The 101028-nt window shown below is 70.6% G+C and carries 87 protein-coding genes, 2 tRNA genes and 5 pseudogenes (1 of these 94 running past the window's edge); 57 read left to right on the top strand and 37 right to left on the bottom strand.

Annotated features, from left to right (window positions below; translation table 11 throughout):
* Positions 1-1003 (bottom strand): annotated as a pseudogene (locus tag ABZ471_RS10535) (IS3 family transposase); the annotation flags it as partial.
* A 113-nt stretch (positions 1004-1116) separates the two neighbouring features.
* On the opposite strand from ABZ471_RS10535, the pseudogene ABZ471_RS10530 reads away from it, so the two are divergent.
* A pseudogene (locus ABZ471_RS10530) lies at positions 1117-2460 on the top strand (LacI family DNA-binding transcriptional regulator); the annotation flags it as partial.
* Positions 2461-3039: 579 nt separating this feature from the next.
* Here the strand turns inward: ABZ471_RS10530 and ABZ471_RS10525 are convergent.
* Entirely contained in the window at positions 3040-3909 is an 870-nt protein-coding gene (locus tag ABZ471_RS10525) for a hypothetical protein (RefSeq protein WP_359064584.1), read from the bottom strand.
* Positions 3910-4534: 625 nt separating this feature from the next.
* Between ABZ471_RS10525 and ABZ471_RS10520 the strand changes: the two are divergent.
* Positions 4535-4801 (top strand): annotated as a pseudogene (locus ABZ471_RS10520) (transposase family protein); the annotation flags it as partial.
* Positions 4802-7067: 2266 nt separating this feature from the next.
* Positions 7068-7271 (top strand): annotated as a pseudogene (locus ABZ471_RS10515) (site-specific integrase); the annotation flags it as partial.
* A 146-nt stretch (positions 7272-7417) separates the two neighbouring features.
* On the opposite strand, the gene ABZ471_RS10510 reads toward ABZ471_RS10515, so the two are convergent.
* The 3 genes from ABZ471_RS10510 to ABZ471_RS10500 form a co-directional block, all read right to left on the bottom strand.
* A tRNA-Pro gene (locus ABZ471_RS10510) sits at positions 7418-7491 on the bottom strand.
* 66 nt (positions 7492-7557) lie between these two features.
* Positions 7558-8316, bottom strand: a complete 759-nt coding sequence (locus tag ABZ471_RS10505) for a Pr6Pr family membrane protein (RefSeq protein WP_359064581.1) — start codon at positions 8314-8316, stop codon at positions 7558-7560.
* A 248-nt stretch (positions 8317-8564) separates the two neighbouring features.
* Complete coding sequence (locus tag ABZ471_RS10500; protein WP_359064579.1) at positions 8565-9491, bottom strand: metallophosphoesterase; 927 nt, start codon at positions 9489-9491, stop codon at positions 8565-8567.
* Between the two features lie 240 nt (positions 9492-9731).
* Here ABZ471_RS10500 and ABZ471_RS10495 point away from each other — a divergent pair, with 240 nt between their 5' ends.
* Positions 9732-10199: a GatB/YqeY domain-containing protein gene (locus ABZ471_RS10495; RefSeq protein WP_359064577.1), complete on the top strand. Its 468-nt coding sequence runs from the start codon at positions 9732-9734 to the stop codon at positions 10197-10199.
* Positions 10200-10346: 147 nt separating this feature from the next.
* On the opposite strand, the gene ABZ471_RS10490 is transcribed toward ABZ471_RS10495, so the two are convergent.
* The gene (locus tag ABZ471_RS10490) at positions 10347-12659 is read right to left on the bottom strand and encodes a transglycosylase domain-containing protein (protein WP_359064575.1); all 2313 of its coding nucleotides are present in this window, start codon (positions 12657-12659) and stop codon (positions 10347-10349) included.
* A gap of 553 nt (positions 12660-13212) precedes the next feature.
* On the opposite strand from ABZ471_RS10490, the gene wblA reads away from it, so the two are divergent.
* On the top strand, positions 13213-13551 hold the full coding sequence (wblA, locus tag ABZ471_RS10485; RefSeq protein WP_132856581.1) for a transcriptional regulator WblA: 339 nt from the start codon (positions 13213-13215) through the stop codon (positions 13549-13551).
* 200 nt (positions 13552-13751) lie between these two features.
* Here wblA and ABZ471_RS10480 read toward each other — a convergent pair whose 3' ends face one another.
* Both ABZ471_RS10480 and ABZ471_RS10475 read right to left on the bottom strand, forming a co-directional pair.
* Positions 13752-15158 carry an ArsA family ATPase gene (locus ABZ471_RS10480; protein WP_359064573.1) on the bottom strand — a complete coding sequence of 469 codons (1407 nt, stop codon included), beginning with the start codon at positions 15156-15158 and terminating at the stop codon, positions 13752-13754.
* The gene (locus tag ABZ471_RS10475; protein ID WP_359064571.1) at positions 15155-16132 is read right to left on the bottom strand and encodes an ArsA-related P-loop ATPase; all 978 of its coding nucleotides are present in this window, start codon (positions 16130-16132) and stop codon (positions 15155-15157) included. The genes ABZ471_RS10480 and ABZ471_RS10475 overlap by 4 nt, the downstream gene beginning before the upstream one ends.
* 106 nt (positions 16133-16238) lie before the next feature.
* Here ABZ471_RS10475 and ABZ471_RS10470 point away from each other — a divergent pair, with 106 nt between their 5' ends.
* The 4 genes from ABZ471_RS10470 to ABZ471_RS10455 all read left to right on the top strand — a co-directional run bounded on the left by ABZ471_RS10470 (position 16239) and on the right by ABZ471_RS10455 (position 18671).
* Positions 16239-16400: a DUF4177 domain-containing protein gene (locus tag ABZ471_RS10470; protein ID WP_003975360.1), complete on the top strand. Its 162-nt coding sequence runs from the start codon at positions 16239-16241 to the stop codon at positions 16398-16400.
* Positions 16397-16861, top strand: coding sequence for a RidA family protein (locus tag ABZ471_RS10465; protein ID WP_359064569.1), 465 nt, complete (start codon positions 16397-16399; stop codon positions 16859-16861). Before ABZ471_RS10470 ends, ABZ471_RS10465 begins: the two co-directional genes overlap by 4 nt.
* A gap of 80 nt (positions 16862-16941) precedes the next feature.
* Positions 16942-17823 carry an NUDIX hydrolase gene (locus ABZ471_RS10460; RefSeq protein ID WP_359064567.1) on the top strand — a complete coding sequence of 294 codons (882 nt, stop codon included), beginning with the start codon at positions 16942-16944 and terminating at the stop codon, positions 17821-17823.
* Positions 17820-18671 carry an MBL fold metallo-hydrolase gene (locus ABZ471_RS10455; protein WP_359064565.1) on the top strand — a complete coding sequence of 284 codons (852 nt, stop codon included), beginning with the start codon at positions 17820-17822 and terminating at the stop codon, positions 18669-18671. The genes ABZ471_RS10460 and ABZ471_RS10455 overlap by 4 nt, the downstream gene beginning before the upstream one ends.
* A 73-nt stretch (positions 18672-18744) precedes the next feature.
* Here the strand turns inward: ABZ471_RS10455 and ABZ471_RS10450 are convergent, their stop codons facing one another.
* Together ABZ471_RS10450 and ABZ471_RS10445 are read right to left on the bottom strand one after the other, a co-directional pair.
* Complete coding sequence (locus ABZ471_RS10450; protein ID WP_359064563.1) at positions 18745-19566, bottom strand: nucleotidyltransferase domain-containing protein; 822 nt, start codon at positions 19564-19566, stop codon at positions 18745-18747.
* Between the two features lie 143 nt (positions 19567-19709).
* On the bottom strand, positions 19710-20384 hold the full coding sequence (locus ABZ471_RS10445) for a Crp/Fnr family transcriptional regulator (protein ID WP_018547939.1): 675 nt from the start codon (positions 20382-20384) through the stop codon (positions 19710-19712).
* A 276-nt stretch (positions 20385-20660) separates the two neighbouring features.
* Here ABZ471_RS10445 and nth point away from each other — a divergent pair, with 276 nt between their 5' ends.
* From nth to ABZ471_RS10430, 3 genes are all read left to right on the top strand, one after another.
* Positions 20661-21641 (top strand): endonuclease III, encoded by a 981-nt coding sequence (nth, locus tag ABZ471_RS10440; protein WP_359064560.1) that lies wholly within the window; start codon positions 20661-20663, stop codon positions 21639-21641.
* 52 nt (positions 21642-21693) lie between these two features.
* The gene (locus tag ABZ471_RS10435) at positions 21694-22389 is read left to right on the top strand and encodes a CoA pyrophosphatase (RefSeq protein ID WP_359064558.1); all 696 of its coding nucleotides are present in this window, start codon (positions 21694-21696) and stop codon (positions 22387-22389) included.
* 116 nt (positions 22390-22505) lie between these two features.
* The gene (locus tag ABZ471_RS10430; RefSeq protein WP_359064556.1) at positions 22506-23705 is read left to right on the top strand and encodes a MarP family serine protease; all 1200 of its coding nucleotides are present in this window, start codon (positions 22506-22508) and stop codon (positions 23703-23705) included.
* Between the two features lie 27 nt (positions 23706-23732).
* Here ABZ471_RS10430 and ABZ471_RS10425 read toward each other — a convergent pair whose 3' ends face one another.
* From ABZ471_RS10425 to ABZ471_RS10400, 6 genes are all read right to left on the bottom strand, one after another.
* A complete protein-coding gene (locus ABZ471_RS10425; protein ID WP_359064554.1) occupies positions 23733-23912 on the bottom strand; it encodes a hypothetical protein in 180 nt (59 codons plus the stop codon).
* A 128-nt stretch (positions 23913-24040) separates the two neighbouring features.
* A complete protein-coding gene (locus ABZ471_RS10420) occupies positions 24041-24976 on the bottom strand; it encodes an alpha/beta hydrolase (protein WP_359064552.1) in 936 nt (311 codons plus the stop codon).
* A complete protein-coding gene (locus ABZ471_RS10415) occupies positions 24973-25461 on the bottom strand; it encodes a phage holin family protein (protein ID WP_359064550.1) in 489 nt (162 codons plus the stop codon). The genes ABZ471_RS10420 and ABZ471_RS10415 overlap by 4 nt, the downstream gene beginning before the upstream one ends.
* A gap of 67 nt (positions 25462-25528) precedes the next feature.
* Complete coding sequence (gene nhaA / locus ABZ471_RS10410; RefSeq protein ID WP_359064599.1) at positions 25529-26971, bottom strand: Na+/H+ antiporter NhaA; 1443 nt, start codon at positions 26969-26971, stop codon at positions 25529-25531.
* 209 nt (positions 26972-27180) lie between these two features.
* Positions 27181-29136: an acetate--CoA ligase gene (gene acs, locus ABZ471_RS10405; RefSeq protein ID WP_359064548.1), complete on the bottom strand. Its 1956-nt coding sequence runs from the start codon at positions 29134-29136 to the stop codon at positions 27181-27183.
* Positions 29137-29253: 117 nt separating this feature from the next.
* On the bottom strand, positions 29254-31575 hold the full coding sequence (locus ABZ471_RS10400; protein WP_359064546.1) for a SulP family inorganic anion transporter: 2322 nt from the start codon (positions 31573-31575) through the stop codon (positions 29254-29256).
* 336 nt (positions 31576-31911) lie between these two features.
* On the opposite strand from ABZ471_RS10400, the gene ABZ471_RS10395 reads away from it, so the two are divergent.
* Positions 31912-33177, top strand: a complete 1266-nt coding sequence (locus ABZ471_RS10395; RefSeq protein WP_359064544.1) for a hypothetical protein — start codon at positions 31912-31914, stop codon at positions 33175-33177.
* Positions 33178-33179: 2 nt separating this feature from the next.
* Here the strand turns inward: ABZ471_RS10395 and ABZ471_RS10390 are convergent, their stop codons facing one another.
* A complete protein-coding gene (locus tag ABZ471_RS10390; protein ID WP_359064542.1) occupies positions 33180-34160 on the bottom strand; it encodes an ATP-binding protein in 981 nt (326 codons plus the stop codon).
* 146 nt (positions 34161-34306) lie between these two features.
* Between ABZ471_RS10390 and ABZ471_RS10385 the strand changes: the two genes are divergently transcribed.
* Entirely contained in the window at positions 34307-35131 is an 825-nt protein-coding gene (locus tag ABZ471_RS10385) for an oxidoreductase (RefSeq protein WP_359064540.1), read from the top strand.
* 329 nt (positions 35132-35460) lie between these two features.
* On the opposite strand, the gene ABZ471_RS10380 is transcribed toward ABZ471_RS10385, so the two are convergent.
* Positions 35461-36294, bottom strand: coding sequence for an HAD-IB family hydrolase (locus ABZ471_RS10380; RefSeq protein ID WP_359064538.1), 834 nt, complete (start codon positions 36292-36294; stop codon positions 35461-35463).
* 582 nt (positions 36295-36876) lie between these two features.
* Between ABZ471_RS10380 and ssd the strand changes: the two genes are divergently transcribed.
* From ssd to ABZ471_RS10345, 7 genes and pseudogenes are all read left to right on the top strand, one after another.
* Positions 36877-37983, top strand: coding sequence for a septum site-determining protein Ssd (gene ssd / locus ABZ471_RS10375; protein WP_359064536.1), 1107 nt, complete (start codon positions 36877-36879; stop codon positions 37981-37983).
* The gene (locus ABZ471_RS10370; RefSeq protein ID WP_359064534.1) at positions 37980-39185 is read left to right on the top strand and encodes a TadA family conjugal transfer-associated ATPase; all 1206 of its coding nucleotides are present in this window, start codon (positions 37980-37982) and stop codon (positions 39183-39185) included. The genes ssd and ABZ471_RS10370 overlap by 4 nt, the downstream gene beginning before the upstream one ends.
* 1 nt (position 39186) lies before the next feature.
* On the top strand, positions 39187-40038 hold the full coding sequence (locus tag ABZ471_RS10365) for a type II secretion system F family protein (RefSeq protein ID WP_359064597.1): 852 nt from the start codon (positions 39187-39189) through the stop codon (positions 40036-40038).
* A complete protein-coding gene (locus tag ABZ471_RS10360; RefSeq protein WP_359064532.1) occupies positions 40035-40820 on the top strand; it encodes a type II secretion system F family protein in 786 nt (261 codons plus the stop codon). The genes ABZ471_RS10365 and ABZ471_RS10360 overlap by 4 nt, the downstream gene beginning before the upstream one ends.
* A gap of 100 nt (positions 40821-40920) precedes the next feature.
* Positions 40921-41121 (top strand): DUF4244 domain-containing protein, encoded by a 201-nt coding sequence (locus tag ABZ471_RS10355; RefSeq protein ID WP_359064530.1) that lies wholly within the window; start codon positions 40921-40923, stop codon positions 41119-41121.
* 22 nt (positions 41122-41143) lie between these two features.
* Complete coding sequence (locus tag ABZ471_RS10350; RefSeq protein ID WP_359064528.1) at positions 41144-41509, top strand: TadE family type IV pilus minor pilin; 366 nt, start codon at positions 41144-41146, stop codon at positions 41507-41509.
* Positions 41506-41853 (top strand): annotated as a pseudogene (locus ABZ471_RS10345) (Rv3654c family TadE-like protein); the annotation flags it as partial. The gene ABZ471_RS10350 and the pseudogene ABZ471_RS10345, both read left to right, overlap by 4 nt.
* Before the next feature lie 74 nt (positions 41854-41927).
* Here the strand turns inward: ABZ471_RS10345 and ABZ471_RS10340 are convergent.
* The gene (locus ABZ471_RS10340; RefSeq protein WP_359064526.1) at positions 41928-44450 is read right to left on the bottom strand and encodes a DEAD/DEAH box helicase; all 2523 of its coding nucleotides are present in this window, start codon (positions 44448-44450) and stop codon (positions 41928-41930) included.
* An 82-nt stretch (positions 44451-44532) separates the two neighbouring features.
* Between ABZ471_RS10340 and bldG the strand changes: the two genes are divergently transcribed.
* From bldG to ABZ471_RS10285, 11 genes are all read left to right on the top strand, one after another.
* Entirely contained in the window at positions 44533-44874 is a 342-nt protein-coding gene (gene bldG / locus ABZ471_RS10335) for an anti-sigma factor antagonist BldG (protein WP_010986038.1), read from the top strand.
* A gap of 157 nt (positions 44875-45031) precedes the next feature.
* Complete coding sequence (locus ABZ471_RS10330; protein ID WP_359064524.1) at positions 45032-45469, top strand: ATP-binding protein; 438 nt, start codon at positions 45032-45034, stop codon at positions 45467-45469.
* Between the two features lie 296 nt (positions 45470-45765).
* Positions 45766-48171: a sodium-translocating pyrophosphatase gene (locus tag ABZ471_RS10325; protein ID WP_359064522.1), complete on the top strand. Its 2406-nt coding sequence runs from the start codon at positions 45766-45768 to the stop codon at positions 48169-48171.
* Between the two features lie 195 nt (positions 48172-48366).
* The gene (locus ABZ471_RS10320; protein ID WP_359064520.1) at positions 48367-48990 is read left to right on the top strand and encodes a small secreted protein; all 624 of its coding nucleotides are present in this window, start codon (positions 48367-48369) and stop codon (positions 48988-48990) included.
* Between the two features lie 216 nt (positions 48991-49206).
* Complete coding sequence (locus ABZ471_RS10315; protein ID WP_359064518.1) at positions 49207-50748, top strand: class I SAM-dependent methyltransferase; 1542 nt, start codon at positions 49207-49209, stop codon at positions 50746-50748.
* Positions 50749-51067: 319 nt separating this feature from the next.
* A complete protein-coding gene (locus tag ABZ471_RS10310) occupies positions 51068-51265 on the top strand; it encodes a hypothetical protein (protein WP_359064516.1) in 198 nt (65 codons plus the stop codon).
* Between the two features lie 257 nt (positions 51266-51522).
* Positions 51523-54369, top strand: a complete 2847-nt coding sequence (gene topA, locus ABZ471_RS10305; protein ID WP_359064514.1) for a type I DNA topoisomerase — start codon at positions 51523-51525, stop codon at positions 54367-54369.
* Positions 54370-54511: 142 nt separating this feature from the next.
* Positions 54512-57922, top strand: coding sequence for a dTMP kinase (gene tmk / locus ABZ471_RS10300; protein ID WP_359064512.1), 3411 nt, complete (start codon positions 54512-54514; stop codon positions 57920-57922).
* A gap of 122 nt (positions 57923-58044) precedes the next feature.
* Complete coding sequence (locus tag ABZ471_RS10295) at positions 58045-59250, top strand: DNA polymerase III subunit delta' (RefSeq protein ID WP_359064510.1); 1206 nt, start codon at positions 58045-58047, stop codon at positions 59248-59250.
* A gap of 96 nt (positions 59251-59346) precedes the next feature.
* A complete protein-coding gene (locus ABZ471_RS10290; protein WP_359064508.1) occupies positions 59347-61002 on the top strand; it encodes an alpha/beta hydrolase in 1656 nt (551 codons plus the stop codon).
* A 105-nt stretch (positions 61003-61107) separates the two neighbouring features.
* A tRNA-Thr gene (locus ABZ471_RS10285) sits at positions 61108-61181 on the top strand.
* A 146-nt stretch (positions 61182-61327) separates the two neighbouring features.
* On the opposite strand, the gene ABZ471_RS10280 is transcribed toward ABZ471_RS10285, so the two are convergent.
* Entirely contained in the window at positions 61328-62119 is a 792-nt protein-coding gene (locus ABZ471_RS10280; protein ID WP_359064506.1) for a hypothetical protein, read from the bottom strand.
* Positions 62120-62511: 392 nt separating this feature from the next.
* Complete coding sequence (locus tag ABZ471_RS10275; protein ID WP_359064504.1) at positions 62512-62745, bottom strand: hypothetical protein; 234 nt, start codon at positions 62743-62745, stop codon at positions 62512-62514.
* Positions 62746-63301: 556 nt separating this feature from the next.
* On the opposite strand from ABZ471_RS10275, the gene ABZ471_RS10270 reads away from it, so the two are divergent.
* The gene (locus ABZ471_RS10270) at positions 63302-64195 is read left to right on the top strand and encodes a glycosyltransferase (RefSeq protein WP_359064502.1); all 894 of its coding nucleotides are present in this window, start codon (positions 63302-63304) and stop codon (positions 64193-64195) included.
* 434 nt (positions 64196-64629) lie between these two features.
* Complete coding sequence (locus tag ABZ471_RS10265) at positions 64630-67851, top strand: BTAD domain-containing putative transcriptional regulator (protein ID WP_359064595.1); 3222 nt, start codon at positions 64630-64632, stop codon at positions 67849-67851.
* A gap of 106 nt (positions 67852-67957) precedes the next feature.
* Here ABZ471_RS10265 and ABZ471_RS10260 read toward each other — a convergent pair whose 3' ends face one another.
* Together ABZ471_RS10260 and ABZ471_RS10255 are read right to left on the bottom strand one after the other, a co-directional pair.
* Positions 67958-69643, bottom strand: a complete 1686-nt coding sequence (locus ABZ471_RS10260) for a bifunctional 3'-5' exonuclease/DNA polymerase (protein ID WP_359064500.1) — start codon at positions 69641-69643, stop codon at positions 67958-67960.
* A 114-nt stretch (positions 69644-69757) separates the two neighbouring features.
* The gene (locus ABZ471_RS10255) at positions 69758-70531 is read right to left on the bottom strand and encodes a Clp protease N-terminal domain-containing protein (protein ID WP_359064498.1); all 774 of its coding nucleotides are present in this window, start codon (positions 70529-70531) and stop codon (positions 69758-69760) included.
* Between the two features lie 165 nt (positions 70532-70696).
* Between ABZ471_RS10255 and ABZ471_RS10250 the strand changes: the two genes are divergently transcribed.
* Entirely contained in the window at positions 70697-71803 is a 1107-nt protein-coding gene (locus tag ABZ471_RS10250; protein ID WP_359064496.1) for a DUF2786 domain-containing protein, read from the top strand.
* Between the two features lie 36 nt (positions 71804-71839).
* Here the strand turns inward: ABZ471_RS10250 and ABZ471_RS10245 are convergent, their stop codons facing one another.
* From ABZ471_RS10245 to rpmB, 4 genes are all read right to left on the bottom strand, one after another.
* Complete coding sequence (locus tag ABZ471_RS10245; RefSeq protein ID WP_359064494.1) at positions 71840-72355, bottom strand: DUF4232 domain-containing protein; 516 nt, start codon at positions 72353-72355, stop codon at positions 71840-71842.
* A gap of 101 nt (positions 72356-72456) precedes the next feature.
* On the bottom strand, positions 72457-72936 hold the full coding sequence (locus ABZ471_RS10240) for a hypothetical protein (RefSeq protein WP_359064492.1): 480 nt from the start codon (positions 72934-72936) through the stop codon (positions 72457-72459).
* A gap of 100 nt (positions 72937-73036) precedes the next feature.
* The gene (rpsN, locus tag ABZ471_RS10235) at positions 73037-73342 is read right to left on the bottom strand and encodes a 30S ribosomal protein S14 (protein WP_359064490.1); all 306 of its coding nucleotides are present in this window, start codon (positions 73340-73342) and stop codon (positions 73037-73039) included.
* Positions 73342-73578, bottom strand: a complete 237-nt coding sequence (gene rpmB, locus ABZ471_RS10230; RefSeq protein ID WP_359064488.1) for a 50S ribosomal protein L28 — start codon at positions 73576-73578, stop codon at positions 73342-73344. The genes rpsN and rpmB overlap by 1 nt, the downstream gene beginning before the upstream one ends.
* A 61-nt stretch (positions 73579-73639) precedes the next feature.
* Between rpmB and rpmG the strand changes: the two genes are divergently transcribed.
* The 8 genes from rpmG (at position 73640) to ABZ471_RS10190 (ending at position 77192) form a co-directional block, all read left to right on the top strand.
* Positions 73640-73804, top strand: a complete 165-nt coding sequence (rpmG, locus tag ABZ471_RS10225; RefSeq protein ID WP_359064486.1) for a 50S ribosomal protein L33 — start codon at positions 73640-73642, stop codon at positions 73802-73804.
* A gap of 9 nt (positions 73805-73813) precedes the next feature.
* Positions 73814-74068 (top strand): type B 50S ribosomal protein L31, encoded by a 255-nt coding sequence (locus ABZ471_RS10220; protein ID WP_359064484.1) that lies wholly within the window; start codon positions 73814-73816, stop codon positions 74066-74068.
* A complete protein-coding gene (locus ABZ471_RS10215; protein WP_359064482.1) occupies positions 74065-75240 on the top strand; it encodes a GTP-binding protein in 1176 nt (391 codons plus the stop codon). The genes ABZ471_RS10220 and ABZ471_RS10215 overlap by 4 nt, the downstream gene beginning before the upstream one ends.
* Positions 75240-75473, top strand: a complete 234-nt coding sequence (rpsR, locus tag ABZ471_RS10210) for a 30S ribosomal protein S18 (RefSeq protein WP_359064480.1) — start codon at positions 75240-75242, stop codon at positions 75471-75473. Before ABZ471_RS10215 ends, rpsR begins: the two co-directional genes overlap by 1 nt.
* Before the next feature lie 64 nt (positions 75474-75537).
* Positions 75538-75942 carry a VOC family protein gene (locus tag ABZ471_RS10205; protein ID WP_359064478.1) on the top strand — a complete coding sequence of 135 codons (405 nt, stop codon included), beginning with the start codon at positions 75538-75540 and terminating at the stop codon, positions 75940-75942.
* Between the two features lie 7 nt (positions 75943-75949).
* On the top strand, positions 75950-76297 hold the full coding sequence (locus ABZ471_RS10200; RefSeq protein ID WP_359064476.1) for a metalloregulator ArsR/SmtB family transcription factor: 348 nt from the start codon (positions 75950-75952) through the stop codon (positions 76295-76297).
* A complete protein-coding gene (locus tag ABZ471_RS10195; protein WP_359064474.1) occupies positions 76294-76776 on the top strand; it encodes an SRPBCC domain-containing protein in 483 nt (160 codons plus the stop codon). Before ABZ471_RS10200 ends, ABZ471_RS10195 begins: the two co-directional genes overlap by 4 nt.
* 197 nt (positions 76777-76973) lie before the next feature.
* Positions 76974-77192 carry a DUF397 domain-containing protein gene (locus ABZ471_RS10190; protein ID WP_237281844.1) on the top strand — a complete coding sequence of 73 codons (219 nt, stop codon included), beginning with the start codon at positions 76974-76976 and terminating at the stop codon, positions 77190-77192.
* Between the two features lie 111 nt (positions 77193-77303).
* Here ABZ471_RS10190 and ABZ471_RS10185 read toward each other — a convergent pair whose 3' ends face one another.
* Positions 77304-77828 (bottom strand): ATP-binding protein, encoded by a 525-nt coding sequence (locus ABZ471_RS10185; protein WP_359064472.1) that lies wholly within the window; start codon positions 77826-77828, stop codon positions 77304-77306.
* A 355-nt stretch (positions 77829-78183) separates the two neighbouring features.
* On the opposite strand from ABZ471_RS10185, the gene ABZ471_RS10180 reads away from it, so the two are divergent.
* The 6 genes from ABZ471_RS10180 (at position 78184) to ABZ471_RS10155 (ending at position 83658) form a co-directional block, all read left to right on the top strand.
* On the top strand, positions 78184-79008 hold the full coding sequence (locus tag ABZ471_RS10180; RefSeq protein WP_359064592.1) for a helix-turn-helix transcriptional regulator: 825 nt from the start codon (positions 78184-78186) through the stop codon (positions 79006-79008).
* Between the two features lie 93 nt (positions 79009-79101).
* On the top strand, positions 79102-80562 hold the full coding sequence (locus ABZ471_RS10175) for an aldehyde dehydrogenase family protein (protein ID WP_359064470.1): 1461 nt from the start codon (positions 79102-79104) through the stop codon (positions 80560-80562).
* A gap of 100 nt (positions 80563-80662) precedes the next feature.
* Positions 80663-81202 carry a DinB family protein gene (locus ABZ471_RS10170; RefSeq protein WP_359064469.1) on the top strand — a complete coding sequence of 180 codons (540 nt, stop codon included), beginning with the start codon at positions 80663-80665 and terminating at the stop codon, positions 81200-81202.
* A gap of 24 nt (positions 81203-81226) precedes the next feature.
* Positions 81227-81868 (top strand): PadR family transcriptional regulator, encoded by a 642-nt coding sequence (locus tag ABZ471_RS10165; RefSeq protein ID WP_359064467.1) that lies wholly within the window; start codon positions 81227-81229, stop codon positions 81866-81868.
* Positions 81869-81940: 72 nt separating this feature from the next.
* Positions 81941-82891 carry an ATP-binding cassette domain-containing protein gene (locus ABZ471_RS10160; RefSeq protein ID WP_359064464.1) on the top strand — a complete coding sequence of 317 codons (951 nt, stop codon included), beginning with the start codon at positions 81941-81943 and terminating at the stop codon, positions 82889-82891.
* Positions 82892-82896: 5 nt separating this feature from the next.
* A complete protein-coding gene (locus ABZ471_RS10155; protein ID WP_359064590.1) occupies positions 82897-83658 on the top strand; it encodes an ABC transporter permease in 762 nt (253 codons plus the stop codon).
* On the opposite strand, the gene ABZ471_RS10150 is transcribed toward ABZ471_RS10155, so the two are convergent.
* Both ABZ471_RS10150 and ABZ471_RS10145 read right to left on the bottom strand, forming a co-directional pair.
* Entirely contained in the window at positions 83655-85061 is a 1407-nt protein-coding gene (locus ABZ471_RS10150; RefSeq protein ID WP_359064462.1) for a glutamate decarboxylase, read from the bottom strand. The two genes, ABZ471_RS10155 and ABZ471_RS10150, sit on opposite strands and share 4 nt — an antisense overlap.
* A gap of 27 nt (positions 85062-85088) precedes the next feature.
* Positions 85089-86375: an ion channel protein gene (locus ABZ471_RS10145; protein ID WP_359064460.1), complete on the bottom strand. Its 1287-nt coding sequence runs from the start codon at positions 86373-86375 to the stop codon at positions 85089-85091.
* 113 nt (positions 86376-86488) lie between these two features.
* Between ABZ471_RS10145 and ABZ471_RS10140 the strand changes: the two genes are divergently transcribed.
* Positions 86489-87250 carry a MerR family transcriptional regulator gene (locus ABZ471_RS10140; RefSeq protein ID WP_359064458.1) on the top strand — a complete coding sequence of 254 codons (762 nt, stop codon included), beginning with the start codon at positions 86489-86491 and terminating at the stop codon, positions 87248-87250.
* A 21-nt stretch (positions 87251-87271) separates the two neighbouring features.
* On the opposite strand, the gene ABZ471_RS10135 is transcribed toward ABZ471_RS10140, so the two are convergent.
* The gene (locus ABZ471_RS10135; RefSeq protein WP_359064456.1) at positions 87272-87637 is read right to left on the bottom strand and encodes a YbjQ family protein; all 366 of its coding nucleotides are present in this window, start codon (positions 87635-87637) and stop codon (positions 87272-87274) included.
* Between the two features lie 149 nt (positions 87638-87786).
* On the opposite strand from ABZ471_RS10135, the gene ABZ471_RS10130 reads away from it, so the two are divergent.
* Positions 87787-88704 (top strand): VTT domain-containing protein, encoded by a 918-nt coding sequence (locus ABZ471_RS10130; RefSeq protein ID WP_359064454.1) that lies wholly within the window; start codon positions 87787-87789, stop codon positions 88702-88704.
* Between the two features lie 5 nt (positions 88705-88709).
* Here ABZ471_RS10130 and ABZ471_RS10125 read toward each other — a convergent pair whose 3' ends face one another.
* Together ABZ471_RS10125 and ABZ471_RS10120 are read right to left on the bottom strand one after the other, a co-directional pair.
* On the bottom strand, positions 88710-90371 hold the full coding sequence (locus ABZ471_RS10125; RefSeq protein ID WP_359064452.1) for a threonine/serine exporter family protein: 1662 nt from the start codon (positions 90369-90371) through the stop codon (positions 88710-88712).
* Between the two features lie 104 nt (positions 90372-90475).
* A complete protein-coding gene (locus tag ABZ471_RS10120; protein WP_359064450.1) occupies positions 90476-90967 on the bottom strand; it encodes an inorganic diphosphatase in 492 nt (163 codons plus the stop codon).
* Between the two features lie 124 nt (positions 90968-91091).
* Between ABZ471_RS10120 and dacB the strand changes: the two genes are divergently transcribed.
* From dacB to folE, 6 genes are all read left to right on the top strand, one after another.
* Entirely contained in the window at positions 91092-92648 is a 1557-nt protein-coding gene (gene dacB / locus ABZ471_RS10115) for a D-alanyl-D-alanine carboxypeptidase/D-alanyl-D-alanine-endopeptidase (RefSeq protein WP_359064588.1), read from the top strand.
* 449 nt (positions 92649-93097) lie between these two features.
* Positions 93098-94246, top strand: a complete 1149-nt coding sequence (locus ABZ471_RS10110; RefSeq protein WP_359064448.1) for a zinc-dependent metalloprotease — start codon at positions 93098-93100, stop codon at positions 94244-94246.
* Positions 94247-94438: 192 nt separating this feature from the next.
* A complete protein-coding gene (gene tilS, locus ABZ471_RS10105) occupies positions 94439-95506 on the top strand; it encodes a tRNA lysidine(34) synthetase TilS (protein ID WP_359064446.1) in 1068 nt (355 codons plus the stop codon).
* An 83-nt stretch (positions 95507-95589) separates the two neighbouring features.
* On the top strand, positions 95590-96150 hold the full coding sequence (gene hpt, locus ABZ471_RS10100) for a hypoxanthine phosphoribosyltransferase (protein WP_030342680.1): 561 nt from the start codon (positions 95590-95592) through the stop codon (positions 96148-96150).
* 195 nt (positions 96151-96345) lie between these two features.
* Complete coding sequence (gene ftsH / locus ABZ471_RS10095) at positions 96346-98385, top strand: ATP-dependent zinc metalloprotease FtsH (RefSeq protein WP_359064443.1); 2040 nt, start codon at positions 96346-96348, stop codon at positions 98383-98385.
* A 130-nt stretch (positions 98386-98515) separates the two neighbouring features.
* Positions 98516-99121, top strand: a complete 606-nt coding sequence (folE, locus tag ABZ471_RS10090; RefSeq protein WP_359064441.1) for a GTP cyclohydrolase I FolE — start codon at positions 98516-98518, stop codon at positions 99119-99121.
* Between the two features lie 37 nt (positions 99122-99158).
* Here folE and ABZ471_RS10085 read toward each other — a convergent pair whose 3' ends face one another.
* The 4 genes from ABZ471_RS10085 to ABZ471_RS10070 all read right to left on the bottom strand — a co-directional run.
* Positions 99159-99647 carry a DUF3180 domain-containing protein gene (locus ABZ471_RS10085; RefSeq protein WP_359064439.1) on the bottom strand — a complete coding sequence of 163 codons (489 nt, stop codon included), beginning with the start codon at positions 99645-99647 and terminating at the stop codon, positions 99159-99161.
* A 58-nt stretch (positions 99648-99705) separates the two neighbouring features.
* Positions 99706-100317, bottom strand: a complete 612-nt coding sequence (folK, locus tag ABZ471_RS10080) for a 2-amino-4-hydroxy-6-hydroxymethyldihydropteridine diphosphokinase (protein ID WP_359064437.1) — start codon at positions 100315-100317, stop codon at positions 99706-99708.
* Entirely contained in the window at positions 100314-100673 is a 360-nt protein-coding gene (folB, locus tag ABZ471_RS10075) for a dihydroneopterin aldolase (RefSeq protein ID WP_359064435.1), read from the bottom strand. The genes folK and folB overlap by 4 nt, the downstream gene beginning before the upstream one ends.
* 249 nt (positions 100674-100922) lie before the next feature.
* Positions 100923-101028, bottom strand: partial view of a nuclear transport factor 2 family protein gene (locus tag ABZ471_RS10070; RefSeq protein ID WP_359064433.1) — the end only. It continues 434 nt past the right edge of the window; the window shows 106 of its 540 coding nt (coding positions 435-540); its start codon lies beyond the right edge, outside the window; the stop codon is at positions 100923-100925.

The raw sequence follows: 101028 nt of genomic DNA, 5'->3' as shown, positions 1-101028 counted from the left end.
CGGTTGAGCAGCTCGATCTGCATCGAGGACCAGAACGACTCCATCATCGCGTTGTCCAGGCCGTCCCCGACGGTGCCGAACGACGGCAGGAGGCCGGCGGAGCGGATCCGTTCCCCGAAGACCCAGGAGGTGAACTGGGTGCCGTGATCGGCGTGAACGATCCCGCCCGGCTCGGGGCGGCGGTTGCGGATGGCCATGTCCAGCGCGTTGACTACGAGGGTGGAGTCCTGCCGTGAGTCGATGGACCAGCCCACGATCCTGCGGCTGAACGCATCCAGGACCGCCGCGCAGTACACCCACCCTTCCCTGGTGCGGTGCTGCGTGATGTCGGTGACCCACAGCTCGTCGGGACGCAACCGATGGAACTTGCGATTGACCAGGTCCTCGGCGGTGACGATGCCACGCAGCCGCTTGATGCGCACCGGTCCGGGCAGGCCGTGGATCCCGGCCTGTGCCATCAGCACCGACACGGTCCTGGAGCAGACCCGGATGCCCATGCCCAGGGTGAGCTCGGCGTGGATGCGGCGGTAGCCGTAGGTGCCGCGGGAAGCGACGTGAACCTCTCGGATCAGCCCGGTCAGCCAGTCCCGCCGTAGCTGCCGTGGAGTGGTCGGTGTGCGCTTGTGCTTGTAGTAGTTCTGCCGGGCGACGCCAAGGATCCGGCAGCACCTGTTGACCGGTGCCCCGGCATCGACGAGTCGGTCGATCACCGGGTAGAGCCTTTTGGGGCCGGCTTGTCCTCGCCGAGGAACTTCGCCGTCTGCCGGACGATCGCCAGCTCGGTTTCCAGCTCATGGATCCGCCGGCGAGCGGCCCGCAACTCAGCAGACTCGCTCGACGGCGTTCCCGGTCGCCGCCCGTTGTCGATGTCGTCTTGCCGCAACCACTTCGACAACGTGACGGGATGGATGCCGAGCTCCACCGCTGTCTGTTTGGCCTGCTTGCCGGCGCGGATCAGCGCGATGGCGCGCGCCCGTAACTCCGGAGGATAGGGACGAGGCATGACTGCCAGCCTTCCGTGAAGGGCTGTCAGTTAGCCACCAGAACTGGAACCTCAGAGGTGGGGCAGGTCAAGATGTCACCCGATCGTGCAGCAGACCCGTCCGAGAGGTCGGCTATCGCGACCCGAATGCCGGGAAGGAGACCTTCGGCGAGTACGTCAACCGCTGGTATGCGGCACAGGAGTTGGCCGCTTCGACTATGCAGAACTACAAGCGGCACATCGAGGAGCACCTCCTTCCTGTCTTCGAGGACAAGGCCATCGCCGATATCCAGCCCACGGACGTCGGAGCCTGGGAGAAGAAGGAGCGGAAGCTCTACGCCGCGTCTAGCGTGAAGACCTGGCACGGCACGCTGCACCTCATCCTCGCCGACGCCGTGGATGAAGGACTTCGCGACTCCAACCCGGCAGCCAAGCGGCGCGGCCGAGGCAAGCGTGCCGGACGCTCCCGGAACCGCGGCCCCGAGAAGGTGGTGACCGACGCTCTCGGAATCCTGCTGACAGCCGAGCGCGCTTCGCTGCTGTCTGGCCGTGACGACGAATTCGTAGCCGTGGTCCTGAAGGGCTACACCGGCATGCGATGGGGCGAAATCGTCGGCCTAGAGCGCAAGTTCGTCCGCCCCGCCTCAGTGCGGGTGGAGTGGCAGCTCTACGAACTTGACTCGGGGAAGTTCGAGCGCTGCCCGCCCAAGGACGACTCCTACCGGACCATCGACACGCCGAAGTGGCTGTCCGGCTTGGTCGCAAGCCATATCGCCCGGACCGAGTCGGCACCCTGCCCGTGCCACGAGCACACCTACGTGTTCCGTGGTCACGGTCCCGCCAACGGCACTGCCCGGTACGTCGGCGCAAAGCTGGTCGACGTCGCCCGCCGCGCCGACGTCTCCGCGGCAACGGTCTCGAACGTGCTGAACCGGCCGGACACGGTCGCGGAGCGAACGCGAATCAGGGTGGAGACAGCCATCGCGGAACTCGGCTACGTCCGTGCGGGCCAGTCGGGGGAGACGGCCGCGCACTGGCGCCGTACCGGTTTCGCGACCTGGCTGTTCCATCCGGCCACGACGGGGTGGTACCCGAAGAAGGCCCCGCAGGAGGCGCGCCCCGTACCCGTGATGGCGCACCCTTGGCCAGGGGTGCCGGCGCGGGGCCGGAATGCCTCGGGCCGTGCCGACGCGTGCTGGCTGCCGATCGCACGAGGCCTCACTCCGCACGGACTCAGGCACTCCCACAAGACAGTCATGGAGGAGCTCAGGACCCCGCCCAAGCTCATGGACGAACGGATGGGGCACGAGGATGGCTCCGTGCAGGCCCGCTACTCGCACATCACGGCGCGGATGAGGCACCGGCTCATGGACGAACTGACCGAGCAGTGGGAGGACGCGTTGGTGGCACGGTCTGCCATGCACCCGCGGTCACCGGTGCGCGCGCTCGATGGGCTGCTGAGAGCGCGTCAGGGGTGACATTCGGGGAGTCGATTCCTTGATCCACTCCCCAGGGACCCTGTGGAACCAGTCAGGGCCGGATTCCCGTGAAGGGAAACCGGCCCTGACCTGGTGTTTCAGCTGTCGTGGGCAGGGCAGCCAGTCATCGACGGTTGTTGGCGGTCGGCTGCGGTCGTGGTATTTGCTGCTTCCACTCGTCCACCGTCCACCCTCGGTAGTTCGGCTTCAAAGGTCGGCACCCAGCGTGCGCTGCCACGCAGGCATTGGGAAGGGCGCATGGCCGGCGGAACGAGAGCTCCATGCGCACGCGAGTTGGTACAGCAAGCAGGCCGCACGTGCACGCTTTCCAACTGTGGTGGTGGGGTGTCGGGGTGCGTGCGGGGGCGTTCACCTGCATTCATGGGCGGATGGGCGGTGTGTTGGAGTGGGCTTGCGGTCTCGTCTGAACATCCGCGAACGGTGGTGAATGAGACGGAAACTGAGACGGTGGCGGCCGACCGATCGCCTGCTCCTGCCCAGGTGAGCGCTCAAGATGGCTCGCTACCGCGGTCTCGGCTTCGGCACGGGTTGGGGACGATTGGTGACCTGCCCTCGGATTCAGACTGGCTTCATCTCAGCGCGGATAGTGCCGTCGTCCGGCAGTACGAGCACCGCTCGTCCGGCATGCCAGTCGCGGGAGACGAGATAGAAATGAGTTGGCGTTTTCGCAAGGGCGACGAAGCCCTTGTAGCGGAAGCGGTAGGGGCCACTTCCACTGCCTTGGTCTTTTACGGTGATCCCCGGAATGCTGTGGGCGATCCTCGCCCCCGAATAGATTAAAACATATGGGTAGGCCTTGAAACCGTTATTCGCGTCGATGCCAGCATCAGCCTTGCCCTTATACGCCGCGTAGCGGGTCGCAAATGTAAACAAGGCGGCCGCCATCAGCCCGGCCAGCAGTACCTCAGCGGTGAACCATACCCGCCGGCCGGTCGGTGCGCGCTTGTCTGGGTTACCCCAGTCTCCGGGACTCAGTCGAAGTCCGTACAGCCACAGTCCCGATCCCAGAGCTACAACAAGTGGTGCCCACACCCAACGGGAATTCCCCGCCGAGTCCAGACGCGACGTTCCCACCGCCAAGTCCGAGAACGCCGAGGAGAATAACAGCAAGACAGCCATGCTGGGGTACATGAACCATCTGGCGACCACACGGCGCCTTGTCACATTCCGGGGGCCTGACAGTGCATGGGTGATCAGGAGCAGCACCATCGCCAGGCCTAGGCCAGTCAGGAAAAGGAACAGCACTGGAAAAAAAATCGCCCGCGGACTGCTGGCCAAGTAGCTCTGTACGGAGAACTGGAGGTCGCGCGGCGGCACCCCGAAGAAGGAGTAGTACGCATCCGTGTACGTGCTGCCGAAGAAATAGAGCAACCCGATGACGAGGGTTCCCGGCGCGAGGATGGATGCCGCCTTGTCGAGGAAGGACATCCACCGTGGGGGGCCTGGCTGAGGCTGACTTTTCACTCGCGGTACACGCACGCGCGGGCTCCGACACTCCGGCGGGCGCCGCCGGCCGCCGCCCTGGGAATCGGGCATGACCACAATGTGACCAGCCACGCTCCCAGGCAAACGCCGAGTCACTCCATCTGGCTGGCAGGGACTCGGCACTCAAAGCGACCGCCCACAGGGTTGTGCCCGCGTTTCTGTTGTGTGCCAGCTGGATGCCGTAGCGGGCAATGGGCACCCCAAGGTCGGGTGCCTGCACCGAAAACCGCTTTAGGAGCGAGGTGGGGCGACTGCTCCTCCGACCTGCGAACTGTCCACATGGGTGGATCGAGGGGCAGTCACCCGCCGGCCACTGCCGTTCCCCGTGGCTCCCCGCTAGATCTGGCACGGGTGTGGCACGGGACCTTCTGATCCGTAGCTCTACAGAGATCGGTCATCAGGGGTCATACAGGCTGCCGGACGGACGGTGAGGGGTACCGACGGCTATGGTCGGTTGCCGTAGTTGCTGTACTTCGCTGCTGTACTGCAACCGAGGCACGCGGGCAGACCCCGAGGAGCCTGCCCCCGCCCGTCACTTGCCCTTCGGCTTGTGCTTGGTCGGGTCAACTGCGAACGCCAGGGCGTCCCCATCCTTGCCGTCCGCGCCTACATGGGAGCCGGCCCGTGGGTGACGACAGCGCTCAGACGCCCGCCGGGCCGCGAACTCACGCCAACCCAGCAAACCGTCAACCGCGCGCTGTCCGCGGCACGGGCACCGGCCGAGCGCGGCGTCGCACGACTGAAGTCCTGGCAGATCTTCCGCAGATCCCGGTGCAGCCCGAATCGAATGTCGTCGATCTCTGCCGCCGTCCTCACTCTGGAGCGGCAGCGCTGAAAAACCTCAGTGGGTGCCATCTGAGTCTTTATGGGAGACGGTGCGGGGCTTTACCGGCGGCGGGCCGGCACAACCCCGCCTGCGCGGCCTTCAGGGGCCCCTTGAAGCGCTCGTATTCCGGCGGGCGGGGATGAAGTGGAAAGATTCTAGCCATGCTGGCGTTCATTTCAAGCCATCCATATAGGCTCAAAGTTCAAAATTTTGGCTATTACGCACCAAATATGCGGTGACGAACAGTGCTACGCGGGTTGCCGGGCAGGACGCTTGATGTTTAACTGCCGTGACGAGAATTAAGGTGGAGGATATGCTTAGAGGCAAGCTGAAGAGTCTGTTGGTAGCTAGTGCCATGATTGCCGGGGCCCTAGTGGTGGTGGGTGCACCCAGCGCGAGCGCCGCTACATCCGGCTGCATCGATCTCGGCTTTAGCCCGCTAAACACCTCCACCTCCACGGGATATTTTGACTCAAGGGCGACTCTCCGGACTCACCCATATGCCACCTGTGGCTCAATGGGAACATATCCGGCTGGAACCAATTTTGATGTCTGGTGTTACAACATTAACCAGCATGGAAATAAATGGTTCTACGTGCGAATTGCCGGTACTGAAATCAAGGGTTGGCTGTATGAGGGCCCTGCTGTGCTTTGGGGTCTGGGCACTACCAGGGAATGTCCGTTCCCTGCCTGAAGTATGCCTGCTAATTTAGCGCTCACATGTTCCGTGCAGCCATTCACCAATGGCTAACACGGTGGGGCGGATCAGATTCGATGGCGGTACCTGGAACCTGAGCGTTCAGCTCGTGGGCGCGTCGCCATTGGGTGCGTCGGATGAGCATCGGAGCCCTCTGGGGCCGTTGCTAACCGCAGTATGAGCGGCGCTTTCGCAACTCGCGTCTTGGGCAATAATACTTGTGACGTTTTCTGTAAAGGTGACCATTCGTGCGACTAAGAAGTCGAATTTCATCCATTTTGGCAGCCGGTGCAATTCTTGGCGCAACCCTCGTAGGGTTTAGTGCACCTAGCGCTAGTGCTGCGGGCGTTTGCGATCTCCCCAACCTTCCCGCGAATAATTCCAACGGCGTTGGCCATTTTTTCGATAAAGCCACCCTTAGAGCTCAACCGTACTCTGACTGTGGTTCTATGGGTACCTATTCGGTGCGCACAAAGTTCGACGTATGGTGCTGGAAGATAAACGCGTATGGAAATCCCTGGGTCTATGTCCGCATAGCTGGCACTGAACTAAAGGGATGGCTCTACACCGGCCACTTCGTTCTGGACTCCGGATCAGTCAAAGACTGCCCCATCTAGCCTCGTCAACTCTGGTGAAGCGGCTTCTACCATCGGCTGACGTCGAGCTTCGCTCTCTTCCTGCACCCACCACCCAGCCCAGCTCCCATCCCGTCCGCCGTCGACCCACATACCGTGGAGCGGGCGTGGTCCATGGCGTCCAGGTGGAGCGCGCCACTGTACGAACGACCTGGACGCCATGGGCCGCGTCTGCTCGGCTTCGCCTGGGTCGACGGCGGACGGGATGGGAGCTCCCCGCGCGCGCCACTAGGGACCCGCGGGCGGAAACGGCGCCCCCTCCATCCCGGTGTCGGCCGATCCCCCGCCGGAGGCATTGCCTTGACGGTGGCCTGGGTGCGGGATCGGCGGGCCGTTCGAACGCCTGCGCATCTGGCAGCGTCGGACCGTATGCCGCCGCCACCACGATCCGGCCTCTTTCGGTAACACAAAGCTTTTTTGACCTGCACCGTTGGGGATCACATTCGCCCCCGTGCCCGTGTTGGAATTTGGCCGCTGCGTGCGGCGACGGGCGGGCGGCGACGTGCGCCGGTGGCGAAGACATGGAGGCGGCGCGGCGGCGACCGACCGGCGCCGCCGCGCTTGGCGCGGCCCTCGGACTGATCCGACCCCCTGTGGGCTACCGGGTGGAAAGGGGTGCGCGTGTGGCCCCTGAAAACGTGGGCGTTGGGGTCTAGCTGTTGTTGATCTTTTCCATCCCTGAGGCCGGATCGTGGTGGCGGTGGTGTGCGGGCCGGAGCGGCCGTTGATGCGCTTGGGCGTGGTCTGCAGCCCGTAGATCGACAAGCGTCGTCGGCCGCCGGTCGAGCGAGCGCAGCGAGCCTTGATGAAGTAGGGAAGGTCTCCGGTCCGGATCCCTCGGCTCGGTACTCATCGAGCAGGCTGAAGAGGAGCTTGATCGCAGGTACACCTGCTGCCTCGGCGTCACGCTCGATCTCGACTGACCATAACGGCGCTGTGCTTCGCCCGCACCGAGGAGATCCGGGCGCTCACCTGGGACCACGTCTTCCTGAAAGGCCGACCGGATGTCGATCCGCTGCGAACCGCACATCGCCGTTTGGCGATCGGTCCGGAAGAGTGGAGACACCAAGACACGGAAGTCTCGGCGCACTCCGTCGAAGCCCTCGGGCGGCAGTTCGAAGACCAGGGATGGGATCGGCTCGCCGCCGACTGAGGAGTGAGAGCGCGTCAAGGGTGACGTTCGGGGAGTCGTTTTCTTGATCCACTCCCCATTCACTCCCCGAGGACCCTGCGGAACGAGTCAGGGCCGGTTTCCCGTGAAGGGAAACCGGCCCTGACCTGGTGTTTCAGCTGTCGGGGTGGCGGGATTTGAACCCACGACCTCTTCGTCCCGAACGAAGCGCGCTGCCAAGCTGCGCTACACCCCGATGTCGCTGCTTCTCGCGGCGACGACGTTTACTTTAGCCCACTGGTGGCCGGAGACGAAATCCGGTTTAGACGCGGCGGCGGACCGGGGTCGGGCGGGTGTGGTCCAGGGCGACCAGGAGGACTGCCAGGGCATACATAGCGAGGCCTATGAGGAGGGCGTTCGCCAGGGTGCTGCGGTAGCCGTGGGCTTCGGCGTCCAGGAAGGGGTAGAGGTAGCGGGCCGGGGCGGACGGGGGGAGGAAGGCCGCTCGGGCGAGGGAGAAGATCAGGTAGGCCAAGGGGTAGAGGAGCCAGCTCGCCGCCTGGCGCAGGTGCAGGCGGGCGGCCGGGGTGAGGAGGAGCCAGTCCAGGACGGCCGCCAGGGGGACCACTGTGTGGAGGAGCTGGAGGGCTGCCCACTGGGCGTGCCAGCGTGCGGGGGGTGCGGTCGCATCCGTCATCGAGAACGGGGGTGTGGTGTGTGCCAGGAGCAGGTGGTAGACCAGCGCGGTGATCACGGCGTAGAGGAGCATGGCGCCTGTCACGGACGAGGGCAGGGGGCGGCGCGCCCGCCAGGCCCTGGAGGCCGACAGGAGCATGACCACGGTCAGCAGGATGTTGGTCTGGATGCTGAAGTAGCTCAGGGTCCGGGCGGGGGTACCCAGGAGGAGTTCCAGGCCGACGCCGACCGCTGCCGCGAAGGCGATCGCGAGGCGGAACAGCGCCACCAGAGGGCGGCGGGTCGGTGCCACCACCGCGGTGGCCGGGACCGGTGCGGGCAGCAGAAGGGGTGGGCCCGGGACCGCGGGCAGGTCCGGGATGTCCCTGGGTATCGGGGCGATCATGCCCTCACGCTAAGCATGGAGGATGAAAGGGGCCATTTGGGGCAGTCCGGGTGGGTTAATGCCTTGGGTCTGAGGGCGGCGGGCGTGTCACTGCCTCAGGTCCCGAGAGTGGCGGGCGGGGCAATGTCTAGGGCCGCCGAGAGTGGCAGGGGGCAATGTCTCGGGCCCCGAATGCTGCTTCCCCTGGACAGCCCCGGCCGACCCCGCCGGCCCCGCAGCCCCGGCAACCTCCGCAGCCCCGTCCTCCCCTACTCCCGCCCCACCAACGTCAGCAGCGTCGCCTCCGGAGGGCAGGCGAAGCGGACGGGGGTGTAGCGGTTCGTGCCGCAGCCTGCCGAGACGTGGAGGTAGGACGTACGGCCCTCCGACGTGTGCGTGGAGAGGCCCTTCACGCGGTCCGTGTCCAGGTCGCAGTTGGTGACAAGGGCGCCGTAGAAGGGGATGCACAGCTGGCCGCCGTGGGTGTGGCCGGCCAGGATCAGGGGATAGTCGTCCGCCGTGAAGGAGTCCAGGACGCGCAGGTACGGGGCGTGGACGACACCCATCGAGAAGTCGTACGTACCGGAGGGTCCGCCGGCCACCTGGGCGTAGCGGTCGCGCTTGATGTGGGGGTCGTCCAGGCCGGTCAGCTCGATCGAGATGCCCTCGATCTTCAGGACGCCCCGCGTGTTCGTCAGGTTCAGCCAGCCCGCCGAGTCGAAGCCGTCCCTGAGGTCCTCCCAGGGGTTGTGGACCACGCCCACGGCCGGAGCATTGCCGTTCAGGCCGTGGCGGCCGCTGGTCTTCTCCAGCAAGTAGCGGGCGGGGTTGCGGGGTTTGGGGCCGTAGTAGTCGTTGGAGCCGAAGACGTACGCGCCCGGGAACTCCATCAGCGGGCCGAGCGCGTCGAGGACCTCGGGGATGCCCTCGGAGTCCGAGAGGTTGTCGCCCGTGTTGATCACGAAGTCCGGGCGCAGGCCCGCCAGTGAGTGCAGCCAGCGCTGCTTCTTGCGCTGTCCGCCGACCATGTGGATGTCGGAGACCTGGAGCAGGCGCAGCGGGCGCATCCCCGGCGGGAGAACCGGGACCGTCACTCGTCGGAGGCGGAAGGAGCGGGCCTCGAAGCCCGCCGCGTAGGCCAGTCCGGCGGCGCCTGCCGCCATGATTCCCAGGGGTACTCCGTATCGCGCGCGCATACGACCATCGTGTCAGACCCCACCTTCACGCCGAGACCGGCCGCCGGGAAGCCGGAGATCGGCCCTCGCAGGGAAGCCGGAGATCGGCCGTCGCCGGGTGGCCTGAGATCGACCGTCGCCTGGTGACCCGAATCTGCCGTCGCCACGTACCCCGAGTCCTGCCGTCGCCACGTCTCCCGCGACCGGCCGCCGCGTAAATGGGCGGGCGCCCCCGGTGTCGTACCTGCGACAATCGACCCCATGACCACCACGCTCAAGTCGAAGCTGCAGGACGACCTCAACGCTGCGATCAAGGAGCGCGACGAGCTCCGCTCCTCGACGCTCCGGCTGACGCTCACCGCGATCACCAAGGAGGAGGTCGCGGGCACGGAGAAGCGAGAGCTCTCCGACGACGAGGTCCTCAAGGTGATCACCAAGGAGGCCAAGAAGCGCCGCGAGGCGGCCGAGGCCTTCGCGCAGGGCGGCCGGGCCGAGCAGGCCGAGCGGGAGCGGGCGGAGGGCGAACTCCTCGCCACGTACCTGCCCAAGCAGCTGTCCGACGACGAGCTGAACGCGATCGTCGCTCAGGCCGTCGAGGAGGCGAAGGCGGCCGGAGCCGAGGGGCCGCGGGCCATGGGCGCCGTGATGAAGATCGTGAACCCGAAGGTGGCCGGCCTGGCCGAGGGCGGCCGCGTCGCCGCCGTGGTGAAGAAGCTCCTTCAGGGCTGAGCCCCTGAGCCCCTTCAGGGCTGAGCCCCTGAGCCCCGGAGCCCCTTCAGGGCTGAGCCCCGAGACCTCTGGGACGACCGCGGGGCCGCACCCCCATCAGGGTGCGGCCCCGCTGCCATGCCGGGAGCCGGGAGGATCCCGCCGGGTCTAGCCCAGCAGGCCCCCGTTTCCGTTCCCGTTGTTCCCGCCGTTGGCCTGGCCCTGGATGAAGTTGCCGGGGAGGGAGAACGTCGGCGTCGGGAAGGTGCCGCCGGTGGTGTCGCCCGTGGTGCCCGCGGTCGTGCCACCGTCAGTGAGGCCGCCGATCAGTCCCCCGATCACGCCGCCCGTGTTGTCCCCGTTCTTCCCCCCGTTGTTCCCCCCTCGGCCTTTTCCCTCGTCATCACCCCGGTCGTCGGGGATGTCGACCAGGTTGAACTCCGGGGCGTCCTTGCCCGCCAGGGCACCGGCCATGGCGTCCTTCCAGATCGGGCCCGGGACCTGACCACCGAAGACGAGGTCGCGGTAGACACCGCCGATGGTGATCCGGGTCATCTTCACGTTCTGCTTGGCGCTGCCGACCCAGACCGCGCCGGCCATGTTGGGCGTGTATCCGACGAACCAGGCGTTCTTGCGCTCGTCGGTCGTACCCGTCTTGCCCGCGCTCTCACGGTCGGTCAGGCCTGCCTGCTGGCCGGTACCGGAGTCGACCACGCCGCGCAGCAGCGTGTTGACGGTGTCGGCGGTCTTTTCGGTCATCGCGCGCGAGCAGGTCGACTTGGGCACATCGAGCGACTTCTGCTCGTTGCCGATCTTCTGGGTGATCGACTCGATGGAGACCGGGGTGCAGTACATGCCCCGCGCGGCGAAGGTGGCGTACGCGTTCGCCATGGTCAGCGGGGAGAGGCCGATCGAACCGAGAGCGATGGAGGGGGTCTCCGGAAGCTTCGAGCCGTCGCCCTGCACCACATGCAGCGCGTCGGTCATCTTCACCACCGGGCACAGACCGATGTCGGAGATCAGCTGCACGAAGTAGGTGTTGATGGACTTCGCCATCGCCTCCTTCATGCGGTACGGGCCGTGCTCCGACGTGTTCTCGTTCTCGACGGTCTCGCCCTTGGTGTTGACGTAGGGGTTGCTGCTGCACCGCTGGACCGGGCTCGGGTAGTTCATCTTGTACGGCGACGAGTACGCCTGTGTCGCCGGTTTGCCGCCCTCGATCGCGGCTGCGGCCACGAACGGCTTGAACGTCGAACCGGTCGGGAAGCCGTAGTTGGAGCCGCCCAGGTCCCGGTTGACCGAGAAGTTGTACTCGGTCTCGTCCTTGCCGTAGCCGAAGGGCTTCGACTGGCCCATCGCCAGGACCTTGCCGGTGCCGGGCTCGACCAGGGTGGCGGCCGCGGCGACACTGTCGGACTTGTAGACGTGGTCCTTCAGGGAGGCCTGGACGGACTCCTGGGCCTGCGGGTCCATGGTCGTGCGGATGGTCAGGCCGCCGCGGTTCCAGAGCTTGGCGCGGTCCTCGCGGGTCTTGCCGAAGGTCGGGTCGGTGAGGAAGACGTTCTCGACGTACTTGCAGAAGAACGCGGCACCCTTGCTGGCGGTGATGCAGCCGTTCTTCGGCCGGCTGACGTGCAGTCCGAGCGGCTTCTCCTTCGCCGCGTCGGCCTCCGCCTGGGAGATGTCGCCGACCTCGGCCATGCGCCGCAGGACGGTGTTGCGGCGCTTTGTGGCCTCGGCCTCGTCGTTCACCGGGTCGTAGCGACTCGGGGACTGGACGATGCCGGCCAGCATTGCCGATTCCTGCAGGTTCAGGTCCTTGGCGTGCTTGGAGAAGTAGCGCTGGGCCGCGGCCTCGACGCCGTAGGCCTGTTCGCCGAAGAACGTGATGTTCAGGTAGTTCTCGAGGATCTTCTTCTTGCCGAGCTTCTCCTCGATCTGGATCGCGTACTTCAGCTCGCGGACCTTGCGGCCGAGGGTCTGCTGGGTGGCCTCGGCGACCTTCGTCGGGTCGTCGCCGGCCTCCTCGATGAAGTAGTTCTTCACCAACTGCTGGGTGAGCGTGGAGGCGCCCTGGGCGACCCCGCCGCTCTGCGCATTCTTGTTGAGCGCGCGCAGCAGGCCCTTGAGGTCGATCGCGCCGTGCTTGTAGAAGCGGGAGTCCTCGATCGCGACGATCGCCTTCTGCATGTACGGCGAGATGTCCTTGAGGTCCACCACCGTACGGTCGCGGGAGTAGACGGTCGCGAGCTGGTTGCCCTTGCTGTCCAGTATGGTCGTGCGCTGGCTGAGCTGGGGGCTCTTGAGGTTGGCCGGGATCTCGTCGAAGCCCTTGACCGAGCCCTTGGCCGCGAGTCCGAGCGCGCCGGCAGCAGGCAGCGCGATACCGGCCATCACGGCTCCCGCGAGCACACTGACACCGAGGAACTTGGCGGCCTGCTGCGTTGCCGACAGGCCACCGCCCGAGCGCTTCTTTGGCATGGGGGCAGCCTAATCCGTACTGATGAGCGTTCCGATGGAGCGACCGCTTCCCGGGAGGTTCGGGTGCCGGATCGTGATGTCCCGGATGTCCGCCCCGGGCGCATCAGGGCAGGCCGGAGGGGTGCCGTCGCATCGCGGCGCGCAGAGCAGGACGCCTACCTTCTCATTTGCCGGACACGCGCGCAGGCCTTGGCCTAAGCTGCTCTCAACTGTCACAGCAGTGCGGCCACGTATCAATACGTCCGGCGACCCCGAATCGTTCCGGAAGTACCCCGACTTTTTGGTGGGGGCGTGTCCGAATCCGCCTCGTGTGTCACCTGGCGCCCGTTGTGGCGCACCACGGCTGTCCCGGTTTGCCGGAATGATCACGCATGTCGTCAGCTCACTCCCGCGGGTGATCTGCCGCTTACCCATAGTCCGTTCGGGCCATTCAAGATTGGGCCCGAAGGGGGTGTTGCGCTGTGCCCGCCTTCCGTAACGTCCTCAACTGGCGGCGGTGAATATGCCGCTGCCGCCGTGGGGGAGCCTCGATTCGGGAGAGGACGGCGCCGGTATGGGCTGGGTAACCGACTGGAGTGCGCAGGCTGCCTGCCGCACTACCGATCCGGATGAACTGTTCGTTCAGGGAGCAGCGCAGAACAGGGCCAAGGCGGTGTGTACCGGATGCCCGGTTCGCACTGAATGTCTGGCTGACGCGCTGGACAACCGCGTGGAGTTCGGCGTGTGGGGAGGCATGACGGAGCGGGAGCGCCGCGCACTGCTGCGCAGGCGGCCCACCGTGACGTCCTGGCGCCGGCTGCTGGAAACCGCCCGCTCGGAGTACGAGCGCGGCACGGGCATCGTGCCCCTCGACAGCGACGAGGTGTACGAGAACTACGCGGCGGTGAGCTGAGGGCAACGCCCTCGGCCTGGCCCCAGGGCCACTCCGACCGGCCATGAACCATGGGAAGCACCGGTCCGGCGTGTGTCGTGGGCAACACCCGGAAGTGGCACCCCGTCGGCGAGACGTCGGCGACACCACGGGACACAGCTCAGTCAGGCGTGCGTCCGTACGCCGCCCGGCGACGACGGCTGTGCCTTCCGGGGCGAGTGCTACGGCAGCTCCGTTCTTCCTGCCGCGAGCCGGTCCCCGATGTCGCGCAGGCCCGTGAGGTCGTGCACGTCACCGGGCAGCGCGGGTACCTCGACCACCGCCACCTCGGGGTGGCGGGCGGTGAAGCGGTCACGCGTGCGCTGCTCGCGCGAGAGCAACTGCATGCGCTCGGCGTGCAACCTCAACAGACTTGCGGCCAGCTGGTCGACGGACCGCTCCGTGTCCGCGCCCGGAGAGCTGTCGTCCGGGGAGCCGTCGTCCGCGGCGGGGGAGCCGTCGTCCGGAGCCGGTGTTGCGGAAGCAGGAGATTCTGAACTGTCGTACGTGTCGGGAGAGTTACGAAGTCCAGCTTTCCCGCCCCCCTGATCGACAATGCGGGGCTCCTCAAGATTTTCCGCGGCGGCGAGCGCCCGCTCGGCCGACAGGCGGCCGGCGCCGCTGCCGTGGACCCGGTTGAGCACCAGACCCACCAGCGGCATGTCCTCGGCGGCCAGCCGCTCCACGAAGTACGCGGCCTCGCGCAGCGCGTCCCGCTCCGGGGCTGCCACCACGAGGAACGCCGTACCGGGCGCCTGGAGCAGCTTGAACGTGGCGTCCGCGCGCGTTCGGAAACCACCGAAGGTGGTGTCCATCGCGGCCACGAACGTCTGTACGTCCTTCAGCAGCTGGCCGCCCAACAGCTTGCCCAGCGTGCCGGTCATCATCGACATGCCGACGTTGAGGAACGCCATTCCCGCGCGGCCGCCGAGCTTCGCCGGAGCCGTCAGCAGGCGGATCAGGCGGCCGTCCAGGAAGGAGCCGAGCCGCTTGGGCGCGTCCAGGAAGTCCAGCGCGGAACGGGACGGCGGGGTGTCCACCACGATCAGGTCCCACTCGTCCCGGGCCCGCAGCTGCCCCAGCTTCTCCATCGCCATGTACTCCTGCGTGCCCGCGAAGCCCGCCGAGAGCGACTGGTAGAAGGGGTTCGCCAGGATCGCGGCCGCCCGCTCGGGGTCCGCGTGCGCCTCGACGACCTCGTCGAACGTACGCTTCATGTCGAGCATCATGGCGTGCAGTTCGCCGCCCGCCCGTCGCCCGCCACCGCCCTCGACCGCATCGCCGCTCGATTCCCCTCCCTGATCCTCGGTGCCCTTCACCCGCCGGGGCACGTTGTCGAGGGAGTCGATGCCCATCGACTGGGCGAGCCGCCTGGCCGGGTCGATGGTGAGCACGACCACCTTGCGGCCCCGCTCGGCGGCCCTGAGCCCGAGCGCGGCCGCGGTCGTCGTCTTGCCGACCCCGCCCGAGCCGCAGCAGACCACGATCCGGGTCTTCGGGTCGTCCAGCAGCGAGTCGATGTCGAGCACGCGCGCGGGGGAGAGGTGCGGGCGGGCGGCGTCCTGCGCCTCGGCCGGGTCCGGACTCATGACAACCCCTGTTTCCGCAGCTCGGTGGCGAGTTCGTACAGCCCCGCGAGGTCCATGCCCTCGGCGAGCAGCGGCAGTTCGTGCAGCGGCAGGCCCAGCTCGCCGAGGACCGCGCGCTGCTCCTGCTCCAGCGCGTACCGCTCCGCGTACTCCGCGGCCTGCTCCAGCAGCGGGTCCACCAGCCGCTCGGCGTTCCCGCCCCGCCGTGCCCCGCCGAGCCCCGCGGCCGACAGGGCCTGCGCAACGGAAGAACGTGTCACGGTCCGTACGAGTTCCAGGTCGGTGGCGTCCAGCACCTGGGGCCGGACCATGTTCACGATGACCCTGCCGACCGGCAGCCGGGCCGCCCGGAGTTCGGCGATGCCGTCGGCGGTCTCCTGGACCGGCATCTCCTCCAGCAGCGTCACCAGGTGCACCGCCGTCTCCGGCGACTTCAGCACCCGCATCACCGCCTGCGCCTGATTGTGTATCGGGCCGATCTTCGCGAGCCCGGCGACTTCGTCGTTGACGTTGAGGAAACGCGTGATGCGGCCGGTCGGCGGGGCGTCCATGACGACGTAGTCGTAGGCGAACCGCCCGGACTTGTCCTTGCGGCGGACCGCCTCGCACGCCTTGCCGGTCAGGAGGACGTCCCTGAGGCCCGGCGCGACGGTGGTGGCGAAATCGATCGCGCCGAGCTTCTTCAGGGCCCGGCCGGCGCCGCCGAGTTTGTAGAACATCTGGAGATAGTCCAGAAGGGCCAGTTCGGGATCGATCGCGAGGGCGTACACCTCCCCGCCGCCCGGAGCGACCGCGATCTTCCGCTCCTCGTAGGGCAACGCCTCTGTCTCGAAGAGCTGTGCGATGCCCTGCCGGCCCTCGACCTCCACGAGAAGCGTCCGCTTCCCCTCGGTCGCGAGGGCCAGCGCGATTGCGGCGGCGACCGTCGTCTTTCCGGTCCCGCCCTTGCCGCTGACGACCTGGAGCCTGCTCACGCCTTCGAGACTAACGAGTCCGGCCGACGGCCACGCGGGAGGCTGTGGATAACAGGGCTCACGGCCGTCCGCCTGTCCCGTGGGTCACAGCGGCTACAGTCGGCCCATGACCAAGTGGGAATACGCAACCGTGCCGCTGCTCGTCCATGCCACGAAGCAGATTCTGGACACCTGGGGCGAGGACGGCTGGGAGCTCGTCCAGGTCGTGCCCGGGCCCAACAACCCCGAACAGCTCGTGGCCTACCTGAAGCGGGAGAAGCAGGCGTGAGCGCGGTCGAGGCCAAGCTGGCCGAACTGGGCCTGACCCTGCCGGAGGTCGTACCGCCGCTGGCCGCGTACCAGCCGGCCGTGCAGTCCGGTGTGTACGTGTACACCGCCGGCCAGCTGCCGATGGTCGGGGGCAAGCTGCCGGTCACCGGCAAGGTGGGCGCCGAGGTCACGGCGGAGGAGGCCAAGGACCTGGCCCGCACCTGCGCCCTGAACGCGCTGGCCGCGGTGAAGTCCGTGACCGGTGACCTCGACCGCATCGCGCGCGTGGTGAAGGTCGTCGGCTTCGTCGCCTCGGCCTCCGACTTCACCGGGCAGCCCGGTGTCGTCAACGGCGCCAGCGAGCTGCTCGGCGAGGTCCTCGGAGACAAGGGCGTGCACGCCCGCAGCGCGGTCGGCGTCGCGGTGCTCCCGCTGGACGCGCCGGTGGAGGTCGAGATCCAGGTCGAGCTGGTGCCGTAACCCGGCTCGTACGCCTGCCGCAGCCCCTCTGACCTCGGGCACCTCTCGAACATTCGCCCTATACGGGATAGCCTCCGGCCATGGCGAATGGGCAGTGGTACCCCCAGGAGTGGCCGGACCGCATCCGTGCACTCGCGGACGGCACCCTCACACCGGTGTCCCCCAGGCGCGCGGCCACGGTGCTGCTCCTGAAGGACACCGCGGCCGGCCCGGTCGTCCACATGCTGCGCAGACGCGCCTCCATGGCCTTCGCCGGAGGCGCGTACGCATATCCGGGCGGCGGCGTCGACCCGCGCGACGACGACCGGCAGGTCCGCTGGGCGGGCCCCCCGCGCGCGTGGTGGGCCGAGCGGCTCGGCGTCGACGAGGCCGGCGCCCAGGCGATCGTCTGCGCCGCCGTCCGGGAGACGTACGAGGAGGCCGGCGTCCTGCTGGCCGGGCCCGACCCCGACTCGGTCGTCGGCGACACGACCGGCGACGACTGGGAGGCGGACCGTGCGGCCCTGGTCGCGCGCGAGGTGTCCTTCGCCGAGTTCCTGGACCGCCGCGGCCTGGTGCTGCGCTCCGACCTGCTGGGCGCCTGGACCCGCTGGATCACCCCGGAGTTCGAGTCCCGCCGCTACGACACCTGGTTCTTCGTCGCTGTCCTCCCCGAGGGCCAGCGCACCCGCAACGCCTCCACGGAGGCCGACCGCACGGTGTGGATCCGCCCCGAGGAGGCCGCCGCCGGGTACGACAAGGGCGAGCTGCTCATGATGCCGCCCACCATCGCCACCCTGCGCCAGCTGCTTCCCTACGCCACCGCCGCCGAGGCGCTCACCGCCGCGCCCGCGCGGGACATGACGCCCGTGCTGGCGCGCGCCCGCCTGGAGGGCGGTGAGATCGTCCTGACCTGGCCGGGACACGACGAGTTCACCAAGCACGTCCCGACCGCTCCGAGCACCGGTGGAGGCCCCGCATGACCGATGCAGCAGCCCTGCCCGGCCAGCCCCGGGGCGGCGTTCTGTCGGGTCCCGCCACCGAGCGGGCCGTCAACGTGCTGGCGCCCAACGCCTCCGCGATGACCCTGGACGGCACCAACACCTGGATCGTCGCCGAGCCCGACTCCGACCTGGCCGTGGTGATCGACCCGGGGCCCCTGGACGATCTCCACCTGCGCAATGTCCTCGACACGGCCGAGCGGGCCGGTAAACGGGTCGCCCTCACGCTGCTCACTCACGGCCACCCCGACCACGCCGAGGGCGCCGCCCGCTTCGCCGGGCTGGCCGGCACGCGCGTGCGTGCCCTCGACCCGGCGCTGCGGCTCGGCGACGAGGGCCTCGCCGCCGGGGACGTGATTGCCGTCGGCGGCCTGGAGCTGAGGGTCGTACCGACCCCCGGGCACACCGCGGACTCCCTGTGCTTCCATCTCCCGGCCGATCGGGCCGTGCTGACCGGCGACACCATCCTGGGGCGCGGTACGACCGTCGTCGCGCACCCCGACGGCCGCCTGGGGGACTATCTGGACTCCCTGCGCCGGCTGCGGTCGCTGACTGTGGACGACGGCGTGCACACGGTCCTGCCGGGCCACGGGCCGGTCCTGGAGGACGCCCAGGGCGCGGTCGAGTTCTACCTCGCCCACCGCGCCCATCGCCTCGCCCAGGTCGAGACGGCCGTCGAGGACGGTTACCGGTCCCCCGCCGAGGTCGTCGCCCATGTGTACTCCGACGTGGACCGCTCTCTGTGGCCGGCCGCCGAGCTGTCCGTACGGGCCCAGATGGACTACCTCAGCGAGCACGGGCTCATCCAGCCCGAGTCCGGGCCCGTCTAGGCGCACGGGGCTTGTAAGACTGCACGGGGAGTCTTCAGACCGCGCAGGGCGCCTGCCGCCCGGGCGGCGACTTTCAGTCCGGGCGGGGCGCTTTGACGCCGTGCACGCGCGCGTACTCCTCGGCGAGCCAGGGGCCGAGGTCGTCCACGTACGACCGCAGGACGTGCGGGTCGCCGACGGGCTGGGAGCCGTACTCCGCCGCCCTGAGCAGCTGCGCGGCCCGCTGCGGGTAGTACGCGCCGAACACCTCGGCCATCTCCCGCAGATCGCTGGTCCAGCCCTGCCAGCGGGGCATGACGAGGGTGAAGCCGGTGCGCACCAGGTGCCGGGACATGAAGCGCGTCAGGGGCCGCAGAGCCTCCTCCGTGTCCCCGGCGGCGGCGATGCGCTCCCGCCAGCGGGGGAGGAGGAGTGCGAGGTCGCCGTTGGTCTCGCGGGCGAGCAGCGAGTCGGGGCGGTAGCGGGGCAGGTACTCGGCGAGGTCGTCCCCGAGCAGCGGGGTGCACAGGCAGGCCACGAACCAGCCCAGGTCGTACGTCTCCAGGTCGCTCAGCAGCCGCGCCCGGCCGTACAGCAGCGCGCCCACGCCGTCGATCTGCGGGAACTCCTTGTCGAGCGCATCGCCGAGGGCACGGACGGCCTCCCGGTCGGCGTCGGCCGGCTCCTCGCGCAGGGCGACCAGCAGGTCCAGGTCGCTGTGCCCCACGCGCGCGGTGCCGCGCGGAATCGACCCGTAGAGGTACGCGCTGTGCAGACGCGCCCCGAAGACGCCCACCAGTCCGTCGCGTGCGGCGGCCACGACCGGCCGGAACGCGTGCGGCACGCGCCCGAGGGACCCTTCACGCTCGATGTAGCCCTGGGCGTCGAGACCTTTGGGAGGAAGGGTTCCGGCCATGGGGTTACTGTGCCCGGTCGGGAGGTCTGGGACAGGTGATTTACGGCGGGATCACGGTGAACTTTTCGGCCCGGGCAGGCAGAAGTCCGCAGCCCACCGGGCCTCAGTGCGAGCCACGGAGCCTCAGTGTGAGCCGCGGGGCTTCAGCGCGAGCGCTTCGCCAGCCTCTCGACGTCCAGCAGGATCACGGCCCGCGCCTCCAGGCGGAGCCATCCCCGCTGGGCGAAGTCCGCCAGCGCCTTGTTCACGGTCTCGCGCGAGGCGCCGACCAGCTGGGCCAGCTCCTCCTGGGTGAGGTCGTGGACGACGTGGATGCCCTCTTCGGACTGCACGCCGAAGCGGCGCGAGAGGTCCAGCAGGGCGCGCGCCACACGGCCGGGTACGTCGGAGAAGACCAGGTCGGACATGGCGTCGTTGGTCTTGCGCAGCCGGCGGGCGACCGCGCGCAGCAGTGCGGTGGCCACCTCGGGGCGGGCGTTCAGCCAGGGCTGGAGGTCGCCATGGCCCAGGCCCAGCAGCTTGACCTCGGTCAACGCGGTGGCGGTCGCCGTACGCGGGCCCGGGTCGAACAGTGACAGCTCGCCGATCAGCTCGCCGGGGCCGACCACCGCCAGCATGTTCTCGCGGCCGTCGGGTGAGGTGCGGTGGAGCTTGACCTTGCCCTCGGTGACGACGTAGAGCCGGTCGCCCGGGTCGCCCTCGTGGAACAGGGAGTCGCCACGCGCGAGGGTCACCTCACTCATGGAGGCGCGCAGTTCCGCGGACTGCTCGTCGTCGAGAGCCGCGAAGAGCGGGTTGCGCCGCAGAACGTCGTCCACGAGTTCTCTCCTTGTCGACCTGCTCAGGGGATCTTGCTCCCCCTTGGTACCAGGGGACCGTGCTCCCCATATTGCCGGACGGTCCAAACAGTGTGATCTGTCACAAGGATGCCGCACAGGTGTCCCGAGGTAAGCGGCGGGGGTCCAATCGGGGGCTGATCTTCCGGGCCCGGAGCGGATGTCGGTGCCGGGCTCTAGGCTGGCCGGGTGTCCAAATCGCCGGTGAGAGCAGAGGCCAAGGGGGCTGGGCGGGTGGTCGTACGTCGTGATTCTGCTGTGGGCGAACAAGGCCCTGGCGGTAGTCGGAGAACCGGCAAAACGGATAAAAAGGGCGCGACTGTCGAGAAGAACGCGGCGACCGCGAAGGCGGCTGCGGAGACTGGAAAGACGGCCGCGGCGGCCAGGAGAACCGTGCCCGCCAAGAAGGCGTCGTCCGCCAAGAAGACCGTGCCTGCCAAGAAGACCGCCGTGAAGCCTCCGGCGAACGAGTCCCGTACGGCCCTGGTCCGCCGCGCCCGCCGGATCAACCGCGAACTCGCCGAGGTCTACCCGTACGCCCACCCCGAGCTGGACTTCGAGAACTCCTTCCAGCTGCTGGTCGCCACGGTGCTGTCCGCCCAGACCACCGACCTGCGCGTCAACCAGACGACCCCGGCGCTCTTCTCGAAGTACCCCACCCCCGAGGACCTGGCCGCCGCCAACCCGGAGGAGGTCGAGGAGATCCTCCGCCCCTGCGGCTTCTTCCGGGCCAAGACGCGGTCGGTCATAGGGCTCTCCAAGGGCCTCGTCGAGTCCTTCGGCGGCGAGGTGCCCGGCAGGCTGGAGGACCTGGTCAAGCTGCCCGGCGTCGGCCGCAAGACCGCCTTCGTCGTCCTCGGCAACGCCTTCGGGCGGCCCGGGATCACCGTGGACACGCACTTCCAGCGGCTGGTGCGGCGCTGGCAGTGGACCGAGGAGACCGACCCCGACAAGATCGAGGCGGCCGTCGGCACGCTGTTCCCCAAGAGCGAGTGGACCGACCTGTCCCACCACGTGATCTGGCACGGCCGCCGCATCTGCCACGCCCGCAAGCCCGCCTGCGGCGCCTGCCCCATCGCCCCGCTCTGCCCGGCCTACGGCGAGGGCGAGACCGACCCGGAGAAGGCGACGAAGCTCCTGAAGTACGAGAAGGGCGGCTTCCCGGGCCAGCGCCTGAAGCCCCCGCAGGCCTACCTCGACGCCGGTGGCAAGGCGGCGCCGCCGCTGGGGGCCGGATGACGGAACGATCTCGGGGCCCTCGGGCGTTGGACACGGCAGGACGGGGGTGGGCATGACGTACACGCGTGACACGCACAAGGACCCGGTGGCGCTGCGCAAGGAGGGCCTGCCGGGCTGGCTGGACCCGGTCGTGAGGGCCGTGGAGACGATCGAGCCGCTCCAGCTCAGCCGCTTCCTGCCGCCGGAGAACGGCTCGGGGCGGCAGTCGGCCGTGCTGATCCTTTTCGGCGACGGCGAGTGCGGCCCGGAGCTGCTGCTCATGGAGCGGGCCGGCTCCCTGCGCTCCCACGCCGGCCAGCCGTCCTTCCCCGGCGGTGCCCTCGACGCGGAGGACGGCGACCCGAAGACCGACGGCCCGCTCAGAGCCGCCCTGCGCGAGGCCGAGGAGGAGACCGGCCTCGACCCCGCCGGCGTCCAGCTCTTCGGTGTCCTGCCCGCCCTCTACATCCCGGTCAGCGGCTTCGTGGTCACGCCCGTGCTCGGCTGGTGGCGCAAGCCCAGCCCGGTCGGCGTGGTGGACCCGAACGAGACCGCCCGCGTCTTCACCGTCCCCGTGGCGGATCTCACGGACCCCGCCAACCGCGCGACCACCGTCCACCCCAGCGGCCACCGAGGTCCGGCATTTCTGGTCGAATCGGCCCTGGTCTGGGGTTTCACAGCCGGAGTGATCGACCGCTTGCTGCACTTCGCGGGCTGGGAGCGCCCCTGGGACAGGGGGAAGCAGGTCCCGCTCGACTGGCGGTCATGACAGGGTGTCGCCTGTGCTGTGTTCTTCGGGGATGCTGTGCCCCATTGCCACCGCGCGGCGGGCCGAACCCCGGGCCGACCTGGTGGGACCGGAGTGAATAGGCGAGGCCTGAAGCGGTGAACGTGCTGGACATCCTGTTGCTGGTCGCGGCCGTGTGGTTTGCGGTCGTCGGATACCGCCAGGGCTTCGTCGTCGGCATCCTGTCGGTGATCGGGTTCCTCGGCGGCGGTCTGGTCGCCGTGTACACACTGCCCGTCATCTGGGACGCCGTGACCGACAACGCGGAGGTCGGCACCACGGCCGCCGTCGTCGCCGTGGTCATCGTCATCGTCTGCGCCTCCGTCGGCCAGGCCCTGACCACCCATCTGGGCAACAAGCTGCGCCGCTACATCACCTGGTCCCCGGCCCGCGCCCTGGACGCCACCGGCGGCGCCCTGGTCAACGTCGTCGCGATGCTGCTCGTCGCCTGGCTGATCGGCTCCGCGCTCGCCCAGACCACGCTGCCGACGCTGGGCAAGGAGGTGCGCAGCTCCAAGGTGCTGCTGGGCGTGTCGGAGGCGCTGCCCGCCGAAGCCGACACCTGGTTCAAGGACTTCACCTCGGTCCTCGCGCAGAACGGCTTCCCGCAGGTCTTCAGCCCCTTCTCCAACGAGCCCATCAAGGACGTCGAGCCGCCCGACCCGGCCCTGGCGAACAGCACGGTCGCCACCCGCGCCCAGCGGTCCATCGTCAAGGTCACCGGCACCGCCCAGAGCTGCGGCAAGGTCCTGGAGGGCACCGGCTTCGTCTTCGCCGACCGCCGCGTCATGACCAACGCGCACGTGGTCGGCGGGGTCGACGCGCCGAGCGTGCAGATCGGCGGGGAGGGCCGCAAGTACGGCGCGAAGGTCGTCCTGTACGACTGGAAGCGCGACATCGCCGTCCTCGACGTACCGGATCTGAAGGCGACCGCCCTGCGGTTCACCACCAAGGACGCGGCCGGCGGTGACGGCGCGATCGTCGCGGGCTTCCCGGAGAACGGCTCGTACGACGTCCGTGCCGCGCGCGTGCGCGGGCGCATCACGGCCAACGGCCCGGACATCTACCACCGCGGCACGGTCAGCCGCGACGTCTACTCCCTGTTCGCGACCGTCCGTCAGGGCAACTCCGGCGGCCCGCTGCTCACGCCCGACGGCAGGGTGTACGGCGTGGTGTTCGCCAAGTCCCTCGACGACGCCGACACCGGCTACGCGCTCACGGCCGACGAGATCCAGCAGGACATCACCCAGGGGCGTACGGCGAACGAGCAGGTGGGCACCGACAGCTGCGCCCTGTAAGAGGGTCGGGGAGGCGTCCCGCGGGGCTCAGCCGCGATGACGCAGGCGCACGGAGACCCAGCGGGCCCGGCGGCGCAGGATGCGCGGAATCCCCACCCTCAGGTCCGCTTCTTCCGCGAGTTGCGGAGTGCCGCGCTGCGAGGAGCCAGGCCCGGCGGCGGAGCGGCGGTTGCGGGGTGCGTCACTGTAGTCGTGCGTCCAGCCCATACCCCGACGTCTGCCCCTGCCCCAAGGTCGATAACCGCTTCCGCGCCCCCCAATTGGCCTATGCGGCAGGCATGTGGCCGTTCGAGGGACAAGTGTTCAGGAACCGGATACTGCACGCACCGAACCGGTCACCGATCCGGCTCGGGATCCTTCAGCCAGTTGACGAGTTCGGTCGAGAACGCCGCAGGGTCCTCCTCGTGCGGAAAGTGCCCGAGACCGTCGAACAGGCGCCAGCGGTACGGGGCTTCGACGTACTCGCCCGAACCGGCCGCGCTGCGCGTGCGGGTCACCGGATCCAGTGAGCCGTGCAGATGCAGCGTCGGCACCCGAACCGGCCGCTTCATCCTGCGGTTGAACTGGATGCCGTCCGGGCGGGCCAGTGAGCGCACCAGCCAGCGGTACGGCTCGATCGCACAGTGCGCGGTGGACGGGATGCACATGGCCCGCTGGTACGTCTCCACGTCCGCGTCCTCGGGCAGCCGCGGCCCGGACCACTCCCGGATCAGCCGGCCCACCAGCGCGCCGTCGTCGGCGATCAGCTGACGCTCGGGGATCCACGGCCGCTGGAAGCCCCAGATGTAGGAACTGGCGGCCGTCTGCCGGGCGTCCCGGAGCATCGCGGAGCGCCAGCGCCGCGGGTGTGGCATCGAGACGACCGCGAGCCGCCGTACGAGCTTGGGCCGCATCGCCGCCGCCGTCCACGCCAGATAGCCGCCCAGGTCGTGGCCGACCAGCGCGGCGTCCGGCTCGCCGAGCGAGCGGATCACGCCGGTGACGTCCAGCGCCAGGTTGGCGGGGTCGTACCCGCGCGGGGTGCGGTCGCTGCCGCCGACGCCCCGCAGGTCCATGGCCACCGCCCGGTATCCCGCGTCGGCGAGCGCCACCAGTTGGTGCCGCCACGTCCACCAGAACTGTGGGAAGCCGTGCAACAGCAGCACCAGAGGGCCGTCGCCGAGTTCGGCGATGTGGAAGCGCGCGCCGTTGGCGGCGACGTCCCGGTGCGTCACCTTTTCCCCGTGGGGAAGGTCGATTCTTACGGCCGATGCCGCGGCGGGCTCCGTCATGACGACGAGCGTGCCCCGGCCTCGATGGCCTCCGGCACCCGGTCCTGCGGCAGCTCCGGGCGCGGGTGCGGCTTGGCGTTCTGCAGGACGCTCGCCGTCTCCTTCACCGACGCGGCGACCTTCTGCGGGCCCTGGCTCTTCTTCGCCTTCTTCGCGAACACCACGCCGATGAGCGCGAGCAGACCGGCGACGAGCACGTTCGCCGCGAAGGACAGCACGAAGCAGATGGCGAGGTTCCAGCCGCTCCAGGTCCGAATGCCGTACGCCAGGGCGAAGTTGAGCATCGGCAGGGAGAACAGCAGCATCGCGCCGGCCGCCGTGAACGCGCCGCCGCTGGTCGCGCCGCGCTTGACGTCCCGCTTGAGCTGGGCCTTGGCCAGCGCGATCTCGTCGTGCACCAGCGCCGACATTTCGGTCGTCGCCGAGGCGAACAGCTGGCCGATGCTGCGTTCGGCGCCGACCGGGCTGCCGTCGGGTGCGCTCATCGCGTACTCCCTCTGAAGTCTTTCGTACCGTCGTGAAGGCCGTCTTGACTTGTACCGTCTCGTCAGATCATGCCGGACGACCGCCCTCCTCGCCTGCCCCGCCCGGCACTTCCTGAAGCCCGTGGCGCGCCGCGGCGGCCTTCTCGGCGGCGATCCGCCGGTGCTCGGCGGCCTTGCGCTCGAAGATGTCCGCCATCCGCAGGTGGTAAGCCGGGTCGTCCTGCTCGTAGACGTCCGGGATGCCGTCCTGGTCGTCGTCGCGCTCCTCGTCCGCACAGAGTCTGCGGTACCGGGCGTTGCGTATCTTCAGCAGCACCGTGGCGCACACGGCCGCGATCAGCGATCCGGCGAGGACGGAGGCCTTCACCTCGTCGGTCAGCGCCGCGTCGCCCTCGAAGGCCAGCTCGCCGATGAGCAGCGAGACGGTGAAGCCGATCCCGGCGAGGGAGGCCACCGCGAAGACGTCGGCCCAGGCGAGGTCGTCGCTGAGCGAGGCGCGGGTGAAGCGCGCGGTCAGCCAGGTGCCGCCGAAGATGCCGAGCGTCTTGCCGACGACCAGGCCGAGCACCACCCCGAGCGTCTCCGGCTTGGTGAACACATCCCCGAGCGCCCCGCCGGAGACCGACACCCCGGCGCTGAACAGCGCGAACAGCGGCACGGCGAGCCCGGCCGACAGCGGCCGCACCAGGTGCTCGATGTGCTCGCCCGGCGAGTGCTCCTCACCCCCACGGGTGGTGCAGCGCAGCATCAGGCCCATTGCCACGCCCGCGATGGTGGCGTGCACGCCGCTGTTGTACATCAGCGCCCAGACGACGACCGCCAGCGGCACGTACACGTACCAGCCGCGTACGCCCTTGCGCAGCAGCAGCCAGAAGACCACCAGGCCGGCGACGGCCCCGCCGAGCGCGGCGAAGTTGATCCGGTCGGTGAAGAAGACCGCGATGATCAGGATCGCGAAGAGGTCGTCGACCACGGCGAGGGTGAGCAGGAAGGCGCGCAGGGCGCTGGGCAGCGAGGTGCCGATGACGGCCAGGACCGCGAGCGCGAAGGCGATGTCGGTGGCGGTGGGCACCGCCCAGCCCTGTACGGAGCCGTGCCCGGTGAGGGCGGTGAGGGTGTAGACCAGCGCTGGTACGGCCATGCCGCACAGCGCGGCCACCACGGGCAGGGCCGCCGCCCTGGGGTCGCGCAGGTCCCCGGCGACCAGCTCGCGCTTGAGCTCGATGCCGGCGACGAAGAAGAAGACGGCGAGGAGACCGTCGGCGGCCCAGTGAGCCACGGACAGGTTCAGACCGAGGGCGGCGGGGCCGAAGTGGAAGTGGCCGACGGACTCATAGCTGTCGCGCAGGGCGGGGATGTTCGCCCAGGCCAGTGCCGTGACCGTCGCGACAAGGAGCAGGACACCGCCGACGGTCTCGGTGCGCAGCGCGTCCGCGACGATGGTCCGCTCGGGCAGGGACAGGCGTCCGAGGACCTTGCGGGTGGTGTTCGTCGTGCGGGGCGCGGCCACGGCGGGGACCTCCGGGTCGGTGGGCAGGGCGGAACTCTTGCCGACCAGACTTCCCGGCACACCTTGAGGATCTCTTCGCGTTGGTTTTGCTTAGTTTACCTAAGATTGCCGCGAGATGCATCCGGTGGGGTTCACGTTACGTACAAAAGGGGCGCCCGGCGTGTGCACGCCGGGCGCCCCTCGGGGCCTGTGGCCCGTTTCCCGCTCGCCTAGTCCTCGCTCGGCGCCGCCGGGAGTTTGGCCTGGATGAAGTCCATCACCGTGGAGTCGGTCAGCGTGGTGACGTCACCGAGCTGGCGGTTCTCGGCGACGTCCCGCAGGAGCCGGCGCATGATCTTGCCGGAGCGGGTCTTCGGTAGCTCCGCCACCGGCAGGACCCGCTTCGGCTTGGCGATCGGGCCGAGTGTGGCGCCCACGTGGTCGCGCAGCTCGCCGATGAGCTTGTCGTCCTCCGACGCCGTACCGCGCAGGATCACGAAGGCGACGATGGCCTGGCCGGTGGTCTCATCGGCCGCACCGACGACGGCGGCCTCGGCGACCGCCGGGTGCGAGACGAGCGCCGACTCCACCTCCGTGGTGGAGATGTTGTGCCCGGACACCAGCATCACGTCGTCCACCCGGCCCAGCAGCCAGATGTCCCCGTCGTCGTCCTTCTTCGCGCCGTCACCGGCGAAGTACTTGCCCTCGAACCGCGACCAGTAGGTGTCGAGGAACCGCTGGTCGTCGCCCCAGATGGTGCGCAGCATCGACGGCCACGGCTCGGTGAGCACCAGGTAACCACCGCCGCCGTTGGGCACCTCGTTCGCCTCGTCGTCGACGACGGTCGCGGAGATGCCGGGCAGCGCGCGCTGCGCCGAACCGGGCTTGGCCTCGGTCACACCGGGCAGCGGCGAAATCATCATCGCGCCGGTCTCCGTCTGCCACCAGGTGTCGACGACCGGCGTGCTGTCGGCGCCGATGTGCTTGCGGTACCAGATCCACGCCTCGGGGTTGATCGGCTCGCCCACGGAACCGAGGACCCGCAGGGACGACAGGTCGAACTGCGCGGGGATGTCGTCGCCCCACTTCATGAACGTACGGATCGCCGTCGGCGCCGTGTAGAGGATCGTGACCCGGTACTTCTCCACGATCTCCCAGAACCGGCCCTGGTGCGGGGTGTCCGGGGTGCCCTCGTACATGACCTGGGTGGCGCCGTTGGCCAGCGGCCCGTACACGATGTACGAGTGCCCGGTGACCCAGCCGACGTCCGCCGTGCACCAGTAGACGTCCGTCTCCGGCTTGAGGTCGAACACCGCCCAGTGCGTGTACGCCGCCTGCGTGAGGTAGCCGCCGGAGGTGTGCAGGATGCCCTTCGGCTTCCCCGTCGTACCGGAGGTGTAGAGGATGAACAGCGGATGCTCCGCCTCGAACGCCTCCGGGGTGTGCTCGGCGGACTGGCGCTCCACCAGCTCGTGCCACCAGACGTCCCGCTCGCCGTTCCAGGCCACCTCCTGGCCGGTACGGCGGACGACGAGCACATGCTCCACGTTGTCCACGCGATCGATCGCGTCGTCCACGGCCGGCTTCAGCGCGGACGGCTTGCCGCGCCGGTAGCCGCCGTCGGCGGTGATGACGACCTTGGCATCCGCGTCCAGAATGCGAGTGGCGAGGGCGTCCGCCGAGAAGCCGCCGAAGACCACGGAGTGCGCGGCACCGATACGGGCACAGGCCAGCATCGCGATCGCCGTCTCCGGGATCATCGGCATGTAGATCGCGACGCGGTCGCCCTTCTGGACGCCCAGCTCCAGCAGGGCGTTGGCGGCCTTGGAGACCTCGTCCTTCAGCTCCGCGTAGGTGATCGCGCGGCTGTCGCCGGGCTCGCCCTCGAAGTGGATGGCGACCCGGTCCCCGCGCCCGGCCTCGACATGCCGGTCCACGCAGTTGTAGGCGACGTTCAGCTCGCCGTCCTTGAACCACTTCGCGAACGGCGGGTTGGACCAGTCCAGCGTCTCCGAGGGTTCCTTGGCCCAGGTCAGCCGACGGGCCTGCTCGGCCCAGAAGCCGAGCCTGTCAGCCTTGGCCTGTTCGTACGCCTCTGCCGTGACGTTGGCGTGCGCGGCCAGGTCAGCGGGCGGCGCGAAGCGTCGCTCCTCCTTCAGGAGGTTGGCCAGGCTTTCATTGCTCACGACATCTGCCTTTCCCAAGGTGTCCGTTGTGTCCCAGGCCACAGCTCATCAGACACCGGGGGCCGATGACAAGGGCCGACGGCAAAATTGGTTTAGACCTATTCCCGTGTTCGCCGTTCACGCCGGACTGTGCTCTTCCGCGGCTGCTCTACCGTCCTCTCTCACGTCCTCGAACACCTCCCGGTTCCTGGTCCCGCCGAGTAGATAGACCTGCGCCTCGCCCACGTGGAAGTACATCCCGTGCAGCTCCAGCGCACCGGCCGCCAGCGCCCGCGCGACCGAGTCGTGCGCGCGCAGGTGCTCCAGTTGCTGGACCACGTTGGTCAGGCACAGCTGCTCCACCGCGTCGGCGGGCGCCCGGCCGGCCAGCCGGGGCCAGGCGCCACGATCCCCTGCCATCAGTGCCACGCTCGGCAGCCCGTGCCTGAGCCACCGCTTCAGCGGGGTCACCGCGCCCCCGGGCTCGGCGGTCAGCAGGGCCTGCATCGCCCCGCACCCGGAGTGCCCGCACACCGTGACGGACCGCACCCCGAGCACCTCCACCGCGTACTCGATGGCGGCCGCCACCGAGTCGTCGCCGTGCTCCTCGCCCGGCGGCGGCACCAGGTTGCCGACGTTGCGGACGACGAACAGGTCGCCGGGACCACTGGCGGTGATCATCGACGTGACGAGCCGGGAATCGGCACAGGTGAGGAAGAGCTGCGAGGGCCGCTGCCCCTCCCGCGCGAGCCGCGCCAGCTCCGCCCGCACCAGTGGGGCGGTGTTGCGCTGGAACGAGCTGACACCACGGGCCAGTTCATGGTCTGCCGGGGCGGCGGGGGCCGAGGGAGGCCCGGCGAAGCAGTCCCGGTGGTTGCGCCAGGGCGTCCAGGGCCGGCACCGGCACACGGCGGACGGAGCCGGGTCGGCGGTCCGGACTCCGGTGCGCCGGCCCGCCAGCTCGGCGGAGCCGCCCCGCGCGGTGTGGGCGCTCTGCCAGTCCTGCAGTGACTCGTACGCCGCGTGGTCCATGAACGACCCGTCCAACTCCACGACGGCGTGGGCGCCTTGGGGTACGAGATGCAGGGCCCTGCTGAGCCGGGGCACCGCGAGAAACGTCAGCTGTCCGCGTACCTGTACGTGATGGACTCCTCCCTCCTCTTCGTGCGTGATACGGGTGTGGGTGAGGCGGTGCAGGGCGAGGGCGACCGCCACGGCGACCCCGAGGGCCACACCCCCCAGGACGCCGAGGAACACCACGCCGAGTGTGGTGGCGGCGTACACCAGCACTTCACGGTGGCGGGTCACCGTGCGGATGTGGTGCAGGGACACCATCTGGATGCCGACGGCCATCACCAGGGCGGCGAGCGAGGCGAGCGGGATCTGCTCCAGGCGCGGGACCATCAGCAGCGCGGCGACTGCTACGAAAACGCCGTGCAGCATCGTGGAGTTCCGGCTCACGGCACCGGAATTCACATTTGCCGAACTCCGCACGGCCACCCCTGCGACCGGCAGCCCACCGAGCGCTCCGGACACGATGTTGGCGGCGCCCTGGCCGAGCAGCTCGCGGTCTAGGTCCGAGCGTCCGAGGTGGGCCTGGGGCCCGGGCCGGCCGGCGACCAGCTTGTCCACGGCGACCGCGCCCAGCAGCGACTGCACACTGCACACCAGCGTGGTGGTGAGCACGGCGGCGGCGATGCCGAGTGCCGGTCCCTCGGGCAGCCCGGCCAGGGCGTGGCTGCTCCAGGACGGCAGGTCGACCCGGGGCAGGGTCAGCCCGATCAGTGCGGCGGTGGTGGTCGCCCCGGCGACGGCGACCAGGGCGGCCGGGACCTTGCGCAGCATGCGGCCCGTCCGGCCGGGGATGCGCGGCCAGGCGAACAGCAGGGTCAGGGTCAGCGCGCTCATCGACACTGCGGCCGGATGCAGGTCGGCCAACTGGGCGGGCAGGGCCCGCAGGTTGGCGAGGACGGAACTGTCCGGGCTGCCACCGAGGACGATGTGCAGCTGGGCGACGGCGATGGTGACGCCGATGCCGGCGAGCATGCCGTGCACCACGGCCGGGCTGACCGCGAGAGCGCCGCGGGCCACGCGCAGGCAGCCCAGGCCGAGTTGGGTGAGTCCGGCGAGGACGGTGATGCCGCAGGTGGCCTGCCAGCCGTAGTGATGGATCAAGTCGGCGGTGACCACCGTGAGTCCGGCGGCGGGACCGCTGACCTGCAACGGGCAGCCGCCGAGCCGTCCGGCGACGAGTCCGCCGACGGCGGCGGCGACCAGGCCGGCCTGGAGCGGGGCGCCGGTGGCGAGCGCGATGCCGAGGGACAGGGGCAGGGCGATCAGGAACACCGCGATGGATGCGGACAGATCCGCGCCCGCGAAGCGGAAGCGGCGGCTCTGGGTTGGTGGGGGGCTGTGCGGCGGGTGGGGGTGCTGGGTTCGAGAGGGTGCGCAGGCTGACATGGTCCCGTCTCCTCCGGGTGGCGCGGTCGCGGCGGGTGGTTCCCCGCGGGGGCAGGGACTCGGTCGCGGCCATGGGGTCACGGCGTGCAGTGGCGGGATGAAATCAACGCTTAGTAAATGAACCGTAATGCAGCGTAAAGATCATGCATAGCTTTTCGGGGCAAATGGCGCATTAGGTCACCCCGGTGAGTGAAGCAGGCATTTCATCGGCTTGTCGTATTAATTCCTTCTCGGCCCCATGCGACCTTGGCGGCGCTGTCGGCAGATAACCGGCAGACCACCAGAAAACGCCTTCACCGGCGTGTGCCTGAGAGAAGGAAGAAGGTGGGCGGAAATATGGCCGCCACCCCAAGGATCGCCGTCGGTGCCATGGTCGCCACGGCCTGTGCCGCGTCACTCACCGGTTGCGCGACCGGCTCCAACGGCTCGAAGCAAGGGACGTCCGGCCCGCAGCAGGGAGCACCGGCGCCCAACAGCGTGCTCCGTCTGATCGGCGACGGATCCACCGCGTTCACCGGTGCGCAGCCGCACCTGCCCAGCCCCGAGCGGCTCAAGCCCGGTGAAAAGCCCCCGCAGTTCGTGGTGTTCTCCTGGGACGGCGCGGGTGAGGACAGCCAGAAGCTGTTCTCCCACTTCCGCAAGGTCTCCAAGGAGAACCACGCGACGATGACGTACTTCCTCAGCGGCGTGTACATGCTGCCGGAGGAGAAACGCGACCTCTACCGGCCGCCGCAACACTCGCCCGGCAGCTCGGAGATCGGCTTCAACGACGAGCAGGGCATCGCAGACACCCTCAAGCAGGTGCGGCTGGCCTGGCTGGAGGGCAACGAGATCGGCACCCACTTCAACGGCCACTTCTGCGGCCCGGACGGTGGGGTCGGCGAATGGTCGGTCAAGGAGTGGAAGAGCGAGATCGCCCAGGCCAAGCGGTTCGTGGAGAGCTGGAAGAGCAACACCGGCATGAAGAACGCGGCCCCGCTGCCCTTCGACTACGACAAGGAGCTGATCGGCGCCCGAACCCCTTGCCTGGAAGGGCAGAAGAACTTCATGAAGGCGGCCCGACAGCTGGGCTTCCGCTACGACTCGAGCGGAGTCAACGACCAGGTCTGGCCCAAGAAGAGGGAAGGTCTGTGGGACGTCTCGATGCAGCTGGTCCCCTTCCCCGGGCACAGCTACGAGCAGTTGACCATGGACTACAACTTCATGGTCAACCAGTCCGGCACACAGACCCAGGGCGACCCCGACAAGTACGACTACTGGGGCGACCAGATGCGTGACGGCCTGCTCAAGGGCTTCTACCGGGCCTACGACGGCAACCGCGCGCCCCTGATCATCGGCAACCACTTCGAGTCCTGGAACGGCGGCACGTACATGCGCGCCATCGACGAGGTGGTGAAGGAGGTGTGCAACAAGCCCGAGGTGCGCTGTGTCTCCTTCCACCAGCTCGTCGACTGGCTGGACGCCCAGGATCCGCAGACGCTGGCGAAACTGCGCACCCTGGAGGTGGGCGAGGCGCCCCGGCAGGGCTGGGCGTCCTTCCTCTCCGGCCGCCCGGCCCCGGCACCGAAGGGAGTCCCCGGGGCGCCGGCCGTCAAGCAGTAGAGTCAGACGGGAGTTGCCACGCCCTCGCCGAGCACGAACCCGGGGTCGACCTGCGCCGCCAGGTCGGCCCCGGTGCGCTCGTTGCCCCACGCCTCGGCGTTCTTCAGGTGGAAGTGCACCATCTGGCGCGTGTAGCGTTCCCAGTCGCGCAGCTCGTACGTGGCGTCGGCGGCCGCCCGAAGGGTGCGCAGGGCACGGGCGTTGGCCTCCTCCAGGAGGTCGAACCGGGGCGGGCGGCCCTTCTCCATGGCGCGCACCCAGTCCGAGTGCCCGACCGTCACGAGCAGGTCGTCCCCGACCTCTGCGCGGAGGAAGTCGACGTCGTCCTGCGCCTGGACCTTGTTGCCGACGACCTTCAGGGCGACGCCGAAGTCGCGGGCGTACTCCTTGTACTGGCGGTAGACGGAGACCCCCTTCCGGGTCGGTTCGGCGACGAGGAACGTCATGTCGAAGCGGGTGAACATGCCGGAGGCGAAGGAGTCCGAACCCGCCGTCATGTCGACCACGACGTACTCGTCGGGGCCGTCGACGAGGTGGTTCAGGAGCAGCTCCACCGCTCCCGTCTTGGAGTGGTAGCAGGCGACCCCCAGGTCGGCGTCCGTGAAGGGGCCGGTGACCATCAAACGGGCGGCGCCGCCGTCGAGTTCCACCGGACGCGCGCAGGCGTCGTACACCGGGTTGGGCTCCCGTACCCGGACCAGCCGCGAGCCCTCGCCGGGCGGGGTCGTCTTGATCATCGTCGCGGCGGAGGCGATGCGCGGGTTGGAGCCGCGGAGGTGGTCCTTGATCAGCGAGAGCCGTTCGCCCAGTGCGGGCAGTGCGGCCGCCTCCGCCTCGTCGAGGCCGAGCGCGGGGCCGAGGTGCTGGTTGATGTCCGCGTCGATGGCGACGACCGGGGCGCCGGCGGCCACGAGGTGGCGAATGAAGAGGGAGGAGAGCGTGGTCTTGCCGCTGCCGCCCTTCCCGACGAAAGCAATTTTCATGTTCACCAAGGGTAGTCAGGCGATAGCTGTATGTGTCAGTCGGAGTGAAGAAGACCACTCCTTCGTGGGGTCGGGCGGTCAAAAGGGGCGCGAAGCTCGTTGGGGGGCGGCGATCGGGTGAAGGGCGGGCGCGTAGTGTCGTACTCATGAGTACGACAGGCGCGACCGCCGATCCGCTTGCGGCCCTGGGCTCGCTGCCCGGCGTGGCCGAGTCCGTGGAGTCCGTGCGCAAGGCCGTGGACCGCGTCTACGGGCACCGGGTCATGCGGCGCCGCAGCAACGAGATCACGTCCGAGGCCGCGCTGCGCGGCGCCCGCGGCTCGGCGGCGCTGTCCGGCGCCGACTGGGCCCTGGAGGAAGTACGGCGGCGCACGGACTTCAGTGTCGACCCCGAGGCGCGCGTCATGGGTGCGGCGCTGCGGCTGACGGCCGAGGCGGGTCAGCTGCTGTCCATCTGGCGGCAGGCGCCCCTCCGGGTGCTGGCCCGGCTGCATCTGGTGGCCGCCGCGGACCAGAGTGAGGAGGTCGGCCGACCGCGCCAGGCGGGCGAGGCGGTCGACGAGCCGCTGATCGAGCTGTCGCTGCCGGACGCCCAGGAGGTGTCCGGCCGGCTGGAGGGTCTGGCGGACCTGATCATCACGGGGACCTCCGCGCCCGCACTGGTGACGGCCTCCGTGGTGCACGGTGAGCTGCTCGCGCTGCGGCCGTTCACCTCGCACAACGGCCTGGTCGCGCGCGCGGCCGAGCGGATCGTCCTGATCGGCAGCGGTCTCGACCCGAAGGCGGTCTGCCCGGCCGAGGTGGGCCACGCCGAACTGGGCCGCGCCGCCTACCTCGCCGCGCTGGACGGATACCTCTCCGGCACCCCCGAGGGCATGGCGGCCTGGATCGCCCACTGCGGCCGGGCCGTGGAGCTGGGCGTACGCGAGTCCACCGCGGTGTGCGAGGCGCTGCAGCGTGGGGCGGCCTGAGAGAACTCCCCGGACACGGGTTGCGGCGGTACGAGTTCTCGTACCGCCGCTGGCATGTTCACCCGGTTACCAAGCGTCCTCGATGTGTTGCCCATCAGGTCGGGTGCTTTGCCCGTCACCTGGTGCGGCTGGCCCGTATTCGACGGGTCGACGTCGCGTGGGTGCCCGATTTGCATGCAAGGTCCGTGGGCCAACTGCGTAGTGGTAGGGAATCCTCTCGGATGTCCTCTGGTCTCGCGGGCCGTTGATTCCTTTGTACTGCAAGCAGCGAGCAAGCGGAACCCTTACCTGCACTTCTTTACTTTCAGGATCAAACGGGGGTGAATCGGTCAGGAGGCGGGGGTGCGGCGCCGGCTGGCGTACCAGACGAGGCCGGCCGTGGCGGCCGCCGCTCCGATGGCCGCCGCCGCGACGAGGGCCGGGCGGGGCGGTACGGAGAGCGTGGGCAGTCTCTGCTTGAGCCGTACCGGACGGCGAAACGCCAGGATCGGCCACCCGCGCGCGAGTGCCTCGCGGCGCAGTGCGCGGTCCGGGTTCACGGCGTGCGGGTGCCCGACCGTCTGGAGCATGGGCAGGTCGGTCGCCGAGTCGCTGTAGGCGTAGCAGCGGTCGAGGTCGTACCCCTCGGACGCGGCCAGCTCCCGGATCGCCTCGGCCTTGGTCGGGCCGTAGGCGTAGTACTCCACCTCCCCGGTGAAGCAGCCGTCCTCACCGACGATCATGCGCGTGGCCACGACGCGGTCGGCGCCGAGCAGCTCGCCGATCGGCTCGACCACCTCCGCTCCCGAGGTGGACACGATCACGACGTCGCGGCCGGCCGCGTGGTGTCCCTCGATCAGGGAGGCGGCCTCGTCGTAGATGATCGGGTCGATCAGGTCGTGCAGGGTCTCGGCGACGATCTCCTTCACCTGCTGGACGTTCCAGCCGCGGCACAGCGCGGACAGGTACTCGCGCATGCGCTCCATCTGATCGTGGTCCAGGCCGCCGACCAGGAAGACGAACTGGGCATATGCGGTACGCAGTGCGGCCCTTCGGTTGATCAGACCACCCTGGTAGAACGACTTGCTGAAGGTGAGCGTGCTCGACTTCGCAATGACCGTCTTGTCCAGGTCAAAGAAGGCTGCTGCGCGGGGCAAGGAGTGGTTTTCCACGCCCCTGAGCATAGGCGCCCACCATTCGGCGTAAGGTGGGGCGCGTGGGTTTGCCTGAGAGGGCTCTCGGGTACACCATGGAAGTCACGGATCGTTCGCGACCGTGCTAACCCGGTCCGACTCCTCCCCCCCCGAGTCGGCCGTGGGGACGACCCCCGCTCTCCCCCCCGGCGGGGGTCGTCGCATGTCCGGGTGGGTTTTCTTGCTTCTTCAACGGTCGCGAGGCCGTACGTGGGCGGCACAGGCCGCCCTTTCGTCATGCGCATGATTAGTTACTCGCCGTAATCTCTGGATTGCTCTGTGGAAGTCGCGCACGGGTCAGTACAGGGGTCACCGGTATGGGTGACGGCGATATTCACAGCCGCTGAGTTGTCCACGGTTTTCGACCAAGATCCACACGGTTTTCCCGTTCGCTGCACCGTGATTCCAGCGCGCTCCGACCGCGGCGAGTTCATGGCCGGTTCCCATTGCCGAGGCGCGTATGGCCGGTTCCTATCGGCCGTTCATATGGAGGCCGTTTGCCGGTTCTTCACATCTTTGGGAATCGCGTGGCCGCCGGGGCTGCGCGGAACACACAGCGAAGGGGGACCACACGTGACCGGAACCGTCACCCATGACCCGCCGCCCGCCACCGGAGGCCGGCCGGGACGCCCGCTCATCGTCACCGAGGACGCCGAACTCCTCGACGATCTGCTGCGCCTGTGCGCGGCCGCGGGCGCCACGCCGGAGGTCCATCACGGCCCACCGGACCACGGGGGTGGCTGGGAAGCCGCCCCGCTCGTCCTCGTCGGGGACGACGCCGCCCGCCGGATGCGCGGGGCCACGCGACGGCGCGGAGTGGTGCTGGTCGGCCGTGACCAGGACGACTCCGGCGTGTGGAAACGCGCCGTCCAGATCGGCGCCGACCATGTCCTGATGCTGCCCGACGGCGAGCAGTGGCTGGTGGACCGGATCGCGGACGTCGCCGAGGGCGTCGGCCGGCCGGCTCTCACCGTCGGGGTGATCGGCGGCCGGGGCGGGGCCGGCTCGTCCACGCTGGCCTGCGCGCTCGCCGTCACCTCCGCGCGCGAGGGACTGCGCACCCTCCTCGTGGACGCCGATCCGCTGGGTGGCGGACTCGACGTACTCCTCGGCGGCGAGAGCGCCGAGGGGCTGCGCTGGCCCGCCTTCGCCGCCTCGCGCGGCCGGGTCGGCGGCGGCGCCCTGGAGGAGTCGCTGCCCGAGCTGCACTCGCTGCGGGTGCTCAGCTGGGACCGCGGCGACTGCGTCGCGATCCCGCCCCAGGCCGTGCGCGCGGTGCTCGCCGCGGCCAGGCGGCGCGGCGGCACAGTCGTGGTCGACCTCCCGCGCCGCCTGGACGAGGGGGTCGGCGAGGCCCTCGCCCAGCTCGACCTGGCGCTCCTGGTCGTCCCGGCCGAACTGCGCGCGGTCGCGGCCGCAGGCCGGGTGGCCTCGGCGGTCGGCATGGTCGTACGGGACCTGCGCGTGGCGGTCCGGGGGCCTTACGCGCCCGGCCTGGACGATCGCGAGGTGGCTCGGCTGCTCGGCCTTCCCCTGGCCGGCGCGGTGCCCGTGGAACCGGGGCTGTTGCGCCCGCACGGGAGCGCGAAACCGCCCGCCGCGACGGGACGCGGCCCCTTGGCCCGCTTCTGCACCACCTTCTGGGAGCAGGCCCTGGTCGAGGCGGGAGGCGCGCGATGACGCTCCCCGGCTTCGACCGGGCCGACGGCGTGGCTCTGCTCGACGGGGTCCGGCGCCGGCTGGCCGAGAGCGGTGCCGAACCCACACCCGCGCGCGTGGCCCAGGCGCTGCGTGAGCAGGGCCGGGTGCTGGGCGACGCCGAAGTCCTCGGCGCCGCCGAGCAGTTGCGGTCCGAACTCGTCGGCGCCGGCCCCCTGGAGCCGTTGCTCGCCGACCCGAGCGTCACCGACGTCCTCGTGTCTGCCCCGGACCGGGTGTGGGTGGATCGCGGCGGCGGCCTGGAGCCGACCCAGGTGACCTTCCCCGACGCGGCGGCCGTACGACGCCTCGCGCAGCGGCTGGCCGCCGTGGCCGGACGCCGGCTGGACGACGCGCGGCCCTGGGCGGACGCCCGGCTGCCCGACGGGACCCGGCTGCACGCCGTGCTGCCCCCGGTGGCCGTCGGCTGCACCTGCCTGTCCCTGCGGGTGGTGCGACCGCGGGCGTTCACGCTGGAGGAACTGATCGAGGCGGGCACCGTGCCGCCGGGCGGGGACCGGATCCTGCGGGCGCTGCTGGCGGCCCGGCTGTCCTTCCTCGTCAGCGGCGGCACCGGCAGCGGCAAGACGACCCTGCTGAGCGCCCTGCTCGGCCTCGTCGGGCCCGGCGAACGGATCGTGCTCGCCGAGGACTCGGCGGAGCTGAGACCGGAACACCCGCACGTCGTACGGCTGGAGACCCGGCCGGCGAACCAGGAGGGCGCCGGTCTGGTCACCCTGGAGGACCTCGTCCGGCAGGCGTTGCGGATGCGGCCCGACCGGCTGGTCGTGGGCGAGGTGCGCGGCCCCGAGGTGGTGCATCTGCTGGCCGCGCTCAACACCGGTCACGAGGGCGGCTGCGGCACCGTGCACGCCAACACGGCCGCTGACGTACCGGCCCGCCTGGAAGCGCTCGGCACGGCGGCCGGACTCGACCGGGCGGCGCTGCACAGCCAGTTGGCGGCCGCGCTCGCGGTGGTCCTCCACCTCGTACGGGACCGGTCCGGACGGCGCCGCATCGCCGAGGTGCATGTGCTGGAACGGGATTCGTCGGGGCTGGTGCGGACCGTGCCGGCACTGCGGTGGGGCGCGCGGGCCTTCGCCCGGGAGCGTGGCTGGGAGCGGCTGCGGGATCTGCTGCGCGGTGAGTTCGGGAGCGAGAGGAGTGACGGAAGTGAGCACTGAGATGTCCCTGGGCGCGGCGGTGGCCTGTGCCGGGGCCGCGGCCTGGCTGCTGGGCGGACGGCACTACGGGATGCGGCGGGCGCGCCTGTTGCTGGCCGGCGGCGGAGTGGTGACGACCGGGCCGCCCTCCTGGGAGCAGGCCGTCGATGAACTGCGGCGGCTGCGTGGCCGGTTGGGTGCCGAATGGTGGTCGCTCGCGGCCGGGCTGCTGCTCGCGCTGCTGGGTGCCTCGGTGATTCCGGCCGTCGCGGGGGCGGCCGGGGTGCCGGTGCTGCGCCGGATGCGGCTGGCCCGCCGGGCCAGGCGTGCCCGGGAGAGGTGCGCGGACGCGGTGATCGGCCTGTGCGGGGCGCTCGCCGGGGAGGTCCGTGCGGGACGGCAACCCGGTGAGGCGCTGCTGCGGGCCGCGCGGGACTCCGGCGGGCTGGGGGACGCACAGCCGGCCGTGGTCGCGGCGGCACGGTTCGGCGGGGACGTGCCGGGCGCGCTGGCCGTCGCGGCCCGGCAGCCGGGTGCCGAGGGGCTGCTGGGGCTCGCCGCCTGCTGGCGGGTGGCCGTGGACCAGGGCGCCGGACTCGCCGCAGGCCTCGACCGCCTGGACGCCGCACTGCGCGCCGAACGGGACCAGCGCGCCGACCTCCGCGCCCAGTTGGCGGGAGCCCGGGCGACGGCACTGCTGCTCGCCGCACTGCCCGCTCTCGGGCTGCTGCTCGGCTCGGCCATGGGAGCCGACCCGCTGAGGGTGCTGCTGCACAGCGGGGCCGGGCTGGGCTGCCTGGTGGCCGGAGCGGTGTTCGAGGGGGCCGGAATGTGGTGGGTGGCCCGGATCGTACGGGGAGCTGAGGCGGTATGAGCGGGGAAGTAGTCCACAGGCTGGGGATTTCCGTGGCCGTCGCGCTGGCCCTCGGCTGGACGGTCCGGCGGCTGGACATGGCCCGGCGGCGGCGCCGGGCGCGGCGCCGGGTGGCCGAACTGCTGGCCCTGGAGCCGACCCGCTCCCGGCCGTCCTTCGTGGGCGCGGGCGCGGTACGGCGGTGGGGGCCCGTGGCCGGTGCAGCGTGCGGTGCGTGGGCGCTGGTCGGCGGGGTGGCCGGCGCGGTCGTCGGGCTCGGTCTCGCCGCGGGGCTGTGGCGATGGCGGCGCCGACAGACGCAGGCCGGTCCGGCGGAGGAGATCGACACAGGCCTGGCAGCCCGCCAACTTCCGCTCGCCGCCGATCTGCTGGCGGCCTGCATCGCGGCCGGCGCCGGTCCGGTGATCGCCGCGCGGGCGGTCGGGGAGGCCCTCGGCGGACCTGTCGGGGACGCGCTGGCACGGGGCGCCGCCGAGGCGCGGCTCGGCGGTGAACCGGCGGACGCCTGGCGGCGGTTGGCCGCGCTGCCCGGCGCCGGGGCGCTGGCCCGGCTGCTGGAGCGGGCCGACGAGTCGGGGCTGCCCGCGGCGGGGCCCGTCGCCCGCCTCGCCTCGGACGCGCGCGCGGAGTGGGCGCGCAACGCCACGACCCGGGCGCGTCGGGCGGCCGTGCTGGTCTCCGCGCCGGTGGGGTTGTGCTTCCTGCCCGCCTTCATCGCGATCGGCGTGCTGCCCGTGGTGATCGGGTTGGCGGGCGGTGTGGTGGGAGGGGGCGGCGGCTGACGGGGCGAGGAGCGAGAGGTGACTCGGATAGCGGACAACGCAGCCTGAATTTCGAACAACAGAGCTGGAACGAAGGGAGTTCGAGGTGCGGAACCTCAGGATGACGAGCAGGGCCGGAAAGACGTGGGCGCGTCTGCGGGAGCGGTGCCGCAGGGACGCGGGCATGGTGACCTCCGAATACGCGATGGGGATCGTCGCAGCGGTCGGGTTCGCGTTGCTGCTCTACGAGGTCGTCACCAGCGGCCAGGTCAAGGCGGAGCTGCAGGCCATCGTGAAGCGAGCCCTCAGTGCGCGGATGTGAGCGAGGGGCGGACCGGGGGTTCGTGACCGCGGAGTCGGCCGTGGTGCTGTCCGTGCTGGTGGCTTTCACCATGACGCTGGTCTGGGGACTGCTCGCCGTGGCGGCGCAGATCCAGTGCGTGGACGCCGCCCGCACGGGCGCCCGGGCCGCGGCACGGCAGGACCCGCCGGACGCGGTGGTGGAGGTGACCCGGGAAGCGGCGCCGCGCGGGGCGCGGGTGACGGTGGGACGGGAGGGCGACCGGGTCCGGGTGACGGTCGTGGCCAAGCCGCCCGTCCTGACCGGGTTGCCGTTCGAGGTACGGGAGGAGGCCGTGGCGGCGGCGGAGGAGGCCGTCGGGGCGGGCACAGGGACGCCCACGGGGGCGGGGGAGGGGGCGGGGCCATGAGGTGCCGTCGGCATGACGTCCGGTCCTCGGACCGCGGGTCCGCCACCGTCTGGAGCCTCGGGGCGATCGCCGTGCTGTGCGTGGTTTTCGGTGCCGTGCTCGCCCTCGGGCAGGCTGTCGTCGTCCGGCACCGGGCGGCCGGCGGCGCCGATCTGGCGGCGCTCGCGGCGGCGGACCACTGGGCCGAGGGCGGTGCGCAGGCCTGCGCCCGGGCGGAACGGGTGGCGGCCGCCCAAGGGGCTCGGTTGGTGCGCTGCGTGCTCGTGGGCGAGACCTCGGACGTGACGGCGACGTCGGGGCGGGGGCCGTTCGCGGCGGAGGTCAGGGCCAGAGCGGGACCCGCGGGGGCCGTGCCGTCCGCTCTCCCGGGTCAGGGCCGGACAGGCCCTGGGCGCCCCTGCCCAGGACGCCGCAAGGCTCAGCCCTGGTCCGGCTTCCCCTCCGCCTCTGGCTTCCCTTGCCGCGTGTGCTCCGGCTTCTCCTCGGGCTCCTCCTGCGGTGCGCCCCGCAACAGCACCGTGAGGAGCCGTACCGCCCCCCTCTTGTGCAGCGGATCGTTGCCGTTGCCGCACTTGGGGGACTGGATGCAGGAGGGGCAGCCGGACTCGCACTCACAGGAGGCGATGGCCTCCCGGGTGGCGGCGAGCCAGGCCCGGGCGGTGTGGAAGGCACGCTCGGCGAAGCCCGCTCCGCCGGGGTGGCCGTCGTAGACGAAGACCGTGGGCAGGAGCGTGTCGGGGTGGAGCGGGACCGATACGCCGCCGATGTCCCAGCGGTCGCAGGTGGCGAAGAGGGGCAGCATGCCGATCGAGGCGTGTTCGGCTGCGTGCAGGGAGCCGCCGAGGATCTCCGGGTTGATCCGGGCCTCGTCCAGCTGGTCCTCGGTGACCGTCCACCACACAGCGCGCGTGCGCAGCGTACGAGGAGGGAGGTCGAGCTTCGTCTCGCCCAGCACTTCACCCGTGATCAGTCGTCTGCGGAGGAAGGAGACCACTTGGTTGGTGACCTCGACGGAGCCGTAGCAGAGGCGGCCCGTGCCCCAGGGCACCTCGACGTCCGTCTCCAGGACGGAGATGGACGTGGTGTCGCGGGCGACCGTCGAGTACGGCGGGTCGGCCTGCTCGACCAGGGCGACCGAGTCCTCCAGGTCGAGGGAGCGCACCAGGTAGGTGCGGCCCTGGTGCAGGTGCACGGCGCCCTCGTGGACCGTGGAGTGCGCGGCGCCCGCGTCGACCGTGCCGAGCAGGCGGCCCGTGCCCTCCTCGACGACCTGAACCGGCCGCCCGCCGGTGCCGCGGATGTCAGTCAGGTCGGCGGCCCGCTCCCGGCGCGTCCAGTGCCACGCCCTGGTCCGGCGGCGCAGCAGCTTCGCGGCCTCCAGCTGCGGCAGCAGCTCCGTGCAGGCGGGGCCGAAGAGGTCCAGGTCCTCCTCGGTCAGCGGGATCTCCGCGGCGGCGGCGCACAGGTGCGGGGCGAGGACGTAGGGGTTGTCGGGGTCGAGGACGGTGGACTCGACCGGCTGGTCGAACAGGGCTTCGGGATGGTGGACGAGGAAGGTGTCCAGCGGGTCGTCGCGGGCCACCAGCACCGCGAGGGCGCCCTGCCCGGAGCGGCCCGCGCGGCCCGCCTGCTGCCACAGGGAGGCGCGTGTGCCCGGATACCCGGCGATCACCACCGCGTCCAGGCCGGAGACGTCCACGCCCAGCTCCAGGGCTGTCGTGGCGGCGAGGCCGAGGAGCTCACCGGAGTGCAGAGCGCGTTCCAGAGCACGGCGTTCCTCGGGGAGATAGCCGCCGCGGTAGGCCGCGACACGCCCGACCAGGGAGCGGTCGACCTCGGCCAGCCGCTCCTGAGCGATCACCGAGATCAGCTCGGCGCCGCGCCGGGAGCGCACGAAGGCGACGGAGCGCACGCCCTGCACGGTGAGGTCGGTGAGCAGGTCGGCGGTCTCGGCGGTGGCGGTACGCCGAACGGGCGCACCCTTCTCGCCGTGCAGCTCGGTGAGCGGGGGCTCCCAGAGGGCGAAGACGAGTTCTCCGCGCGGGGAGGCGTCGTCGGCGACCTCGACCACCGGCAGGCCGGTCAGCCGGCGGGCGGCGACGGCGGGTTCGGCGGCGGTCGCGGAGGCGAGCAGGAAGACGGGCGAGGTCCCGTAGCGGACGCACAGGCGGCGCAGTCGGCGCAGTACCTGGGCGACGTGCGAGCCGAAGACGCCCCGGTAGGTGTGGCACTCGTCGATGACGACGTACTTGAGCGCCTTCAGGAAGGAGGACCAGCGGGCGTGTGAGGGCAATATGCCGCGGTGCAGCATGTCGGGGTTGGTGAGGACGTAGTTCGCGTACTGGCGGATCCACTCGCGTTCCTCGAACGGGGTGTCGCCGTCGTACACGGCTGGGCGTACGCCGGAGCCCAGAGGTTGTGAAAGTTCCTTCACCGACCGGCACTGGTCTGCCGCGAGCGCCTTGGTGGGGGCGAGGTAGAGGGCGGTGGCGCCACGGCCGTTGGGGGCTTCGGAGCCGTCCAGGAGGGCCGAGAGGACCGGCATGAGGTAGGCGAGGGACTTGCCCGAGGCGGTGCCGGTGGCGACGACCACCGAGTCGCCGTCCAGGGCGTGCTCGGCGGCCCGCGCCTGGTGGGCCCACGGGTGCTCGATGCCGCGCGCCTGTACGGCCGCGATCACTTCCGAGCGAATCCGATCAGGCCAGACGGCATGCCGACCCTCTCGCGGGGGCAAGTGCTCCGTATGAGTGATGCGCGCGGAGCGGCTCGGTCCCGAGGCGAGCCGGTCCAGGACGATGCCCGGAGACGGGCGCGATGCCGGGTCTGCCAGGGGTCGATCGGATCGGTGATTCTTGGCCATTGGCACCGAGTGTGTCACCGGCGTGACGGACAATGGGGCCAAGGCGTCGTGCACGCCTGCCGGTAAGTGATTGAATGCCATCGCGGCTGGCGATGCGTCTTGGGGGCCGCAAGCCGAGGTGTCCCGAGGGGCGACCGCTCGATAGCAAGGTGCTGGAGGATCCGTGGACCTGTCCCTGTCGACCCGTACCGTCGGCGATCGTACGGTCGTCGAGGTCGGTGGCGAAATCGATGTATACACCGCGCCCAAGCTGCGCGAGCAGCTGGTCGAGCTGGTGAACGACGGGAATTTCCACCTCGTCGTCGACATGGAGGGCGTGGACTTCCTCGACTCCACCGGGCTCGGCGTGCTGGTCGGAGGCCTGAAGCGGGTGCGTGCCCATGAGGGCTCGCTGCGCCTGGTCTGCAACCAGGAGCGCATTCTGAAGATCTTCCGTATCACCGGCCTCACCAAGGTGTTCCCGATCCACACCTCGGTCGAGGAAGCGGTGGCGGCCACCGACTGACCCCGGGCCGGTCGCCGTGTCCGGACCGTCCACCGGTCCGGACACCGGTCGGCCCCGCCCCGGGCCGGTTCGTCCGGGGCCCAGAAGTTCATCAGGGGGTGCGGGCTTTCGGCAGTCCCGCCTCCGAACCGCACGCCCGTAGTCGCGAGGGGGATGCATGGCCACCGTCGAACTCCGCTTCAGCGCGCTGCCCGAGCACGTCCGGACCGCCCGGCTGGTGGCGGCAGCGGTGGCGCGCAGGGCCGGAGTGGACGAGGCCGTCCTGGACGAGGTCCGGCTCGCCGTGGGCGAGGCCTGCTCGCGTGCCGTCGGACTGCACCAGAGCAACGCCATCACGGCACCCGTGAAGGTGGCGCTGATCGAGGACGAGAAGCAGTTCTCCATCGAGGTCGGCGACGAGGCCCCGCACGCCGTCGCCGCCGAGCGGGTGGCCGGCGGAGCCGCCGCGGACGCGGACGTGGAGGCCGAGGAGGACGAGATGGGCCTCGCGGTCATCAGCGGCCTCGTGGACGACGTGGAGGTCACCACGGGCGCGAACGGGGGGCTGATCCGCATGAGCTGGCCCACCGCCCCGCCGGCCGCCGCACTCGCCTGAACCCCGCGCACAGTGCACCGAAGGGCCCTGCTGAGCAGGGCCCTTCGTGCTGTTTCCGGGGCCCCGCGAATTCGTGAAGGAATTCACGATCAATACCCCGATAATTCGATCAAGCATCAATGTGCCCGTCAATGCCTTTGAGGCATTACCGCTTTCGGGTTCCCCTGATGCGACCTCGATCATTTGCTGAAGAGCACAAGAAGGCCAATTCCGCTTACCGCGCCCTGTTTAGATCACCGTCGGGTACCTACAATCCGTCCACATCTTGAGCTCAGCCCAAGCGTCAAGGAGGACGAATGGCGGGGCCTTCTACCCCTCATCAGTTGGGCCAACCCACAACCTTCGCAGCCGCAGTCCTGACAGACGACAACCGGATCATCGTGGCGGTGATCGCGGCCGTCGCCCTGGCCGCGCTCGTGGTCGCGGGCGTCCTGGTGCGTCAGGTGCTGGCAGCGGGCGAAGGCACCGACAGCATGAAGCGGATCGCCGAGGCGGTCCAGGAGGGAGCCAGGGCGTATCTCGCCAGGCAGTTGCGCACGCTCGGTGTATTCGCCGTCGTCGTCTTCTTCCTGCTCCTGCTGCTGCCCGCGGACGACTGGAATCAGCGGGCCGGACGATCGGTGTTCTTCCTGATCGGAGCGGCATTCTCGGCGGCCACCGGCTATATCGGCATGTGGCTGGCCGTGCGCAGCAATGTGCGGGTCGCAGCGGCGGCACGGGAAGCCACCCCGGGCCCGGGCGAACCGGCAAAGGATCTCACCACCGTTTCACACACCGCGATGAAGATCGCATTTCGCACGGGCGGCGTAGTCGGCATGTTCACGGTCGGGCTCGGCCTGCTGGGCGCCTCCTGTGTGGTGCTGGTGTACGCGGCCGACGCGCCGAAGGTGCTCGAGGGCTTCGGCCTCGGCGCCGCCCTGATCGCCATGTTCATGCGTGTGGGCGGCGGCATCTTCACCAAGGCCGCCGACGTCGGCGCCGACCTGGTCGGCAAGGTCGAACAGGGCATTCCGGAGGACGACCCGCGCAATGCCGCGACCATCGCCGACAACGTGGGCGACAACGTCGGCGACTGCGCGGGCATGGCGGCCGACCTGTTCGAGTCGTACGCCGTCACCCTGGTGGCCGCGCTGATCCTCGGCAAGGCCGCTTTCGGCGACTCGGGGCTCGCCTTCCCGCTGCTCGTGCCCGCCATCGGTGTGCTCACCGCCATGATCGGCATCTTCGCGGTCGCCCCGCGGCGCGCCGACCGCAGCGGCATGACGGCGATCAACCGCGGCTTCTTCATCTCCGCGGTGATCTCCCTCGCACTGGTGGCGATCGCGGTCTTCGTCTACCTGCCCGCGAAGTACTCCGACCTGGACGGCGTGACCGACGCGGCGATCCGGGGCAAGGACGGGGATCCGCGCATCCTCGCGCTGGTCGCGGTTGCCATCGGCATCCTGCTCGCGGCTGTGATCCAGCAGCTGACCGGCTACTTCACGGAGACCAACCGCCGACCGGTCAGGGACATCGGCAAGACCTCCCTCACGGGCCCGGCCACCGTCGTCCTGGCCGGTGTCTCGGTGGGCCTGGAATCGGCCGTCTACACCGCCCTCCTCATCGGTCTCGGCGTGTACGGCGCGTTCCTGCTCGGCGGCACGTCGATCATGCTGGCGTTGTTCGCGGTCGCGCTGGCGGGCACCGGCCTGCTCACCACGGTCGGCGTGATCGTGGCCATGGACACCTTCGGGCCGGTCTCTGACAACGCGCAGGGCATCGCCGAGATGTCCGGCGACGTCGAGGGCGCGGGCGCGCAGGTGCTCACCAACCTGGACGCGGTCGGCAACACCACCAAGGCCATCACCAAGGGCATCGCCATCGCCACCGCCGTCCTGGCGGCCGCGGCGCTCTTCGGGTCGTACCGGGACGCGATCACCACCAACGTGCAGGACGTCGGAGTGAAGCTCACCGGGCCGGGTTCGCCGCTGAGCCTGTCGCTCGACATCTCGCAGCCCAACAACCTGGTCGGCCTCATCGCGGGCGCCGCGGTGGTCTTCCTCTTCTCCGGACTCGCCATCAGCGCCGTGTCACGCTCGGCCGGTTCGGTGGTCTACGAGGTGCGGCGGCAGTTCCGCGAGAAGCCCGGGATCATGAACTACACGGAGAAGCCCGAGTACGGCAAGGTCGTCGACATCTGCACCAGGGACGCCCTGCGGGAGCTGGCCACGCCCGGTCTGCTCGCCGTCATGGCGCCCATCTTCATCGGTTTCACCCTCGGCGTCGGCGCGCTCGGCTCGTATCTCGCGGGCGCCATCGGCGCGGGCACGCTGATGGCGGTGTTCCTCGCCAACTCCGGTGGAGCGTGGGACAACGCCAAGAAGCTGGTGGAGGACGGCCATCACGGCGGCAAGGGCAGCGAGGCCCACGCGGCCACGGTGATCGGCGACACGGTCGGTGACCCGTTCAAGGACACCGCAGGGCCGGCGATCAACCCGCTGCTGAAGGTCATGAACCTGGTCTCGCTGCTCATCGCGCCCGCAGTGATCAAGTTTTCCTACGGCGGCGACAAGAACATCGGCGTACGCATCGCGGTCGCGATCTTCGCGCTCGTGGTGATCGTCGTCTCGGTGTACGTCTCCAAGCGGCGAGGGATCGCCGTCGGCGACGACGAGAGCACCGAGCGGGTCTCCAACTCGGCTGATCCGGCGGTGGTTTCGTAGGCCGCCTCAAGAGGGCCTGTGCAACGGGCGGGCGGGAGGCGCGTGCTGACGCGCCGCCCGCCCGCTTCCGTGTGTGGGCTCGCCCACGTCGTGAGCCTTCTCTCCCATGGTGTAAAGAGTCACAAAAGATGACTTACATGGCGTTCGGCATGTGGAGGACGTCGGTCCGCGTGTAGATTCCGGGGGCCGAGAGCCATGGAAGGGACCGATCCGGTGAACAAGAAGCTCGCGGCCGCACTGTCCGGCGGTGCGGTACTGGTAGTGGCGCTGTCGGGATGCAGCAGCAAAAAGGACAGCGGACCCGACCCCAAGCTGGTGGCCTGGGCCAAGACGGTGTGCGACGCGGTGCCCGCGCAGGACACGAAGATCAGGGCGGCCAACGCGTCGATAGCCAAGATCGCCACGGACAGCAACCTCCCGCCCAAGACCGCCAGGGCAACGTACTCGCAGGCCTTCCAGGACATGGCCGACGGGTACAAGGCGATCGCCGCCGCGCTCAACAGCGCCGGAGCGCCCCCTGGGGTCGACGAGGGTGCCAAGCGGCAGCAGGACGCCGCCAAGAACCTCTCGGGCCTCTCCACGGCGTACGCCGACCTGAAGAAGAAGGTCGACGGACTCGACACCAAGGACCAGGGCAAGTTCGCGAGCGGCCTGCACGACGTCGCCACGCAGACGAAGGAGATCGGCAAGCAGAGCAACAGTGGCACCGAGGCGCTGAAGCGGCTGGAGCAGGGCGACGTCAAGGCGGCGATCGCCAAGCAGCCCAGCTGCCAGGTGGCCGCGTCGGCGGCTTCCTCTGCCTCGGCGACGACCGGCTGACGCCGACGGCCGGTCCGAGCTGAGGCGGCTCCCGGCAAGTGCCGGGGCCGCATGAGGCAGCCTTCGGCAGTCGCTGGGGGCACGTGAGGCAGTTTTCGGCAGGCGCCGGGGACCCACGTGAGCAGCTTTCGGTAGCCGCTGCAGGCCGCATGTGGCCGCTTTCGGTAGCCGCTGCGGGCCCCATGAGGCAGCCTCCGGCAGGCGGCGCGGGCCACAATGGGGGGCGTGACTGACTCCGGCCTCGCCCCCCTGCCCGCCACCGACCGGCCCGACGTCGCCGCACGCCTGCGCGACGCCCTGCTCGCGGCCTCCTTCACCGCCGACGGGTTGCTCGACCTGCTCGGTGCCCCCGCCTACGCGGCGCTGGCCCGCAGCGAGACCGTGCCCGCCCTGAGGGCCACCCGCGGCGACACGCCGCTGGAGACGCTCGTACGTCTCTTCCTGCTCCAGCAACCGGCGCCCCACGCGCGCGTGGCGGCCGTTCTGCCGGTCGAGGAGGCCCTGGAAAGCGAATGGCTCGTGCGCGTGGGCGGCGACGAGGTGGCCGCGACGGTGGACGTACGGCCCTATGGCGGTCCCGGCGGCGAGGACTGGTTCATCGTGTCCGACCTGGGCTGCGCGGTCGGCGGCGTGGGCGGCATCGGCCGGCAGGGCCCTCAGGCAGATACAGCTGTCGTACTGGGCGTCGGCGGCGCCTCCACGACCCTCGCCGGCATCACCGTCCGCACGCCTGTCGCCTCGGCGCTCGACCTCGGCACCGGCTCCGGCATCCAGGCGCTGCACGCCTCCCAGCACGCCACGCGCGTGACGGCCACCGACCTCAACCCGCGCGCGCTGCACATCACCGCGCTCACGCTCGCGCTCTCCGGCGCGCCGGCCGCCGAGCTGCGCCAGGGCTCGCTGTTCGAGCCGGTCAAGGAAGGCGAGACCTACGACCTGATCGTGTCCAACCCGCCCTTCGTGATCTCGCCGGGCGCCCGGCTGACGTACCGCGACGGCGGGATGGGCGGGGACGATCTGTGCCGCTCGCTCGTTCAGCAGGCGGGGGAACGGCTGAGCGAGGGCGGGTTCGCGCAGTTCCTCGCCAACTGGCAGCACGTCGCAGGGGAGGACTGGCAGGACAGACTCAGGTCGTGGGTGCCGCGCGGGTGCGATGCCTGGATCGTGCAGCGTGAGGTGCAGGACGTCACGCAGTACGCCGAGCTGTGGCTCAGGGACGCCGGCGACCACCGCGGTGACCCGGCGGAGTACCAGGCGCGGTACGACGCCTGGCTCGACGAGTTCGAGGCGCGCAAGGTCAAGGCCGTCGGCTTCGGCTGGATCACCCTGCGCAGGACCGGGGCCGCCGAGCCCTCGGTCACTGTGGAGGAATGGCCGCACCCGGTCGAACAGCCGCTCGGTGAGGCGATCCGGGCGCACTTCGACCGCCTTGACTTCCTCCGGGAGTACGACGACGCGGCCCTGCTCGAAGGCCACTTCAGGCTGGCCGCCGAGGTGGTCCAGGAGCAGGTCGGGTTGCCCGGCGCCGAGGACCCCGAGCACGTGGTGCTGCGTCAGCACCGCGGGATGCGCCGTGCCACGAAGGTGGACACGGTCGGTGCGGGCTTCGCGGGTGTGTGTGACGGCACGCTGAGCGCCGGCCGCATCCTGGACGCCATCGCCCAGCTCGTCGGCGAGGACCCGGTGCTGCTGCGCGACCGCACGCCGGCGCAGATCCGGCTCCTGGTGGAGCAGGGCTTCCTGGAACCGGTGGTCTGAGGTGGGGTACGGCGGCCGGGCCGGGTGCCGTAGCCCGGCTACCCGGGCCGTCGTACCCGCGTCCGGATCATCGTCGTATGCCGGTGGCACGGGCCGGACGCGTCGGTGTCGGCGGAGCGGCGACAGGGCCGGGACGCGCCGGTGCCGGTAAAACGGCCGGAAAATTACGGGTGCCGGGCCGAGCCGGGCCCTGTTCGACGTGTGCGTTCGATGGCGTGTCGACCTCCCGTTCACCCCGATGTCGCCTGCCTGTCTCCCACGCGTGCCACCCTCCCCGCGCTGGGTACGGGCAGACGGTGCAGAAGGGGCGGACGGGACCATGGAGAGCGGGCCGGCGATCTTCGCGGGAGTGGTGTTCGCCCTGTTCGGAGGCGCCCTGCTGGTGTGGACCGGCACCCGGGTGCGGCGCCATGAGCCGGTCGCCCAGGGTGTGAGTCAGGTCGCATCGGCCACCCTCGCCGGCGCCGTCGGCGTCATCGCGCTGGGCCTCGGCGCCTACTGTCTCACCCGCCTCTGACGTCGGCGGGCGTACGGTCGTAGCAGTAGCTGGAACATCACGCCCCGGACAGAGGGCGAAGGGTCGCCGGACACTCCGGGCGGCAGGAATGCCGGTAGTCGGGTTACCGTTCGAGTGGCCGTTGTGGGCTTTTCCCGTTTGACACGGGGGCGGGATGTACCGTCACACTCCGCAGCGTCACACGAGCCAGAAGCACGCCGCGACCCCGGGACCAAGGCCGGGGGAGGCCCCAACGTCGACCGGAGAGAAGAGCGAAGTTGTCCCCGACCAGCGAGACCGCACAGGGCGGCCGCCGACTCGTCATCGTCGAGTCGCCTGCCAAGGCGAAGACGATCAAGGGCTACCTGGGCCCCGGCTACGTAGTCGAAGCGAGCGTCGGGCACATCCGCGACCTTCCCAACGGCGCCGCGGAGGTGCCGGAGAAGTACACCGGCGAGGTCCGCCGCCTCGGTGTGGACGTCGAGCACGACTTCGAGCCGATCTATGTCGTCAACGCCGACAAGAAGGCCCAGGTCAAGAAGCTCAAGGACCTGCTGAAGGACTCCGACGAGCTCTTCCTCGCCACCGATGAGGACCGCGAGGGCGAGGCCATCGCGTGGCACCTCCTGGAGGTCCTGAAGCCCAAGGTCCCGGTCAAGCGGATGGTCTTCCACGAGATCACCAAGGACGCGATCCGCGAGGCCGTCGCCAATCCGCGCGATCTGAACCAGCGCATGGTCGACGCCCAGGAGACCCGCCGCATCCTCGACCGCCTCTACGGCTACGAGGTCTCGCCGGTCCTGTGGAAGAAGGTCATGCCGCGCCTGTCGGCCGGCCGTGTCCAGTCGGTCGCGACCCGCCTCGTGGTGGAGCGGGAACGCGAGCGCATCGCTTTCCGTTCTGCTGAGTACTGGGACCTGACGGGCACCTTCTTGACCGGCCGCGCGGGGGATTCGTCGGACCCGTCGTCGCTGGTCGCCCGCCTCCAGACCGTCGACGGCAGGCGGGTCGCGCAGGGCCGCGACTTCGACTCCCTCGGACAACTCAAGAGCGAGAACACCCTCCACCTCGACGAGGCGAACGCCCGCGCCCTCGCCGCGGCCCTGGAGAGCACCCGCTTCTCCGTGCGCTCTGTCGAGTCCAAGCCGTACCGCCGCTCGCCGTACGCCCCGTTCCGTACGACGACGCTGCAGCAGGAGGCCAGCCGCAAGCTCGGCTTCGGCGCGAAGGCGACCATGCAGGTCGCCCAGAAGCTGTACGAGAACGGCTACATCACGTACATGCGTACGGACTCCACGACGCTGAGCGACACCGCGATCGCGGCCGCCCGCGCCCAGGTCACGCAGCTGTACGGCGCCGACTACCTGCCCCCGCAGCCGCGCACCTACGCCGCCAAGGTGAAGAACGCCCAGGAGGCGCACGAGGCGATCCGCCCCTCGGGTGATCGTTTCCGCACCCCGGCGGAGACCGGCCTGACCGGCGACCAGTTCAAGCTCTACGAGCTGATCTGGAAGCGGACCGTCGCCTCCCAGATGAAGGACGCGACGGGCAACTCCGTCACGGTGAAGATCGGCGGCGCCGCCGCCGACGGCCGGGACGTCGAGTTCAGCGCCTCCGGCAAGACGATCACCTTCCACGGCTTCCTGAAGGCCTACGTCGAGGGCGCCGACGACCCGAACGCCGAGCTGGACGACCGCGAGCGCCGGCTGCCGCACGTCGACGAGGGCGACCCGCTGTCCGCCGAGGAGATCACGGTCGACGGGCACGCCACCAAGGCCCCGGCCCGCTACACCGAGGCATCCCTGGTCAAGGAGCTGGAAGAGCGCGAGATCGGCCGCCCGTCGACGTACGCGTCGATCATCGGCACGATCCTCGACCGCGGCTACGTGTTCAAGAAGGGCACGGCCCTGGTGCCGTCCTTCCTGTCCTTCGCCGTGGTCAACCTCCTGGAGAAGCACTTCGGGCGGCTCGTCGACTACGACTTCACCGCCAAGATGGAGGACGACCTCGACCGCATCGCCCGCGGCGAGGCGCAGGCCGTGCCGTGGCTGAAGCGCTTCTACTTCGGCGAGGGCACCGTCGCGGGTGCCGCCGCCGACGCCGGCAACGGCGACGGGGACCACCTCGGCGGCCTCAAGGAACTGGTCACCGACCTGGGCGCGATCGACGCGCGCGAGGTGTCCTCCTTCCCGGTGGGCAACGACATCGTGCTGCGAGTCGGCCGCTACGGCCCCTACATCGAGCGCGGCGAGAAGGACACCGAACAGCACCAGCGCGCCGACATCCAGGACGATCTGGCGCCGGACGAGCTGTCCGTCGAGCTGGCCGAGGAGCTGCTGGCCAAGCCGAGCGGCGACTTCGAGCTGGGCACGGACCCGCAGAGCGGGCACGCGATCGTCGCCAAGGACGGCCGCTACGGCCCGTACGTCACGGAGGTTCTCCCCGAGGGCACCCCGAAGACGGGCAAGAACGCGGTCAAGCCGCGCACCGCCTCCCTCTTCAAGTCCATGGCACTGGACACGGTGACCCTCGAGGACGCGCTGAAGCTGATGTCGCTGCCGCGTGTCGTCGGCACCGACGCCGACGGTGTGGAGATCACCGCGCAGAACGGCCGCTACGGCCCGTACCTGAAGAAGGGCACGGACTCGCGCTCGCTGCAGACCGAGGACCAGCTCTTCACGATCACGCTGGAGGAGGCGCAGGCGATCTACGCCCAGCCGAAGCAGCGCGGACGGGCCGCCGCCAAGCCGCCGCTGAAGGAGCTGGGCGAGGACCCGGTCTCCGCGAAGCCGGTCGTGGTCAAGGACGGCCGCTTCGGTCCGTACGTCACCGACGGCGAGACCAACGCGACCCTGCGCTCCGACGACAGCGTGGAAACGATCACTCCGGAGCGCGGCTTCGAGCTGCTCGCCGAGAAGCGGGCGAAGGGGCCCGCCAAGAAGACGGCGAAGAAGGCCCCGGCCAAGAAGGCCGCGCCGGCGAAGAAGACCGCCGCCAAGAAGACGGCGGCGAAGAAGACCACCGCAGCCGCGAAGAAGACCACGGCGAAGACGACGGCGGCGAAGACGACGGCGGCCAAGAAGGCGACGGCTTCGAAGGCGACCGCCTCCGGCGCGGAGGACTGACGGTCCGACGGCCGGAGCACGCACCCGCGCTCCGGTCCGTCGCTCCGGCTTCGCGAAACGAACGCCTCGGCATCACTTTGGTGTCGGGGCGCGCGTACGCCCGGACGGGTGTGGTGTCGGTGGCTGCCGATAGGCTGAACGCATGACGCGAGCCGAGCAGCCAACGGCCCCCACCACAGCAGCGGACGACGAACTGGTCGCGGACTCCCGCGAGCGCGCCGTCCGCTCCCTGCTGCGCCGACCACAGGTGCGGCGCCTGTGGAGCGCGCAGCTCGTGAGCGGTGTCGGTGACATCCTCGCGCTGCTCGTGCTGGTCCTCTTCGTCCTCCAGGCGGCCATCGCCCAGGGCTCCTTCGGTGGCGGCTACCGAGGCGTGGCGTTCGCAGTGGCGACCGTCTTCGCCGCGCGCATCCTCGCCACCCTCCTCTTCGGCGCGGTCCTCCTCGGCCCGCTGACCACGCTCACCGCCCAGGAGGGCCCGCTCGACCGGCGCTGGACCATGGTCGGCGCCGACGGCCTGCGTGCCGTGCTGCTGATCGTCGCGCCCCTCTGGATCGACTGGACCCCGGACAACGCACTCGCCGTCCTGCTGGTCACCGCCTTCGTCACCGGCGTCGCCGAGCGGCTGTGGACGGTGTGCCGGGAGGGCGCGGCCCCGGCCCTGCTGCCCGCCCCGCCCCCGGAGGGGGCGACCGTACGGCCGCTGCCGGACCACCTGGACGCCCTGCGCCGCCTCGCGCTGCGCACCAGCTTCCTGGCGATTCCGCTGGCGGCCGCCGCCCTGGTCGTCGCCGCCCTGCTGAACAACCTGCTCGGCACCGGAGTGGCCTGGTTCGACCAGCACCAGGCGGCCCTCGGGTCGTACGTGGCGGCGGGACTCTTCGCCGCGTCCCTGTCCGTGCTGACGTTCCTGGAGCTGCCCGACACGCGCACCCCGCGCCCGCGGTCCCCGCTGGAGGGCCTGCGCCGCCCGCGCACCGGCACGGGCGTCGACAAGGGCCGTACGGGCGCCATCCCGCTGCTCGTCCCGGCCTGCGCCGCCGTGGCCGGAGCCATCGCCGCCGCGGTCGCGGTGTGCGTGCTGCACGCCAAGGACCTGGGCGGCGGCCCGGTCCTCTACGGCCTGCTGGTGCTGGGCCTGACCGGCGGTGTCGGCGTCGGCATCCGTACGGCGCCCGCGCTGCTGCCCTCGCTCTCGCGCCGCCGGCTGCTCGCCCTCGCGATCGCCTTCACCGGCATCGCCCTGCTGGCCGCCGGGCTCGTCCCTGACGTCACCACGGTGCTGCTCATCGTCACGCTGGCCGGTGTCGGCGCGGGCGTCGCCGCCAACACCGGACACGCCCTGCTGGACCAGGAGACCGAGGAGTACCGCAAGGCCCGCACCACCGAGCACCTGCACGCGGTCGTACGGGTATGCATCGCGCTCGGCGTCCTGATCGCCCCCCTGGTCGCCGCGCTGATCGGCCCGCACCGGCTGGAGAACGGCAGGTTCGTCTTCGCCCACGGCGGCGCCTCCTTCACGCTGATGCTGGTCGGCGCGCTGCTGCTGCCGGTGGCCGCGCTGGTGCTCGCCAAGGTCGACGACCGCTCCGGTGTCCCGCTGCGCCAGGACCTCAAGGACGCGCTGCTCGGCGGCGACGACCCCGTCCAGGCCTCGGCGACGAACGGTTTCTTCATCGCCCTGGAGGGCGGCGACGGAGCTGGCAAGTCCACCCAGGCCGAGGCGCTCGCGGAGTGGATCCGCGCCAAGGGCCACGAGGTCGTGCTCACCCGCGAGCCGGGGGCCACCCCTGTGGGCAAGCGGCTGCGCTCGATCCTGCTGGACGTGTCCTCGGCGGGTCTGTCGCACCGCGCGGAGGCGCTGCTGTACGCGGCCGACCGGGCCGAGCACGTCGACACCGTCGTACGGCCCGCCCTGGAGCGCGGCGCCGTCGTCATCTCGGACCGGTACATCGACTCGTCCGTGGCTTACCAGGGCGCGGGTCGTGACCTGTCCCCGACCGAGATCGCCCGCATCAACCGCTGGGCGACCAACGGGCTCGTCCCGCACCTCACCGTCCTGCTGGACGTCTCCCCGGAGGCCGCCCGCGAGCGGTTCACCGAGGCGCCGGACCGGCTGGAGTCGGAGCCGGCCGAGTTCCACGCGCGCGTGCGGGCCGGTTTCCTCACGCTCGCCGCCTCCGACCCCGGCCGCTATCTGGTCGTGGACGCCGGGCAGGAGCCCGAGGCCGTCACCACCGTGATCCGGCACCGGCTCGACACCGTGCTGCCGCTGTCCGAGGCCGAGGTCAAGGCCCAGGAGGAGGCGCGCAGGAAGGCCGAGGAGGAGGCGCGCCGCAAGGCCGAGGAAGAGGCCGCGCGCAAGGCCGAGGAGGAGCGCCTGGAGCGCGAGCGCCAGGAGCAGCTCGCCAAGCTGCGCGCCGAGGAGGAGGAGCGCAAGCGCCGCGAGCTGGAGGAGGCGCAGCGTCGCGAGGCCGAGCGGCAGGCGGAGGAGGCCCGGCAGCGGGCCGAGGAAGCGCGGCGCCGGGCGGAGGAGGAGCGGCAGCGGCTCCTCGCGGAGGAGAAGGCCCGCGCCGAGGAGGAGGCCCGCCGCAGGGCCGAGGAGGAGCTGCGGCGCAAGCAGGCCGAGGAGGAGGCCAGGCTGCGCGCCGAGGAAGAGGCACGGCAGGCCCGGCTGCGCGCCGAGGAGGAAGCGCGACGCCTGGAGAAGCAGCGCAAGGCCGAAGAGGCCCTGCTGCGCGCGGAGGAGGCCCGCCGCCAGGCGGCCGAGGCCGCGGCTGCCGCCGACGTGGCGGCCCGCAGGCCCGGCACCCCGCAGCCGCCGGTGCCGGGTATGACCCCGGACGCGGCGACCGTGCCCACGCCGGTCGTCTCGCCGGGGGCGGGCGGCACGCCTTCGCCGAGTGCGGAGGAGACGGTGCGGACGCCGGTCGCGTCTCCGGGTGCCGAGGAGACGACGGTGCTGCGGCCGGTGCGCGAGGAGCGGGCCGGCGATGCCCAGGCGTCCAGGACCGGGACGGGGACCGGGTCCGGTTCCGAGTCCGAGGTGACGGCCGAGCTGCCGCAGCCGCAGGCCGCCTCCGGCGCGGCGGACGAGACCGCGGTGCTGCCGCCGGTTGCTCCGGGTGCGGCGGACGAGACGGCGGTGCTGCCGCCGGTTGCTCCGGGTGCGGCGGACGAGACGGCGGTGCTGCCGCCCGTGTCCGCCGACGAGACGGCCGTGCTGCCGCCGGTGCCCCCGGGCGGAGGCGACGGGACCACCGTTCGGCCGCCCGTACGGGGCCAGGACCCGGCGGACCGGGTGCCGGCCGGCTTCTTCCGGGACGAGCGGCCCGGGGCGGGTCCCGACGACTCCGGGGACCGTACGCGCGAGATGCCCCAGCTCGACTCCGAGGGCACGCCGCGTCGCCGGCCGCGCCCCGACTGGGCCGAGGAGACTCCGCTGGACGACCTGCCGACGCTGGCGGACGAGCTGCTGGGGTCGTACGACGAGCAGGAGTACGGGGGCCCCGGTGACGACCAGGGCCGCCGGGGTCGCGGTCGTCGCGGCTGAGCGAGGACAGAGCACGTAGGGCGGCGCCCGTCGGAGCACCGGCGGGCGCCGCCCGCGTTGTCAGTGCCCACCCCCACAATGGATCCCGGAACGCGAAGTGTGACGAAAGGGCGGCGTGACCCATGACCGTGTGGGACGACCTCGTCGGGCAGGAGAAGGTGAGCGCGGTGCTCGATGCCGCCGCTCGGGACGCCGACGCCCTCGTCACGGCCGCCGCGGCGGCCGAGCCGTTGCCGGAGGCGTCGAAGATGACGCACGCCTGGCTGTTCACGGGCCCGCCCGGAGCGGGCCGGAACCAGGCGGCGCGGGCCTTCGCCGCCGCCCTCCAGTGCGTGAGCCCCGACCGTGCCCTCGGCGGATCCCCGGGCTGCGGTTTCTGCGACGGCTGCCACACCGCGCTGCTCGGCACCCACGCGGACGTCACCACGGTCGCCGCCGTGGGCTCCGAGATCCTGGTCAAGGACATGCGGGACACGGTCCGCAAGTCGTTCACCTCCCCGGCGACCGGCCGCTGGCAGATCATCCTGGTCGAGGACGCCGAGCGGCTGAACGAGAAGTCGGCCAACGCCGTCCTGAAGGCCGTGGAGGAGCCCGCCCCGCGGACGGTCTGGCTGCTGTGCGCCCCCTCGATCGAGGACGTCCTGCCCACGATCCGCTCCCGCTGCCGCCACCTGAACCTGCGGACGCCCTCGGTCGACGCGGTCGCCGACATGCTCGTACGCCGCGACGGCATCGAACCCCAGGTCGCCGCTGCGGCCGCCCGCGCCACCCAGGGGCATGTCGACCGGGCCCGCCGCCTGGCCACCGACCCCGCGGCCCGCGAGCGCCGCGCCGCCGTGCTCAGACTCCCCCTGCGGCTGGACGAGGTGGGCGCCTGCCTCAGGGCGGCCCAGGAGCTGGTCGACGCGGCCGCCGAGGACGCCAAGCAGCTCGCCGAGGAGATGGACGGCAAGGAGACCGAGGAGCTGAAGGCGGCTCTGGGCGCGGCCCAGGGCGGCCGGCTGCCGCGCGGTACGGCGGGCGTGATGAAGGACCTCGAGGACATGCAGAAGCGCCGCAGAACCCGCACGCAGCGCGACAGCCTCGATGTCGCGCTCGGCGACCTCACCGGCTTCTACCGCGACGTCCTCGCCCTCCAGCTCGGCTCCCGGGTGGCGATCGCCAACGGCGACACCGAGGAAGCCCTGGAGAGGCTGGCCCGCGGCAGCTCACCGGAGTCCACGCTCCGCCGGATCGAGGCGATCGCCGCCTGCCGCGAGGCCCTGGACCGCAATGTGGCTGCGCTGCTGGCGGTGGAGGCGATGACGATGGCGCTGCGGGCGGGGTGAGCCGGGCGTACGGTGGTTGACGGACCGCGTCCCTCGTACGAGGCCACCGTCCACACGCACCGCTTCTGCTCCATCGCCCAGCGTTACGCTCGCCTGATGCACACCTGGTCATCTCTCCGCCGGAACCGCCGGACCCGCCGGAACCGGCCCCGGTCCCGGACCTGGATCGAGGCTCGGACCCGAAGCCGGACCCGGTCGTCGGCGCGCGTCACGGGCACCCTTCTGGCGGCCGTCGCGCTGTTCGCTTCCGCCTGTTCCTCCGGGAGTTCGACCACGTCGTCCTCCGGTCCGGCGGAGGCGGTGCTGGCCGCGCTGCCCCGTGCCACGCCGTCGGAGCTGTCGCCGTACTACACCCAGCACCTGCACTGGCGCAGCTGCGGTGTCTCCGGTTTCCAGTGCGCCACGATGAAGGCGCCGCTGGACTACGCCAAGCCCGGCGCGGGGGACATCCGGCTCGCGGTCGCCCGCAAGAACGCCACCGGCAAGGACAAGCCGATCGGCTCGCTGCTGGTCAACCCGGGCGGTCCGGGCGGCTCGGCGATCGCGTATCTCCAGAGTTACGCGGGCATCGGCTACCCAGCCGAGGTCCGCGCCCGCTACGACATGGTCGCGATGGACCCGCGGGGCGTCGCCCGCAGCGAGCCGGTCGAATGCCTCGGCGCACGCCAGATGGACGCCTACACCCAGACGGACAGCACGCCCGACGACCGGAAGGAGACGAACGAGCTGGTCGGCGAGTACAAGAAGTTCGCGGAGAGCTGCGGGACGCACTCGGCGCGGCTGCTGCGGCACGTGTCCACCGTCGAGGCGGCGCGGGACATGGACATCCTGCGGGCAGTGCTCGGCGACCCGAAACTGAACTACGTCGGCGCGTCGTACGGCACCTTCCTCGGGGCGACGTACGCCGGTCTGTTCCCGCAACGGACGGGCAGGCTGGTGCTGGACGGCGCGATTGACCCGTCCCTCGACGCCCGGAACCTCAACCTGGGCCAGACGGCGGGCTTCGAGACGGCGTTCCAGGCGTTCGCGAAGGACTGTGTACGGCAGCCCGACTGCCCGCTCGGCGGCAGGGGCACCACGCCCGCGCAGGTCGGCGACCACCTCAAGGCCTTCTTCCGCAAGCTGGACGCCCACCCCATCCCGGGGGGCGACGCGGACCACCGCGAGGTCGGCGAGTCGCTGGCCACCACCGGGGTGATCGCGGCGATGTACGACGAGGGTGCCTGGGGGCAGCTGCGCGAGGCGCTGACCTCGGCGATGCGGGAGAAGGACGGCGCAGGCCTGCTCGCCCTCTCCGACGGCTACTACGAACGCGACGCGAACGGCCACTACAGCAACCTGATGATGGCCAACGCCGCCGTGAACTGCCTCGACCTGCCGCCCGCCTTCACGGGCCCGGAGCAGCTGGAGCAGGCCCTTCCCGAGTTCGAGAAGGCGTCCCCGGTCTTCGGTGAGGGCCTCGCGTGGGCCTCGCTGAACTGCGCGTACTGGCCGGTGAAGGCCACGGGCGAGCCGCACCGCATCGAGGCGAAGGGCGCGGCGCCCATCGTCGTGGTCGGCACCACCCGCGACCCGGCGACCCCCTACGTCTGGGCCGAGTCCCTCGCCCGCCAGCTCTCCTCGGCCCGCCTGCTGACCTACGTCGGCGACGGCCACACCGCCTACGGCCGCGGCAGCGCCTGCATCGACTCCGCGATCGACGCCTACCTCCTCCACGGGACGCCTCCGGCGAAGGGAAAGCGCTGCTCGTAGATCCGATCGCCGGGCCGGTCGGGGTGCTCCGGGGTGGTACGGAGCACCCCCGGAAACTGTGTAGACTTACCGACGTTGCTGATCGCACCATAGTGCGGACAGCGCGCCGCCTTAGCTCAGATGGCCAGAGCAACGCACTCGTAATGCGTAGGTCTCGGGTTCGAATCCCGAAGGCGGCTCACAAGAACCCCGGGTCAGAAAATATTCTGACCCGGGGTTCTATCGTTCAGTGGGTGTGCTGAAGAATCTCCATGAGCGTCGACATGTCCACGCCCAGCTCGTTCAGGATCGTGTCGGCGTACTGATCGCGCCCGCCGCCTACGGCCTACTGTCGAAAGAAGCCGGACTTCAGGTCCCCCACGATGGCGTCGAGTGGGTGCCCACTGACGATGAACGGTCCACCCCAGGGCGCGCTGAGTGCGAAGAGCAACGCCAGGCTCAGCCCGACCACACTCGCAACACCCGCGACGAGCAATGACGTTCGCAGGCTGCTGCGGAAGACCAGTGCGCCAGAGTTCACGATCAAGGCCAGCCCGCTGACCACGAGCGTGACGACGTAGAGCGCGGGAACGTCGCGCTCGGCGGCCGCGACGCGGGCGCGACGACTACTGGTGACACCGTCCAGGGAAACCACCAGCTCCGTGCCTGTCGGGGTTCCGACCTCGGGCCGGGCCGCCTCGGCGCGCACACTCCGCTCCAGCCGTGCGATCGCGCGAGCGGTGGCCAGGTCGTCACCGGACGCCGCCGCTGTACCCCCCCATTCCCTGGCACGCGTGGTCTGCAAGTAGTTCAGCAGTGCCGTATGGATCGGCTCCGACTGGACTCGCGGACTTGTCGCCGCCCATGCCAGGCGGGAGGCCGCGGCCGCCTCGTCGCTCACCAGTCCCTCTGCTGCGCGCAGGTAGCCGGCCTCGCTGGCCAGTGAGAGTGCCGCAAAGATCGCGAAGGCGGCGCCGAGTGTCGGCATCAGGGGCATGGCGATCTGCGGCACCCGGTCCTGCTCCCCGACCGGTACGAGCGCCCGGACGCCGACCCGCGCCACGGCCGCGACCAGTAAGGCAAGCAAGAGCCCGCCCACAACCAGCGCCACCGCCGGCAGCGAGGTCAACCAGTTCACCACATCACCTACAGCGCGTTCCCGCGAGCGCCACACGGCGGCGGCGCATCGACCCCGTGACCTGGAGCTCCTCGTCGGTCACTTTCAATGAACGCTCCATGATCACAGGTCGAAGACCGTTTACGCTCGCGACGCCCAGCACGGCATCTCGCTTCGTCGGCCAAACGGCCGGTCCGCTTCTTGTGGACGCACTCTTTCAGGGCATCGCTCGCCCGCAACATCTCGCAGACGCGGTCTCAGATCTGGTTGATCCGGCATCGTTCACAGTCATCCATCGTCGTGTGTAGGTCTCGGGTTCGAATCCCGAAGGCGGCTCTGAAAAAGCCCAGGTCACATAGCCCGTGACCTGGGTCCTTGTCCAGGCTCAGGTAGCGCTCGTCACCCTCGGTGGGTCAGCTCGCGCTCATGCCCCGTTCCGGCCACTGCGACCGCTCGTCGTACACGGAGTTGATCTTCCGGGATGCCTTGAGGAAGGTGTAGTCGATGTCGCCGTCGTCCGGCTGGGCCGTTCGCGTGTGCGTGTTCATGGTCAGGATCCGGGTCATGTCTGCCGGGTCCTCACCAAAGGAGTAGCGGACAACCGCCCCGCCCTCGGACTCCTTCTTGAAGTGGACGAGGGAGGCCATCACCACTCACTTTCGAAGTCTTCGCGCTTGTCCAGCGGAACCTTGCTCTGCCAATTGTAGGTTTCGTTCGCCACCCGGTGGGCTTCCTGATAGGTGGCCCCGGGGTGTTCGCGCAGGTAGGTGAGCTCAGAGAGCTCGTGCTCCAGCAGTACGTGGTCCTCGGGTAGGGCGTGGCCGGAGCGAAGGCGTATCCAGGCGTCCGCGATCTCGGCGTCCGCGTCGAACTTCCGGACGACGACCTGACCTGTCTCGTAGTCCTCGATCGGGAGCAGGGTCCCTGCCGTGGATCGCCGGGACGGTGGGCGTCCTGGCCGTGGGCGTCGGCACCGTCCTGTTCCTCGCCGCGCGCCGGCGTCGGCGGTCCTGAGCCCTCTCGCCCGGTCCGGTGGTCCATCGGATCCCGGCGCCGCACCAGGAGCCGACAAAACCACAGCAAAGGGGCTGCAAAGTGAATCGGCGCCAGATGAACCAGCGCACCTGAGGCAACATCTTGGTGAACGGAGAGCGCCGTGCGGTCAGGACGCGGCGCTGTCGTCGGCCGGATGGGGTGAGGGACGTGGTGGAGCCGAGGATCGCCGTGGCCGTGGTGACCATGGGCAACCGGCCTGCCGAAGTCGACGCCCTGCTGGAGTCCGTGGCCAAGCAGGACGTGGCCCCCGCCCGCATCGTGATCGTCGGCAACGGCTGCCGGCTGCCCGAGTTCGCCGAGCGGCTGTCCCTGCCGGGCGAGGTCACCACCATCGACGTCGAGGAGAACCTCGGTTGCCCGGGTGGCCGGAACGTCGCCCTCGCCCGGTTGCGCGCGTACGGCGACGTCGACGTCGTCGTCGAACTGGACGACGACGGGCTGCTCGTCGACGCCGACGTGCTGCGCCGGGTGCGTGAGCTGTACGCGGCCGACCCGCGCCTCGGCATCGTCGGCTTCCGGATCGCCGACGAGCACGGCGAGACCCAGCAGCGGCATGTGCCCCGGGTGGGCAGCTCCGACCCTCTGCGGGGCGGTTACGTCACCGGCTTCCTCGGCGGCGGCCACGCCCTGCGCATGACGATGCTGGCCGAGACCGGGGACTGGCCCGCCGAGTTCTTCTTCGCGCACGAGGAGACCGACCTCGCCTGGCGGGCCGCCGACGCCGGCTGGAAGATCCTGTACGCCCCTGCGCTGTTGCTCCAGCACCCCAAGACCTCGCCGGCCCGGCACGCCATCTACTACCGGGTCAACGCCCGCAACCGTGTCTGGCTCGTCCGGCGCCGACTGCCCCTGCCGCTCATCCCGGTGCACCTCGGGGCGTGGACGCTGCTCACGCTCGCCCGCACCCGCTCCCTGGCCGGGCTGCGGGCCTGGTTCGGCGGATTCACGGAGGGGCTGCGGGAGACGGCCGGCGAGCGGCGGCCCATGCGCTGGCGGACGGTGTGGCGACTCACCCGGCTCGGCCGACCGCCCGTCATCTGAGCGAAGCGCGCCCGGCGCCTGAACGGAGGGGGCCCGGCCGTTGTTTGAGCGAAGCGCGCCCGCTCCCTGTCCGAGCGGCGCGCGCGAAGATGTGAAGGTACGGGACAGGGCCCCGGTCGTTCACCTCCGCCGACCGGGGCCCCTTGCGCCCCCGGACCAGGCCTGCGGCGACACTCCCCCGAGTTACGCGACTTACGCGCGCGCCGTCGGGCCGGATCCGATGAAAAGATCACATCAGGGCGCACCAACGGATCGCTAACATGTGGCCAACGGTTCGTCCGCTGGTTGCGGACCGGCTGGCCGGAAGTCGCCAGGCGGCAGCGGTGGGAAGCCGGAACCCTCACGGATTCCGGCCCCGACCAGCAGGCGGAAGGTGGCGGGAAACCGTTGTGGACGGGGCGGAATTCCGCCAGGAAAGGCAGTGGGGCGGCGTGATGCGGCGGTGCGAGCTGCGTTTCGGACTGCTGGGACCGCCTGTGCTGTATGACCGGCAGCCGTACGAGATTTCGTACGACGATTCGGGCAACACCTACGACAACGCCCATGACGCCAACCCTGGCGGCGCCCACGACACCAACCCTGACGGCACCACCAGCCCTGACGGCACCTCCGAGTACAACCCCGACAACCTCGTCCGTGCCATCGGCAGCCCCAAGGTCCGCGCCCTGCTCGCCGCTCTGCTGCTGGAGGCCGGCCGGGTCGTGTCCGTCGAGTCGCTGAAGGACGCCCTGTGGGGCGGAGCCCCTCCCGTCTCCGCGCAGGCCTCGCTGCACAACCACGTCACCCGGCTGCGCCGGCTCCTGGACGACCCCGAGCGGCTCCGGGCCGTGGCGCCCGGCTATCTGCTGCGCGTGGACGACGGCGAGTTGGACGTGCACGTGTTCGACGCCCGGGTCGCCGAGGCGCGCGCCGCGCACGCCCGGCGGGACTGGGCGGCTGTCGTTCGCCCCTGCACGGCGGCGCTCGCGCTCTGGCGTGGCACCCCGCTCAGCGGACTCCCCGCGGACCTCGGCGGTTACGCCCTCGTGCAGCGCCTGGAGGAGGCGCGGCTGCTCCTGCTGGAGTGGCGGTACGACGCCGAACTCGCCCTCGGCGGAGCCAGGGTGGCCGGTCTCGTCCCGGAGCTGGCGGCCCTGGTCGCCGAGCATCCGCTGCGCGAGGCGTTCCACCGCCAGCTGATGCTTGCCCTGCACCGCACCGGCCGCCAGGCCGAGGCCCTGGCCGTCCATCGCGACCTGCGCGCCCACCTGATCGAGGAACTCGGCATCGAGCCGGGCCGGGCGGTCCGCGAGGCCCACGTGGAGGTCCTGAGAGGCTCCTCGCCCGCGAAAGCGCGGGAGGAAGCCGCCCGGGTCCCCGCCCAACGCACCCGCATCCCCGCAGCCGCCGACGGCGAGCCGGCCCCACAGGCTCCGTCCGCACCCGACGGCGAAAGCCGGACGCGTGGTGCGGGTGGGAGCCCGGTCCCGCCCGCAGGCCGGGCTTCTTCGGCCCACCCCCCCGCGCCGGCCCAACTCCCCGCGCCTCCGGGCCACTTCACCGGCCGTGCAGCCGAAATCAAGGTCCTGCAGGAAGCCTTCGCCGACCGGCGGAGCCAACTCGCCGTGATCAGCGGTATGGCCGGCGTAGGCAAGAGCGCCCTCGCCCTGCACGTGGCCCATGGGCTGCGGGAACGCTTTCCCGACGGTCAGCTGTACGTCAACCTGCACGGCGCCACGCCCGGCATGACCCCCCTCACCTCGGCCCAGGCGCTCGCCGCACTGCTGCGCGACCTGGGCGCCGAGTCCCGGAACATCCCCGAACACCCGGACGCCGCAGCCGCGTTGCTGCGCTCTCTGCTCGCCCCGGCCCGCATCCTGCTGGTGCTGGACGACGCGGCGAGCGCGGCCCAGGTGCGGCCCCTGCTCCCGGCCGGGCCCGGCTGCGCGGTGATCGTCACCAGCCGCTCGCCGCTGACCGCGCTCGACGGCGCCCGTCGCTTCCCGCTCTCCCCGCTCACCGGGGAGGACAGCGCGGCCCTGCTACGCGCGGTGAGCGGGCGGGAGGGGCTCGACGCGGGGCACGCCCTCGTCGAGCTGACCGGCAGGCTGCCGCTCGCGCTGCGGGTCGTCGCCGCCCGGCTGGCCGCCCGCCGGGCCCTCACGCCGGATGTGCTGGCCGGTCAACTGGCCGCCACGGAAGGCCGTCTGCACCACCTGGAGTACGACGACCTGAGCGTCCGCCGCTCCCTGGCCGTCGCGCACGACGCGCTCGCCGCCGCCGAGCGCGAGGCCGACCGGGACGCGGCCCTCGCCCTGCGCCACCTCGGCGCGCTCGACCTGCCCACTTACGGCGCCCCGCTGGTCGCCCGCCTCACCGGCACCGACCCGCGCCGCGCGGAGGCCGCTCTGGACCGGCTGGTCGACGTGGCCCTGCTGGAGGAGACGACGTACGGCCGCTACGCCCCGCACGACCTGGTCCGTGACTTCGCGCGCGAACTGGCCGGCAAGAGTCCCATGCCGTCCGCCGGCGCCGATCCGGACCTGACCGCCCTGCGCTGGTACGCCGCCGTCGCCGAGCGCGCCCTCGTCGCCGTCGTGGAGCCCGGTCTCGACCAGGACGACCGCCTGCGGCCCACCTCCGCCCAGCCGCCGGAGCACGCGGCGGACGTGGCGGCCCTGGGCTCCTTCGAGTCCGCCGACATGGTGTTCGCCTGGGGCGACGTGGAGCTGGAGAACATCGTCGCGCTGGTCGAGCGCAACGCCGGTACGGACGACGAGCGCCGGGCCGCCCATCTCTCCGTACTCGTCCGGCTGTTCTTCCCCTACGTGCAGCGCAGCGGCCGGGCCGCCGAGATGGAGGTGCTCGGGCGGGCCGCGCTCGGCGCGGCCCGGCGGCTCGGGGACGCGGCGGCCGAGGCGTACGCCCTGGGCGACCTCGCGGGCCTGAACTTCCTGACCGGCCGGCAGAACGACGCGCTCGCCCTCACCGACCAGGCTCTCGTGATCTGGCGGCGGCTCGGCACGGTCTCCTGGATCCGGCGCAGCCTGAACAACCGCGGGCTGCTGCTGGAGGGGCTCGGCCGGTTCGCGGAGTCGGGGGAGGCGCTGCGGCAGAGCCTCGCGTACTCCCGGCAGCTGGACGACCCCTACGGCGAGGCCGTCACCCGCAGCCACCTCGGCAACCTCTACGAGCACACCGATCCGCGGGCCGCCATCGAGCAGCACCGGCGCTCGCTGGAGATCGGGGACGCGATCGGCGCGGTCATCGTCCAGCACTCGGCCCACTGCAACATCGGGTACGCCCACCTCACGCTCGGCGAACCGGCAGCCGCCGCAGGGCACTTCGAGGAGAGCCTGCGGATCCTCGGCGGCCACGGCGACTGGCACGGCGAGTCGCAGACCCGGCTCGGTCTCGTCCGCGCACTGCGGGAGCTGGGCGAGGCCGCGCGGGCCGCCGCCGAGTGCGCCGAGCTGCTGCACCGCGCCGACGCCCGCGCCGACCGCTACATCGGCGGCCTCGCCCGCCACCAGCACGGGCTGCTGCTGCACGAGGAGGGGCGGCGGGCGGAGGCGTACGACGCCTGGCGCGCGGCCCTCACGGGGCTGCACGGCACGGACGAGCAGGCGGTCCTCACGGAGCTGCGGAGGCTGCTGTCCGACGGCCCGGTCCGGTAGGCCCGCGCGGATCAAGGTCATACCGCGGCAGGTGCTCGGCGTGGGGCGCCGTCCCGTGACGGCACCTCGCGGCCGGTGCCGATGGGCCGACATGGACCGAGGGCGCTCACTTGGCGTCGGCATAGCACTCCACCACCGCCGTCGTGAACGGGAAGCGCACCGGGGTCTCGCCGAAGGTCAGCCGCCCGGCGAGGTCGGCGGCGTCCCGGATGGCCTGTACGACGGTGTCGGCCTCCTCGGCGGGGCAGTGCACGATCACCTCGTCGTGCTGGAAGAACACCAGCTCTGCCGCAAGGTCCGCGCAGGACCGGCGCAGCGCGGCGAGCAGCAGCAGGGCCCAGTCGGCGGCGCTGCCCTGCACGACGAAGTTGCGGGCGAAGCGGCCCCGCGCGCGGGAGTCGGTCGACGCGTAGCCGGGGACCCACGCCTGCCCGTCGGAGTCGTCCTCGCCGACGGGGATGCCCGCCTCCTCCTCCGCGTCCTCGCCCGGCCGGGCGGCGGGCGGGCAGGTCCGGCCCAGCCAGGTGCGCACGAGCCGGCCCTCCTCGCCGGCCCGCGCGGCCTCGTCGACGTAGGCCACCGCCTTGGGGAAGCGGCGGCGCAGCGCCGCGAGGTTCTTCAGGCCGTCGCCGGACGTCTGGCCGTAGACCGCGCCGAGCACGGCGAGCTTGGCCTGGTTCCGGTCGCCGGAGAAGGCGCGGTCGGAGACGGACTGGTACAGGTCGCTCTCGCGGCCGGCCACCTCCATCAGGCCGGGGTCGCGGGAGATCGCCGCCAGCACACGCGGCTCCATCTGGTCGGCGTCGGCCACGACCAGCCGCCATCCCGGGTCGGCGACCACGGCCCGCCGGATCACCTTGGGGATCTGCAGGCCGCCCCCGCCGTTGGTCACCCAGCGCCCGGTGACCGTGCCGCCGGCCAGGAACTCGGGCCGGAAGCGGCCGTCACGGACCCAGTCCTGCAGCCAGGACCAGCCGTGCGCGACCCAGATGCGGTACAGCTTCTTGTACTCCAGCAGCGGTTCCACCGCCGGGTGTTCGATCGATCCGATCTCCCAGCGGCGGGTGGACTTCACCTTGATCCCGGCCTGTGCGAAGGCCTTGATCACGTCGGCGGGCAGGTCGGGCCTGACCCGGCGGCCGAAGGCCACGGACACCTCGTCGGCCAGCTCGGCGAGGCGGCGCGGCTCGCCGCCGCCCGCGTACCGCTCGCCGAGCAGTTCGTGCAGCAGCTCGCGGTGGACCTCGGCGCTCCAGGGGAGGCCCGACCGGTTCATCTCGGCGGCCACCAGCATGCCGGCGGACTCGGCGGCGGTCAGCAGCCGCATCCGGCCGGGGTGGGCGGTCTTCTCGTGCCGTCGCTGCTGGTCGGCGTAGACCGCGAGGAGGTCGGGGAGGGGCAGGCGGGTGCCGGTCGGTTCGAACAGCGGGGACTGGGCGCCCGGTTCGGCCGAGCGCTGCGGCGGGTCGGGCGGTACGGGACCGCCCCGGAGGCGGGCCAGGGCGGCGGCGGCCGAGCGCGGCTCGCCGTACCGGCCCTCGTGGCCCAGCAGAAGTGTTTCGGCGTCCTCGATGTCGTAGCACCGTTCCACTCGCACCCCCGTGGCGAGCAGACGCGGGTAGACCTCGGGTGTCGACCGCCACACCCAGCGCGTCACCTCCGGGCGGCTCCGCACCGCCCCGGCGAGATCGCTCTCCCGCCGCACCGGACCGGCGGGCAGCCCGTCCGGGCCGAGGGGGGCGACGTCCACGCCACCGTCCTCGGCCGGCGCGAGAGCCCACCGGTCGGTCATGACTGCGAGTGTGGCAGCCGGCACTGACAATGGTCCTGACCTGCTGTCTCACGTCGCGGAGCAGAGTGCTCCGCGACGGTTGCTCCACTGTCGGCGACGGTGCCGGCCCGGGACTCAGTCGTCTGCCGCGCCGTCTGCCGCGGCCTTCGCCGCGTCCGACGCCGCCGACTTCTGCTCCAGCAGCAGGGCCAGCACCCTGCCGACGTACTCCTCGGTCGCGGCCTTGGTGATGCCGAGCCCGCTGAGGACCCCCTCGCCGTTCTCGTGCTCCAGCAGAGCCAGCAGCAGGTGCTCGGTGCCGATGTAGTTGTGGCCGAGTCGCAGGGCCTCACGGAAGGTCAGTTCCAGGACCTTCTTGGCCTCCGGGCCGTAGGGGATGAGATCGGGGACGTCGTCCGCGGCCGGAGGGAGCGCGGCGGTCGCGGCCCGGCGTACGGAGTCCAGCAGGGCTCCCTGGCGGGTGATCGCCTTCGCGGCCAGGCCCTCCGGCTCGACCAGCAGCCCGAGGACCAGGTGCTCGGGGCGGCCCTCGGGGTTGCGGGCCGCCACCGCCTCGTTGTGGGCTGCCATGACCACGTTCCGCGCGCGCGGGGTGTAGCGGCTGAAGCCCTGGCTGGGGTCGAGGTCGGTCGACTCCTTCGGCACGAACCGCTTCTGCGCCGCCTGCCGGGTCACGCCCATGCTCCTGCCGATGTCGGTCCAGGACGCGCCCGAGCGGCGGGCCTGGTCGACGAAGTGGCCGATCAGATGGTCGGCCACGTCACCGAGGTGATCGGCGGCGATCACCGCGTCCTGGAGCTGGTCGAGGGGTTCGGGGTGGACCTTCTTGATGGCCTCGATGAGGTCGTCGAGGCGTACGGATGCCGTGATGTTCGGGTTGGTCGCCATGTGTCAACCGTAGGTTGCCACCCCTGCACTGTCAACCATTGGTTGACAGTGCAGGGCTTCCTGCGTGGCCGGCAGGGCTTCCTGTGCGACCAAGCCGCCCGGGACTGTCCACAGGGTGTGGACGACCTCGTCCCGCTGTCGGCGGCGCATGGCACGATCGACGGCGTGACCAGCACTGCCAGCACCGTCGAGCGGGCCTTCCGGGCCGCCCTGTACGACGACACCGACGCCGGACTCGACACGGGCGCCTCCCTGCTCGCCGCCGACCCCGCCGCGGACGCGGAACTCGCGCGGCGGGGCGAGGAGTTCGTCGCGTCGGCCTGGCAGCGCGGCTGGCAGCCCGCCGACGTCGTACGGCTCGTACGGCGTGAGCTGGAGGACGTCCACATACGCCTCGCCGCGGGGCTGATCCGGGCCCAGGCCGGGCGGGACCGCCCGCGGGGGCGCCGCTGGGCCGCGCAGCTGGAGGCCCTGCCGGAGGACTCCGCGCGCGGAAGCGACCGCTTCTCGCACGCCACCACCGTCCTCCAGCTGTACCGCCTGCTGCTGCGCCTGCCCGCCCTGGAACCCCTCGAAGAGCCCCGCCGCGAGCACGGACCCGCCGCCTCCCGCATGCTCACCCGGATCCGCGCCCTGCTCGCCAAGGCCGAGGCGACCGGGTATCCGGAGGAGGCGGAGGCGCTGAGCGCCAAGGCGCAGGAGCTGATGGCCCGGCACAGCGTCGACGAGGCGCTGCTGGCCGCCGCGGCCCCCGCGCCGGACGCGCCCGGCGCCTGCCGCATCGGCGTCGAGCCGCCGTACGAGCAGGCCAAGGCGGTGCTGCTGGACGCGGTCGCCACCGCCAACCACTGCCGCGCGGTGTGGAACGAACCGCTGGGCTTCTCCACGGTCGTCGGCTTCGAGGCGGATCTGGAGGTGGTCGAACTGCTCTACACCTCGCTGCTGGTGCAGGCCACGCACGCGATGACCGCGGCGGAGGCCGCCCAGAGAGCCGGCGGCCGCAAGCGCACCAAGACCTTCCGGCAGTCGTTCCTCGCGGCCTACGCCCACCGGGTCGGCGACCGGCTCGCGGCGGCGGCCGAGACTCAGGTGACCCAGGACCTGCTGCCGGTGCTCGCCACGCGCGAGACGGCCGTCACCCATCGGCTGGAGCACTTGTTCCCGGAGACCACCACGACCCGGTTGCGCGGCGTGAGCGACGCGGCCGGCTGGACGGAGGGCGCGCGGGCGGCGGACGAGGCGCAGGTCAGGGCCCGCCCCAGACTGTCCTGAGAGCCGGCCGCTGCCGCGGGGTTCCACCGCCGTGGGTCAGTCCCCGACCTGCTGGAAAGCGCTGACCGAGGCGTCCGGGGTGCCCTGGGCGCCCTTGGTGGCGACGGGGCCGTACGACCACGGGAAGCTGCGGGTGGCGGTGGAGCCGGGCAGGGCGACCTTCACGGTCTTCGCCTCCAGGCTGGCCTTGTCGCCCGCCTTGCCGCGCACGTAACTGATCGTGAAGGTCGCCGAGTCACCCTTGGCGAGCTTCAGCTGCTGGGCCTTCGCGCCCTGCAGCACGGGCACGTCGGCCTCGGAGCTGCCCGTGTGCAGCACGGCGCTCGGGAACTTGTCCAGGGTGCAGGGCGCGCTCTGGTTGGTGATGCTGACGGGCACCTCGCCCGTGTCGCCGGCGGCCGGGGCGACGCTCGCCGACCCGATCTGCACCGAGACCCCGCCGATCTCGCAGGCGGAGCTGCTCTTCCCGTTCTTGCCGCCGCCGCTGTCGTTGCAGGCGGTCAGCAGGAGGGCGGCGGCGAGGGCGGTGACGGTGAGCGGAATGGCGCGCATGAGCAGGTCCCATCGAGGTCGTGACGGTCTCCCCGCATCATCGCCCCTGCGCCCGGGGCGCGATCACACGCCCCGGGAGAATTCATTGCTTCAGGTGAGCTTCACTGCTTCACAGGCACCGTCGGCAGCCCGGACGGCAGCTTGCCGCCCTCGGCCCTGGTGTAGGTCTCCTGGCCGAGCTTGCCCGACCAGGTCACCTTCATGGCGTCCTTGTCCACCGATTCGACCATGCCGCTGACCCGGTCCTTGCTGCCGTCGGTGCAAGTCAGATGGATCATCTGCATGCCCGCCTCGGTGCCCGCCGCGCCGCTGCACACGGTCCCGCCGGTCGCGAAGATCCCGGCCTGTTTCCCGGTGATCACCAGGGCCACGACCGCGCCCTTGCTGGTGGTGATCCAGCTGCCCTGGAGCTTGTCGGAGGAGTCCGTCACGGCGCCCGTCCCCGTGGACGTCGGGGTGGCGCTCGGGGTGGGCGAGGAGTCGTCCTTGGAGCCGCCCCCGCTGCACGCGGTCAGCGCGAGCGCACCCACCAGCCCCGCGGCCGCGGCCGCGGTCCGCACCCTTGCAGTCGCCGTAGTCACGTCAAGCTCCCAAGCTGTAGCGAGCGGGCCGCCCGGGGCCGTCGACCCGTTGGCGGACGACACCCCCCGGACCGGAGGGACCGCAGCAAGCTACCAGCCGTTACCAGGAGGACTTCCGGACGCCGGGCAGGAATCCCTTGTGAGCCTGCTCGCGCAGGTTCACCCGGGACAGGCCGAAGGTGCGCAGGTAGCCGCGGGGGCGGCCGTCCACCTGGTCGCGGTTTCGGACCCGGGTGGCGCTGGCGTCGCGCGGCTGCCTGCAGAGTTCCCGCTGGGCGGCGAGCCGTTCGGCCTCCGTCGAGGTCGGCCGCCGGACGACCTCCTTCAGTTCGGCGCGGCGCTCGGCGTACCGGGCGACGACCTCCCTGCGCCTCTCGTTCTTCGCGATCTTGCTCTTCTTTGCCATCAGATCTTCACTCCCCGGGCACGGATCCGGGCCACGGCCGCCTCGGCGCCGATCGTGTCCACGGTCCTGATGGCCTTCGTGGTCAGCCGCAGCCGGACGTACCGGCCCTCGCTCGGCAGCCAGTAGCGCTTGGTGTGGATGTTCGGGTCGAAACGGCGCGAGGTGCGCCGGTGGGAGTGGGAGATGCGGTTGCCGAAGCCCGGTCGGGCCCCGGTGAGCATGCAGTGGGCGGACATGGTGACGTACCTCTCGCGGTCAGTGACTGGTAATGGGATTCATTTTCAGTAAGATAGCAGCATGGCACGCAACGAACTCCGCCCCGTCATCAAGCTCCGGTCCACGGCCGGGACCGGCCACACCTACGTGACCCGCAAGAACCGCCGCAACAACCCGGACCGCATGACGCTGCGCAAGTACGACCCGGTCGTCGGCCGGCACGTCGAGTTCCGAGAGGAGCGCTGAGCCACCGCCATGCGCAAGGGAATCCACCCCGACTACGGGCCCGTCGTGTTCCGTGACCGTGCCGCCGGCCACGCCTTCCTCACCCGCTCGACCATGACGAGCGAGAAGACCGTCGAATGGGAGGACGGCCGCACCTACCCGGTCGTGGACGTCGAGATCTCCGACGTCAGCCACCCCTTCTACACCGGCACCGCCCGCGTCCTGGACACGGCCGGGCGGGTCGGGCGCTTCGAGCGCCGGTACGGGAAGCGGGGCGGGGCGTGAGCCTCTCGGTGGCCGTCGTCGGCGGGCTGCACGCCGAGGCCCGCAGGGCGGCCGTGGAGCGGCTGCTCGCCGACGTGCGCGGCAGCGTCGTACTCCACCACGACCTGGCGACGGCCGCCGCCGGCACGGTCGTGCGCACCGTCCGGGACCGCGAGGGCGTCCGCTCCACCGACGAGACACCTCTGGTCAACGACTGCGCCTGCTGCGCCCTGCGGGAGGACCTGGTGCCGGAGCTGCGCCGCCTCGCCGACGACGGCACCACCCGGCTCGCGATCGTCGAGCTGTGGGACTCGGTCGAACCGAAGGCGATGGCGGAGGTGGTCACGGCCGGCGGTCTCACGGTCACCGGCGTGATCACCGCCGTCGACCCGGCGCTCGTCCTGCCGTACCTCGGCAACGGCGACGACCTCGCCGAGGCCGGTCTCGGCGCGGCAGCCACCGACCGGCGCACGGTCGCCGACACCTTCGCCCGGCAGCTGGAGTACGCCCCCGTCCTCGCCCTCGCCGACTCCCCGGAGGCCGACGACGAGGACCGCGAGCTGCTCGCACAGCTCCATCCGACGGCCCGCCAGGTTCCGATCGGCCACGGTGGCCTGGCGGGCGCACCCGCGCCTGCACGTGCAGCCACGGCGTCCTCCCTGCTGGCCGCGGCGGCCCTCGGCGGGTTCGACGTGGAGGCCGCCGCGGCGGCCCAGCACCCGGCCTGCGCCCTGCTGCCCGCCGAGGCCGACAACCACGGTGTCTCGACACTGGTATGGAACCGGCGCCGCCCCTTCCACCCCGAGCGGTTGTACGCGGCCCTGGAGGACCTGACCTGCGCCGCGGCCCGCAGTCGCGGCCGGTTCTGGCTCGCCGACAAGCCGGACGTGCTGCTGCACTGGGACGCGGCGGGCGGCGCGCTGTGCGTCGAGAGCGCAGGGCCCTGGCTCGCCGCACTGCCCGACGCGGCCTGGGAGATGGTCCCGCCGGTGCGCCGGGCCGCCGCCGCCCTGGACTGGCATCCGGAGCACGGCGACTGCGGCAACCATCTCGTGTTCACCTCGCCCGGCCTCGACCGCGACGGACTCGAGCACCTGCTGGAGTCCTGCCTGCTGACCGACACCGAGTACGCCGCCGGGCGCGACGCCTGGAAGAGGCTGCCGCCCGCCTTCGACGCCCTGCTGGAGGTCTGATGCCCCGCAAGAGCGACCGCAAGCCCGCCAGGGACCGGCCCAACCCGCTGGACCAGGCGGGCATCGAGTACATCGACTACAAGGACACCGACCTGCTGCGGAAGTTCGTCTCCGACCGCGACAAGATCCGCAGCCGCCGGGTCACCCGGGTCACCGCCCAGCAGCAGCGGCTGCTGGCCCGGGCCATCAAGAACGCCCGGGAGATGGCGCTGCTTCCGTACTCCAGCAGGTGAACACGTATAGGTAGGTGATCTCCTACGGTTGACGCGTAGGAGATCGCCTACCTATTCTTCGGTCATGACCATCACGCACGCCTCCTTCGTCACGCTTCCCGTCTCCGACCAGGACCGCGCCCTGCGCTTCTATCGCGACGTCCTGGGCCTGGAGGTCACCGCGGACCGGGACATGCCCCAGGGCCGTTGGCTCCAGGTGGCTCCCGCAGGGGCCCGGACCGTCTTCACGCTCTCCGGACCGGGCATGGGTCGGGGGTCTGCGGGTACCCCCCGGAAAAGTGGTGCCGAGCCCGGCTCCGCACGGGGGATCATGTTGGTCACGACCGACGTCGATGCGGACTGTGCCCGGCTCGCCGCGGCCGGGATCCCCGTGCAGGGACCGGACGAACTCCCCTGGGGGCGCATGGCCTCCTTCACGGATCCCGACGGCAACGGTCTGATGCTGCTGACGGAGAAGGAAGGCTTCTGACCGCTCCATGAACGGGACGGGTACCGCCGCCGAGGACCGTGTCTTCGCCGCGCTGGCCAACGCCACGCGCCGCGAGGTGCTGCGGCTGCTGCGCGAGCGCGGCCCGCAGCCTGTGCAGGTCCTGGCCGACCACTTCGACATGCGCCGCCCGAGCCTCTCGGAACACCTCAAGGTGCTCCGGGAGGCCGGCCTCGTCTCCGAGCAGCGCTCCGGCCGGCAGCGCATCTACCGCCTCGAAGCGGCCCCGCTCGCCGAGGTGCAGGACTGGCTCCATCCGTACGAGCGGTTCTGGCGGGACCAGCTGAAGGGCCTCGGCGATCTGCTCGACCGCATGCCCGACGATGACCCCTCATGAGCACCGCACCCCCCGACGACGCCGATGACGCCGACGACCTCACCACGATCCGCGTCGACCAGTTCTTCCCGCATCCGCCCGCCAAGGTCTGGCGGGCTCTGACCGAGCCCGGCCTGCTGGCCCGCTGGCAGATGCCCGGCGCCGAGGGCTTCCGTCTCGAGGTCGGCCACCGGTACCGGATGACCTCGGTCCCGCGTCCCGGCACCGGCTTCTCCGGGGTCGTGGAGGTGCGGGTGCTGGCCTACGACATCGAGCGGATGCTGTCCCTCCGGTGGGCGGATGCCGATCCCGCCAATCCCACGGACTGGACCATCACCTGGACGCTGGAACAGGAAGGGCGCGGTACGCGTCTCTTCCTAGTGCACGAGGGATTCGATCCGGACGACCCGGTGCAGATGATGGCGCGGAAGATCATGGACGGGGGCTGGAGGCGGCATGTGCTGCCGTCTCTGGGGCAGACGCTGGAACGGCTTCGGTAAAGCGGACGTCAAAGCTGTAATCGCGAGAACACCCCCCGTGCACGTGCATCTGCTCACGCATCTGCACGTGAACAGGGTTATGATCCGGATCGGTTGACTACAGCATCCATGGCCACACCAGCCAGTGCACCACCGGGGAGCGACCTGTGGACCGCGACGTTGACGGCGTGTACGGGGGGTACGACGTGTACAACGGCATGGCTGCCACGCAGCTGGACGGAGTGGCCTGGCAGAAGAGCAGGCACAGCAACTCGCAGGGTTCCTGCGTGGAGTTCGCGCGGCTGCCCGGCGGCGAGGTGGCCGTACGCAACTCGCGCTTCCCGGACGGGCCCGCGCTCGTCTACACGCGCGCGGAGATCGAGGCCATGCTCCTCGGTGTCAAGGACGGCGAGTTCGACCATCTCGTCGCCGGCTGAAACGACTCACCGGTCCTGAAGCGGGTCACTGGTACGGCGGCTGGGTGACGGCCGGGCGAAAGTGCGGGTGTACGCGCGTAGAAACGCGGCGTCGATCGGCGCCTCCGTACGTCAGTCGGCCGGTCGGAGCCGGAACAGCGCCCAGACCACCTTGCCGCTGAGTGTGCCCGTGAGCGGGTGCCAGCCCCAGCCGTCGGCGAAGGAGTCGACCAGGAACAGGCCGCGCCCCGACTCGGCCGAGAAGTCGTCCGAGTCCCGCGGGACGGGCGTCTCGTGGCTGGGGTCGCGCACGGCGCACACCAGCCGCTCGGTCCAGCGCATCAGGTGCAGCCGCACCTCGGGCGGTTCGGGGCGTCCCGCGTCGGCCGGGTCGGAAGTCGCGGCCCGCAGGACCTCGCTGGAAGTGCGCTGATGAGGAAGGGGCAGGCCGTGCCGCAGGGCGTTGGTGACGAGTTCGGAGACGACGAGACATATGTCGTCGAAGCGGTCGCCCACGTCCCACTGGTCCAGGGTGGCGCGGGTGAACCGGCGTGCCTCGCGCACCGCTTCGTAGCGGGCCGGCAGTGCGCAGGAGGCGGCATCGGACACGGCCGCGGGATCCAGCGGCGGAAGGCCCTGCCGTAACGGCTTGAGCATGGTCGATCCATTCGTCCCCATGCGAGGCACTCCCGGGAATTCGCGGTCGTTGCGATGCAGCGGTGGCGCGGCTCCATGGTTTCGGATGGGAAGGGCAGATGCAAGGGCAGATGCACGTGCACGCGACCGAATTGAACCTGCCCGTACCACTTCTTGGCCATTTTTTCCGCCAAGTTGGATCGCTCGACTGCCAAAGGTCCCGACCACTTCCTGCGGAAAACGGCTGACCTCTTTCCGTTTCCGTAACCGGGCGAGTACTGCTCGAAGTGTTTTAGTGGCAGACTTCGACCCCTGAAGACGGTTGGGGAGGCTGGCGAACGTGAGCGCGGGAGAGCCCGGATCGGTGGTGCGGCGCATGCTGCTCGGCTCGCAACTCAGGCGACTGCGTGAAGCACGGGGGATCACGCGTGAGGCAGCGGGGTACTCGATCCGCGCCTCGGAGTCGAAGATCAGCCGCATGGAGCTGGGCCGGGTGAGCTTCAAGACCAGGGACGTGGAAGACCTGCTGACGCTGTACGGCATCACCGACGAGATGGAGCGCGAGTCGCTGCTCTCTCTCGCCCGGGAGGCCAACGTGGCGGGCTGGTGGCACAGTTACACCGATGTGCTGCCCAGCTGGTTCCCCACCTATGTGGGCCTGGAGGGCGCCGCCTCCCTGGTGCGGGTCTACGAGGTGCAGTTCGTGCACGGCCTGCTGCAGACCGAGGAGTACGCCCGCGCGGTGGTCCGGCGCGGCATGAAGGGCGCGAGCGCGGCCGACGTGGAGCGGCGGGTCGCGCTGCGCCTGGAGCGGCAGAAGCACCTGCTCGACGAGAACGCGCCCGAATACCACATCGTCCTGGACGAGGCCGCCCTGCGCCGTCCGTACGGCGACCGTGATGTGATGCGCGGCCAGCTCCAGCACCTGATCGAGGTCTCCCAGCGGCCCAACGTACGGCTCCAGATCATGCCGTTCGGCTTCGGCGGGCACTCCGGCGAGAGCGGCGCCTTCACCATCCTCAGCTTCCCCGAGTCCGACCTGTCCGACGTGGTGTACGTGGAACAGCTGACGAGCGCCCTCTACCTGGACAAGCGGGAGGACGTCGCCCAGTACGAGCAGGCGCTGAAGGAGCTGCAGCAGGACAGCCCCGGCCCGGACGAGAGCCGGGATCTGCTGCGAGGTCTGCTTCAACTGTCTTGAGAGGTCACCCTCAACTCTCTTTAAACGCAAGTACGATGACGAGCGATCAGACCGTGACCAGGATCTGGCAGCTGCTAGTGATTGAGGGATCACATGTCGTCCTACTTCAGCGACCTGGCCCAGCAGTACATCGACGGTGAATGGCGCCCGGGCACCGGTTCCTGGGACGTCATCGACTTCAACCCGTTCGACGACGAGAAGCTGGCCTCGATCACCGTGGCCACCGTCGACGAGGTCGACCAGGCCTACCAGAGCGCCGCCCGTGCCCAGAAGCAGTGGGCCGCGACCAATCCGTACACCCGCCGCGCGGTCTTCGAGCGAGCGCTCAGGCTGATAGAGGACCGCGAGCAGGAGATAGCCGACCTGATCATCGCGGAGCTGGGCGGCACGCGCGTGAAGGCGGGCTTCGAGCTGCACCTCGCCAAGGAGTTCCTGCGCGAGTCGATCCACCTGGCGCTGAGCCCCGAGGGGAAGATCCTGCCCTCCCCGGTCGACGGCAAGGAGAACCGCGTCTACCGGGTCCCGGTGGGTGTGGTGGGCGTGATCAGCCCGTTCAACTTCCCGTTCCTGCTGTCGATCAAGTCGGTGGCTCCGGCCCTCGCCCTCGGCAACGGCGTGGTGCTCAAGCCGCACCAGAACACCCCGATCGCCGGCGGCACCCTGCTCGCGAAGATCTTCGAGGAGGCGGGGCTGCCGGGCGGTCTGTTCAACGTCGTCGTCACCGACATCGCCGAGATCGGTGACGCCTTCATCGAGCACCCGATCCCGAAGGTCATCTCCTTCACCGGCTCCGACAAGGTCGGCCGCCACGTCGCCACCGTCTGCGCCTCGCACTTCAAGCGCGCGGTGCTCGAACTGGGCGGCAACAGCGCGCTGGTGGTCCTGGACGACGCCGACATCGACTACGCGGTCGACGCGGCGGTCTTCAGCCGGTACGTCCACCAGGGCCAGGTCTGCATGGCCGCGAACCGGGTGCTCGTGGACCGCTCGATCGCCGACGAGTTCACCGAGAAGTTCGTCGCCAAGGTCAGGACGCTGAAGGTCGGCGACCCGCGCGACCCGCAGACCGTCATCGGCCCGGTGATCAACTCGGCGCAGGCCAACGCCATTTCGGGCGCGGTCGAGCAGGCGCTCGCCGAGGGCGCCACGGCCCTGGTGCACGGCACCACCGACGGCAACCTGGTCGAGCCCAGCGTGCTCACCGACGTCCCCGCCGACTCCCCTCTGTTCCAGCAGGAGGTCTTCGGACCGGTCGTGTTCCTCGTCCCCTTCGACGGCGAGGAGGAGGCGGTCCGGCTCGTCAACGACACCCCGTACGGTCTCAGCGGCGCCGTCCACACGGGCGACATCGAGCGCGGTGTGGCGTTCGCCCGGCAGATCGACACCGGCATGTTCCACGTGAACGACGGCACCGTGCACGACGAGCCGATCGTGCCCTTCGGCGGGGAGAAGCACTCCGGCCTCGGCCGTCTGAACGGCGACACCACGCTGGAGGCCTTCACCACGATCAAGTGGATCTCGGTGCAGCACGGCCGCAGCGGCTTCCCGTTCTAGATCTCCTGTCGATGGCGGGCCCTTGCGGACAGAAGCTGACCGCAAGGGCCCGTAGTTTCGTCGGTGTCAGGGAAACGGACCCGATGAAAGGCGGCCGGTCATGGTCACTCACGTGGCGGCGGAGACGCAGGGCGACGAGCGCGGGGCGCTGCTGGCGTTCCTGGAGGAGCAGCGCGGAGGCATCCGCAGGGCGCTGCTGGGGCTGACGGAGGAGCAGGCAGGCTCGCGCCCCAGCGCCAGCGAGCTGTCCCTGGGCGGACTCCTCAAGCACGTCGCCGAGGTCGAGCAGAGCTGGGTGGCCCGCGCCAAGCAGGAGCCGCCGGCGATTCAGCGCGACCAGTCGAACTGGCACGAGACCTTCCAGCTGGTCGGCGGCGAGACGGTGGCCTCGCAGCTCGCGTACTGGGCGGAGGTCGCCGCCGAGACGGAGAAGTTCATCCGCTCCGCGCCCAGCCTGGACGACAGCTTCCCGCTGCCGCCCGACCCCTGGTTCCCGCCGGAGGGCCGGGTCTCCCTGCGCTGGCTGTGCCTGCACCTGATCCGTGAGACCGCCCGGCACGCCGGCCACGCCGACATCGTCCGGGAGTCCCTGGACGGGAAGACCGCATTCGAGCTGGTGGCCCTGGAGCAGGCCGACTAGCCGTACGGCAATAACCTGGACCGCATGTCAGCGATCCGTCTTCTCGTGCTGGGCGCGGTGCGCCAGCACGGGCGGGCCCACGGCTACCAGGTCCGCAACGACCTGGAGTACTGGGGCGCGCACGAGTGGTCCCATGCCAAGCCGGGGTCGATCTACCACGCCCTGAAACAGATGGAGAAGCAGGGACTGCTGCACGCGCACGAGATCGCGCCGTCCACCGTCGGAGGGCCGCCGCGCACCGAGTACGAGCTCACGGACCGGGGCGAGGAGGAGTACCTCGCCCTGCTGCGCGACGCGCTGGTCACCTACGACCAGCGGGGCGACATGAAGACGGCGGCCATCGGCTTCATGGTCGACCTGCCCAGGGCCGAGACGGTCGCGCTGCTGAAGGAGCGGACCAGCAGGATCGAGGCGTGGCGGTCCTCGGTCACCGAGCACTACGTGCCCGAGCAGGGGCCCGGACAGCTCGGGCACATCGGCGAGATCATGAACATGTGGGTCCACACGGCCGACTCCGAGGCCGCGTGGACCCATGGCCTCGTGGAGCGCATCGAGAACGGTGCCTACACCTTCGCCGGAGAGGGTGAACCGTTCGTCGGTGTCCTCGCCGAGGGCGAGGAGAACCCGTACGCGACGGGGGAGAGGCATCCGGAGGACCACCGCTAATCAAGTTTGACCAATGTTCTCGCCGACGCTACCTTCGAGCAGGTAGTCAAACTTGACTAGCAAGGGAGTGGCATGGCCGACACGGCGATCACCGTCGAGGACGCACGCAAGACCTACGGCACCCGTCACGCTCTGGACGGGCTTGGCCTCCGAGTGGCCCGGGGCACCGTACACGCGGTGCTCGGCCCCAACGGGGCGGGCAAGACCACCCTGGTCCGGGTCCTGTCCACCCTGCTCAGGCCGGACAGCGGCCGGATCGAGGTCGCGGGCCACGACGTGCTCACCGAGGCCCGCGCGGTCCGCCGGCGCATCGGACTGCTGGGCCAGTACGCGGCCCTGGACGAGGAGCTGGACGGCCGCCAGAACCTGGAGATGTTCGCCCGCCTGCACCACCTCGGCGCCCGGCACGCGTGCGTGCGCGCCGCCGAACTCCTGGAGCGCTTCGACCTCGCCGGCGCCGGCCGCACCCCGGTCGCCCGCTACAGCGGCGGCATGCGCCGCCGCCTCGACCTCGCCGTCTCTCTGATCACCGACCCCGAGGTGCTGTTCCTGGACGAGCCGACGACCGGCCTCGACCCGCGCGGGCGCGCCGAGGTCTGGGCCGCAGTCCGTTCCCTGGTCGGCGGCGGCACGACCGTGCTGCTCACCACCCAGTACCTGGAGGAGGCCGACCAACTGGCCCATCGCATCGCCTTCGTGGACCGCGGTCGGGTCGTCGCGGACGGCACCCCCGACGAGCTGAAGACCCTCACCGGCGGCGACCGCATCGACGTCGTCCTGCGCGAGGCGGGCCGGCTCGGCGCGGCCGTCGCCCTGCTCCCCGTCACCGGCGTCTCGGTGGACACCGACCGCAGGCTGCTCAGCGCCCCGGTCACCGACCGCATGGGCGCACTCTCCGCGGTCGTACGCGCCCTGGAGGCCGCCGGCATCGAGGCGGCGGACGTCGCCCTGCGCCGGCCCACGCTGGACGAGGTGTTCCTGCATCTCACCGGCGACGAGAACCGAGCGAAGGAGGCTGCCTGATGCAGGTGTCCCCGTACGTCCTGACCGACTCCTGGACCATGACCCGGCGTGAACTCGCCCACTGGGCACGGCAGCCCGGGCAGGTGCTGGTCGCCCTGGTCTTCCCGGTGATGCTGCTGCTGATGTTCGGCTACCTGGTCGGCGGCGGCCGACGCGTCGCCGGTGACTACGTCGACTACCTGGTGCCCGGCATGCTCGCGCTCACCATGGCCTTCGGCCTGGAGGGCACGATGCTCCACGTGACCCAGGACCTCACCAGGGGCGTCATCGACCGCTTCCGCTCCCTGCCGATGGCCAACGGGGCGGTCCTGGTGGGCCGTTCGGCGGCGGACATGCTCCAGTCGGCGGCGGCGCTCGCGCTGCTGACAGCCGTGGCGTACGCGCTCGGCTGGCGGGCACACGGCGGCCCCGGGTCTTTCCTGGCCGCCTTCGGTCTGCTCCTGCTGTTCCGCTTCGCGATGCTGTGGGTCGGCATCCACCTCGCCCTGGTCGCCGGCCGGCCCGAGATGGTCCAGGCGGTCCAGATCCTCGTCTGGCCCGTCGGTTTCCTCTCCAACGCCCTGGCCACACCGGACGCGATGCCCGGCTGGCTGGGCACGGCCGTCCGGTGGAACCCCCTCTCCCAGACGGCCACGGCCGTACGGGACCTGCTCGGCAGCCAGGGCGGCGAGCCGGGGCACGTAGGTGCGGCCGTGGCCTGGCCGCTCGCCCTGCTGGCCGTGTTCCTCCCCTTGGCCGTGGGGAGGTTCGCGCGGCTGGGCCGCTAGTGGTGGAAGCCGGTGGCCGCCTCCTTGTCCCGGGTCAGCGGATGCGGCTGCCGGCGCAGCTCCGGCACCAGCTGGGTCAGGTCCTCCACGAACAGGTCGGCGAGGTCGTGGGAGAAGCCGTTGCGGCACACGATGCGCACCACGGCCAGGTCCTCGCGGTTCGGCGGGAAGGTGTACGCGGGCACCAGCCAGCCGCCCTCGCGCAGTCGCCGGGACACGTCGAAGACGTCGTACGACGTCACGTCCGCAGCGGTGGTGAAGGCGAACACCGGCAGCTCGTCGCCGCGGGTGAGCAGCCGGAAGTCGTCCAGGGCCTCGATCTTGCCGGCGACGTAGCGCGCCACGTCCCGGGTCGACTGCTGCACCGCCCGGTAGCCCTCGCGGCCCAGCCGCAGGAACGTGTAGTACTGCGCCACCACCTGGGCGCCGGGCCGGGAGAAGTTGAGTGCGAAGGTCGGCATGTCACCGCCCAGGTAGTTGACCCGGAAGACCAGCTCCTCGGGCAGCGCCTCGGGGTCCCGCCACAGCGCCCAGCCCACGCCCGGGTAGACCAGGCCGTACTTGTGGCCCGAGGTGTTGATCGAGGCCACGCGCGGGAGGCGGAAGTCCCACACCAGTTCCTCGTCCAGGAAGGGCGCCACCATCGCCCCGGACGCGCCGTCCACGTGGACCGGGACGTCCAGACCGGTGCGCTCCTGGAGGGCATCCAGCGCCGCGCACAGGTCCGCGATCGGCTCGTAGGACCCGTCGAAGGTGGAGCCGAGGATGCCGACGACTCCGATCGTGTTCTCGTCGCACAGCTCGGCCGCCGCCTGCGGATCCAGGTGGTACCGGTCGCCCTCCATGGGGACGAGCCGGGCCTCCACCTCCCAGAAGTTGCAGAACTTCTCCCAGCAGACCTGGACGTTGACGCCCATGACCAGGTTCGGGCGCGCTCCCGGGTAGCGGTCGGCGTTGCGCTTCGCCCAACGCCGCTTCAGCGCCATCCCGGCGAGCATGCACGCCTCGCTGGACCCCGTGGTCGAACAGCCCACGGCGGCCGACGGGTCCGGCGCGTTCCACAGGTCGGCGAGCATCGCCACACAGCGCCGCTCCAGCTCGGCCGTGCGCGGGTACTCATCCTTGTCGATCATGTTCTTGTCCCGGCACTCGCCCATCAGCACCCCGGCCTGCGGCTCCATCCAGGTGGTGACGAACGTGGCCAGGTTCAGCCGGGAGTTGCCGTCCAGCATCAGCTCGTCGTGCACGATCTGCGCCGCCGTGTTGGGAGGCAGGGGCGTGTCGGGGAGCCGGTGCTTGGGCGGGGCCTCGGCCATTTCGACGACCGGGTTGGCCTCCCCGAAGAACGGGTTGACCGACATGGGCCGCTCGTCGTGCTTCTCGGGGCCTTTGTGCAGAGCCATGGACGTGCCTCCAGACAGGGGAGTGGGTCAGTGGATCGGGGTGCCGTCCGCCCGCAGCTGCATCTGCGGGCGGCCCGTGACCAGCAGCCATGCAGGCAGCGAGGCGATGCAGAGCAGAGCGAGGATGGCGGGTGAGGCGACCAGGACGGCGGCCGTGAACAGGCTCACCCACCCTTGCCGGGTGATGGCCAGGAGAATGCCCAGTACACCGGCCGCCACGCCCACGGCGGGCTGGACGGCGGGCACCAGGGCGTGGGCGCACAGACCGAGGGCGGTACCCACGAACACGGCGGGGAAGATCCGGCCGCCGCGGAATCCGCAGGTCGCGGCCACGGCCAGAGCGGCCAGCTTGACCACCGTCATCGTGGCGAACTGCCCGGCCGACCAGCCCTCGGGGTCGCGCGCCAGTTCCGCGATCTGGTCCAGCCCCTTGAAGAGCGTCAGCGGGCCGCCCAGGGCCCCCAGCGCTCCCAGGACGAACCCGCCCACCGGAAGCATCAGCATCGGGTGCCGCAGTCGCTGGAAGGCCCTGTGGAGGTACGGGAAGACGTACACCGCGCACATGCCGAGTACCGCGCCGACCGATGCGACGACGATCGCCGCGAGCACGTCGCCCCCGCCCGGCCGGCCGATCGGGGGCAGATGGAGGTCGAAGGTCGCGTGGTGGACGAGGTCGGTCGTCAGGGCGCCCGCCGCGGCGGCGGCCAGCGGGGCGAAGAGGTTGTCCCACAGCAGCCCCCTGACCCGCTGCCCGGCCAGCGCTTCCGAGATGACCAGGGCGGCGGCCACCGGGGTGCCGAACAGCGCGCCGAGCGTCGCCGCCTCCGCCAGCGCCATCCACAGCGGGCCCGGCAGCCTGGGCATGAACCGGCGGCCCAGCCACACCGCCAGCCCTACGTTGGTGGCGATGATCGGGTTCTCGGGGCCGAGGCTCGGGCCGCCCGCGAGCATCAGGGCCGCCGCCAGCAGCAGGCCGGGCAGTACGACGGGCGGCAGCGCGGGCGCGTTCAGCCCCATGGTGGCCGGGTCGGGCCCCGCGTGCCCCGGCACCAGCCACACCACCAGACCGACCGCGATGCCGGTAGCGGTGAGCATGATGAAGATCCACAGCACGGAGTACCGGCCGATTCCCAGGGCGTCGGGCAGGTTCTGCCACAGCACGCCCTGGAGTTGCTCTGCCCCGACGCTCACCCCCACGAAGAGCAGGCTGGACACCACGCCGACGACGAGAGCGGGCAGGATCAAGGGCAGCAGGGCGCGCGCGGGGGCCGCGGGAGCGGTGGTGGGCGCCTGCTGCGCGCTGTCCTGGGCCACGGGCTCACCATAAGCGGACAAAAGATATCGAACATCCCGAAAGTGAATCCGGCTTGCACCTCACGTGGCGTGAGGCCTCAGCGTGGAGCACCTACCGATGAAAGGAGCGGAGAGTGAGCTACTCCGTGGGACAGGTCGCGGGGTTCGCCGGGATCACGGTGCGCACCCTGCACCACTACGACGAGATCGGCCTGCTCGCACCCAGCGAGCGCACCCACGCCGGCCACCGGCGCTACAACGACGCCGACCTCGACCGGCTCCAGCACATCCTGTTCTACCGGGAGCTCGGCTTCCCGCTCGACGAGGTCGCGGTCCTGCTCGACGACCCGGACGCGGACCCGCGCGCGCACCTGCGCCGCCAGCACGAACTGCTGACCGCCCGGATCGAGAAGCTGCAGAAGATGGCCGCGGCCGTGGAGCACGCCATGGAGGCACGCACGATGGGCATCAACCTCACTCCCGAGGAGCGGTTCGAGGTCTTCGGGGACAACGACCCCGAGAAGTACGCGGAGGAGACCGAGCAGCGCTGGGGCGGCACCGAGGCGTACGCGGAGTCGCAGCGTCGCGCCGCCCGCTACACCAAGGAGGACTGGAAGCGCCTGCAGGCCGAGGTCGACGACTGGACCGCGCGCTACGTCGCCCTGATGACCGCCGGTGATCAGCCGTCCGGCGAGGCGGCCATGGACCTGGCCGAGGAGCACCGCCGGCACATCAGCACGTGGTTCTACGAGTGCCCGCACGCCATGCACCGCTGCCTCGGCGCGATGTACGTCGCCGACGAGCGCTTCAAGGCGTTCTACGACTCCACACGGCCCGGGTTCGCCGATCACCTGAGCGAGGCGATCGCGGCGAACGCCGACCGGCACACGGCCTGATCCCCTGGTCCGGGAGGAGGCCTACTCCCGGACCAGGACCACCGCGGTGCCGTACGCGCACACCTCGGTGCCCACGTCCGCGGCCTCCGTGACGTCGAAGCGGAACGCCAGCACTGCGTTGGCCCCACGCGCGCGTGCCTGCTCCACCAGTCGCTCCATGGCCTGGTTGCGGGTCTGTACGAGCGTCTTGGTGAGGCCCTTCAGTTCGCCGCCGATCATCGACTTCAGCCCGGCGCCGATCTGACTGCCGAGGTGCCGCGAGCGCACGGTGAGACCGAAGACCTCACCGATCACCTGCTGCACCCGGTGTCCGGGCACGTCGTTGGTCGTGACCACCAGCACGTCCGGCTGGGGCCCCTGGCCGCCGCCGTAGTCGTCGAGTCCCATGGCTCACAGCTTTGCCTCAGTTGCCCCACAGTGCATCCTGGAGTCACCGGTGGAACCTGGGGCGGTCACGTCGCGTTGATAGCTTTGTGCGGCAGCCCATCGACGTTCAGCCGCCGCAGCCGCCCTCATCCCCTCAGGAGCCCGGACCCGTGATGACACTCGCCCTCGGCCCGAGCTGGCTGGATCCCAACTACCTGCTCGACACCTACAGCATCTGGGGCCTGCTGCTCATCGTCTTCGCCGAGTCCGGTCTGCTCATCGGCTTCTTCCTGCCGGGCGACTCGCTGCTGTTCACCTGCGGTCTGCTGATCACGTCCAACCAGCTGGACTTCCCGCTGTGGGGCGCGATCGCCCTGATCTGCCTCGCCGCGATCCTCGGCGACCAGGCGGGCTACATGTTCGGCAAGAAGGTCGGTCCGTCGCTCTTCAACCGCCCGGACTCCCGCCTCTTCAAGCAGGAGAACGTCGCCAAGGCCCACGAGTTCTTCGAGAAGTACGGCCCGAAGTCCCTGGTCCTGGCCCGCTTCGTGCCCATCGTGCGCACGTTCACGCCGATCATCGCCGGCGTCAGCGGCATGAAGTACCGCTCGTTCCTGACCTTCAACGTCATCGGCGGTGTCCTGTGGGGCGCGGGCGTCACGCTGCTCGGCTCCTGGCTCGGCAAGATCGACTTCGTCAACAAGAACATCGAGGCGATCCTCATCCTGATCGTCCTCGTGTCGGTGGTCCCGATCGCGATCGAGTTCCTCCGCGCGCGCGGCAAGAACAAGAAGGCGGCGGCCGCGCAGCCCGAGCCGCAGCAGCCCCTGTACCAGCACCAGCCGGTCATGGACGACGCGACGGCCCAACTGCGCCGCATCGAGCCGGAGCAGCCCTACGAGCAGCCGTACCAGCAGCAGCCGTACCAGCAGCAGCCGCAACAGCAGCTGCAGCAGGACCAGCAGTACTGGGACCAGGGCTACGACAACCAGTACCCGCAGCAGCAGCCCTACGACCCGCAGCAGTACCCGCAGCAGCAGTACGACCAGCAGCAGTACGACCAGAACGGGTACCCCAGGAGCTACTAGGCGCCTCAGAACCCCCTGGTCCTCTTCGCGGCCCGGCGCTTGCCGGCGGAGCCGACCCGCAGGGCCAGCCTGGAGATCTCCGACCCCAGGTTGACCCCGATGGCGATCGCCATGGCCAGGGAGGCGGCCTTGGCCAAGGACACCAGTCCCTTGTCCACCTCGTTCTGAGCCATGGACAGCAACCCGAAGTACGTGGCCGAACCGGGCAGCAGCGGCCCGATCGCAGCCGTCGTGTACGGCAACGCGGACGCGAACCGGTACCGCGACAGCAGCTGCCCGAACAGGCCCACCAGGCCCGCCGCCACGGCCGTGGAGGCGACGGGGGAGATGCCGCCCGCGTAGTGCATCGCGCCGTACACCGACCAGGCCACGCCCCCGTTCAGGGTCACCGCCAGCACGGTTGATCGTTCCTGCTGCAACAGCACGGCGAACGTCAGCGACAACAGCATGGACGCGGCGATCTGCACCAGCGGCCGTTCGGAGATGTTCAGTGCCGCGTCCGGATTCAGTTTGCCGCCGACCTGCACACCGAAGTACAGGACGACCAGCACGCCGATCACGATGCCGACGAAGAAGTACATGACCTCCAGCAGGCGCGCGGCGGCCGTGATGTAGAAGCCCGTCAGCCCGTCCTGCACACCCGCGACCAGCGCCCGCCCGGGCAGCAGCGCGAACAGCCCACCGGTGATGACGGCGGACGCCTTCACGTCGACGTCGGCAAGCGCGAACGCCACACCGATCGCCGCGGGCGGCATCGCGGCCACCGTGAACTGGTAGAACTCCGGCAGCCCGCGCCCCGCGCACAGCCACGCCAGCCGGTCGCCGAGCATCGCGCCCACCGCGGCCGCCACGAACACGATCAGGTCACCGCCGACCAGCACCGAGGCCGCACCCGCGAGCAGTCCGCCCGCGAGGGTCAGGGCCCAGCCGGGGTAGGGGTGCCGGTTGCGGCGGATCTCCGCCAGGCGCCGGTAGGCCTCCTCCAGGGAGACATGGGCCTCCGGGTCGGTCAGGTCGTCCACCAGCCGGAACACGGCCGCGAGCCGCGTGTAGTCCGTGCCCCGCCGGCGTACCGTCCGCGACGCCGTGACCGGGTCGTCCACGAGGGACGGCTGGTGGGAGATCGACAGCAGCGTGAAGGTGACCGTCGGCTCGCAGCGGTCCAGGCCGTAGGAGCGGCACACCGCGAACATCGCGGCCTCCACGTCCTCCGCGCCCTCACCGCCGGCCAGCAGCAGTTCCCCGATACGCAGGGTCAGGTCGAGCACGCGCGGGACGGCGGGCCCGACCTCCTCGGCCGGCAGCACGGGCTCGGGCGCCGGCCGCTCCGCCACGGGCATGCGCAGCATCGTGCGCATCCGGTCCTGCCAGGGCGCGTCCTTGACCAGGCTGACCGCCGGCATGCCGGTCGCCGGGGTGAACGCGGTCGGGGCGTCCTTCGCGCTGTAGGTGCGCGGCAGGCTGAACGCCGACCTCTCCGGCTCGGCACTCGGCGGGTGCGGCGACTCCAGGCCCTCCGGTACGGCGAACTCGGACGTCGTCTCCGGCTCACCGCCGCCCTTGGTGACCTCGAGACCCTCGGGGATGGCGAACTCGGATGTGATCTCCGGGTCGTACGTGGTCCGCGCCTCGTCCGACCGGGGCTTGCGGTCCTCCGCCTCCGTCACCTCGCACCGCTCCCTGAACGACACCTTCCGTAAGCCTTCAGTATGCGCACGCGTACGCAAACGGGCCGCACGCGTGCGCGTGCGGCCCGTTCGAACCAGAGGGGTCAGTGACCGCCCTGCTCCTTGAAGCGCTTGTACGACCGCTCGATCTCCACCTCGGCGTCCACGCGGCCCACCCAGTTGGCGCCCTCGACCGACTTGCCGGGCTCCAGGTCCTTGTACACCTCGAAGAAGTGCTGGATCTCCAGGCGGTCGAACTCCGACACGTGGTGGATGTCGCGCAGGTGCTCCACCCGCGGGTCGGTGGACGGAACGCACAGCAGCTTGTCGTCGCCGCCCGCCTCGTCCGTCATCCGGAACATGCCGATCGCGCGGCACTTGATGAGGCAGCCCGGGAAGGTCGGCTCGTCCAGGATGACCAGCGCGTCCAGCGGGTCGCCGTCCTCGCCGAGAGTGTTCTCGACGAAGCCGTAGTCGGCCGGGTAGGCGGTCGAGGTGAAGAGGCGACGGTCCAGCCGGATCCGACCGGTCTCGTGGTCCACCTCGTACTTGTTCCGCGAACCCTTCGGGATCTCGATCGTGACGTCGAACTCCACCGGTGGCTCCTCCATGATCAGCACATAGTTCTGGTGGTTAAGTGTCCCTCACGCAGGTGTGTGATCGCGAAAGGGGCTGGTGGTCGTGCCTGAGCTGAGGCCTTGGCGAGCCGCGAGACCGCACGTGGTGCGGATCGTGAACGCCGTACGACCGGGTCTGGCGCGTGCCGCGGAGGCCGCGAAACCGCGGGTCGCGCGGCTGGCGAAGGCCGTGCGCCCCGGGCTTGCACACCTCCCCCGGCCGCAGGCGGTCAGGACCTGGCAGTACACCGCCGGCGCCGTCACCGCCGGTCTGGCGCTGACCGCCGGAGTGGTGACCGCCGCCGGCCCCTGGGACGCCAACGGTCAGCGTACGGCCGAGCGGGACCGGGCGGTCGCCCTGGAGCGGCCAGGTGGCGCAGATCACGGCCACTCCGGTACGGCCGCGCAGGCGCCCCGGCCCGCACCGAGCGCCCCGCCCGTCCTGGCGGGCCTGGGTGGCACCACGGGCACCGTCAGCACCAAGAAGGCCCCGCCCGGCCAGAAAGCCCTCACGGACGTCCTGGGGCCGCTCCTGGATGCCCCCGGGCTCGGCGCCGACCGTGCGGCGGCCGTCATCGACGTCACCACCGGCAAGCAGCTCTACAGCACCGGTGCCGGCCGGGCCCTCACCCCCGCCTCCACCACCAAGATCGCCACCGCCGTCGCCGCCCTGTCCGCCCTCGGCCCCGACCACCGCCTCACCACCCGCGCCGCGCTCGAACCCGACACCGGCGAACTGGTCCTGGTCGGCGGCGGCGATCCCACCCTCACCGACCACCCGAAGGCCGACAGCTGGGCGAGCCTGCGCACACTCGCCGCCGACACCGCCGCCGCACTCGGGAAGCGCGGCATCCACAAGATCAAGCTCTCCTACGACACCACGCTCTACTCCGGCCCCGCACTGCACCCCATCGGCGTCAACGACAACCTCGCCCCCGTCAGCGCCCTGACCACTGACGAGGGCCGCACCGACGACTCCGCCGGCGGCCCGGCGACCCGCGTGACCGATCCCGCGGCGGACGCGGCCGGCACGTTCGCCACCCTCCTCCGCGACGCCGGCGTCACGACCACGCCCCCCGGCCCCTCCAAGGCCACCAGCCGCGCCGAGACCCTCGCCACCGTCTCCTCGCCGCCGCTGTCCGCCCTGGTCGAGCGCATGCTGACCAACAGCGACAACGACATCGCCGAGGCCCTGGCCCGCCAGACCGCCCTGGCCAGTGGCGAGCCGGCGAGCTTCGACGGAGGCGCGAAGGCCATCGCCACCCAGCTGAGGAAACTCGGCCTGCCGATGGCCGGTGCCTCCTTCCACGACGGCAGCGGTCTCAACCGCGACGACCGGCTCACCGCGAACCTCCTCACCGCCCTGCTGGTCAAGGCGGGCGACCCCGCCCGCCCCGGCCTCCGCCCGGTCCTCACCGGCCTCCCCGTCGCCGGCTTCACCGGCACCCTGACCAGCCGCTACACCGACGGCGCCGCGGGAGTCGTACGGGCGAAGACCGGCACCCTCACCGGCGTGAACACCCTGGCCGGCACGGTCGTGGACAACGACGGCCACCTCCTGGCCTTCGCCTTCCTCGCCTTCGGCACCACGGACCCCCAGGAGGCCCAGACGGCCCTGGACAGGACGGCATCAGCACTGGCGGGGTGCGGCTGCCGGTAGCGGGGTGCGGCTGCCGGTAAGGCCTTGCGAAGGCACCTGCTCGCTCGCCACTGGCAGGTCCGCTCGCCGCTGGGGGCACGCCTTTCGCTGTCGTCCGTTCCCGCTCCTGGGCCGCCCGTCCGTTCGTCGTCGGCGGCTCGCCGCCCAACAGCTGCCCGCCGTCCAACAGTTGCAGGCTCCTGGGCGGCCCCTCCGCTCGCTGCCAGCCGCCCAACAGCTGCCTGCTCCCGCCCCCGCCCGCCGTCCACAGTCGCCCGCTCCCGCCGTGGGCACGCGTCCCGCGGGGCGGACGGGTGGGTGCGGTCTGCCGTATCAGGTGCGGCACGGCCAACACCCGCCCCAGCCGACGCAAGTACCTCGCCACGCACACCCGTCACCGCACTAGGAACCCCACCCCGCCCAATCCCCACGGCCTGCCCCAAAGGGGACTGCTCACGTACCGTTGACGCATGACGAGCTTCGGTGGCACCGCATCTCCCGGGATGGTCGACTGGAACCTCGCGGTGGCGACCGCGACACGGCTCGTACGGCCGGGCCCCGAAGTCAGCCGCGACGAGGCCAGGTCCGTCGTCGCGGAGCTGCGCCGGCACGCGAAAGCCTCGGAGGGACACGTCCGGGGCTTCACTCGTATGGGCACCGAGGACACCCACGACACCCCCGTACTCGTCGTCGACCGACCCGGCTGGGTCCGGGCGAACGTCGCCGGCTTCCGGGAGATCCTCAGGCCCCTCCTGGAGAAGATGCAGGACCGGCGCGGCAGCGGCGCCGGCAACGCCGTCCTCGGCGCCGTCGGAGGCAAGGTCACCGGCGTCGAACTCGGCATGCTGCTGTCCTTCCTCTCCTCCCGCGTCCTCGGCCAGTACGAGACCTTCGCACCCGCCACCCGGGACCTCCCGGCCGGCGGCCCTCCCGGCTCGCCGAACGGCGGCGGCCGCCTCCTCCTCGTCGCGCCCAACATCGTCCACGTGGAGCGCGAACTCGACGTCGAGCCGCACGACTTCAGGCTCTGGGTGTGCCTGCACGAGGAGACCCACCGCACCCAGTTCACCGCCGTGCCCTGGCTCCGCGACCACCTCGAGGGTGAAATCCAGTCTTTCTTGGCGGAGACCGACGTCGACCCGATGACCGTCCTGGAACGCATCCGGGAAGCCGCCCAGTCCCTCGCCGGCGGCCGCCCCGAGGGCGAGGAGGACGACGGCGGACGTTCCTTCGTGGAACTGGTGCAGACCCCGGCCCAGCGCGAGATCCTCGGCCGCCTCACCGCGGTCATGTCGCTCCTGGAGGGCCACGCCGACTTCGTCATGGACGGCGTGGGCCCGGCCGTCGTACCGACCGTCTCCGAGATCCGCGAGAAGTTCCAGCAGCGCCGCGCCAAGGGCGCCTCCCGCCTCGACCTCGCCCTGCGCAAGCTCCTCGGCCTGGACGCCAAGCTCAGGCAGTACCGGGACGGCGAACGCTTCGTACGCGCCGTCGTCGACCAGGTCGGCATGGACGGCTTCAACCGCGTGTGGACATCCCCCAACACCCTGCCCACCAAGGGGGAGATCGCCAAACCGGCGGACTGGGTCGCACGGGTGCACCGCAAGGCCGAGTCGTGAACCGCATGGGGGAGAGGTGAAACGAATCCGGCCGACGGCAGGCGAACGCCCCTCCAATCACCCGTCCGAGGGACCGTGAGCCATGGGTAGGCGTGCAATGCTCGGGGAACGGCCCGCTTCTGTCACCATCTACACACTCTGAGTGACCGACCTCGGGCTCACCCCCCGACAACTTCATGAAGGGAACCGGACATGGGTCCCCATCCTGCGGTCGCGGCGATACGCCTGGCGGTCCGCCGCGTCCTCCACGACGTCCTCACCCACAACAGCCGTACCCCCGCAGCAGCGGCGGCAGCCGCCGTGGCAGCCGCCGAAGCAGCCCGCGAACCGAGCCGGAGCGAACGCTCGTCCCCGCTCGTGCTGGTCGCGTGCTCCGGCGGCGCCGACTCCATGGCGCTCGCCTCAGCCCTCGCCTTCGAGGCCCCCAAACTCGGCATCCGAGCCGGCGGCATCACCGTCGACCACGGCCTCCAGCCCGGCTCCGGCCTCCGCGCCGAGGAGGTCGTCCTCAGGCTGCGCGAACTCGGCCTCCACCCCGTCGAGTCCATCGCCGTGACCGTCGGCCGCGACGGCGGCCCCGAGGCCGCCGCCCGCGACGCCCGCTACGCCGCCCTCGACGCCGCCGCCGAACGCCACGGCGCTGCCGCGGTCCTGCTCGGCCACACCCGCGACGATCAGGCCGAAACCGTCCTGCTCGGCCTCGCCCGCGGCTCCGGCATCCGCTCCCTGTCCGGCATGGCCGCGGTCTCGGGGGCCGACGGCCGTTACCGGCGCCCCTTCCTGCACCTCGACCGGCAGACCGCCCGCAAGGCCTGCATGGTCCAGTCCCTGCCCGTCTGGGACGACCCGCACAACGCCGACCCCGCCTACACCCGCTCCCGGCTGCGGCACGAGGGCCTGCCCGCCCTCGAAAAGGCCCTCGGCAAAGGCGTCGTGGAAGCGCTCGCCCGCACCGCCCAGCTCTCGCGCGACGACGCCGACGCCCTCGACACCTGGGCCAGCCAGGCCGAAGCCTCCGTGCGCGACGCCACGGGCCTCCTGGAGTGCGCCAAGCTCTACGCCCTCCCGCCCGCCGTACGCCGCCGCATCCTGCGCCGCGCCGCCATCGACGCAGGCGCCCCGGCCGGCTCCCTCTTCGCCCGCCACATCGAGGAAGTCGACCGGCTGATCACCGGCTGGCGAGGCCAGAAGGCCATCAATCTCCCGGGCAAAGTCGTCGCCCAGCGCCAGGGTGGCAGACTGGTGATTCGGCAAGGCTGAATCCTGACCCAGGAGCAACCCTCCGACGGGCCGGGCGGCCGGTCGCCGTAAGTGCGGCCGTAAGTGCGGGACGACCGAAAGTGATGCGGGTGGACGCGAAAGACATGGGTGCCGACCTCCAGCAGGTACTCATCACCAAAGAAGAGATCGACGCGAAGCTGGCCGAGCTGGCCGCGAAGATCGACGCGGAGTACGCGGGCAAGGACCTGCTCATTGTCGGTGTGCTCAAGGGCGCCGTGATGGTCATGGCGGACCTCGCCCGGGCGCTGTCCACCCCCGTCACCATGGACTGGATGGCCGTGTCCTCCTACGGCGCGGGCACCCAGTCCTCCGGTGTCGTGCGGATCCTCAAGGACCTCGACACCGACATCAAGGGCAGGCACGTCCTGATCGTCGAGGACATCATCGACTCCGGTCTGACCCTGTCCTGGCTGATCAACAACCTCGGCTCCCGCGAGCCCGCCTCACTGAAGGTGTGCACGCTGCTGCGCAAGCCGGACGCCGCCAAGGTCGCCATCGACGTGGAGTGGGTCGGCTTCGACATCCCGAACGAGTTCGTCGTCGGCTACGGCCTCGACTACGCCGAGAAGTACCGCAACCTGCCGTTCGTCGGTACGCTCGCGCCTCACGTCTACGGCGGCTGAGCCAACCGGGCCAGTCCTTGTAAGACGATCGGGAACCCCAGCGGGTTTCGCGCCGTTGGAGCAAGCAGAGACGGGAACGCCAGCCGTCCATGCCGCTCCGTGCGGCTTCGGACAACAATGCTGGGGTACCGTCAGAAGAACTGTCTTATCAAACTCACTATGGCAGGAGGGACGGGGCGACACCGCTCCGTATGGATGGACGTGAAGCGATACTTCCGTGGGCCGGTCATGTGGATCGTGCTGGCCGTCCTTGCCGTGGTCGTGTTGATGCAGGTCGTCGGCTCGTCCGGCGGCTACAAGACGGTGGACACCGGCCAGGTCGTGGCAGCGATCAACGAGAACAAGGTCGAGTCGGCCAAGCTCACCACCGGTGACGAACAGACCATCAAGGTCACCCTCAAGGACGGCCAGAAGGTCGAGGGCAGCTCGAAGATCCAGGCGAGCTACATCGGCGACCAGGGCGTGACCATCGCCGGCACCCTGCAGACCAAGTACCAGGACAAGCAGATTCCGGACGGCTACACGGTCTCGCCGTCCAAGCAGAACCCGTTCCTCGGCGTACTGCTCTCCCTGCTCCCCTTCGTCCTGATCGTGGTCGTCTTCCTGTTCCTGATGAATCAGATGCAGGGCGGCGGCTCCCGGGTCATGAACTTCGGGAAGTCCAAGGCCAAGCTCATCACCAAGGACACGCCGAAGACGACGTTCTCGGACGTCGCGGGCTGCGACGAGGCCGTCGAAGAACTCCACGAGATCAAGGAGTTCCTGCAGGAGCCGGCCAAGTTCCAGGCCGTCGGCGCCAAGATTCCCAAGGGTGTGCTCCTCTACGGCCGCCCCGGTACCGGCAAGACGCTCCTCGCGCGCGCCGTGGCCGGCGAGGCCGGAGTCCCCTTCTACTCGATCTCCGGTTCCGACTTCGTCGAGATGTTCGTCGGTGTCGGTGCCTCCCGAGTCCGTGACCTCTTCGAGCAGGCCAAGGCGAACGCCCCGGCGATCGTCTTCGTCGACGAGATCGACGCGGTCGGCCGCCACCGCGGCGCCGGCCTCGGCGGTGGTCACGACGAGCGCGAGCAGACCCTGAACCAGCTGCTCGTCGAGATGGACGGCTTCGACGTCAAGGGTGGCGTGATCCTCATCGCCGCCACTAACCGCCCGGACATCCTCGACCCGGCCCTTCTGCGCCCCGGCCGCTTCGACCGGCAGATCGCCGTCGACCCGCCGGACCTGCAGGGCCGTCTGGAGATCCTCAAGGTCCACCAGAAGGGCAAGCCGGTCGCGCCCGACGTCGACCTCGCCGCCGTCGCCCGCCGCACCCCCGGCATGACCGGCGCCGACCTGGCCAACGTGCTCAACGAGGCCGCGCTGCTCACCGCCCGCAGTGACCAGAAGCTGGTCGACAACAAGGCACTGGACGAGGCGATCGACCGCGTGGTCGCGGGCCCGCAGAAGCGGACCCGGATCATGTCGGACAAGGAGAAGAAGATCACCGCGTACCACGAGGGCGGCCACGCCCTGGTCGCGGCGGCCTCGCCGAACTCCGACCCGGTCCACAAGATCACGATCCTCTCCCGCGGCCGCGCCCTCGGCTACACGATGGTGCTCCCGGACGAGGACAAGTACTCGACCACCCGCAACGAGATGCTCGACCAGCTGGCGTACATGCTGGGCGGCCGCGCGGCCGAGGAACTGGTCTTCCACGACCCGACGACCGGCGCCGCCAACGACATCGAGAAGGCCACCAACCTGGCCCGCGCGATGGTCACGCAGTACGGCATGACCGAGCGGCTCGGCGCGATCAAGTTCGGCGGCGACAACAGCGAGCCCTTCCTCGGACGTGAGATGGCTCACCAGCGCGACTACTCGGAAGAGGTCGCCGCGCTGGTCGACGAAGAGGTCAAGAAGCTCATCGAGACCGCTCACAACGAGGCCTGGGAGATCCTGGTCGAGAACCGCGACGTGCTCGACCAGCTCGTTCTCCACCTGCTGGAGAAGGAGACCCTGGGCAAGGAGGAGATCGCCGAGATCTTCGCCCCGATCCACAAGCGCCCGCCGCGGCCCGCCTGGACCGGCTCCTCCCGCCGTACCCCCTCCACCCGCCCGCCGGTGCTCTCTCCGAAGGAGCTGGCACTGACCAACGGTGCGAACGGAGCGACGGCGGCGATCAGCACGGCCAAGTCCACGGCTGTGGAGTCCGCCCCGGTGACGGACAAGACACCGGAGGACCGCCCCGAGAGCTGACGGCTTTCGGCCAACCGGCTCGGAATGAATGCCGCGCCCGTCAGGTTTTAGCCTGAGGGCGCGGCATTTCCGTATGTCCGCAGACAGAGCGCGTGGACGCACGCGTGACAGGCACAGGAACGAGGAACAGATGACCGACCCCGTGACCTTGGACGGCGAGGGCACCATCGGCGAGTTCGACGAGAAGCGCGCCGAGAACGCCGTACGGGAACTGCTGATCGCGGTCGGTGAGGACCCGGACCGTGAGGGCCTCAGGGAGACGCCGGGCCGGGTGGCGCGGGCGTACAAGGAGATCTTCGCGGGCCTGTGGCAGAAGCCCGAGGACGTCCTGACGACGACGTTCGACCTGGGGCACGACGAGATGGTCCTGGTGAAGGACATCGAGGTCTACAGCACCTGTGAACATCATCTGGTGCCGTTCAGGGGCGTCGCCCACGTCGGCTACATCCCGTCCGTGACCGGGAAGATCACCGGCCTGTCCAAGCTGGCCCGGCTGGTGGACGTCTTCGCCCGGCGCCCGCAGGTGCAGGAACGACTCACCACGCAGATAGCGGACTCCCTGATGGAGATCCTGGAGCCGCGGGGCGTGATCGTGGTCGTGGAGTGCGAGCACATGTGCATGTCGATGCGCGGCATCCGGAAGCCGGGTGCGAAGACCATCACCTCGGCGGTGCGCGGTCAGCTGCGGGACGCGGCGACGCGCAACGAGGCGATGAGCCTCATCATGGCGCGCTGAATCATGGCGCGCTGAGCGACCTCGGCGGAGACGGCGGTCAGGCTGCCGGCTCTGCGCCCGGGTGGTTCTGGTCCTCGTCCTCCGGGAGCTTGCAGACCCGCTCCAGGAACAGGGCCGCCGCTATCACGGCGATGCCGGCCAGGACCGAGAAGCCGGCGTAGATGGCCTGGTCGCGGCGGGCGGGGGTGTCGAGGAGTTCCAGGAGGAAGACGCCCGTGCCGGCGTACATGCCGGCGACCAGGGCGGCCACCAGGGCGCTTGCCTGGCCGAAGACGACCGCTCGGGCGGCCATCAGGGGGTCGACGCCCTTCGCGCCGGGGCGGCGCTCCCGCTGGGCCTTGAAGCGGGCCCGCAGCGAGAGCGCCGTGGAGAGCAGGACCACCGCGATCAGGGCGAGGACGATGGGGGCGGCCAGGGGGACGCTGGGGAGCGTCCCGATCGAGTTCCAGAGGCGGGCGCCCGCCCAGGACAGGACTCCGGCCACGATGAACACGCCGGCCAGCACCCTGATGCGCAGCTCTCTCACGGTGTCCCTTCAGCTCCCCCGGACCGATCCCGGACTGTGGTCGTCTTGACCTTAACGACTACTCGGGCAGTCGGAGTTCCAGGTCCGCGCGGGGCGCGATGCCGTGGCGGGTGACGGCCGACAGCAGTTCGACCACCGCGCCGCGGCCGGGCAGCTGTGCCAGCGGGTCCACGTCATGCCAGGGCGCGAGCACGAAGGCGCGTTCGTGGGCGCGCGGGTGGGGGAGGGTGAGCTGTGGGTCGTCGGAGGTGACGTCGGCGTAGGCGACGATGTCGACGTCCAGGGTGCGCGGTCCCCAGCGCTCGTCGCGGACCCGTTTGAAGGCCTCCTCGACGGCGTGAGCCCGCTCCAGCAGGGAGGAGGGGGGCAGGGTGGTCTTGAGGACGACGACGGCGTTGAAGTAGGAGGGCTGGCTGCCCGGCTCGACGCCCCACGGCTCCGTCTCGTAGACCGGGGATACGGCCTTCACGCGGACGCCGGGGGTGTCCTCGAGAGCGTCGACGGCTCCCTGGAGGGTCTCCAGACGGTTGCCGAGGTTGGAGCCGATGGAGATCACGGCGCGTTTCGGGTTGCTCAGTGTCGTGTCGGCGGCGTCGACCTGCTCGACGACCGAGGCGGGCACCGGCTGGACGGTCGGGTCGCTGTGACCCTGGGCGAAAGGTCGGGTCATACTCGGCTCCGGGTGATGGTGACGGTCACGTCGTCGAAGGGGACGGTGATCGGGGCGTCCGGCTTGTGGACGCGGACCTCGACCTCCAGGACCCCTTCGTGCTTGAGGCAGGTCTGGGCGATCCGCTCGGCGAGGGTCTCGATGAGGTTCACCGGTTCGCCCTCGACCACGGCCACGACCTCTTCGGCCACGATGCCGTAGTGCACGGTCTTCGCCAGGTCGTCGTCGGCCGCGGCCGGCCGGGTGTCCAGGCCAAGGACGAGGTCCACGATGAAGGTCTGGCCCTCCTCGCGCTCCTTGGGGAACACACCGTGGTGCCCGCGGGCCTTGAGGCCGCGCAGCGCGACACGATCCACGCGAATCACTCCTGCAATCGTCGGGAACGGCCGGTCGGTGTCGCGTGCGGGCGGCACACCGGCCTCAGACGAATCTACCTGCGGGCACTGACACGGCCGGGTGATGAGGGCGCGGGCCCGGGCGGGGACCCGGAGGCTTCACCGGGTGTTTCCCCTGGGGAACCCGGTCGCGTCATGGGCTGGTAGCCGCACCTACCCGCGGGTTCGTGATTCCAACCACTTCTTCGTCCCTATGGGGCGCGGACCCGTTCAGGCGAGGGGATTGCCATCCGGATTCACGTCGTTCGGGCCGTTCTGCCCGTTTTCCTCCTCCTCGTCGGTCTCGGTCATGACGGGGGAGGCGTGGTGCGACCAC

The organism is Streptomyces sp. NPDC005728 (genome assembly GCF_040630895.1).
GTDB lineage: Bacteria > Actinomycetota > Actinomycetes > Streptomycetales > Streptomycetaceae > Streptomyces.
The sequence above is the reverse complement of the archived record's forward strand: the minus strand, read 5'-3'. Positions and strand labels throughout refer to the sequence as shown.

Excerpts from the sequence above, each read along its gene's own strand:
- ABZ471_RS10525 (WP_359064584.1), bottom strand. The coding sequence starts at position 3,909 with ATGTCCTTCCTCGACAAGGCGGCATCCATCCTCGCGCCGGGAACCCTC.
- ABZ471_RS10505 (WP_359064581.1), bottom strand. The coding sequence starts at position 8,316 with ATGATCGCCCCGATACCCAGGGACATCCCGGACCTGCCCGCGGTCCCG.
- ABZ471_RS10500 (WP_359064579.1), bottom strand. The coding sequence starts at position 9,491 with ATGCGCGCGCGATACGGAGTACCCCTGGGAATCATGGCGGCAGGCGCC.
- ABZ471_RS10495 (WP_359064577.1), top strand. The coding sequence starts at position 9,732 with ATGACCACCACGCTCAAGTCGAAGCTGCAGGACGACCTCAACGCTGCG.
- ABZ471_RS10490 (WP_359064575.1), bottom strand. The coding sequence starts at position 12,659 with ATGCCAAAGAAGCGCTCGGGCGGTGGCCTGTCGGCAACGCAGCAGGCC.
- wblA (WP_132856581.1), top strand. The coding sequence starts at position 13,213 with ATGGGCTGGGTAACCGACTGGAGTGCGCAGGCTGCCTGCCGCACTACC.
- ABZ471_RS10480 (WP_359064573.1), bottom strand. The coding sequence starts at position 15,158 with ATGAGTCCGGACCCGGCCGAGGCGCAGGACGCCGCCCGCCCGCACCTC.
- ABZ471_RS10470 (WP_003975360.1), top strand. The coding sequence starts at position 16,239 with ATGACCAAGTGGGAATACGCAACCGTGCCGCTGCTCGTCCATGCCACG.
- ABZ471_RS10460 (WP_359064567.1), top strand. The coding sequence starts at position 16,942 with ATGGCGAATGGGCAGTGGTACCCCCAGGAGTGGCCGGACCGCATCCGT.
- ABZ471_RS10455 (WP_359064565.1), top strand. The coding sequence starts at position 17,820 with ATGACCGATGCAGCAGCCCTGCCCGGCCAGCCCCGGGGCGGCGTTCTG.
- ABZ471_RS10450 (WP_359064563.1), bottom strand. The coding sequence starts at position 19,566 with ATGGCCGGAACCCTTCCTCCCAAAGGTCTCGACGCCCAGGGCTACATC.
- ABZ471_RS10435 (WP_359064558.1), top strand. The coding sequence starts at position 21,694 with ATGACGTACACGCGTGACACGCACAAGGACCCGGTGGCGCTGCGCAAG.
- ABZ471_RS10425 (WP_359064554.1), bottom strand. The coding sequence starts at position 23,912 with ATGGGCTGGACGCACGACTACAGTGACGCACCCCGCAACCGCCGCTCC.
- ABZ471_RS10420 (WP_359064552.1), bottom strand. The coding sequence starts at position 24,976 with ATGACGGAGCCCGCCGCGGCATCGGCCGTAAGAATCGACCTTCCCCAC.
- ABZ471_RS10415 (WP_359064550.1), bottom strand. The coding sequence starts at position 25,461 with ATGAGCGCACCCGACGGCAGCCCGGTCGGCGCCGAACGCAGCATCGGC.
- ABZ471_RS10400 (WP_359064546.1), bottom strand. The coding sequence starts at position 31,575 with ATGTCAGCCTGCGCACCCTCTCGAACCCAGCACCCCCACCCGCCGCAC.
- ABZ471_RS10395 (WP_359064544.1), top strand. The coding sequence starts at position 31,912 with ATGGCCGCCACCCCAAGGATCGCCGTCGGTGCCATGGTCGCCACGGCC.
- ABZ471_RS10390 (WP_359064542.1), bottom strand. The coding sequence starts at position 34,160 with ATGAAAATTGCTTTCGTCGGGAAGGGCGGCAGCGGCAAGACCACGCTC.
- ABZ471_RS10385 (WP_359064540.1), top strand. The coding sequence starts at position 34,307 with ATGAGTACGACAGGCGCGACCGCCGATCCGCTTGCGGCCCTGGGCTCG.
- ABZ471_RS10380 (WP_359064538.1), bottom strand. The coding sequence starts at position 36,294 with ATGCTCAGGGGCGTGGAAAACCACTCCTTGCCCCGCGCAGCAGCCTTC.
- ABZ471_RS10370 (WP_359064534.1), top strand. The coding sequence starts at position 37,980 with ATGACGCTCCCCGGCTTCGACCGGGCCGACGGCGTGGCTCTGCTCGAC.
- ABZ471_RS10365 (WP_359064597.1), top strand. The coding sequence starts at position 39,187 with ATGTCCCTGGGCGCGGCGGTGGCCTGTGCCGGGGCCGCGGCCTGGCTG.
- ABZ471_RS10360 (WP_359064532.1), top strand. The coding sequence starts at position 40,035 with ATGAGCGGGGAAGTAGTCCACAGGCTGGGGATTTCCGTGGCCGTCGCG.
- ABZ471_RS10355 (WP_359064530.1), top strand. The coding sequence starts at position 40,921 with ATGACGAGCAGGGCCGGAAAGACGTGGGCGCGTCTGCGGGAGCGGTGC.
- ABZ471_RS10340 (WP_359064526.1), bottom strand. The coding sequence starts at position 44,450 with ATGGCATTCAATCACTTACCGGCAGGCGTGCACGACGCCTTGGCCCCA.
- ABZ471_RS10330 (WP_359064524.1), top strand. The coding sequence starts at position 45,032 with ATGGCCACCGTCGAACTCCGCTTCAGCGCGCTGCCCGAGCACGTCCGG.
- ABZ471_RS10325 (WP_359064522.1), top strand. The coding sequence starts at position 45,766 with ATGGCGGGGCCTTCTACCCCTCATCAGTTGGGCCAACCCACAACCTTC.
- ABZ471_RS10320 (WP_359064520.1), top strand. The coding sequence starts at position 48,367 with ATGGAAGGGACCGATCCGGTGAACAAGAAGCTCGCGGCCGCACTGTCC.
- ABZ471_RS10315 (WP_359064518.1), top strand. The coding sequence starts at position 49,207 with ATGGGGGGCGTGACTGACTCCGGCCTCGCCCCCCTGCCCGCCACCGAC.
- ABZ471_RS10310 (WP_359064516.1), top strand. The coding sequence starts at position 51,068 with ATGGAGAGCGGGCCGGCGATCTTCGCGGGAGTGGTGTTCGCCCTGTTC.
- tmk (WP_359064512.1), top strand. The coding sequence starts at position 54,512 with ATGACGCGAGCCGAGCAGCCAACGGCCCCCACCACAGCAGCGGACGAC.
- ABZ471_RS10295 (WP_359064510.1), top strand. The coding sequence starts at position 58,045 with ATGACCGTGTGGGACGACCTCGTCGGGCAGGAGAAGGTGAGCGCGGTG.
- ABZ471_RS10290 (WP_359064508.1), top strand. The coding sequence starts at position 59,347 with ATGCACACCTGGTCATCTCTCCGCCGGAACCGCCGGACCCGCCGGAAC.
- ABZ471_RS10275 (WP_359064504.1), bottom strand. The coding sequence starts at position 62,745 with ATGGCCTCCCTCGTCCACTTCAAGAAGGAGTCCGAGGGCGGGGCGGTT.
- ABZ471_RS10265 (WP_359064595.1), top strand. The coding sequence starts at position 64,630 with ATGCGGCGGTGCGAGCTGCGTTTCGGACTGCTGGGACCGCCTGTGCTG.
- ABZ471_RS10260 (WP_359064500.1), bottom strand. The coding sequence starts at position 69,643 with ATGACCGACCGGTGGGCTCTCGCGCCGGCCGAGGACGGTGGCGTGGAC.
- ABZ471_RS10255 (WP_359064498.1), bottom strand. The coding sequence starts at position 70,531 with ATGGCGACCAACCCGAACATCACGGCATCCGTACGCCTCGACGACCTC.
- ABZ471_RS10245 (WP_359064494.1), bottom strand. The coding sequence starts at position 72,355 with ATGCGCGCCATTCCGCTCACCGTCACCGCCCTCGCCGCCGCCCTCCTG.
- rpsN (WP_359064490.1), bottom strand. The coding sequence starts at position 73,342 with ATGGCAAAGAAGAGCAAGATCGCGAAGAACGAGAGGCGCAGGGAGGTC.
- rpmB (WP_359064488.1), bottom strand. The coding sequence starts at position 73,578 with ATGTCCGCCCACTGCATGCTCACCGGGGCCCGACCGGGCTTCGGCAAC.
- rpmG (WP_359064486.1), top strand. The coding sequence starts at position 73,640 with ATGGCACGCAACGAACTCCGCCCCGTCATCAAGCTCCGGTCCACGGCC.
- ABZ471_RS10220 (WP_359064484.1), top strand. The coding sequence starts at position 73,814 with ATGCGCAAGGGAATCCACCCCGACTACGGGCCCGTCGTGTTCCGTGAC.
- rpsR (WP_359064480.1), top strand. The coding sequence starts at position 75,240 with ATGCCCCGCAAGAGCGACCGCAAGCCCGCCAGGGACCGGCCCAACCCG.
- ABZ471_RS10205 (WP_359064478.1), top strand. The coding sequence starts at position 75,538 with ATGACCATCACGCACGCCTCCTTCGTCACGCTTCCCGTCTCCGACCAG.
- ABZ471_RS10200 (WP_359064476.1), top strand. The coding sequence starts at position 75,950 with ATGAACGGGACGGGTACCGCCGCCGAGGACCGTGTCTTCGCCGCGCTG.
- ABZ471_RS10195 (WP_359064474.1), top strand. The coding sequence starts at position 76,294 with ATGAGCACCGCACCCCCCGACGACGCCGATGACGCCGACGACCTCACC.
- ABZ471_RS10190 (WP_237281844.1), top strand. The coding sequence starts at position 76,974 with ATGGCTGCCACGCAGCTGGACGGAGTGGCCTGGCAGAAGAGCAGGCAC.
- ABZ471_RS10185 (WP_359064472.1), bottom strand. The coding sequence starts at position 77,828 with ATGCTCAAGCCGTTACGGCAGGGCCTTCCGCCGCTGGATCCCGCGGCC.
- ABZ471_RS10180 (WP_359064592.1), top strand. The coding sequence starts at position 78,184 with ATGCTGCTCGGCTCGCAACTCAGGCGACTGCGTGAAGCACGGGGGATC.
- ABZ471_RS10175 (WP_359064470.1), top strand. The coding sequence starts at position 79,102 with ATGTCGTCCTACTTCAGCGACCTGGCCCAGCAGTACATCGACGGTGAA.
- ABZ471_RS10170 (WP_359064469.1), top strand. The coding sequence starts at position 80,663 with ATGGTCACTCACGTGGCGGCGGAGACGCAGGGCGACGAGCGCGGGGCG.
- ABZ471_RS10165 (WP_359064467.1), top strand. The coding sequence starts at position 81,227 with ATGTCAGCGATCCGTCTTCTCGTGCTGGGCGCGGTGCGCCAGCACGGG.
- ABZ471_RS10160 (WP_359064464.1), top strand. The coding sequence starts at position 81,941 with ATGGCCGACACGGCGATCACCGTCGAGGACGCACGCAAGACCTACGGC.
- ABZ471_RS10150 (WP_359064462.1), bottom strand. The coding sequence starts at position 85,061 with ATGGCTCTGCACAAAGGCCCCGAGAAGCACGACGAGCGGCCCATGTCG.
- ABZ471_RS10135 (WP_359064456.1), bottom strand. The coding sequence starts at position 87,637 with ATGGGACTCGACGACTACGGCGGCGGCCAGGGGCCCCAGCCGGACGTG.
- ABZ471_RS10110 (WP_359064448.1), top strand. The coding sequence starts at position 93,098 with ATGACGAGCTTCGGTGGCACCGCATCTCCCGGGATGGTCGACTGGAAC.
- tilS (WP_359064446.1), top strand. The coding sequence starts at position 94,439 with ATGGGTCCCCATCCTGCGGTCGCGGCGATACGCCTGGCGGTCCGCCGC.
- hpt (WP_030342680.1), top strand. The coding sequence starts at position 95,590 with ATGCGGGTGGACGCGAAAGACATGGGTGCCGACCTCCAGCAGGTACTC.
- ftsH (WP_359064443.1), top strand. The coding sequence starts at position 96,346 with ATGGACGTGAAGCGATACTTCCGTGGGCCGGTCATGTGGATCGTGCTG.
- folE (WP_359064441.1), top strand. The coding sequence starts at position 98,516 with ATGACCGACCCCGTGACCTTGGACGGCGAGGGCACCATCGGCGAGTTC.
- folK (WP_359064437.1), bottom strand. The coding sequence starts at position 100,317 with ATGACCCGACCTTTCGCCCAGGGTCACAGCGACCCGACCGTCCAGCCG.